Origin of the sequence: Oerskovia sp. Root918, from assembly GCF_001428945.1 — a bacterium.
Lineage (GTDB): Bacteria > Actinomycetota > Actinomycetes > Actinomycetales > Cellulomonadaceae > Oerskovia > Oerskovia enterophila.
Genome location: NZ_LMJG01000017.1, coordinates 57,321 through 150,821, shown reverse-complemented (window position 1 = coordinate 150,821; position 93,501 = coordinate 57,321). Strand labels below are relative to the sequence as shown.

The following is a 93,501-nucleotide window of genomic DNA, read 5'->3' as shown; positions in this document are numbered from 1 at the left end:
CAATTGGCATTAACTATCAAGCACACTGTTGAGTTCTCAAGCAACCGACACGCACCGACTCCAACCCGTTTCCAGGCCTTCACTCGGGGCAACTTCTTAAACCTACCAGACCGGCTTCTTCGTTTCAAACCCGGGCGAACCGGGTCAAAACTGGAAGATCGGCTCCGTCCTTCGTCCTGGAGGCGCGAGGCGACCAGCTCGAGTTTCGGATTCCAGCCCCGGGAACAGCCACTTCGCGGCGGCTCCGAGGAGCTTCGCAGTGGTGTCTGTTTCTCCCTGCCGGGCTGACTTCGAGAACATTACGGGGACGTGAACCCCCAGGTCAACCTGGCCGGAGGTGACCCCGGTCACCGCCCCTCGGCACACCACGCAGCCACGCTCACCCACCCTCGACCGCGCCCCGGTACCTCTCCCCCAGCTCGCGCACCGCGTCGCGCAGCTCCTGGGGGCCGACCACCTCGAACGGCACGTCGAACATCCCGACCCACGCCGCGAGCCCGCGCCAGGACCACGAGCCGGCGACCAGGCGGGACCGGTCGGGGCCGATCGCCTCGACGACACCCTGGTCGCCGACCCAGGGCGCGAGCACGTCGGCCCGCGCCTGCAGCACCACCTCGCCCTCGACGGGCCACCGGGGACGGGAGAAGACGTGCGCGACATACGCGGCGACGTCGGGCTCCTTGTCCCTGCCCTTCCGCTCCCGCTCGCCCCCAGCCTCCGAGCCCGCGCCCGGGGGCACCGCCGGGAGCTCCCGGGGCGCGAACCGGGGCCCCGTCGGGGTCCTCGGCGTCATGCGGTCGACGCGGAACGTGCGCCAGTCCTGGCGCTCGAGGTCCCACGCGACGAGGTACCAGCGTCCTCCCCACGTCACGAGGTGGTGGGGCTCGGCCCGCCGCGGGGGCCGGAAGGCCGCCTCGCCCGAGCCGAGCAGGGGCGAGGACCCGCCGTCGTAGTCGAAGCGCAGCACCTCGCGCGCCCGCACGGCGCTCCCCACCGCGACGAGCACGGCCTGGTCCACGACCGGCCTCGCCTCGTCCCGCGCAGACCGGACCGCGGTCACCTCGAGCGCGTCGATGCGTCCGCGCAGCCGCGCGGGCATGACCTGGCGGATGGTCGCGAGCGCACGGCGCGCAGGTTCCTCGATCCCGCCCACGTGGGTCGTCTGGAGGGCGACCGCGACCGCGACGGCCTGCTCGTCGTCGAACAGCAGGGGCGGGAGCTCGGCGCCCGCGTCGAGGCGGTACCCGCCGTCTGGCCCCTTGGTCGCGCGCACGGGGTAGCCGAGCTCGCGCAACCGGTCGACGTCGCGCCGCACGGTGCGTGGGCTGACGCGCAAGCGGTCGGCGAGGGCCTCCCCGGGCCAGTCCCGCCGGGCCTGGAGCAGGGAGAGCAGGGCGAGGAGCCGGGCCGATGTCTCGAGCATGCTCCCAGCGTCGCACGAGGTAGCGGACAGAACCTGACCGCTACCTCCGACAGGGTGGAGTCATCACCCACTCCTGGAGGACACCGTGATCCACACCCGCTCCCTCACGAAGGACTTCGTCGTGAGCCGCCACGAGACCGTGCACGCCGTGCGCGGGATCTCGCTCGACATCGAGCCGGGCGAGCTCGTCGCCGTCCTGGGCCCCAACGGGGCCGGCAAGACCACGACCCTGCGCATGCTCACGACGCTCATCGCGCCCACCGCGGGCAGCGCGACCGTCGCGGGGTACGACGTCGTCGCGCACCCCGCGCAGGTCCGTCACCACATCGGGTACGTCGGGCAGGGCAACGCCGCGGGCCACAACCAGCGCGCCGTCGACGAGCTCGTGACGCAGGGCGTCGTCTACGGCCTCGACCGTCGGTCCGCGCGGCGCCGCGCCGACGAGCTGTTCGAGGCGCTCGACCTGACCTCGCTGCGCACGCGCAAGGTCGCGGACCTCTCGGGCGGGCAGCGTCGGCGCCTCGACATCGCGATGGGCCTGGTCCACGCGCCCTCGCTCTTGTTCCTCGACGAGCCCTCGACCGGGCTCGACCCCCACAACCGCGCCAACCTGTGGGAGCACGTCCTGCGCATGCGGGCCGACGCGCTCACCCGGGCGGGCGACCCCATGACGATCGTCCTGACGACGCACTACCTCGACGAGGCCGACACCATGGCCGAGCGCGTCGTGGTCGTCGACCACGGCGAGGTCATCGCGGACGACACCGCGGAGGCGCTCAAGACGAACCTTGCCGGGGACCGCGTGGTCCTCGAGACCACGGTGCCCGACGACGGCGCTCGCCTCGCGCAGCTCGTCTCCCGCGCCGACGGGGTACGGGAGGTCGAGACCGACGAGACCCCGGCCCGCGGCACCCAGGTCACGGCACGGGTCACGGACGGCCCCGCGCTGCTCCCGGCCCTGCTGCGCGCAGCCGACCACGCGGGCATCACCGTGACCTCGGCCCAGGTCCACCGCCCGACGCTCGACGACGTGTTCCTCGCGCTGACCGGGCGCAGCCTGCGCGAGTCGGGCGCAGCAGACAAGACCAGCACCTCGGGCGCAGCAGACGCGGCCGGCCCCTCGGGCGGCGGCGACCCGTCGGTCGCCGCAGACCACGTCACCGCACGGACCAGCGAGGGCACCGCGCTCTCCGGGAAGGACGCAGCATGAGCACCGTCGACACCACGACCTCTCCGGCCCCGGCCGGCGGCGGGTCCGCCGGTCCCCCTCGGGCCGGCTCGGCCGGGAGCCGCCCCGGCGCGCGCCCCCGCGGCCGGCTCACCCACCTGGCCCGCGACACCAGCATCGTCCTGGTCCGTGAGCTGCGGCCCCTGCTCCACGACCCGTTCTCGGTCGTGTTCGGCCTGGTCCAGCCCCTCGTGTTCCTCGCACTGTTCGGGCCGCTGCTCGTCGGCACGCTCAGCGGGCAGGACGGCGGCGCGGCCGGGACGCTGGGTGGCAGCGTCTGGCAGTGGTTCGTGCCGTCGATCCTCGTCATGACCACGCTGTTCGGCACCTCGACCACGGGCGCGAACCTCCAGCAGGAGCTCAACACCGGGGCTCACGAGCGCATGCTCGTCTCACCGCTGTCCCGGCCGTCGCTGCTCGTGGGGCGCGCGCTCAAGGAGATGGTGCCGATCGCTGCGCAGTCGGTCGTGGTCGTCCTCGTGATGCTGCCGTTCGGGTTCGAGCTCTACCCCGTCGGCGCGGTGCTCGGGCTGCTCATGCTCGCGATCTTCGGCGTCGGGGTCGGGTCGCTCAGCTACGCCCTGGCCCTCGCGGTGCGCAAGCAGGAGTGGATGTTCTGGCTCGTGCAGCAGACGCTGCTCTTCCCGCTCATGATCCTGTCCGGCATGCTGCTGCCCCTCGAGACCGGGCCGGGATGGATGCGGGCCGCAGCCCACCTCAACCCCCTGACCTACCTGGTCGACGCCGAGCGCTCGCTGTTCGCGGGCGACCTGACCTCGTCGGCCGCCGCCTGGGGCTGGGTGGCCGCGGTGGTGACCGCCGGCGTCGGGCTCGCGGTGGGGATCCGGACCATGGTGCGCAGCACGGACTGACTCCTCCCACGGCTCTCCCAGGACGACGACGGGGTGGCACGCCCGCAGGCGTGCCACCCCGTCGTCGTCTCACCGGCCGTCGGCGTCGTCGCCGACCGGGTGTCAGGCGTGGTGGTCGGGCGTCAGGCGTACTGCTCGCGGAACGCGTCCGTGAGCGTGGGCCCGCCGTCGCCCAGGCGCCACACGCTCCACCCGTCGGCCGTCGCGGTCCCCGACACCGCGACCGCTGCCGCGTCCGGGTGACGGAAGCGGGCGCCGTCGGTCAGCTCGATGAAGCCGTCCGGGTACAGGACCGCCTCGAAGCGCTGCCCGCGACGCGGTCGCGACCAGACGAGCGAGACCGGGGTCCCGAAGGACCGGGCGAGCGAATGGAGGTCGGGGTCGTCGTCCGGGTCGTCGTCCAGGGGCGACGCGGGTGCGGGTGGCGGGGCCGGCACCAGGTCCTGACCCAGCGGGTCGATCGTGCTCAGGGCGTCGACCACGGGGACGTTCGCGGGTGGTTGGTAGGACAACGGGTCGTACGCGGGCTCCTCGGCCTGGTACGACTCGCGCGTCAGCACGGACTCCCGCGTCCGGATCGACTCGCGGGTCCTGATGGACTCGCGCGTCAGGATCGAGGACCGGCTGGGCGTGCGCGACGACAGGGCGTCGTCGGGCGGGCTCGAGTACGCCGACGACGACGAGTAGCGCCCCTGCTCCGAGGCCTCGTCCCCCGGGGGGCTCGCCAGCAGCGGGACGGGCGGGACCGTGAGCGGCTCGAGCGGGAGGCTGGGCACCGGCTCGGGGACGACGGGCGGGACGCTCAGCGCGAGGTCCGGGGCGACCGGGGGCGCGGGCACCGGGGGCGCCGGGAGCAGCGGTTCGAGGACGGGCTCGAGGCGTCCCGTCTCGGCCATCGAGCCCGCGGACGATCCGTAGACCGTCTCAGCGGCCTCGAGCTCCGTGCCGCGCCGACGGTCGGCGCGCGAGCGCTGCGTGACGATCGGCAGCTTGCCCGTCAGCGCGCGACCCACCGCGACGCCCTCCGCGAAGTCGGCCGTCGCCGCCGCGGACCGGTTCCCGACCGCGGGGCGGGGCGGTGCCGCAGGGACCGTCGAGCGCGACCGGCGCTCGGGGACCAGGGGCGAGACGTCGACGAACCGGCGGCCGTCGGCGCCGTGCATGACCCCGAGCTTGAGGACCGAGACCGACGACCCCGGCTGGCGCAGGAAGTCGAGGGCGTCCACGATCCCGTCCTCCGCGCTCGAGCAGATGACGATCAGTCGAGCCCCCGTGGCGCGCGACGTCGCCTGCGAGCGGGTCAGCGGGACGTTGTCGTAGAACGTCGAGACGTCCTGCTGGAAGCGCCCCGCACCCCCGGCGTAGCGGCTCGCGAGCTCCGCGCGCGTGAGCTGACCGGCCCGGCCCGCATGGTTCATGGCACGGGTGAGCGTCTCCTCGGTCAGCTCGGCGACGACCTCGATGACCACGGGCAGCCCGGCCGCGTCGAGAGCCAGGAGGTGCGGCTCGTCGACCGACGAGCCCTGCCGCACGGGGAAGATCTGCTCGCCGAGCAGGCCGTCGAGGTGGCCGTCGACCACGCGCTGCGCGACCGTGCCGAACCCCCCACCCGCCGGCTGCGACGGGCGGACGAGAACTGGACGCTCGGCGTCCACCTCGAAGAGGGGCATCGTGGTCTCCTGCGACTTGTGACACGGCTCGTAACGCGGCCTCGAACGCTGCCCGGGACGGCGGCGTTGCCGCATAGCCTACGACGCCCGTGAGTGCACGCCGTAAACGCCGGTTTCACCCTGTGGGACGCCGGCGATGCTCGACGCTCAGTCGCGCGCGAGACGCTCCTCGACACGCTCGACCTTACCCGTCAGCTCCCCCGTGTGACCTGGGCGGATGTCCGCCTTGAGGACGAGCGAGACCCGCTGCCCGCCCGCGCCGACGGCCTCGGTCGCACGCTTGACCACGTCCATGACTTCATCCCATTCACCCTCGATCTCGGTGAACATCGACGTCGTCCGGTTCGGCAGACCCGAGGCGCGGACGATGCGGACTGCCTCGGCGACGGAGTCCGTAACGGACTCGCCGGCACCGAGCGGGGCGACGGAGAAAGCGAAGATGGCCATGCGTCCATCATGCCGCGTCCTGCCGGCGGGCCGGACTCCCCCGGCCGGGACCTGCCCGTCGCATCTTCTGACAGGCCCGGGGGCGCGCCGTAGCGTGGTCGCATGGTCACCAGACGCAGCACGCAGACGGTCGGGGACGACGCGGTCGTGGCCGCGACGGGGCAGCCCCGGGCAGCCTGGTTCGAGCTCCTCGACGCGCAGGGCGCGACCGGGTGGACGCACACCCGGATCGCGACCTGGCTCGTCGAGGACCAGGGGGTCGACGCGTGGTGGGCGCAGTCGCTCACCGTCGCGTACGAGCAGGAGCGCGGGATGCGCGCGCCCGGGCAGCGGGCCGACGGCACGTTCGACGTCTCGGTCTCCAGGACCGTGGACGCGACGCCCGCGGCGGTCTACACCCTCGTGTCCGACGACGGCGCCCGCGCCGCGTGGTTGGCTCCCGCTCTGGCGGAGGTCGGGGTCGCAGGCGACCTGGACGTCGTCGGGCGGACGATCGACCGGTCGGTGCGGCTGCGCTGGCCCAATGAGGCCGTGGGCGGGGCGACCGGGCGCGCGCGCCGCGTGCTCCTGACCTTCGACGCGGCGAACCCGGGCGTGGCCGGTGGGTCCCGGACCCGGGTCGCGGTGAGCTACTCGGGGGTGCCGACGGTCGACGAGGTCGCACCGCTCAAGGAGTTCTGGAAGGGCCGGCTCGACGCGCTCGCGGCGCTGGTCTGAGGGGCTCCCTCCCCGAAGGTGGGGCGCGGCTCGCCGTCGTGCGGGCACGGCGCGCGCCGTGGACGGGTCGTCGGCCCTCGGGTGCGGGCTCGCCGCGCCGAGCGTCCCCCGCTGCACGTAGCGTGGGCCTCATGCGAATCGGAGCACACGTCGACCAGGCCGACGCCGTCAACCAGGCACGAGAGATCGGCGCCGACCAGGTCCAGGTCTTCCTGGGCGACCCGCAGGGCTGGAAGGGCGCCGAGTTCACCTACCCGGGCGGGGCCGAGGCCCTGCGCGCGGACGCCGCGGCAGCGGACCTCGACGTCTACGTGCACGCGCCGTACGTCATCAACGTCGCGAGCACCAACAACCGCATCCGTATCCCGAGCCGCAAGTCGCTCCAGAAGATCGTCGACGGCGCAGCCGAGATCGGCGCCAAGGGCGTGATCGTGCACGGCGGCCACGTGACCGCGAACGACGACGTCGCGGTCGGCTACGACAACTGGCGCAAGGCGATCGACGCGCTCGACGCCAAGGTCCCCGTCCTGATCGAGAACACCGCGGGCGGGGCCAAGTCGATGGCCCGCACGATCGAGAGCATCGGGCGGCTGTGGGACGCGATCGGGGCGGCGGAGGGTGGCGACCAGGTCGGCTTCACGCTCGACACGTGCCACGCCTGGGCGGGCGGGATCGACCTGAGCACCGCAGCGGACCAGGTCCGCGCCGTGACGGGCCGGATCGACCTGGTGCACGCGAACGACAGCCGGGACACGTTCGGCTCGGGGGCGGACCGCCACGCGCACTTCGGCGACGGGCTCGTCCCGCCCGACGAGCTGGTCGCGGTCGTCGCCTCGGCCGGGGCGCCCGTGATCTGCGAGACGCACGGCGACATGGGCCCGGACATCGCCTGGTTGCGCTCGCGCCTGGGCTGAGAGGCCCGACGGCGCAGCTCGCCCGGGTGGCCGGGTGCGGTGGGCGTCGGCCGAGCATGCGGAGGGCGTCCGTTCTCGGGTCGAGAACGAACGCCCAGCGCATGTCCGGCGAGAGGTCAGCCCGTGTTCTGCAGGCCGGCCGCGACGCCGTTGACCGTGAGCAGCAGCAGGTGCTGCAGACCGTCCTTGTACTCGCCCTCGGCGCCCGAGCGCAGGCCACGCAGCGCGCGCAGCTGGAGCAGCGAGAGCGCGTCGACGTACGGGCTGCGCAGCTGGACCGCGCGGCCCAGGACGCGGCGGCCGGCCAGCGGCCACTCGCTGCCCGAGATCTTGAGGACCCACTCGCGCGTCAGGCGCAGCTCCTCGAGGATCTTCTCGGCCAGGTCGTCGCGGTCGCCGAGCGCGAGGTAGCGCTCCGCGATCCGCTCGTCGGCCTTGGCGAGCGACATCTCGACGTTGTCGATGAGCGTCGCGAACAGCGGCCAGTCGCGGTGCGCCTCGCGCAGCCGCTCGAGGTCGCCGAACTCGCGGAGCGAGGTGCCCAGGCCGTACCAGCCAGCGAGGTTGATGCGGGCCTGCGACCACGAGAAGACCCACGGGATCGCGCGCAGGTCCTCGAGCGACTCGACCGACAGGCCGCGGCGGGCCGGGCGCGAGCCGATCGGCAGCAGGCCGACCTCCTCGAGCGGGGTCACCTCGGAGAACCACTGCGGGAACCCCTCGCTGCGGACCAGCGCGTGGAAGTGCTCGCGCGACGACGAGTCGAGCGCGGCGGCCACGTCGGCGAAGCGCGCGGTGGCCTCGGCGTTGCGGCGCTCGACCGACGGCGCGGAGGCGAGCAGCGTCGCGGCCGCGACCTGCTCGATGTGCCGGGCGGCGATCGTCGCGTCGCCGTAGCGGGCCGTGATGACCTCGCCCTGCTCGGTCAGCTTGAAGCGGCCGTCGACCGAGCCCGGGGGCTGGGCCAGGACCGCGCGGTTCGCGGGGCCGCCGCCACGCCCGAGCGCGCCGCCGCGGCCGTGGAACAGCGTCAGGTTGATCTCGTGGCGCTGCGCCCACTCGGCGATGCGGCTCTGCGCCGAGTGCAGAGCGAGCGTGGCCGAGACCGGGCCGACGTCCTTGGAGGAGTCCGAGTAGCCGAGCATGACCTCGACCTTGCGGCCGTTCTCGGCGAGCCGGCGCTGGACCTGGGGCAGCTCGAGCGAGGCCTCGAGGATCTCGACGCTCGCCTCGAGGTCGGCGAAGGTCTCGAACAGGGGGATCGCGTCGATCACCGGGGCGTCGTCCGCGCCGTCGAACGCGTGCTCGGCGAGCTGGTAGACCGCGGCCAGGTGCTCGGGCTTCTGCGTGAACGAGACGATGTAGCGGCGCGCGGCACGGATGCCGTAGCGCTGCTGGATCGAGCCGATCGCGCGGTAGGTGTCGAGGACCTCGCGCGTGCGGTCGGACAGCTGGCCGTGCACGCCGTGCTCCGCGATCTCCGCGAGGGCTGCCTCGTGGACCTGCGAGTGCTGACGGACCTCGAGCTCGGCCAGGTGGAACCCGAAGGTCTGGACCTGCCACACAAGCTGCTGCAGGTCTCCGTAGGCCGCGCGGGGAGCGCCCGCCGCGATGAGCGAGTCCTGGACGACCTTGAGGTCGGCCTCGAGCTGCTCGGGCGTCTGGTAGGCGAGGTCGGCGTCGCGCAGGCGCGTCGCCGCGACGCGGCGGGCCACGACGAGCATGACCGCACGGTGCGGCTCGCTGGGCGACTCGGACGCGGCCTCGGCCGTGATGGCCTCGGAGAGCTGACGCTGCTTCTGCCACAGCGAGCGCAGGCCGTCGGAGGCGGGCGTGCCGTGCTCGTCGAGCGTGAGCGTGCGCCCGATCCGCTGGGCGGCCTGCTCGAGGGCCCGGAGCGCGTGGTCGGCCGCGATGGCCGCGGCCTGCCGCGTGGTCTCTGCCGTGACGTTCGGGTTGCCGTCGCGGTCGCCACCGATCCAGGTGCCCAGGCGCACGAACGGTGCGGCGAGCGGGCGGTCGTGACCTGCCTTGTCCGCCAGGAGCCAGTCGTCGAGGCGACGGTAGACGGTGGGGAACACCGAGAAGAGGGTCGCGTCGAACACGCTCATCGCGGTGCGGACCTCGTCGAGCGGGGTGGGCTTCGCGGCGCGGATCGGGGACGTGCGCCACAGGCCGTCGATCTCGGCGAGGAGCTTGCGCTCGTTCTCCGCGAGCGACGCGCCGCCGGCCGGCAGGCCGTCGCGCTCGGTCAGCAGCGCGGACAGGCGGCGGATCGAGGCGGACACGGCCCGACGGCGGGCCTCGGTCGGGTGGGCCGTGAGGACCGGGCGGAACTCGAGCCGCTGGAGCCGGGCGAGCGCCTCGGAGTGACCGACCTCGTCCGCGAGCTGCGTGAAGGCCTCGGGCAGCGTGTCGTCGACCACGGACGGGGCCAGCTCGGCCTCGCGGTCGTGCAGGACGCGCACCCGGTGGTGCTCCTCGGCGAGGTTCGCCAGGTGGAAGTAGACCGTGAACGCGCGGGCGACCTGCTCGGCGCGCTCGTGGCTGAAGCTCTCGACGAGGCGTTCGGCCTCCTCGAGCGCGGCGTCGGCGTGCTCGCCGTACGCGCGGATCGAGAGCTCGCGCAGGTGCTCGACGTCGTCGAGCAGCGCGGGGTCCCCCGTCTCCGTCAGGACCGTGCCGAGCAGTCGGCCGAGGAGGCGGACGTCGTCACGCAGCGGCGCCGGGACCTCGTGCCGGGCGCCCGTGCGGCCGTTGCCGTCGGTGGATTCGGGGGGAAGGTTGTCGCTCACAGGTCGGAAGCCTAAGTGCTCCGGGTCCCGGCGCGTCCATGCGTCTGCCTGATGGTCGGTCCTCGGCGGAGCCGGGCGACCACGATCGGCCTCCTCCGGGCCGCGCGGACGACCGCCCGCCTCGCTGGGGCGGGCGGTCGCCCGGCACTCATCAGCTCCAGCTGCCGGAACCGCCTCCCGTGCCCAGCAGGACCGCGAGCCCCCCTGCCTGGATGTTGCCCAGGAGGTTCGAGCTGCCGTCGAAGAAGTTCACGTTGAAGTAGACCGGTGTCGCGTTGAACTGGAAGCTCACCGTGTCGCGGTAGAGCCGCTCGATGTCGTCCGTGTAGACGTCGCCCCAGAAGCCACCGCCGCCGAGCCCTCCGACACCGCCGGCGTTGCCGACGAACTGGTGCTGGGTCCCGGTGATGTCCACCGTGATCCGGTAGTAGAAGATCAGGCCGACGACCGTTCCCGTGGCCGGGTAGGACGTACGGGTGGCCCTCAACGTCGCCACCGCGGCGTCGATCTTCTCCTGGTCGAGCACGTCCTTCACGGACGCCTCGAAGTCCGACACGATCGTGTCGATGTCCACCGTGGTCTCGCTCATGACATTCCCCTGTTCGTCTGCGTTCGTCCGTACGCTCGGGACGCCGCGCGTCCCTGCCGTCGGAAGGTCGCAGACAGACGGAGGCCGTGACGAACGACCCCCGTCGCGAACGTCGACGCGACCCGGCTCACCGTGCGGAACTCACCCCTGCGGCTGTGGAGCCACCGAACGGGGACCTGGGGCCCGCACCGAGCGCGTCAGCCTCCCCGTGCTTCCAGGGTGACACCGCGGCCCCCGGCGCACCGGCCGGGGAAGGGTGAAATCCCCGGGCAGCACGACGCCCGGGCGAGGAGACCTCGCCCGGGCGCGTGACGTCGTCGGGAAGGGCCGTGACGGCCCTCCCCACACCGGGTCAGTCCGTGTACGCGCCCTGCCACACCGTGTCGAACGGCGCGTGCGAGCTCACGCGCGCCTCGATCGCCTCGGTGACCATCTGCTTCGCGACGCCCACGGCGCGCTCGACGTCGTTGCCCTTGGCGAGCTCCGCGGTGATCGCCGCGGCGAACGTGCAGCCCGCGCCGCTCACGCGCTCCTCGCCCACCTTGGGGACGGAGAAGACCGTGATCTCCTGGCCGTCGAACAGGACGTCGACGGCGTCCGGGCCGGGCAGCTCGACGCCGCCCTTGACGACGACGAAGTCCGGGCCCAGCGCGTGGATGCGCTCGGCGGCCTCGACCAGGTCGTCGACGGACTCGATCGTGTCCATGCCGGACAGGATCTTGGCCTCGAACACGTTCGGGGTGATGACCGTGGCGAACGGCAGGATCTTCTCGCGCAGCGCGGTGTCGGTGTCGAGGGCCGCGCCCGGCTCCTGGCCCTTGCAGATCAGGACCGGGTCGAGGACCACGTGGTGCCAGCGCTGGCTCGCGAGCGACTCGGCCACCACGTCGATCGTCGCGGGCGTGCCGAGCATGCCGATCTTCACGACGTCGAGGTCGTACGTGCTGGTCGCGGCCTCGAACTGGTCCGCGATGACCTGCGGCTCGACCGGGACGAACCGGTGGCCCCAGTCGTTCTTCGGGTCGAACGACACGATGCACGTCAGGGTCCCGACGCCGTAGACGCCCAGCTCCTGGAACGTCTTGAGGTCGGCCTGGATGCCGGCTCCCCCGGTGGCTTCCGATCCGGCGATGACGTACGCGAGGTTGACCATGGTGCTGCCTGTGTCCTTCGAGAAAGGTGTGGTGGGCCCGGGCCGAGCCCCCGGGAAAGCCTACGCCGCGCAGGCCCGTCGACACCCGGCAGCACCCGTCACCGCCCCGGCCGCACCACCTCGGCCTCGTACGCGAGGATCACGAGCTGGACGCGGTTCGTGAGCCCCACCTTGGTCAGCAGCGAGCGCACGTGGCTCTTGACGGTCGCCTCCGAGAGGAACAGCTCGTCCCCGATCTCCTTGTTGGACAGGCCGCGCGCGACGGCCAGGAGCACCTCGCGCTCGCGCGGGGTCGCGAGCTCGAGCCCCGACGCGCCGCCGGGGGCGCTCGCGACGCCCGAGCCCGCGTGCCAGTCGGAGAGCTCGACGTAGCGCTCGATGATCCGTCGCGTGACGCCGGGGTCGAGCAGGCTGTCGCCCGCGCGCACCCGGTGGACCGCGCTCACGAGCGACTCGGGGTCGGCGTCCTTGAGCAGGAACCCCGCGGCCCCGGCCCGCAGCGCGCCGTAGACGTACTCGTCGTCGTCGAACGTCGTCAGGACGAGCGTGCGCACGCCCGCGAGCGCCGGGTCCGCGGAGATCTGGGCCGCTGCGTCGATCCCGTTCAGGTGGGGCATGCGCACGTCCATGAGGACGACGTCGGGCAGCAGAGCACGTGCCATGCGGACGCCCTGGACGCCGTCGGCGGCCTCGCCCACGACCGTGATGTCGGGCTCGTTGTCGAGGATCATGCGCAACCCGAGGCGGATGGTCGCCTGGTCGTCGACCACGACGACGCGCACGGGCTCGCTGAACGGCCGGCTCTCGGCGACGACGTGCAGGGGCACGGGGCCCGGTGGGCGCCCGGGGGGCGCGGCGCCGTCCGGGAGGGGGGACGGGACGGGGCTGTGGCTCATGGGGTCTCCCGGGGCAGGACGGCCTGGACGCGCCAGCCGCCGCTCTGGTCGGGTCCTGCGGACAGGGTGCCGCCGCAGGACAGGGCTCGTTCGCGCATGTTCAGCAGGCCGTTGCCGCCGTGCAGGTCGGGGTTGTCGGGCAGCGGGGGCCCGGGGTCGCGGACGGCCACGCGCACGTACCCGGGCGTCGCGACGACCACGAGGCTCAGGCGCGGGGCGAGCGAGTGCAGCAGCACGTTGGTCAGTCCCTCCTGGGCGATGCGCACGACGGCGAGGCTCACCTCGGGCCGCAGGTCGCCCAGGTCGTCGGGCAGGTCGAGCTCGACGTCCCGGCCGGCCTCGGTCAGGCGCGCGGCCGCGGCCCGGACGTCGTCGAGCGCGGGGGCGGGTGCGAGCTCGAGCGCGTCCCCGGTCTCGCGGCGCAGCACGTGCACGACCGAGCGCATCGAGGTCAGCGCCTTCTTGCCCTCCTCGGCGATCCAGGTGACCGCCTCGGCGGGGGCCTGGGGCTGGTTGGGCGCGACGCGGTCCGCGGCCTGCGCCCGGACGACGATCGCGGACATGTGGTGCGCGACGACGTCGTGCAGCTCGCGGGCGATGCGCGTGCGCTCGGCGTGCACGGCCTGCTGGGCGAGCACCCCCTGCAGGGCCGTGAGCTCCTCGTTGCGCTCGCGCAGGGCCTCGCCCGTCACGGCGATGCGCCGGACCATCCACCCGAGCGCCACGGCCGCGAGCGCCAGGGCGACCGTGGTCAGGATCCCCGAGGGCGACGACCAGCCCACGACCTGCCAGTACCCGTCCCAGTGCTCACTGCTCATGTGCAGCGACCAGCCCGACAAGACGACACCGATCGCCGCGAGCGGAGGGGGGACCGCTCCCTGGCGGGTCGCGCCGAAGCCCGCCACCAGGAGCGGGACGAGATGGAACTGGTTGCTCAGGGCGTCGTCCTGGAACAGCGGGTAGAACACCGCGGTGACCCAGAAGACCCCACCGGGCGCGACCCTTCTCAGGGCCAGCGTCAGGACGAGCCAGGCACCGGTCCACCAGTACGACCGGATGTCCCGAGGCATCCAGTAGTCCCCCTGGTACATGAACCAGACTCCCCCGAACCAGACCAGCCCGACCGCGAGCGCGACGAGGAGGTCCTGGGCCCACTCGGGCGCACGGCGGGTCGGTTGCACGTCCTCACCGTATCCAGGGGGGCCGTCGCGGCGAGTCCGCCCTGGGGCTGGTGTCCGACGACGACGCGTCCGCCCCGGGGACGAACGCGCCCGGGCGGGACGCGCCCTGCGGACAGGGCGAGGACGGCCCCGGGGGGCGATGCCCCGGGCAGGGCCGCGCGGCGAGGGTCGAGACATGACCTTCGACGTCCCTCCCCCGCCCTCTTTCCCCGCCGGCTCCCGGCCCGTGCCGCCGGCCGCTGCTGCACCGACGAGCGCTGTGCCGTCAGGTCCTTCGCCGACGGCGCCGACCGACCCCGTGCCGGCCTTCGACACGCTCGTGCCCGACCCGCCCGCGGCGTCCTCGCGCCCGTCCGCCCGGGGCGGGCGCGCACGACCCGGTCGTACCTGGCCGTCCGGTCGCTCGTCGGCGGGCTCGGCCCGTCGACGCCGGACTCCCGCGGACCGCGTGTACGCCGCCGTGGTCGTCGCCGCGCTCGTCGCGTGCGGGGTCTCGGCGTACCGGCTCCTGGCCCCCGACGCCCTGTCGTCCGGGGCCGTCTCCGGGGTCGGCCCTGGCGCAGGGGCGGCGCCGGGCACGACCGGGGAGGCGGACGGGTCGCGGGCCGAGGCTCCCGCGACCGGCCTCGACCCCGAGCTGCTCCGCCGGTTCGAGCAGGCGCAGGCGCTCGCGGCCGAGGACGGGATCGAGCTGACCCTCGTCTCCGGGTGGCGGTCGGCCGAGGAGCAGGCGCAGGTCGTCGAGGACGTGGTCCGCAAGCGCGGCTCGCTCGAGGAGGCCAAGCGGTGGGTCCTGCCGCCCGAGGCCTCGGCGCACGTGGCGGGCACGGCGATCGACGTCGGGGCGACCGACGGCGCCCTGTGGCTCGGCGAGCACGGCGCGGACCTGGGCCTGTGCCGGACCTACGCGAACGAGATGTGGCACTTCGAGGCGGTCATCGAGCCCGGCGGGACGTGCCCCGAGATGCACGAGGACTCGCGCGTGGGCTGGGAGTGACGCGGCCCGGCACGGTCGGTGCGCGGCGTGTCCGGACCCGGCCCGGTCAGGAGGCGTCGGGACGGGGCCCGTCGGTGGGCGCGGGGCGCCCCTCGCCGGTCGGCGTGGACCCGCCGGCCGCGACCGCGGTCGGTGGCTCGGGGGCGGCCAGCATCTCGGGCGCGCTGCGCACCAGGAGCCACACGGGCAGGATCGCGATGCACAGCAGCGGCAGGACGCCCACGTCGCCCACGACTGCGACCGCGACGAACAGCGCGACCCACCCGTCGCGTCCCACCGCGAGCACGACCCCGAGCACCCCGCTCGCGATCGCGAGCCCCAGGGGGACGCCCGGCAGCGCCGCGTTGACCACGACCCCGGCCGCGACCCCGATGAACACCGCGGGGAAGATCCGGCCACCCCGGAACCCCGCGGCCGCGGCGATCACGAGCGCCACGAGCTTGATCGCGAAGATGAGCACGAGGTTCCACGTCGAGAAGTCGGCACGCTGCTGGACGAGCTCGAAGGACTGCTCGGACCCCTTGAACAGCGTGAGCGGCCCGCCGATCGCCCCCAGGACGCCCAGCACCACGCCGCCGAGCGTCACGTAGAGCACGGGGTTGCGCATCGAGTGGAAGAACCGGTGCACGTGCGGGAACGCGACGACCCCGAGCAGCGCGAGGCCCGCCGCGGCGGTCGCGATCAGGAGCGACGTGCCCACGTCGCCGATGTCCGGGACACCGAGGTCGGGCAGGTCCATCGCGGCGAACGGCCGCCCGAACGCGTCCATGGTGATGGCGCCCGCACCCGCCGAGACGAGCGGCAGGAACAACCGGTCGAACAGCGGGCCGCCGCTGCGGAAGCCCGCGACGACCCCCGTGAACACGAGCGCGGCCGCGACGGGGGTGCCGAACAGCGCGCCGATCGTCGCCGACGCCGCGAGCATCACGACGAGGTCCGTGGGGACCTTGGGCCACAGCCGCGCGACGACGGCCACGAGCAGCGCGGTGTTGATCGCGATGATCGGGTTCTCCGGGCCCAGGCTCACGCCGCCGGCCAGCCCCAGGACCGTGACGACCACGAGGCTCGGCAGGACCCGCAGCGGCAGCGGCGGCGCGATGAGCTCGGTCGTCGCCGAGTCCCGCCCGCCGTGCCCCGGCACGAGCCACACGACGAGCCCCACGAGCAGGCCCGCCCCGGTCAGCATGATGAAGATCCACCAGCGCGCGTCGGGATCCACGCCCAGCGCGCCCGGCAGGTCGGTCCACAGGACGTCCTCGACCGCTGCGGACGCCTCGTCGAGCGCCCTGAGCACGACCGCCGCGACGATCCCGATCAGCACGGCCGGGAGCGAGAGCTCGAGCAGCGTGCGGAGCGCGGGGGCGCCGGGCGGGGTGGGGGCAGCGGACGTCCCGGAGGGCGTGGCTGACGCGTCGTCGTCCCGGTCGGGCATGCGCCCAGCGTGGCACGCAGGGCGCGAGCGCGCCCGGGGAGGACCATGGCCAGGACGGCGTCGAGGAGGCCCGACGACGGCGCATCAGCCCCCGGGCTGAACTCACCCCGCGCGGACCGCACCCTGGGGTCGGGGCGCGAGCCGCCGTCGGGCCGATGTCCCCACCCCCTCCCCTTGGGAGGGTCGAGACGTGACCCTCCGCAACGACGCGCGCACCGCGCAGAGCCGCCGGCCCGCCTGGGCCGCGCCCTGGCCCGACGCGGCCACCCGCGCTGCGGCCGCCCCCGTCGCCCCGTCGATCGACCGGCGCCGCGCACGCCTCGTGACCTACGGGCTCGTCCTCGCTCTCCTGTTCACCGCAGCCGCCGAGGCCGAGCTGTGGCCGCTCACGGCGTACCGGCTCTTCAGCGAGGTGCGCACGGGCACGACGGTGAGCCTCGACCTCGTGGCCGCGACCGCCGAGGGGGACGTCGTCGTGCAGCCGGGCGACCGCGTCGGCCCCCTCACCACCACGACCCGCCAGTACCAGGACCTCGCGGCGGCCACTCCCGGCAGGCGCCACGAGATGGTGACGGCCTGGCTGGGGCTGGCCGGGATCGACCCCCGGACCGTGCGCTCGGTGCGGCTCGAGCGCACCGAGCGCACCCTGCCCGCGGGGGCCGACGAGTGGGTCGAGCGGTCGCGCGAGACCGTCCTGGAGGTCACGCCGTGAGCGGCGCCGCAGGGTCGTCGCTGCGCCGGGCCGCGCTCGCCGTCGACCGGGCGCTGCTCGCCCCCGGCCCCGCGTACCGGCTGGTCGAGGTCCGCACGCTGCTCGCGCTCGTGATCGGGCTGCGCCTGGCCACGCGCGACTGGACCGCGATCACCCGGCGCCCCGCGGCGCTCACCGACCACGGCAACGTCATGGGCTGGCTGACCCTGCCCCCGCCCGCGTGGCTGCTCGTCATGGTCCAGGTCGCGGGGCTCGTGGGCGTCGCGCTCGTCGTCGTGCGCCGCAGGGGGCGCGCCGGCCTGGTGCTCGCGTGGTGCGCGTACACCGCTCTCGCCGCCCTGTGGGGCAGCTCGGGCAAGGTGCTGCACAACGACGTCCTGACCGTCACGGTCGCGGTCGCGCTGCTGTTCGCCGCCGATCCGCCCCGCCCCGCGCACACCGCGCCGCGGGCCCCCGCCTGGGGATGGCCGCCGCGTGCGGCACTCGCGACCCTCGCCACGGTGTACTTCCTGACCGGCGCGCAGAAGCTGCGGCACAGCGGCACCGAGTGGGTCTTCAGCGACAACATGTCCTGGGTGCTGCGCCAGGGAGCCGGCGGGTCCCCGTTCGGCACACGGTGGGTCCAGACCGTCGCGGACCAGCCCGTGCTCACGCAGGCGCTCGCGGGCGGGGCGCTCGCGCTCGAGCTCACGGCTCCCGTGTGGCTCGCGATCCGGGTCGCGCGGATCCCGTTCGTGCTCGCGGTCGCCGCGATGCACGGCAGCATCTGGGCATTCCTCGGGCTGGACTACTCGGCATGGGTCCTGACGGCGGCCGCGGTCGCGGTGCCGCTCGCGCTGCGGCCCGACCGGCGGCTGCTGCGTGGTGTGCTCGGGGCCGGGGGCGCCGACCCGGACGTGCCCGACGGGGCGCCCGACGACGAGAAGCGGCTGACGGGGGCCACGGTGCGTCCGTGACCCCCGTCAGCCGCTTCTCGTGCTGCGGGCGGTGGTGCTTCTGGTGGTGCTCCTGGATCGGTGGGGCGTTCAGCCGGCACGGCGCAGCCGTGCCCCGAGGGCGTAGGCCCCGACGACCGTCGCCGCGGCGACCAGGACGACGTCCTTGAGCACGTACTGCCCCAGGAGCGTCATGCCCGAGCCGAACAGCTCGTCGAAGAACAGGACCGTCGGGGCGAGGATGCCCACGAACGCGCCGGCCATGACCACGAGCCCCGCGCGCAGCAGGTATCCCGTGACGAGCGTGATCCCGATGAAGCACTCGACGACCGCCGTGCCGATCACCGCGACCGGGCCGTGGACCAGGCCGAGGGTCAGGGTGTCGATCGTGCGCTCGGCGACGACCTCGGCCGGGCTGGCCCCGGGGAAGAGCTTCAGGACCCCGAAGCCCAGGAAGACCAGGCCCAGGGCGACGCGCAGCGCCGGGACGGACCAGCGGGTCAGGACACGAGCGAGGGCGTCGACGGCGCCGCTCAGGTGGGTGGAGACGGAGCCACGGCGGGAGATCGCCTGGCCGTCGACGGAGAGGGTGGACATGGACGTGCCTTTCTGGATGTGGAGGGGTTCCGGCGCCTCGTCGTCGGGCGCACATCCAGAAGGAGACCCTGCACCGGGTGAGTGATGCGGGTCACACCGCGTTTCACCCGGTCGGCCCGGCTACTGGCCGAACATCTGCGCGAACGAGGGCACGCCGTCGAACATGCCCGTCGTGGTGCGCGGGTCGCGGGCCGCGACCGTGCCCGCGAGCTCCTTGGCCGCCTTGCGGATGCGGGCCGGGAGCGGGCCGGCGTCGTGCGTGCTGTCGCCTTCGGCGGCCCAGTCGTCCGTGGCCGCGAAGACCGACGTCGTCGCGACGTCCGCGTGCAGGTACGTGAACAGCGGGCGCATCGAGTACTCGACGGCCAGCGAGTGGCGCGACGTGCCGCCCGTGGCGCCCAGCAGCACCGGCATGCCCTGGAGCGAGTCCTTGTCGAGGATGTCGACGAAGGACTTGAAGAGCCCCGAGTACGTGGTCGTGAACAGCGGGGTGACCAGGACGAGCGCGTCGGCGCCCGTGACCTTCTCGATCACCTCGGCGAGGTCGCCGCTCGCGAAGCCCGTGAGCATCGCGTCGGTGATGGCGTGGGCGACGTCGCGCAGCTCGACCGTCGTGACCTCGGCGGTCACGCCCAGGTCGCCGAGCTCGGCCACGGTCGCGGCGGAGAGACGGTCGGCGAGCAGGCGGGTCGAGGACGGCTGGCCGAGGCCGGCGGAGATCGCGACGATCTGGCGAGCGGTCATGAGGTGGTGCTCCTGGTTCGTGAGGGTTCTTCGAGTGTGCCGCACGGTGCGTGCGGCGGGTGGTGCATGGTGCTCTCGTGGCCTGCCGGGTGGTGCTGGGAGCCGGGCCGCCCCTGGCCACAAGGGCGGCCCGGCCGCCCGGGTCTCCCCGGGCGGGTGGTCGGTCAGAGTCCGAACGCGGAGCCCTTGCGGGACGTACCCTCGGCAGCCTCTGCCGCCTGGATGTCGTCCTCTGCGGTCTTGCCCGTCCAGTGGTCGGCGGCCGCGACGACCTGCTCCGCGATCTTGCCCTCGGCGCGTGCCTTCGCGACGCGCTGGGCGTGGCTCGGCGGGTCGCTCGGGACGTGGGCGGGGCGCTTGGCCTCCATCTCCTTGCGGAGCACGGGGACGACCTCGCCGGCCAGCAGGTCGATCTGCTCGAGGACCGTCTTGAGCGGCAGGCCCGCGTGGTCCATGAGGAAGAGCTGACGCTGGTAGTCGCCGACGTGCTCGCGCATGGCGCCGTAGCGGTCGATGACCTCCTGCGGGCTGCCCACGGTCAGCGGGGTCTGCGCGGAGAAGTCCTCGAGCGACGGGCCGTGCCCGTAGACGGGCGCGTTGTCGAAGTAGGGCCGGAACTCGCGCACGGCGTCCTGGGAGTTCTTGCGCATGAAGACCTGGCCGCCGAGCCCGACGATCGCCTGGTCGGCCTGGCCGTGGCCGTAGTGCTCGAAGCGCTGACGGTAGTACCGGACCATCTGCTGGGTGTGGCTGATGGGCCAGAAGATGTTGTTGTGGAAGAAGCCGTCACCGTAGTAGGCGGCCTGCTCGGCGATCTCCGGGGTACGGATCGAGCCGTGCCACACGAAGGGCGCGACGCCGTCGAGCGGGCGCGGCGTGGCCGTGAAGCCCTGGAGGGGCGTGCGGTACTTGCCCTGCCAGTCCACGACCTCCTCCTCCCAGAGGCGGCGCAGCAGCGCGTAGTTCTCGATCGCGAGGTTGACGCCCTCACGGATGTCCTTGCCGAACCACGGGTAGACGGGGCCGGTGTTGCCGCGGCCCATCATGAGGTCCATGCGACCGTCCGAGATGACCTGGAGCATCGCGTAGTCCTCGGCGATCTTCACCGGGTCGTTCGTGGTGATGAGCGTCGTGGAGGTCGACAGGATGATGTTCTTCGTCTGCCCGGCGAGGTAGCCGAGCATCGTCGTGGGGGACGACGGGACGAACGGGGGGTTGTGGTGCTCACCCGTGGCGAACACGTCGAGGCCGGCCTCGTCCGCGTGCTTGGCGATGGTGAGCATGGACCGCACGCGCTCGGTGTCGTTGGGCGTGCGACCGGTGACGGGGTCGGTGGTGACGTCGCCGACGGTGAAGATTCCGAACTGCATGGGGGTTGCTCCCTCGTCCTACAAGTTGATGCATTTGCATGTACTTGGAGGAGAACCGGGAGGGTGCCCGGGTTATTCCCCGGAGATCGAGGTGTCGTGGGTCACGCGCTGCGGACTCGTCGTCGACCAGTTGTCAGAACGGGGCCGGGGTATGCCCCGGCCCAGCTCTGACAACGGATCGGGTGTCCGCGCGCGCCCGACGCCGGAGCGCACCCGGGGCGCTCGGGTGCGCTCCGGCGTCGGGCAGGCAGGACCCCACACACCGGGCGAGAGCGCCTGGCGGACGTCCCCTACGCCGGTCGTGGCGCGTACATGATGACCGCGACGCCCACGAGGCACAGCAGCGCACCGGTCACGTCCCAGCGGTCGGGCCGGAAGCCGTCGACCGCCATGCCCCACACCAGCGAGCCCGCGACGAACACTCCCCCGTACGCCGCGAGGATCCGCCCGAAGCTCGCGTCGGGCTGGAGCGTCGCGAAGAACCCGTAGAGCCCCAGCGCGACGATTCCCGCCCCGATCCAGACCCACCCCTTGTGCTCGCGGACGCCCTGCCAGATCAGCCACGCGCCACCGATCTCGAAGAGCGCAGCGGCGCCGAAGAGCAGGATCGAGCGCAGGACGGTCATGTGGTCTCCTCGGGACGGACGGGTGCAGCGGGACCGCAGCGGCGGCGCCGTGCGGCGCACCACATCATCGCGCGCGCCGGGCGCCGCGAGGGCGCCGCGGGGGCGCCGCGGCGGGTCACCGCCGGGCCTCCCCAGAAGGCCCCCGCCCCTGACGTTCTGCACAGCCCCCTCCCAGGGACCCGGGCCAGACTGGCACGAGCCCCCATCTCCCCGAGGACCGGAGACCCGATGCCCGACACCACGCACCCCGCTGCGACCGTCCGTCGCGCCCGATTCATCGACGTGCCCGGCGTCGCCCGGCTGCTCACGACCGACCACCCCGTGGTCGACCTCGACGGCGACGGGCGCCCCGACACCCCGGTCGACCCCGAGCAGCTCTCGTCCGCGACGCGCCTGGTCCTGGGCCACGGGATCCTCGAGCAGGGCGAGATCTGGGTCGCCGAGGACGCTGACGGTCTCCTGGCCACGACCGTGTGGCTGCCGCCCGAGGTCCCCGCGTTCGAGGACGAGCTCCGCGAGGTCCTGGTCCGCGAGGTCGGCGTCGACCCGCTCGACGAGCCGGCCGACGACGAGCCGGTCCGCGTCGCGACCCGTCAGGCGCTCGGCATCGCGCAGTCCGCGATCGCCGACGCGCTCGACGCCGTCCGCCCGCGCCTCGTCCTCGTCGCGTCGGCCGTGGCGCCCGACATCGAGGGCGCGGAGCGGGTCGACACGCTGCGCCGGCTCGTCGACGCGCCCGCGAGCGCCCGGCACTCCCCGGACGGCTCACCGGTCGAGGGCCCCTTGTTCACCGCGATCGTCGACCCGGCGCGCGTCGAGGGGATGCGCTCGATCGGGTTCGTCGAGCACCGCAGCGTCGAGCTCGAGCCGCACGGGACCCTGTGGATCGGCGTGCGGGCCTGAGGGCCCACGCGCGGACCGGCCTACGCGACCGCGGCGACCGCGAGCGTCCCGGCGACCACGGCGAGAGGCGCGAGGACGAGTCCCTGGCGCACGAGCGGCCACCAGCCGACCTCGCGGAAGCCCATCCAGTGGCGTGAGCACTGGACCCACCAGAGCACGGTCGCGACCGAGGCCCACGGCGTGACGAGCGGGCCGGCATCGACCCCGACGAGGAGCGCCGCGAGCCGCGCCGGGTCGCCCGCCGCAGCAGGTTCGAGCGCGAGGTAGGCGGGCAGGTTGTTGACCGCGTTGGCCGCGACCGCTCCCGCCCCGGCGACCTGCAGCAGGTCCCCGGTCCCGGTCCCGGTCCCCGCGAACCGGGCGAGCAGGTCGCCGAGCCCGTGGACCTGCCAGGCCTCGACCGCCACGAAGAGCGACGCGACGACCAGCACGGTCCGCCACGGCACGAGCTCCCCGACGGGGGCCACGAGGTCGCGCCGCCGCACGAGCGTCACGGTGAGCAGCACGCCGGCCCCTCCCAGGGCGACGACCGCCACGGGCAGCCCGACGGCGAAGCACACCCCGAGCGCGACCGTCACCAGGGCGGCGAGCGGCAGGAGCACGGGGTCTCGCTCGGCGGTCGGCGCGGATGCCTCGAACGTCCCGCGCAGGTCCCGGTGGTGGGCCACGAGCAGGTAGAGGACCGTCACGGCGATCACGACCAGGGCGGGCAGCCACATCGTCGCGGTGTACGAGGTGCCGGGCTCGAGCCGCGCGTAGCGGTGGGCCGCGAGCAGGTTCGTCAGGTTGGAGACGGGCAGCAGCAAGGACGCGGTGTTGGCGAGCGCGAGGACCGTGAGCGCGAAGGGCAGCGGCCTGCTCCCCGTACGTCGCGCGAGGGTCAGGACCACGGGCGTGACGAGCACGGCGGTGGTGTCGAGCGAGAGCACGATCGTGCACACGCACGCGAGCAGGACCACGAGGCCCCACAGTCGCAGCCGACTCCCTCGGGCGAGCAGGACCGCCCAGGAGGCTGCGGCGTCGAACAGGCCCGCGGCAGCGCACATCTCCGCGACGACGGTGATCGCGACGAGGAACAGCAGGATCGGCCCGACCCGTTCGGCGAGCTCCTCGGCCGCGTCGAGCGGGAGCCACCCCACGGCGACGACCAGCGCGGCCAGCGCGACGGCGACCGCCCACAGCGGCACCCGCACGCGGCGACCGACCATGCGCTCCTCCGTCCCGGTACCCAGCCACTCGCCCAGCCCGCGCACGCGGGCCCCCGCTACCCGACGAGCGGCTCGGTCACTATCGCACGCGCCCAGCCGTCTGCCGTGGGCGTCGCTGGCTTTCGTCCCGGGTGCACAGCGGGCAGAGTCGGAGGTATGACGGACGCGACGCGGTTGCTGGTGCTGGGCGGGACGGAGTTCGTGGGTCGGGCGGTCGTCGACGACGCCCTGGCCCGCGGCTGGGACGTCACCATGTTCCACCGGGGCACGCGCGACGCCCCGCCCGGGGTGCGGGACCTGCGCGGCGATCGCTCCGCCGTCGGGGGCCTGGACGCCCTGGCCGAGGGCGAGTGGGACGTCGCGGTCGACACGTGGTCGTGGGCGCCGAGCGCGGTGCGCGACGCCGCGCGCCTGCTCGACGACCACGTGGGCCGGTACGTTTACGTGTCGAGCCGGTCGGTCTACACGTACCCGACGGGCGCGGGCCTCGGCGAGGACGCGCCCCTCGTGGAGGCCTCGCCCGACGACGGCGCCGACGTCGACTACGCGCGCGCCAAGCGCGGCGGCGAGCTGGCCGTCGAGGAGTCGTTCGGGCACCGCGCGATCCTCGCGCGGGCGGGCCTGGTCCTGGGGCCGTGGGAGAACGTCGGGCGCCTGCCGTGGTGGTTGCAGCGCGTCGCGCGCGGCGGGACCGTGCTCGCCCCGGGGCCGCGCGAGCTGCCCCTGCAGTACGTCGACGCGCGCGACCTCGCGGCGTTCGTGCTCGACGCGACCGAGCAGGGCCTGAGCGGGCCGTTCAACGTCGTGAGCCCCAGCGGGCACGCGACCATGGGCGAGCTGCTCGACGCGTGCGTGGCCGCGACGGGCTCCGACGCCGAGCTGCGCTGGACCGCGCCCGACGTGATCGAGGCCGCGGGCATCGCGCCCTGGACCGAGCTGCCCGTCTGGCTCCCGCCGGGCGAGCTGCACGACACCCTGCACCGCGGCGACGTGTCGCGCGCGGTCGCGGCGGGACTGCGCAACCGGCCCGTCGAGGAGACGGTCGCGGACACGTGGGCCTGGTTGCAGACCCAGCCCGACGGCGCCGCTCCCCAGCGCGCGGACCGCCCCCGGGTGGGGCTCGACCCGGACAAGGAGGCGCGGGCGCTCGCGCTCTGACGGCTTCGGCGCAGAGACCCCGGAGCGGCACCAGTTGCCGACGCCACGTTGGTATCCTTACCGACAAGGCGTCGGCAACCCGTGTCGACCCGGAAGGAGCACCATGTTTCTCGCGTGGCGCGAGCTGTCGTTCGCGCGCTCACGATTTGCCCTGATGGGGGGTGTCGTCGCGCTCGTGTCCGTGCTCGTCGTCCTCTTGTCGGGCCTGTCCTCGGGACTCGTCAACGACGGCGTGTCGGGCCTCAAGAAGCTCCCCGTCGCGGCCTTCGCGTTCGGCGCGGACACCTCCGTCGACTCGGCGTTCTCCCGCAGCACGGTCGACCGCGAGCAGGCCGAGCGCTGGGCCGCCCGCGACGACGTCGCCGACGCAGCACTGTTCGGCAACCAGCTCGTCAACGCCGAGGGCCCCGGCGGCGAGGCCGTCGACCTGGCACTCTTCGGCGTCGAGCCAGGGTCGTTCGTCGCGCCGTCCACGACCGACCTGGCCACCGGGGAGACCCTCGGGGACCCGCACGGGATCGTCGTCAGCGAGACAGTGGGCGACCTGGGCCTGGGTATCGGGGACACCGTGACGATCGAACGGCTGGGCACCGAGCTCACGATCGTCGGCGTGCTCGACGGGCAGCACACGTTCGGGCACGTCGACGTCGCCTACATCCCCCTGGCGACCTGGCAGGAGATCCACGCCGGCGCGACCGACGCCGCCGAGGTGCGACCCGAGGCGTACGACGAGGCGACCGCCGTCGCGCTCGCCCCCGTCGACGGCGCCGACCTCGACCTCGCGGCCGGTGACGCGGCCGCAGGCACCGCTGCCGTCTCGCTCACGGAGTCCTTCGACGGGTCACCGGGCTATGCGGCCGAGACGCTCACGCTCAACCTCATCCAGGTCTTCCTCTACGCGATCTCGGCCCTCGTCGTCGGTGCGTTCTTCACGGTCTGGACCATCCAGCGCAAGCACGAGATCGCGGTTGCCCGCGCCATGGGTGCCTCGACGTCGTACCTCGTGCGCGACGCCCTCGGCCAGGCGGCGGTGCTCCTCGTGGTGTCCACCGCGATCGGCATGGGCGCGGGCGTGGGCTTCGGCGCGCTGCTCACGTCGACCCCCATGCCGTTCGCCCTCGAGGCCGGGCCCCTCGCGCTCGCCGCGGTGCTGCTCGTCGGGCTCGGCCTCGCGGGCGCCGCTGCCTCGGTCGGCCGCATCGCCCACGTCGATCCCCTGACGGCTCTCGGAGGCCAACGATGACGCACCCCACCCAGCAGGTCTCGAGCACCTCGACCGCCACCCGGGCCGGGCTCGAGATCGACGGCGTGACCCTGACCCTCGGCGACGGCGACTCGACCGTCACCGCGCTCGACCACGTGCACCTCACGGTCGCCCCAGGAGAGCTGCTCGCCGTCCTGGGCCCCTCGGGCGCGGGCAAGTCCAGCCTGCTGGCGGTCGCCGGTGCGTTGACCCGGCCGACCTCGGGCTCTGTCCGCATCGACGGCACCGACGTCTCGGCGATGCCCTCGGCCGGCCAGGCCGCGCTCCGACGCGAGCGGATCGGCTTCGTGTTCCAGTCCGGCAACCTCCTGCCCGCGCTGACCGCCCTCGACCAGCTCCGGTTCGCGCTCCACGTCTCGGGCGGGAAGAACCGCGGACGCGACCCCCTGACCCTGCTCGAGCAGGTGGGCATGGGGCACAAGGCCGACCGACGACCCCACGAGCTCTCGGGTGGTGAGCGCCAGCGCGTAGGGATCGCGCGCGCTCTCGTCACGGCCCCCGCGCTGCTCCTCGTCGACGAGCCCACGGCGGCACTCGACCGCGCGCGCAGCCACGAGGTGGTCCGGCTGCTCGCGGCCGAGACCCACGACCACGGTGTCGCGACCGTCATGGTGACCCACGACCACGACGTGCTCGAGCACTGCGACCGCGTCGTCCACATGGAGGATGGGAGACTGAGCGCTTGATCCACGCTTCCCTGCCCCGGGCGGGGCAGGGAAGCCGCCGTGAGGAGAACCGTGCCCCGCATCAGCGCCCCGACCGTCGCCGAGCACCGTGCGGCGCAGATGCGAGTGCTCCTCGACGCCGCACGGTCGATCCTTGCCGAGACAGGCCGACCGCCGACGTTCGCGGCGCTCGCCGAACGCGCGGGCCTCGCCCGCCCCAGCCTCTACCAGTACTTCCGCTCCGCGGACGACCTGCTGCTCGCCATGGTCGAGGACGTCTTCCCGAGGTGGTCGGCGACCGTCGCACGGGCCATGGACGCTGCTCCTGACGACCGCGGCCGCGTCGTCGCCTACCTCCGAGCGAACCTCGAGCTCGTCGCCCAGGGCGAGCACGCCCTCGCGACGGCCCTCGCGACCGTCAGCCCGCCGAACGCCGTGATGGAAGGCTCTCGTGCCATGCACGACGAGCTCGTACGGCCGCTGAGTGACGCCTTGCAGGCGCTCGGGACCCGGGACGTCGCCCGCTCGGCGGAACTGATCAACGCGGTGGTGAACTCCGCCTCACGCATGATCGAGTCCGGCACCCGGCTCGACGACGTGTGGAGCAGCGTCGAAGAGCTCGTCGAACCGTTCCTCGACCGCCTGGTCCACGAGCGAGGGGACGCTCACGGCTTCAGGTAGTCGAAGATGAGCGTCGTGCTCGTGCCCGCGACCTCGGGGCGCACGCTCAGCGTGCTCGCGACCAGGTCCCGCAGCGCCGACGAGTCGCGCACCGCGACGTGCACCATGAAGTCACGGTCCCCCGTCACGAAGTAGATGCCCTCGACGTTCGGCAGCCCCGCGAGGTAGTCGCGGAACGCCGTGAGCCCCGAGCGGGCGTGCGAGTGCAGGCGGATCGCGATGAGCGCCTGGAGGCTGCGCCCCATGGCTGCCGGGTCCACCTCGGTGCGGAACCCCTGGATGACGCCGCGCTCCTGGAGCGAGCGGATGCGCGTGTGGCACGTCGACGGCGCGATCCCCACGGCGTCCGCGACGGCCTTGTTCGTGGCCCGCGCGTCGGCCTCGAGGAGCGCGAGGATGCGCCGGTCGGTCTCGTCGAGGACCGCGGCCTGGACGTGGCCCGCACCGGCCCGAATTTCGTTCGGCATGCTCGCCCTTTCGCTCCACAGGACAGAAGGATGTTCGCCGGACAGATCCGTTCCAGAAGATCCGACCGCCCACCTTGAACCGTACCGAAGATCCCTCCAACATTGACCGTGAGGCGCAACCCGTCTCCCACGACCCGGCCTCAGCATCCTCGAGGCCGGGTCGAAATCGTCCCAGGGCAAAGGAGCCCCGATGGCCACCCCTTCTCGCACCTCCACCACCGGTGCACGCACCCCCCGCACGGCAGTCGTCGTCGGCGCCGGCATGGTGGGTCTCGCGACCGCCTGGCACCTGCAGGAGCGCGGCGTCGACGTCACGGTCCTCGACCGCGAGGGCGTCGCCGCAGGCTCGTCGTGGGGCAACGCCGGCTGGCTCACGCCCGGCATGGCCATGCCGCTCGCCGACCCCACGCTGTGGACCTACGCCCCCAAGGCGCTGCTCGACCCGGCCGCGCCCCTGCACATCCCTGCACGGCTCGACCCGCGGTTGTGGTCGTTCCTCGCCCGGTTCGCGGCGCACGCGACCCCGCGCGCGTGGGACCGCGCCATGGCGGCGCTCACCCCGATCGACCGGCTCGCGCTCGACGCGTTCGACGAGCTCAGCGCGCACGGCGTCGCCGCCCGCTCGACGCCCGGTCCGTTCGTGATCGGGTTCGAGGACGAGAGGCAGGCCGCGCCGTTCCTCCACGAGATCGCCCAGGTCGAGGCTGCGGGGCAGGTGGTCCCGCTGCGGCGCATCGACCGGCCCGACGGCGCCGCGCACCTCTCCGGTCCGTCGCACCCGGGCGTGGCTCGAGCGCACGGGGCGAGCGGCGCCGTCGGGCACGCCTCCTCCTCGACGTCCCCGGACCGGGGCCGAGCACCCGAGGTGAGCGGCGCCGTCGGGCGTCCTGCGCAGCTCACCGACCGCGTGCGCGCGGTCTACGCCCTCGAGGGCCAGCGGTTCATCGAGCCCGGACCGTTCGTCGGCGCGCTGGGCGACGCGGTCCGCGCGCGCGGCGGGCGCATCGTGACCGACGCGACCGTCACCGGGCTGCGTGCCCAGGCGGGGCGCGGCGTGCAGGTGCTCGTGGACGGGCAGGACCCCGTGGTCGCCGACGTCGCGGTCCTCGCGACCGGCGCCTGGCTGCCCGGGCTCGCGCGGCCGCTCGGCGTGCGCACGCTCGTCCAGGCCGGGCGCGGCTACTCGTTCACGGTCAAGACCGACGTGCCGGTCGAGCAGCCGATCTACCTGCCGTCGCGCCGCGTCGCGTGCACGCCGTACCAGGGGCGGTTCCGCATCGCGGGGACCATGGAGTTCCGGGGCCCCGACGAGCCGTTCCAGCCGCGGCGCATCGACGCGATCCTCGCGTCGGTGCGCGACCTGTTCCAGGGAGTCGACCTCGACGACCGGCACGACGAGTGGGTCGGCTCCCGGCCCGTGACCCCCGACGGGCTGCCGCTGGTCGGGGCGACCCGGGCGCCCGGCGTGTACGTCGCGGGCGGGCACGGGATGTGGGGCATCGTGCTCGGGCCCGCGACGGGGAAGCTGCTCGCCGAGCAGATCGTGACCGGGACGGTTCCGCAGGAGATCAGGGCGTTCGACCCGCTGCGGTGAGGTGGGCGGGCGTGGGCGGCTGGCCGCCGAGAAGTGAGTAGACGCCCCTGGATCGCCCGGATCAGGGGCATCTGCTCACTTCTCGGCGAGAGCGGCAGTCACGAATTCACCCGCTCGCGCGCCTCCGTTCTGCCACGTCCGCGGCCGGGCCGACCTCTCTCCTCTCAGGGGCAGGACCAGCAGGTCCGCCGGGCGACGGCACGGCGCAACCACGACGAGGTGGCCGACATGCGTGCTCGATCAGCTCTCCCGCTCCTCTCTGCCCTTGCCCTCGGCGCCGTGCTCCCGCTCGCCGCGAGCGCCCAGGCCACCGTCGACGAGTCGCCGCCGCCCTCGTGCCAGGACGTGATCGAGCTCGCGACCTCCCATCGTCCGAGCGCAGCGCTCGTCGCCGCGGCCCAGGTCGAGGCCGCGGGTGGGGCTGCCTGCGAGGCCACCGTCCTGGCCGAGGCCGAGGAATCGGTCGCCGAGGCTGCGGTGCTCCTGCGTCGGGCACAGGGGCTGGACGCCGAGGCAGGCCGCGTCGCGACCGACACCGAGGCGGCAGCCGAGCTCCGCGTCGCTGCCGACACCTCCTACGCCCAGGCGCTCGCGCTCGACCTCGGCTCGACCGCTGCGTTCGACGGACTGACCTCGGACCCGGGATCCGAGGCCCCGCCAGCCGGCACCGCCGTGGCCGCTGCCCGGCTCGTCGACCTGGGGCATCGCGCCGAGGCCCGCGAGCTGCTCCTCACGGCGGTCAAGGAGGGCAAGGTGGAACCGGAGGACCTCGACCAGGCACTGCAGGACCTGCTGGCCCCGAGCCCCCCGGAGACCGTCGTGGACTGGTGGGACGAGGACGGCAGGACGTGGCTCACGGTCGGGGCCTGGTGCGTCGCGGGGCTCGCCCTGATCTACCTGGTGCTGTGGACCTGGGTCCGTCGCCCGCCCTACCGGATCGACCCCGCGACCCAGGCCGTGACCGCGGGGAAGGCCGACGACGTCGCCCAGGCATGGGCCGAGATGCTCCCGCGCCGGCTCGACGACCTCGCCGAGTCGACACCCGCCATGCGGATCTCGACAGGCCCGGACACCGACCTCACGCTCCCCGACATCGACGGGATGCCGTCGGGCTTCAAGGCCGTCGTGGAGTTCTGGACGTGGTTCCGACGCCTGCGCGTGCGTCACGTCTCGGCTCTCCTGCACGACGAGGGCGGGAAGGTCGGCGTGACGGTCTCGATCAGGAAGCGGTCCGGCAGGCTCATCGAGACCCGGACGCTCCGCCCCCTGGACGACGCCGCGCCCGTCGACCGGGCGACGTATCTCGGCCTGCTGCCACAGGCCGCCGTCTGGATCGCGTTCCAGACCACCGAGCGACGCCACCGGGTCGCCGTGCTCGGGACGAGGTCCGAGGTCGCGGTCCTCCATTTCGCCGACTCGGCCGCGCTCCTCGCCGCCGGAGACAAGGGGACCGCCCGCCAGGCTCTGCTCCGGGCGCGCGCCGCAGATCCCGCGATGCTCGCTGCCCGGCTCAACCTCGCGGTCCTCGACCTCCGGAGGGAGGGCGAGGATCCGGCCGTCGCCCCGCAGGACTGGCGGGCGCGGCTCGAGGCGCTCCACGGCGTGGAGCACGCGGCGTCCGCACGGCTCGCGGAACTCCTCGGCGGCGCGCCTCACGTCCGTCCGACCATGCGCGACCACTGGTGGAGGGAGGTCGTCCGATGCCGTGCGACAGTCATGCGGGCCAGCTACAACCGGGCGATCACCGTCCTCAACTGGTCGGTCGTCGACGACACGAACGAGGTCCGGCAGCACCTGGGCGCAGCGTTGGACTCCACCAGGAAGGCTGCGGTCGAGCTTCGCGAGACCACGCCGCGACGGTCCCGGTGGACGGCCATCCGACGGACCGGGCACAACGTCCAACGGCACTCGGAGCTCATGCGTCGAGGGCACGTCGATCCCGGTCCGGCTGAGTTCCTGACCGACGTCCGGAAACAGCTCGTGGCCATCTACCCGAGCTGGGAGACCGCCTACCCGGACGTCCTCCCCGGATGGGTCGACTACGGCATCGCCTGCGTCGCGGCCACCGTCGTGCCGCGCAACGCCGACGCGCCGACCAGACCGGCCGCCGTCGCGCGTGTGCAGTCGTGGTTGGACCGCGCCTTCACCAAGCAGCCCGGACACTACGTCTCGGCCGCTCGACGGGACCCGTTCTTCTCGCACCTCGTGACCGTCTCCGACGAACCGGCCAGCGCCGAACCGCGCCCGGCGCCACCGGACGGTCCGGCCGCCGAGAACTGAGCGAGAAGTGAGTAGACGCCCCTGGATCGCCCGGATCAGGGGCATCTGCTCACTTCTCGGCGAGAGTGACCGTCTCGCGCACCACGTCGGCCGGCGCCGCGTCGACCCTGATGGCCTCGAGGTAGTCCGCGATCGCGTCACGGTTCCTCGTGAGGGTGTCGATGCGCTCGGTCATCCGCGCCAGCTCGGTCTCGAGCAGCGCGATCTTGTCCGGATAGGCGTTGTGCAGGTGGATCTCGCGCGGCTGGTTGAGGCACGGCAGCAGCTCGGCGATGATCCGCGTCGGGAAGCCGACCTCCAGCAGGCCCCGGATCTGGAGCACGCGGTCGACGAGGTGCTCGCCGTACTCGCGGTAGCCGTTCTCCTCGCGCTGCGGGGTCAGGAGCCCCTGCTCCTCGTAGTACCGCAGCAGGCGCGTGGCCGTGCCGGTGCGGCGGGACAGCTCGCCGATGCGCATGTGATGCACCCCTCTCGCGGGTCGGGCTTGACCTTCACACCCATGTCAGACATTCATGCTAACCCCATGACCACGTGCACCACTCCGACCGAGTCGTCGACCGGCGCTCCCCCGCCGTCCACAGCGCCCGCCCCGCCCGCCGCGATCGCCGCGATCGCCGCGCCTGCGAGTCCCCCGACGTCCACAGCGCCCCCTGTGCCCCGGACGGCCACGCTCCCCGACCGGACCGACGCACCCGCGGACGCTCCGTCGTCGGGCACGAGCTTCCCCCTGCTGCCCCTGCTCGCCCTGGCCGCGACCGGGTTCGTCACGCTCCTCACCGAGGTGCTGCCCGCGGGCGTGCTGCCCGCGCTCAGCGCCGACCTCGGGGTCTCCGCGAGCGCCGCCGGGCAGACCGTCACGGTCTTCGCGATCGGGGCGATCGTCGCCGCGATCCCCCTCAGCCGCGCCACGGCCCGCTGGCCCAGGCGACGCCTGCTGCTCACGACGATCGCGGGGTTCGCGGTCGCGAACACCGTGACGGCCGTGTCGTCGAGCTACGCGCTCACGCTCGGCGCGCGCTTCGCGGCCGGGCTCGTCGCCGGGCTGACCTGGGCCCTGCTCGCCGGGTACGCACGGCGCCTCGCCGCGCCGGAGCAGGCCGGGCGGGCGCTCGCGATCGCGATGGGCGGCGCGCCGCTCGCGCTGGCTCTCGGTGTCCCGGCCGGGACAGCACTGGGCGCGACCGTCGGGTGGCGCTGGGCGTTCGGCGCCATGACGATCCTCAGCCTCGGGCTGGCGGCGTGGGTGCGCTGGGGCGTGCGGGACTTCCCGGGCGAGCCGCGCGGGACGCAGGTGCCGATCGGGCAGGCGCTGCGGCTGCCCGGCGTCGCGCCGGTCGTGCTCGTGACGGGCCTGACCGTCCTCGCCTACAACGTGTTCTCGACGTACGTCGCGGTGTTCCTCGAGGACGTCGGGCTCGGTGCGCAGACCGGTGTGCTGCTCGCGGTGCTCGGCGCGACGTCGTTCGCGAGCCTCGTCGTGATCGGTGCCCTGATCGACACGCACCTGCGCGTCATGACGGTCCTCGCCGCCTCGCTCCTGGGGCTCGCGGGCCTGACGCTCGCGGTCGCGGCGGGCTCCCCCGTCGCGGTCTACGCCGCGGTCGCCGCGCTGGGCTTCGCGTTCGGCGGCAGCGGGACCCTGTTCCAGACCGCGCTCGCGCGAGCAGCGGGTCCCGCGGCCGACGTCGCGCAGTCCGCGTTCGTCACCTCATGGAACGGGGCCCTCGCGCTCGGCGGGATCGTGGGCGGTGTGGTGCTGGGTGCGGGCGGGTCCGGCGCGCTGCCGTGGGCGACGCTCGCGCTCGCGGTGCCGGTCGTGGGGATCGTGCTGGGGGCGCGGCGGCATGCGTTCCCGGCGGCATCAGGCGGGAACCGGCGCGCCGAGAAGTGAGCAGATGCCCCTGATCCGCAGGGATCAGGGGCATCTGCTCACTTCTCGACGGCAGGTGCCGCAGCGCAGGAGCTGCGGCTCAGCCGTTGAACGCGTCGGGGTCCGGTCCGATCCGGCCGTCGGCCCGGTCGAGGCCGTCGATCGCCTCGACCTGCTCGGCCGACAGCTCGAAGCCCAGCACGTCGAGGTTTGCCGCGATGCGCGCGGGGGTCACGGACTTGGGGATCGCGACGGTCCCGGCCTGCAGGTGCCAGCGGAGCACGACCTGCGCGGGCGTCACGTCGTGCGCGTCGGCGATCGCACCGAGGACCGGGTCGCCCAGCACCGTGCCCTGGCCCAGCGGGCTCCACGCCTCGGTCACGATCCCGAGCTCGCGGTGGCGCTCGCGCAGGGCGCGCTGGGCGAACGCCGGGTGCAGCTCGACCTGGTTCACGGCCGGCGTCACACCCGTGGCCGCGACGATCGCGTCGAGATGCTCAGGCTGGAAGTTCGAGACGCCGATCTCCCGGACGAGCCCCGCGTCGCGCAGCGCGACGAGCTCCTCCCACGCCTCGACGTACCGGCCCAGGCCCGGTGCGGGCCAGTGGATCAGGTACAGGTCGAGGCGGTCTAGCCCGAGGCGCTCGAGGCTCTGCTCGAACGCGGGACGCACGGCCTCGCGCGACAGGGCGTCGATCCACAGCTTGCTCGTCACGAAGACCTCGTCACGGGGCAGGCCCGACGCGGCGATGCCCGCGCCGACCCCCGCCTCGTTGCCGTAGACCGCGGCGGTGTCGATGCTGCGGTAGCCCGCGTCCAGGGCGAGCGAGACGGCCTGGGCGGTCTCGCCGTCGGGCACCTGGAAGACGCCGAAGCCGAGCTGCGGGATGCTCGTCCCGCCGCGCAGAGCGACCGCGGGGACGGTGGTGGTGCTGGTCATGGTTTCTCCTGAGGATGGTGGTGGGAGGGTCAGGCTGCAGGGACGGTGACATGGGGGGCCGGGGCGGGCGCCACCGCGGTCCGCCGCTCCTGGAGCGTCGCGACGCCGAGCGCCACGACCGCGAGCAGCGTGAGCGCGGCTCCCACCCACAGGGGCGAGGTGAAGCCGAGGCCGGCCGCGATGGTCAGGCCGCCGATCCACGCACCCAGCGCGTTGCCCACGTTGAACGCCGCGATGTTGGCGCCCGAGGCCATGGTCGGGGCGGCCTGCGCGTGGCCCATGATGCGCATCTGGAGGCCGGGCACGGTCGCGAACCCGAACGCCCCCATGAGGACCAGCGAGACCACCGTCATGACCTGGCTCGTCGCGGTGAGCGCGAAGACCGCGAGGATCACGGTCAGCGCGCCGAGGATCGCGAGCAGGCTCGTGGTCAGGAAGCGGTCCGCGGCCTTGCCGCCCAGGTAGTTGCCGACGAACAGCCCCACGCCGAACAGCACGAGCAGCCACGGCACGCTCGTGGTCGCGAACCCGCCGACCTCGGTGACCGTGAACGCGATGTAGGTGAACGCGCCGAACATGCCGCCGAACCCGAGCACGGTGACCAGGATGGACCACCAGACCTGCGGGTTGCGGAAGGCCGCGAGCTCGGTCCGCAGGGACGGGGTGCCCGACGGCGCAGCCCCGGCCGGGAGGGCGAGGTCGCCCGTAGCGGGGGTCGTCGAGGCGGCGCGAGCCGGTGCGGCGCCGTGCGCGCCGGACGCCCGGCGCGTGGACGGCACGAGCAGCAGGATCCCGACGAGCGCGACCACGCCGATGGCCGTGATGGCCCAGAACGTCGAGCGCCAGCCGTACTGCTGGCCCAGGAACGTGCCGAACGGCACGCCCAGGACGTTGGCGGCCGTGAGGCCCGCGAACATCATCGCGATGGCCCCGGCCCGCTTGGAGGGCGCGACCATGTCGGCCGCGACGACCGCGCCGATGCCGAAGAACGCACCGTGGCACAGCGCCGCGAGGATGCGTCCGGCGAGCAGCAGCTCGTAGGTGGGGGCGAGGGCCGAGACCAGGTTCCCGGCGATAAACAGGATCATGAGGCTGCCGAGGACCGTCTTGCGGTCGAGGCGGATCACGGCGGCGGTGAGGCCGATCGCGCCGACGGCCACCGCGAGCGCGTAGCCCGAGATGAGGTAGCCGGCGACGGCCTCGGTCACGCCGAACTCGGTGGCGATCTCCGGCAGGAGACCCATGATGACGAACTCGGTGAGCCCGATCCCGAAGCCCCCGACGGCGAGGGCGAGAAGACCCAGCGGCATGCGCTGCTCCTTGTCTGATTCAGGGCACCCGCGCTTGAGCGTGTGTGCAACAACCGGCGCTTGCAGTAGTTGCAGGCGCCTCCTAAATAGTTGCACGCGCCGGTAGTTCACACAAGCGGTATAGTTGAGAGCGACGTCACGACAGGCACAGGAGGCACGCATGGGCATCGGGGACGACGCGGTCGAGATCCGCTCGCAGGGCTGGCGCACGCTCGCCGCGCTGCACGGCATCCTCGACACCGCGCTCGAACGAGCGCTCCAGGCCGACCACGGCCTCTCGGTCGTCGAGTACACCGTGCTCGACGCTCTCTCGCGCCAGGACGGCTGGCACATGCGGATGCAGCAGCTCGCACGCGCCGCGGCCCTGAGCAGCAGCGCCACGACCCGCCTGGTCAACCGTCTCGAGGACCGCGGCCTGCTCACGCGCATCCTGTGCCAGGACGACCGCCGCGGCATCTACACCGAGCTGACCCCTCAGGGCGAGCAGCTCCTGCGCCAGGCCCGGCCCACGCACGACGCGGCCCTCGAGGACGCGCTCAACGAGGCCTGCCAGGTCGAGGAGCTCGCGCCCCTCGTCGCGGCCCTGCACGAGCTGCCGGCCGAGCCGTCGGTCGAGGCGTCTGTCGAGCCGTCGGCGCGCACAACCCCCGTGGGCGCGACGGCCTGACCCTGGGGGCGCGCCCGGTGGCCTGACCCCTGGGCGGCACGTCGGGCTGCGCGACGGGCTGCCTGACAACTCGCAGCCGATCTGGGACCCTCGTCCCCATGGGGGACATCGCGACGACGCCGGCAGCGCACCACGAGGTGGACGAGTTCTCGACGCTCGACCCCGCAGACATCCCGCCGTTCGGCGAGTACGCACGGTGGTCGCGGCGGGTCGTGGCGTTCCTGCTCGACAACGCGATCCTGGCCGGGCTCATGTTCGTCGCCGTCGGCCCCGGCCTCGCGCCGAGCATGCTCCCCGGTCTCGACAACGACGGGAGCCTGGGCCTGGCGGTCGGCGACCTCCGCTGGTCCGAGAGCGCGTGGATGCTCGGCGCGGTGATCGCGATGACGGTGCTCCAGGCCTACACCGGCGCGACGCCCGGCAAGCGGGCGGTGGGGATCGTCGTCGTCAACCGGGACTCGGGACGACCGGTCGGACTGGTGACGACGGTCCTGCGCTGGCTCGCGCACTTCCTCGACGCGATCCTCTGCATCGGCTACCTTCGTCCGCTCTGGGACATGGAGCGCCGCACGTTCGCCGACAGCCTCCTGTCGACGGTCGTCGTGCTGTCCCGCTCCCCCGAGCCGCACCCGTGGATCGCGCCCCTCGTGCGACCCGGGCGATCTGGCGCACAGGTCGTGACCGCGGGCGCAGCCGTCCTGTGCACCGCAGGAGCATTGTTCGCGGTGGGGCCCACCTCGTCCACGAGCGGCAGCTTCTTGTCGTCGGCCACGTGCACCACGTGGGATCGGACGACGCGCCCCGGCGTACCGCAGCTCAGCGAGGCGACCTTCACCTCGACCGGCGCGGGCACCATCTCTCGCTGGGGAGTCACCCACGCCCTGCCGTCCACGGGCGAAGGGTCGGAGATCACCATCGCCTGGGACGGCAGCCTCCCCGTCGACGCCGACGTGTCGCTCGAGGCCGTCCTCACGAGCCCGGACGGCAGCCGGCTCGAGTACTCGACGCCGCTCGACACCGACGGCACCGGCTTCGGTGCGGATCCGACGAGTCCCGGGACGATCGAGATCCCCGCGAACGACCTCCGGGGCATCGCCCCGGGGTGGAGCTGGAGCGCGCAGATGCGCGTCGACGGCGTCGCGATCCCGGGCTGTGGCGGGCGCGCGCCCTTCTGACCCTCGCGCATCCACCGGCCGCCCCTGCCCTGTCACCGTTTCGCCGAGCCGAACCCACCGGCCCGACCTAGGGTGTGGGCCATGAGCTCCCTCGCCCTGTTCGAGGTCTCCCTCGACTGCCCTGTCCCCCGCGACCTCGCGGAGTTCTACCGCGGCCTGCTCGGCTGGGAGTACGTGCCGGGCCACGAGACGTCGGACCCGGACGGCGACGAGTGGCTCGCGATCGTGCCGCCCGGCCCCGGCCCGCGGCTGGCCTTCCAGCGGTCGGACGCCGCGGTCGCCCCGTGGCGGACGGGTGCGCGGGTCCACTTCGACGTCGCGGTCCCGGACCTGGACGCGGGCCACGAGCTCGCGGTCGCGGCCGGGGCCCGGCCGCTGACCGGTACCCCCGCCGAGGAGGGCCACGCCGACGACCCGTTCCGGGTCTACGCGGACCCCGTGGGGCACCCGTTCTGCCTGACGCTGGTCGCAACGCCCGCACCCGCAGCGCCGGCGCCGGCAACCGAGGAGGCCGCGCGATGAGCCCCAAGAAGATCGGCCTCGTGCTGCTGCTCGTGGCCCCCATGGTCGCGCTCATGCTCTCCCCGTGGAAGCACGACGGCACGCTCGTCTACCTCGGCATGCTGCCCGCGGGGGTGGGTCTGCTCGTGGGCCGGGGCCCCGCGCTCGTCGCCGGGCCGTTCACGGCGGTCTGCATGGCGATCGGCGTCTCGCTGAGCGACTGGCCCCTCGCCGGGGCCCTCTTCATGGCCGCCCTCGGGGCGTGCGTGGGCCTCTCCGCGGTCAAGGGATGGCACGGGATCGGCGGGTTCGTGGGCCCGCAGACGGCGTTCGCCCTCATCGGCGGCCCGCTCGTGGCCCTGCCCTCGGGCACGGTCGGAGCTTCGACGTCGTTCGGTGCCCTCGCGGCCATGGCCGGCTGGGTCGCGTTCGGCGGGCTGTGGACCGCGCTGATCGGCGGGGTCCTCACGCGCGGCATGCACCTACCGGGTCCCAAGGCCGTCCCCCGGCGCGCGGCGACGTACTTCGCGGTCGCGCTCGCGATCCTCACGGGCGTGGCGACCTACGTCGCGATGGGCTGGATCGACTCCCCGAACTCGTGGTGGCTGCTGCTCACGCTGTTCGTGATCGTCCAGCCGTACTTCGCGGCCACGCTCTCGCGCACGGCCGCGCGGGTCGGCGGCACGCTCGCGGGCGCGGTGCTCGCGGGCCTGGTGGCCCACTTCCTCAGCGGCTCTCCGGGCATCCTGTCGGCCGTGGCGCTCGTGCTCACGGGAGCGGCCGCGTGGGCGTACCTCAAGCGCCCGTACTGGGTCTTCACGCTCTTCCTCACGCCCGCGGTGATCCTGCAGACCTCGGGCGGCGAGGACGTGCTGCTCTCGGCCGACCTCGAGCGCGCCCTCTTCACGGCCGCGGCCGCCGTGGTCGCCGTCGCTGTCCTCGCGGTGGGGCACGGGATCCTCTCGTCCCGGTCACGCACCACGACCTGACGGGCGTCACCGGTCACCACCTGGTCACCACCCGGTCACCGCCCGGCCACCACCGGCCAACGCGCGCCGTCCCGGCCGGTCCGCCCTACTGTGACCGTATGACGGCTCGGCGGATCGCCCTGGCGCTGGTGCTCGTCGCTCCGGCGGTCGGCCTGCTGCTCTCTCCGTGGCGTCCGGACGGCACGCTCGTCTACCTCGGGATGCTCCCCGCTGGGTTGGGGCTGCTGGTGGACCGCCGCGCGGCCCTGACCGCGAGCCTCCTGACCCCCGCGAGCATGCTCGCGGCCACGGCCCTGCGGGACCTGCCGCTCGGCGCGGCCCTCTTCATGCTCGTGCTCGGCGCCGCGGTGGGCCTGTCCGCGGCGGTCGGGTGGCACGGGATCGGGAGCCTCGTCGGTCCGCTGGCCGCGTTCGCGCTGCTCGGGACGCCGCTCGTGGCGCTGCCGTCGGGCACGGTGAGCGCGGTGAGCTCGCCCGCAGCGGTCGCCACCATGACGGGGCTCGTCGCGTTCGGCGGCCTGTGGACGACGTTCGTGGGCGGCGTCCTGGCACGGAACGTGCGCGGCACCGGCCCTCGCCCGGTCCCGCGTCCCGCGTCGGCGTACTTCGGTCTGACCCTGGGGATCCTGGCCGGTCTCATCACCTACACGGTCGACGACTGGACCGACGCCAGGAACCGGTGGTGGCTGCTGCTCACGGTCTTCGTGATGATCCAGCCGTACTTCACCGGGACGCTCCGGCGCGCGGGCTCGCGCGTGGTCGACGTCCTGGCGGGCACGGTGCTCGCCGCGGTCGTCGCGCACACGCTCGACGAGCTCCCCGTGGTCCTGGTCCTCGTCGCGCTCGCCCTGACGGGGTGCGCGGTCCGCGCTCTGCTGCGGAGCCCGTTCTGGGTGGTGCCGCTCTTCCTGACGCCCGCGGTGGTGCTCCTGACGTCGGGCGGCGAGGACGTCCTGGTCGCCGCGAACGTCGAGCACGCGGTGTTCATCGTGGCTGCCTCGTTGGCGACGGTCCCGATCCTCGTGATGGGCCGCCGCATCATGGCGGTCAGGGCGCCCAACACGTCCTGACGGGGGTCCTGGCTGCGCTGCGGGCGGTTCCGCCGGCAGCGGCTCCGCCACGGGGCCCGACGGCGCCGCTCACCCCGCCAGCGCGACGTCCGGTCCCGCGAGGACCAGCAGGACCGCGCACACGGCCGCGACGGCCATGCTGAGCGCGAACGGCAACCGGCTCGTGGTCCGTCGCACGGCGACCACGCCCGCGGACACCGCGAGCACGACCGAGACCGCTCCGCCCACCCACGCGACCGTGGTCGGCGGTCCGGGCGGCCCGAGCACCACGACCCCGACCGCCGCGACGAGCACGGCGGGCGCGAGCACGCTGGCCCCCGTCCGACCGAGCCGGTGCGGCAGCCCCCGGATGCCGGTCGCCCGGTCGTCCTCGAGGTCCGGCAGGGTGTTCGCGACGTGCGCCCCGACGCCCAGCAGCGCGGTCGCGGCCATGGCCCAGGGGGCCGCGACACGGTCGCCGGGCGCGGCGAGCACCACGAACAGCGGCAGGAGACCGAACGAGACCGCATAGGGGGCCCAGGACCACACGGTCGACTTGAGCCACGCGTTGTAGGACCACGCGCTCGCGACGGCCACGAGGTGCACGAGCCCCGCGACGAGCCCGGTCGCGAGCGACAGCACCACGCAGGCCGCTGCCGCGAGGAGCGCGGCGGCGTGCACCTGCCGGACCGAGACCAGCCCCGCGACGACGGGCTTGTCGGCGCGCTCGACCGCCCGGTCGCGTCGCGCGTCGAGCCAGTCGTTGGACCAGCCGACCGAGAGCTGACCGGACAGGACCGCGGCCGTGACGAGCGCCGTCGTGCCTGCGCCGGACCCGACGCCCACGGCGAAGAAGCCCGCGAGCACCGTGACCAGGACCGTGGGCCCCGCATGGCTCGCGAGCGCGAGTCCCCGCAGCGTCGTCGTCGCTGCTCGCGTCCTCACGAAGTCTCCACCCGCCCGACGCTAGCAACGCGCGGGCTGCGCGTCCCCGTGACACGATGCGTGGATGTCGCGGTTGCTCGCGGTCGGACCGGCCCTGCCGGGTACCGCGCACTCTCAGAGCGAGATCACGGACACGATCGGGCCCCTGCTGACCCGCTCGCCCGCGACGCGCGCCGTGCTCGCCCGGCTCCACGCCGCGAGCGGCGTCCGGACGCGCCACACGGCCCTGGCCCTCGACGAGTACGCGGGGCTCACGTCGTTCGGCGCGGCCAACGACCACTTCATCCGCGTCGGCACGGACCTCGCCGAGGAGGCGTGCCGGACCGCTCTCGACGCCGCGGGCATCGACCCCGGCGAGGTCGACTTCCTGCTCTTCACCTCTGTCACCGGGATCGCAGCGCCCTCGATCGACGCACAGCTCGTGACGCGGCTGGGGCTGCGGACCGACGTCAAGCGGCTGCCGTCGTTCGGGCTCGGCTGCGTCGCGGGCGCCGCAGGGATCGCGCGCGTGCACGACTACCTCGCCGGGCACCCGCAGGACGTGGCCCTGCTCGTGTCGGTCGAGCTGTGCTCGCTCACGCTCCAGCACGGTGACGACTCCATGGCGAACCTCGTCTCGACGGGGCTGTTCGGCGACGGCGCGGCGGCCGTGGTCATGGTCGGGGACGCGCACCCGGCAGGCCGCCCGCCCACGCTGCCCGACGGCGCCACGCGAGATCCGGGGGCACGTGGCACCCGGGCGACGCGCGCCACGGGAGCAGGCGCGATGCCCCAGGGCGTCGAGGTCGTCGACACCCGCAGCCGCCTCTACCCCGAGACCGCCGACCACCTGGGCTGGACGATCCGCGACAGCGGGTTCGGGATCGTGCTGTCCGCGGGCCTGCCCGAGGTCATCGCGGCCCACCTCGCGGGCGACGTGAAGTCGCTGCTCGTCGAGCACGACCTCACGACCGAGGACGTCGGGACCTGGGTCGTGCACGCGGGCGGGCCGCGCATCCTCGACGTCGTGCGCGACTCGCTGGGGCTCGACGAGGCAGACCTGAGGCACAGCCGGGAGTCGCTCGCCGCCGTCGGGAACCTGTCCTCCTCCTCGGTGCTGCACGTGCTCGCCGCGACGCTCGACGCGCAGCGCGACGACGCGCCCGGCGACGGCGCCGGGCAGCACGGCGTCCTCATGGCATTCGGCCCCGGGGTCTCCGCCGAGCTCGTGCTCCTGCGCCGCACCGCGTCACCGCTGGAGGGTTGATGCTCGCCTTCTTCTACGTCGTGCTCGGGGCGACCGCGCTCGAACGCCTCGCCGAGCTCGTCGTCTCGGCCCGCAACGCGAGGTGGTCGTTCGCGCGCGGGGGCGTCGAGACGGGCCGTGGCCACTTCCCTGCGATGGTCGCCCTGCACACGGGCCTGCTCGTCGCGTGCGTGCTCGAGGTCAACGTCGCGGACCGGCCGTTCATCCCGTGGGTCGGGTGGCCCGCGTTCGTGCTCGTGCTCGCGAGCCAGGCGCTGCGCTGGTGGTGCATCGCGTCGCTCGGGCCGCGCTGGAACACGCGCGTGATCGTGGTCCCCGGGCTGCCGTGGGTCGACAAGGGCCCGTACCGCTGGATCGCCCGGCACCCCGGGCAGCGCTGGTTCCGGCACCCCAACTACCTCGCGGTCGTCGTCGAGGGCTTCGCGCTCCCGCTCGTCCACTCGTGCTGGACCACCGCGCTCGTGTTCACGCTGCTCAACGCCGTGCTGCTGCTGCGGTTCCGGCTGCCCGCCGAGGAGCGCGCGCTCGACGCGCTGCCGCACGCGTGAGCCGGGCGAGCTCGTGAGACGGGCACAGGCGCAACCCGTGACGACCGGCGCGGGCGCACCCCTGACGACCGGCGCAGGCGCACCATGACCGACACCGACGTCCTGATCGTGGGCGGCGGCCCGATCGGCCTCGCCGCCGCGATCGAGGCACGGCTCGCGGGCTACGACGTCGTCGTGGTCGAGCCGCGCGACGGCCCCGTCGACAAGGCGTGCGGCGAAGGCCTCATGCCCGGTGCGCTGCGCGCCCTCCAGGCCCTCGACGTCGACCCCGACGGCCACGTCCTGCGCGGCATCAGCTACCGCGACGCACACCGCCACGCCGACCACCTCTTCACCGAGGGCCAGGGCAGGGGCGTGCGCCGCACCACGCTGCACGCCGCGCTCGCCGAGCGCGCGGCCGCCCTGGGCGCGACGACCGTCCGCGGCCGCGTCGAGCAGATCGACGAACGCCCCGAGACCGTGACCGCGGCCGGGATCAGCGCGCGCTGGCTCCTGGGGTGCGACGGGCTCCACTCGACCGTGCGGCGCCTCGCAGGGCTCGAGGTGGGCGCCGACGCCCACGCGCACGAGTCCCTCCTGGCGCACGCGCGCCACGACCCCGACGCCCCGGGGCGCTCCCCCGGCGGACCGAGCGCTCGTGCTGCAGGGCAGGGAGGGCCGGGGGCCGGGAGTCCCGGGTCGGGCGGGCCGGCCACCCCGCGCGATGCCGCTCTACCCACTCCGCGTGCCGCAGCCATACCCACCGAGCTCGGCGGCACCGCCCCACCCGTCCGCCCCGGTCCCGACCCGCGGCGTCGCTTCGGCCTGCGCCGCCACTTCCGCGTGCCCGCGTGGACGGACCTGGTCGAGGTCCACTGGGGAGACCGCGTCGAGGCGTACGTGACACCCGTGGCGCCGGACGTCGTCGGGATCGCGATGCTCGGCCCCACCGGGACGCACTTCGACGAGGCCCTCGCAGGATTCACCGAGCTGAGCGAGTGCCTGCGGGACGCCGAGCCCCTGGGCCCGGTCCGCGGGGCGGGCCCGCTCAGGCAACGGTCCCGACGGCGCAGCACCGGCCGGGTGCGCCTCGTCGGGGACGCCTCGGGGTACGTCGACGCCCTGACGGGCGAAGGACTGCGGGTCGGGCTCGCGCAGGCGAGCGCCGTCGTCGGGCACCTGGACGATCCCGACGCGTACGAACGCGACTGGACCCGCGTGACCCGCGACTACCGCGTGCTGACCTCGGGGCTCGTCGCCTGGGCGACCTCGCCCGCGCGGCGCGCGATCGTGCCGCTCGCGGCGCACGCGCCCTGGCTCTACGGGAGGGTCGTGGAACGGCTCGCGCGCTGACCGGGGCGCTCTGGACCTACTCCTTGAGCTCGAAGAAGATCGCGTGGGTCGCCGTCGACCCGGTGTTCTCACCCACGTGCACCTGGCCCGGCAGCCAGCGCGTCTCGCCCGGTTCGAGTTCGACCTCCATGACGCGGTCCCCCGCCGAGATGCGGCGCTCGAACCCGCTCAGCGTGTACATGACGCTGTCGGGGTGGTGGTGCGGGTGCGTCCGGGTCCCCGGTTCGTCGCGGTACTCCAGCACCCGAACCCGCTCGTTCTCGAAGATCGTCCGGTAGTGGTCCGGGTCGGTGACGGTCGGGTCGTCCGGTGCAGCGTTCTGGTCCTGTCCCATGCTCGCCTCGGAAGGTCGAGGCCCGCCGCCGTCGGCAGGCGTTCCTTCGAGCATCCCACCACTGACCGTCGTCGCACCCTGACCGGCACGGCGGCACCGTGATGGCGGCCCGTCGTGCAGCGTTCCGCGCAGGACACGGCAGCCGTCAGCGGTCCGAGACGCCGTTCGCCCGCGCCCACGCGACCGCCTCGGAGCGCGTCGAGACGCCGAGCTTGCGGTAGATGCTGCGCAGCTGTGACTTGACCGTGTTGCGCGTGACGAACAACCGCGCGGCGACCTGTTCGAGGGTCACGTCCTCCGACAGGTTCGCCAGGACGACGAGCTCGCGCCGGGACAGCACGACCTCGTCCTCGACCTGTGGTGGCTCCGGTGCCACTCGTTCGGTGATGGACATGGTTCCTCCGCTCCGCCGGCCGTCCGCGGGTCCACGTCACGGTCGGTCCAGTGCTGTCTCTCTATGGGAAGAGACACCCCGGACCGGGGATCATGACGCGACTTCCCGTCATCTCGTCCCGGGAGTGCCTCACGCCGTGCGGCGCAGCCCCCGAGCGACCGCCAGCAGGCAGCCCGCGCACAGCACCGCGACCACGGCGAGGAGCACGGTGTACCCCGCGAGCGCCGTCGCACCGGCCAGGACTACGGGGAGCAGGAAGCCCACGTAGGACAGGCTGTAGTAGACGCCCGTGAGCCCCGCGAGGTCCGTCGGGGTCGCGATGGCCTGGACCTCGATCAGCCCTGCGACCACGCAGATCCCGTACGCAGCCCCCAGCGTCACCGCGGCGACCCCGCCGAGCACGGGTGACAGGACAGCGCCGTTGGCCGCGGCGAGGACCATGCCGACCAGCATCAGGACCATGCCCACGACGATCGCGCGCCCGCCCGTGCGGACGTTGATCCCCTTGACGAACGGCTGGACGGCGGCGCCCGTGCCCAGCGTCAGGACGGTCAGGAGCGTCGCGTACGCGAGCGACAGGTCGCCCGTCTGCTCGGTCACGAGCTGCGGCATGACCGCGTAGGCGATCCCGGCCGCCCCGAAGATCCACGGCGCGGCGGGCACGACGACCCGCACGAACCGGCGGTGGTGCGCGACGGGGACCCGCAGGTCGGCGAGGAGCGACGTCGTCGACCGATGGCCCCCGATGGTCTCGGTCGCGGTCGCGAGCAGAACGAGCGCGAGCAGGCTCAGGACCACATGACCGACGTAGGGCGTGATCGTGGGCCACGGCCCCCACTGGGCCAGCGCCCCCGAGACACCGGCGCCGACCCCGAACCCCAGGGTGAGCGAGAGCGACGGACGTCGCGCCCCCGCAGTCGCGTCGGCGACCAGGTCGAACGGCGCGCTCGACAGCTCCTTGACCCAGCTCGTACCGACCGACATCGCGACCCCCACGCTCAGGCCCGCGAGGAGGCGTCCCAGGCAGATGACGAGCTCGCTGCCGAAGCCCAGCGCCAGCAGGACGCTTGCGCCGATCCCGCCCAGGACCCCGACGACGGCGAGCGGCTTGCGCCCGTACCTGTCGGACAGCGGCCCGGCCACGAGGAGGCCGGGCACGAGCCCCACGACGTACATGCCGAGGAACAGGTCGACCGTGACCACGGAGTAGTTCCCGAGGTCCTGGTACATGTGCAGGAGGGGCGTGAAGTGGTTGCCACCCCAGGCCATGACGACGAGGGCCGGTGCGACACGCAGCCAGCCGGGGAGCACGCGAAGGCGGTTCATGATCTTTCTCGAAGGACGACGAAACGGGTGGAGCAGGCGAGGAGGTGGCGGGTCCGGCGGGACGTCAGCCGTAGTTGCCGCGCTGGACGTGCGCGCGCAGCGCGGCCTCGTAGGCGTCCGCGTCCCCGGCGCGGGCGAGCGTCGCGAGCTCGCGGTGGTCGGCCAGGAGGCGCGTGGGCGAGGTCGCGTCGCGACGGACCGCGCGGTGCGTGAGGAGCTCGAGGCGCGGGCCGAGCTGGGTGAAGAGGTCCTCGATCACGTCGTTGTCCCCGGCCCGGATGACCCGGGAGTGGAACGCGAAGTCCGCCTGCGAGAACGCGAGCAGGTCGCCCTCGTGCTCGGCGACCACCTGCTGGGCGACGAGGTCGTCGAGGTCGCGAGCGACGCCGTCGGGCAGCGGCTGCCCACCCAGGGCGCGGATCGCGGACGACTCGAGCATGATCCTGACCGCCAGGAGGTCCGCGACCTCCTTGTCCGGGACCGACGCGACCACCGCGCCGCGCTTGGGGAACAGCGTCAGCAGGCGGCACGTCTGGAGCTGGAGGAACGCCTCGCGGACCGGGGTGCGGCTGACGCCGAGCTCGTCGGCCACCTCACCCTCGGTGAGGAGCGCCCCGGGCGCGATCTCCCCGGTGATGATCGAGGCGGACACCGCGGCGAACGCACGCTCGACCGCGCTGGGGGCCAGGTCCTCGGGCTTCTTGCGGGGCGACATCATTCGACGATAACACCTTAGATGCAAGGGGGCATCTAAGGTTCCCGTGCAACGGTGTGGTCACAGGTCCGCGCGCCCCGTCGCCCACCCCTTCCCCGGCGCATAGCCTCGTCCGACCAGCCGACCCGACCGGATGGAGCACCCGTGCAGAAGACCGGCAACGACCCCGACGAGTACCTCGCGACCGTCCCCGAACGATTCCGCGCCGACGCCCTCCGGCTCGACGCCGCGATCTCGGAGGTGATGGCGGGCCGGTCCCGGGTCCTGTGGGAAGGGGTCTTCTGGGGCGGGACCGACCAGAAGATCATCGGGTACGGCGACCTGCTCCAGGCCCGCCCCCGCGGCGGGAGCGTCGAGTGGTTCACGGTCGGCCTCGCCGTCCAGCAGAACTACCTCAGCGTGTACGTCAACGCCACCGAGGACGGTCAGAACGTCGCCCAGAAGTACGCCGACACCCTGGGGCGCGCCAAGATCGGCAGCTCGAGCGTGGGGTTCAAGGCGCTCGCGGACATCGACCTCGAGGCGCTGCTGCACCTCGTGCGGATCGCGCGGGACCAGACGGCGTAGCGCGGAACAGCCGGGCACCAGCCGGCCGAGACGTGAGCTCCGCAACCCGCGCAGCGCTACCGCTCCGCGGCCGGTGCGTGCATCTCGACGCTGATCTGGCTCGCGTCGAGCACCTTGAGCGTCTCGTCCATGGCCCCCGAGCTGTAGGTGCCGTGGTCGCGCACGTGCAGCAGCTCCTCGCGCTGCGCGGCCAGCACCGCGAGCCGCAGCTCGCGGTACTGCCGGTGCTGCTCGTCGGCCTCGGTGGCCTCACGGTCCACGAGGTCGTCGTGCGCGATCTCCTGGCGCACGCGCTCGATCGTCTCGGGTGCGTAGGGCGTCCCGTCGGGGCGCACGAGGCCGGGGGCGTCGATCACCTCGGAGGCCACGCGCGACAGCTCGCCCAGGAGCGCGAGGCGCTCGTCGCTCTCGGTCGAGGTGTCGACCGTCAGGTCGAGCCTGCGCACGACCCACGGGAGCGTGCCGCCCTGGACGAGCAGGGTCCCGGCCGCGACGAAGAACGCGATGAGGATGAGCAGCGCCCGGTGCGGGGTGTCGGCCGGGAGCGACTGCGCCGCGGCCAGCGTGACCACACCGCGCATGCCCGCCCACACGAGCAGCACGCCCTCGCGGCGCCCGAGCGGCTCCTGCGCCAGGTAGTCGATGTCCGCGATGCGCCGCGTGAGGAACGTCTGGACGCGGGCCATGCGGGACTGGAACCGCGGGTCGTCGGCCGCGAACGGCTCGGCCCCCGGGCCGCCACGGGCCCCGGCCAGGCCGCCAGGCCCACCCAGGCCCGGGACTCCCGCGCCGCCCGGCCCACCGGGGCCGCGGCGCGCTCGACGCTTCCGCCGCCCCTTGCCGTGCTCACGGTCCTCGATCGTCGGCATTTCTCCGCGCTCGAGCTTCTCGGTGACCGCCGAGAGCTTCTCGCGGACCTCGGGGTTGCGCCGGTTGGAGCGCTTCATGAGCCACAGCAGCACCGCGACGAACACCGAGCGCAACGCGATGACGACGGCCGCAGCCATGAGCGCGAGCCCCGCGGCCATCCACAGGCTGCCGTGCTCCTCGCGGACCTCCTCGACGAGCCCGAACACCTCGAGGCCCATGAGCAGGAAGACCCCGCTCTCGAGCAGGAGCTCGACGGTCCGCCAGTTGGCCTTCTCGGCGATCCGGTCCTGAGGGCTCAGGTGCTTGGGCGCGCCGAGCCCCGTGACGATGCCGGCCGTCACGACCGCGACCAGCCCGGACGCGCCCAGGTGCTCCGAGGGCAGGAACGCGATGAACGGCACGACGAACGAGATGGCCGTGTTGGACGTCGCCTCCCGCACGCGCGAGCGCAGCCACAGGTTGGCCTTGCCGACGACGAACCCGATCGCCACGGCGACCGCGACCGCGTAGACGAAGTCGCCCGCGACCTGCCCGACCGAGACCGTCGCAGCCGTGGCCGCGATGGCCGAGCGCAGCAGCACCAGGGCCGACGCGTCGTTGAGCAGGCTCTCGCCCTCGAGCACCGTCACGACGCGCGGCGAGACCCCGGCCTTCTTGACGATCGAGGTCGCGACCGCGTCGGTGGGGCTGATGATCGCGCCGAGCGCGATGCCCGTCGCGAGCCCGATCCCCGGGATGAGCAGGTGGAAGAGGAAGCCCAGGACCACGGCGCTGATGACCACGAGGACCACGGACAGCCCGCTGATCGCCTTGAGATCTCGTCGGAAGTCCATCGCGGGCATGCTGACCGACGCCGAGTACAGCAGCGGGGGCAGCACGCCGGCCAGGATCCACTCGGGGTCGACCTCGACGGCCGAGACCGCGGGCAGGAACGACACCGCGACGCCCAGCAGCACGAGGATCAGCGGGGCGGCGACCCCCAGGCGCGGCGCGAGGGCGGTCACGCCGACCACCGCCAGGACGCCGGCGATCAGGTAGGGGGCGAACTCCATGGGCATCTCGTCTCGCTCGGGGAACTACTTCCTATCAGACGAAGCATCGGCCGGAGCGGGCGCTACGCGTCGCGCGAGACCCACTCGGCGGCCTGGTCGCGCGCGGTGCGCAGCATCGCGGTCGCCTCGTCCTGGTTGACGCGGGCGAGCGCGAGGGCGCCCAGCAGCAGCGAGAGCAGCATGCGCGTGCGCTGCTCGACGACCGGGTCCGCGAGCGCCGGGGTCGCGGCGCGCAGCGCGCCGGAGAGGGCGTCGCTCAGCTCGGCCCGGTAGGCGTCGACCACGGCGCGCAGCGTCTCGTCGTGCCCGGCGGGTCCGGTCGCGCAGTCGACCAGGAGGCAGCCGCGTCGCGGGGAGTCCGCGGGAAGCTGCCCGACGGCGGAGGCCAGGCCGTCGAAGTACGTCACCACGGCGGCACCCGCCTCGCGCGGGGTGGTGCTCGCCCGGGCCGCGGCGACGAGGATGCGCAGGCGGGGGCGGATCACGGTGTCGAGGTAGTCCTCGACGGCCGCGTCGAAGAGCCCGCGCTTGGAGCCGAACGCGTGGTAGAGGCTCGACCGGTTCAGCCCGGTGGCGCGCTCGAGGTCGGGGAGAGATGCTCCCTCCAGGCCCTGGTCCCAGAACACGTCCCGGGCCGCCTGGACCACCGTGGTGGTGTCGAACGACTGCGACCTGCCCACGTGAACCACCTCACTTTCCGCGTCTCATATTGCACCGACCGGTACACAACTGTACCGTCGATTAATAGACCGAGCAGTTCACAATACCTTTCCGCCGGCAGCGGCAGGCACGAGAGCCCGCCCCTCACCCCCAAGGACACCTCCCATGACCGCGACCGCACTGGTCTTCGCCGGGCTCGCCGCAGTGATCCACGTCTACATCTTCGTGCTCGAGTCCGTGTCCTGGACGTCCCCCCGGACCCGGGCCACGTTCGGGACCACCGAGCAGGAGGCGCAGGCCACCCGCGAGCTCGCGTTCAACCAGGGCTTCTACAACCTGTTCCTCGCGGTCATCACGGCGATCGGGATCGTCGTGATCGCGACCGGGAGCACGGGCGTGGGCGCGGCCCTCGTCCTGAGCGCGACGGGCTCGATGGTCCTCGCGGGGCTCGTGCTGATCGTCTCGTCGCCCGCCAAGGCGCGCGCCGCGCTCGTCCAGCTCGTCCCGCCCGCGATCGCGGTCGTGCTCCTCGTGATCGCCCTGGTGTCCTGACCGCGGGCAGTCCCGCACCCACCGACCACCCCACCTGCCCGGACCACCGCGCGCCGCACCGGCCCACCCGGCCGGAGCGGCGCCGTCGGGCATGCCGTACAGAACAACGACCGAAGGACCGAGAGACCCTCATGACCTCCTCCACGCAGATCCAGCTCGTCGCCCGCCCCACCGGCTGGCCCACGCACGACGACTTCCGCACCGTCCAGGTCGAGCTCCCCGAGCTCGCCCCCGGCCAGGTACGCGTCCGGAACGAGTTCGTGTCCGTCGACCCGTACATGCGCGGGCGCATGAACGACGTGAAGTCGTACACCCCGCCCTACGCGCTGGGCGAGACCATGACGGGCGGCGCCGTCGGGCGCGTCGAGGCCTCGACGGCCGAGGGCTTCGCGGTCGGCGACGTCGTGCTGCACCAGCTCGGATGGCGCGACGTGTCCCAGGCCGACGCCGCCGCGTTCCGCGTCGTCCCCGAGATCCCGGGCGTCCCGCTGTCCGCCTACCTGGGCATCCTCGGCATGACGGGGCTCACGGCCTACGTCGGGCTGCTCGAGATCGCGGGCCTGCGCGAGGGCGACACCGTGTTCGTCTCCGGTGCGGCTGGAGCCGTGGGCACCGCCGCGGGCCAGATCGCGCGCCTCAAGGGCGCGGGGCGCGTCGTCGGATCGGCGGGAACCCCCGAGAAGGTCGCGCTCCTGACCGAGCGCTACGGCTACGACGCGGCGTTCAGCTACAAGGACGGGCCGGTCGCCGACCAGCTCGCCGTGGCCGCGCCCGACGGGATCGACCTGTACTTCGACAACGTCGGCGGCGAGCACCTCGAGGCCGCGCTGGGCGCGTTCAACGACTTCGGCCGCGCGGCCCTGTGCGGCGCGATCTCGCAGTACAACGAGACCGAGCCCGCGGTGGGCCCGCGGAACATGGGCAACATGGTGACGCGCAGCCTCATGCTCAAGGGCTTCACGATCGGCAACCACCTCGAGCACTTCCCCGCGTTCTCGCGCGACATGGGCGCCTGGCTCCAGGCGGGCGAGGTCGTGTTCGACGAGACCGTGGTCGACGGGATCGAGAGCTCGGTCGACGCGTTCCTCGACCTCATGCGCGGCGCGAACACGGGCAAGATGGTCGTGCGCGTCTGAGGTTCTCCGGCCGGCCTCGTGCCGGCCCGGCCCGGGGCCGCGCCTAGAACGCCACCGAGTGCGTCCTGAGCGCGGCCTCGTCGCGTGCGGTCCGGGCACCCGCCGGACCGCCGCTCCCCTGGTCCCCCTGCCCGACGGCGCCACGCGCCCCGACCGGTCGCGTCACCCCGCGCTGGTCGAGGATCGGGCGCACGCCCTCGGCGAACCAGTGCGCCTCCTCGAGGTGCGGGTAGCCCGAGAGCACGAACTCGTCGAAGCCCGCCTCGTGGTATTCCTGCACGAGGTCGGCGACCTCCTCGTGGCTGCCCACGAGGGACGTCCCGGCCCCGCCGCGCACGAGCCCCACCCCCGCCCACAGGCCCGGGTGCACCTCGAGCGACCGCGAGCGGCCGTCGAAGCGGTCGCCGTTGAGCGCGGCCATGCGCCGCTGGCCCGTCGAGGACGACGAGCGGAACTGGGCCTGCGCGGCCGCGACCTGCTCGGGCGACCACGCGTCGAGGAACTTCTCGGTGACTCCCCACGCCTCGGCCGACGAGTCGCGGCTGATGGTGTGCAGCCGGATGCCGAACCGCAGGGTCCGGCCCCGCTCGGCAGCGAGCTCGCGCACCCGGTCGATCTTGGCCTTGGCCTGGGCGGGCGGCTCGCCCCACGTGAGGTAGACGTCGGCGTGCTCGGCCGCGACGGGCAGCGCGGCCTCCGAGGAGCCGCCGAAGTAGATGGGCGGCGCAGGGTCCGGCGGCACCGGGACGCGACCGTCGCGGATCCGGTAGTGCTGCCCGTCGAGGTCGAGCGGCTCGCCCGAGAACAGCCCACGCACGACGGCCAGGAACTCGGCCGTGCGCGCGTAGCGCTCGTCGTGCTCGAGCCAGTCGCCGAACCTGCGCTGCTCGCTCTCGTCCCCGCCCGTCACGACGTTGAGGCGCACGCGCCCGCCCGAGAACCGCTGGAGCGTCGCGGCCATCTGCGCGGCGAGCGTCGGCGACACCAGGCCCGGGCGGAACGCGACGAGGAAGTGCAGCCGCTGCGTCTCGCGCAACAGCGCCGCGGTCGTCAGCCATGCGTCCTCGCACCAGGTCCCGGTCGGGGTCAGGACGGCCTCGTAGCCCAGGCGGTCGGCCGTGCGCGCGACGTCGGTGAGGTAGTCGAGCGTCGGGGCGCGGAAGGCCTGCGCCGTCCCGGGGGTCGTCGCGGCGTGCGAGGACCCGACGACGGTGCGCCCGTCCCCCGACGTCGGCAGGAACCAGTGGATCGCCGCGGTCATGTCTCCTCCGTCCGGCGCGAACCCTCCTGTGGACGGTCCTCGTGGGCCCGGCGGGCCGTTCGGTCGAGGAGGTCGCGGGTCGCACGCGTCGGCGGACCGTAGGCCGCGACGAGGGGCCGGTCAAGCCGTTCGCGGAAGCTCTCGCGGGCTGGGACGGGGTGTGCGCTCACCCAGGAATGCGAAGGCCACGATCGCGAGGCCCACGTAGAGCGGCACGAGCAGCAGGAGGTCAGGGCTCGCCAGGTCGACCTCGACCCCCGTCCCCCGAGCCGACAGCACGACCCGGTTGACCGTGAGGAAGGCCAGGTGGGCGCCGACGCACGTCCACACGCTCGCGGTCCGGCTCGCGTCGCGCGCGTAGGCGAGCATGAGCCCGAACACGGCGAGCAGCAGGGCGTACGAGACCGGGTCCTCCCCCGGAGGGACGACGCCCCACGGGAACGGCTCGACGCCCAGCAGGCGCGTGAGCCCTGCGCCCACGACGACCGACGTCGAGGCTGCCGCCAGGAACAGGGCTGTCGTGACCACGATCGCGACCCAGCGCGGATACCGGGACCAGAGCGTCGTGAGCACGTAGCCGCGGAGCGAGATCTCCTCCGGCACGGCCTCGTAGAGCAGCGCGATGAGCGCGTTGGTCACGAGGAAGAGAAGCAGGTCTCCGGCCGCGATCGCACGCCAGGTCACCCACCCCGCTGCGGTCGCTCCGCCCAGGACGACCAGGGCCGCAGCCAGGACGACGCCGAACCCCAGCACCGCCGTCCGGACCGCGGTGAGCGGGCCGACCAACCCGATGCCGCGCAGCGGACGGCCGTCGACCCGGCGCCGGAGGAACAGGATCGTCGGGACGACCAGCGACGTCACGAGCAGCGCGGGGACGAGTCGGGCGAGGAACCCGTCGAGTCCCCAGAGCTCTGCCGCCGCGATGCCGAGCGCGACCGAGGCACCGAGCCCGACCCCCATGACGGCGGCGCCGAGCACCGCGCGGGCGAGCGCGTGCGGGAGCGGCGGTTCGGTGGAGACGGGCGAGTCCCGACGGGCGGGCGTGGGCGGTTCTCGTCGGCCCGGCGCAGGAGGCGTGGCGCGTGCGGCCACCGGGGTCGCGGCATCGGCCGGTCGAGGGGTCCTCGTGCTGGGCGTGGTGGGATCCGCGTCGTCGGGGGCCATCGGTCCATCCTGCCGTCGGACCGGTGCGCCACGCCAGGCCGCTTCAGGGGCGACGCGCGCTCCTCCCCCGCAGGAGGGAGACGTGGTCCGTCGCGGGCCGGTGCCGCGGAGCTCCGGGACCCGCAAGAATCGTCCGCATGGTCATCGCCGCCCGGGCCCCCGGGTCCACCGCCCCGCCGCCGTCCTCCGGTCCCGACGGCACACCCGGACGCTTCCGGGGGGCAGGAGCCGCCGGTCCCGCCGGTGCCGGGACCGTGCGCGGGGGCTGGCGTCCCTGGGTCTTCCCGGGCGTCCTCGCGCTGCTCGTGGGGCTGTTCGCGATGATCACTCCCTTCATGTATCTCGAGGGAGCCCCGCCTGGCCTGTGGGGCGACACCCTCGCCACCATGCCGCTGATCAAGCCGGTCATGGAGCTGGGCAGCCTGAGCGCGACCATCGGGGTCCTCCTCTCGCGGCGTTCGCTCGGTCTGGCCTGTTCTCTCGCTGCCTGGCCCTTCCTCCTGGCGCCACTCGTCGCGACCTTCGTCTGGTCCTGGTGGCTCGCGCTGCTCGCGATCGCCGTGGTCTGCGCGTACGACGGGTGGCGACGGGCGGTCGTACCGTTCGTCCTCGCCGTGGGAATCGCCGCGGGGTACTGCCTCACGGGCATCTACGCGCTGCTCCCCGTCGGCCCGGTGACCCCTGGAGACGGGTCCAGCGGGTTGACGTTCGTCCTTTACATCGTCTACTCGGTCGCCGTGCTGGTCACGAGCGCTGCGATCGGCGCTGGCCGCCGTGCCAGGCTCCGCACGGTCGCAGCCAACCGCGCGTCCGAGCAGGCGCACGAGGTCGAGACCGTCGCGCTCGAGCGGGCCCGGATCGCGCACGACCTGCACGACGTCGTCGCGCACCACATCTCGCTCGTCGCCGTCCGCGCGGAGTCGGCACCGTACGTGCACCCGTCGATCGACGCCGAGTCCCGGGTCGTGCTCGCGGAGATCGCCGACGACGCCCGGCACGCGCTGGGAGAGCTGCGCCAGGTGCTCGCGGTGCTGCAACGCACCGAGGGTGCCGACCGGGCCCCGCAACCTGGGTCCGGTGACATCGTGGCGCTCGTGGACGCCGCCCGCTCGGCCGGGCAGCAGGTGAAGGTCGTCGGTGACCTGCCGGTGCTGCCGTCAGCCCAGGGTCTCGTGCTCTACCGCGCGGTCCAGGAGTCGCTCACGAACGCGCGTCGCCACGCCCCGGGGCAGCCGGTGACGCTGACGCTCGGGACGGGAGCGGCGCCGTCGGGCACGGACCAGTTGTCAGAACTGAGCCGGGCGATACCCCGGGCAATTTCTGACAACAAGTCCCCGCTGGCGGGCTCCCCCCAACCCACCAGTGCGTCCGACGCCGCAGCCGACACCGCTCCCCCTGAGCCCACCGGCACCCCCGGCACCACCGCTAGCGCCGAGCCCACCGGCATCTCCGGCGCCGACAGCACCACCGGCACCCACAGCGCCTCGGCCACGCTGACCGCCCGCATCTCCAACCCCCTGGTCCCCCGCACGTCGCCCGCCGCCCCCGGCCGCGGACTGCTCGGGATGCGCGAGCGCGTCGAGTCGATCGGTGGCTCGCTCACCGCGGGCGAGGAGGGCGGCTCGTTCGTCGTCGAGGTCTCGCTGCCGGTCCACGCACCGGAGCACGTTGGCGCCCCGGAGCTCACAAAGACCACGCCTACGACGCTCGCCACACCGAGCGACGCACCCGCGCCCGACATGCCCCACGGAACCGACGCACCCGACGGGACCGGCGCATGACCCGCGTCGTGGTCGCCGACGACCAGCCCGTGGTCCGCTACGGCTTCGCCGCGATCCTCGACGCGGCCGACGACATCGACGTCGTCGGGTCGGCGGGGAACGGGGCCGAGCTGCTCGACGTCGTCGCCGCCCACCGGCCCGACGTCGCTGTCGTGGACGTGCGCATGCCCGTCATGGACGGGATCGCCGCGACGGCCGAGATCTGCGCACGCCACCCCGGCACGAGCGTCCTCATCCTCACGACGTTCGACCTCGACGAGTACGTGTTCGACGCGCTCCAGGCCGGGGCCTCGGGCTTCCTGCTCAAGGACACCCCGGCTCCCCGGCTGGTCGAGGGTGTGCGTCTCGTCGCGGACGGCTCGATGCTCCTGGGACCGACCATCACGCGCCGCCTGGTCGGCGACTTCGCGCAGCGCACGACCCGGGCCGCCCCCGGGATCGAGAACCTCACGGGCCGCGAGCGCGAGGTGCTGCTCACGGTCGCCCGCGGGCTGTCGAACGCGGAGATCGGTGCCGAGCTGTTCATCACCGAGCAGACCGTGAAGTCGCACGTCTCCGAGGTGCTGCGCAAGCTCGCGTGCCGCGACCGGGTGCAGCTCGTGATCGCGGCGTACGAGTCGGGGCTGGTCGGGCTGTCGGAGCGAGCCTGACCTCGACGCCGCGCCGCGCCGGTCCGGGCCCGACCCCTGGTGCGGGCGGCCGCCCACGTCGATACTGGCCGGGTGCGCCGCACGTCCTCGAGCAGGTCGCGGGTCGCCGTCCTCATGGGCGGCGGGCTGCTCCTGGGCGCGCTGAGCGGGTGCGTCGCGGGAAACCCGCCACCGACCAGCACCTCGGTCGCGCCGAGCGCGCCCTCGGCGGGCAACACTGCACCGGCACCCACCCCCTCGAAGCGCTCGCCCCCGGCGCCGCAGGCCCTTCCCGAGCCGACCACCGCGTCACCGGAACCCGGCGTGCCCGAGTTCAGCGCCGCCGTCGGGCCGGTCACTCCCGAGCTCGCAGAGCGCATGACGCCCACGTCGTGGCGCGAGGGCTGCCCCGTCGCTCTCGCCGACCTGCGCTACCTGACCGTGTCCCACCGGACGTTCGACGGGGGTGTCGCGACGGGCGAGCTCGTCGTGCACGCCGACGTCGCGGACGGTGTCGTCGAGGTCTTCCACGACCTGTTCGACGCGGGCTACCCGATCCGGTCGATGCGGCTCGTCGACGACTTCGGGGGCGACGACGACGCCTCGATGGCTGCCGACAACACCTCGGCGTTCAACTGCCGCCCGGTCGCGGGCACGGACCGGTGGTCCGAGCACGCGTACGGCCGCGCCCTGGACCTCAACCCGGTCGAGAACCCGTGGGTCTCGGGCGACGCGGTCGAGCCGCCTGCAGGAGCCGAGTTCGCGTCGCGCCCTGCAGTCGCAGGCGTGATCGCGCCCGACGACGCCACGGTCCGCGCGTTCCTGGCCGCCGGGTGGCAGTGGGGCGGGTACTGGACCGGGCCGGTCGACCATCAGCACTTCTCGACGACCGGGACATGACGTCCTCACGGGCACTCGATCGTCCCTGCGCCCAGGCGGTGCAGCAGGCCGACCGACCGACGATGCACGCACATCGGCAGATGGCTCCTACGATGAGCCGTGAGTTCCGACTGGTTCGACCTGGCCACCCAGGGCACCGAGAGCGGTGAGCTGGCCCGGTCGATCGACTGGTCCGCCACCTCGATCGGCGCGCCCGACACCTGGCCCAAGACCCTGCGCGCCGCCGTGCGGCTGTGCTTCAGCACGCGCTTCCCCATCTTCATCGCCTGGGGCCCCGAGCTCCTGATGATCTACAACGACGGCTACCGTCCCATGCTCGGCGAGGACAAGCACCCGGCAGCGATGGGCGCCCCGGCGAGCGCCGTGTGGGCCGAGATCTGGCCGGAGATCGAGCCGCTGTTCGACTCGGTCCTCGCCACGGGCGTCCCTACGTGGTCCAAGGACCAGCCCCTGCTCATGAACCGCTCGGGGTACGACGAGGAGACGGCCTTCACGTTCTCCTACAGTCCCCTGCGCGACGAGGAGGGCACGATCTGCGGCGTCATGGACGTCGCGACCGAGACCACCGACCACGTGGTCGACGCCCGGCGCCTCCAGACCCTGGGCACCCTGACCGCTGCGCTCCAGCGGCTGCAGGGCGACGTGGACGAGCTCGCGGCTGCGACGGTGGCCGTGCTCGGACGCAGCCAGGACGTGACCCGGGCGGACCTGTACCTGGATACCTCGGCCGGGCTCGTACCCTTCGCCTCGACGCACGAGCGTCACGACGAGTCGGTCCCACCGCACGTCCTGCGCGAGGTCGCCGACCGGCGCCGCCTGGACCACGTCGGCAACGCGCTCGTCGCACCTCTCGCTGCGACGCGCGACCGCGTCGCCGCGGGCGTCATCGTCCTCGAGGGCAACCCGCACCGGCCCGACGACGACGCCCAGCGCTCGTTCCTCCAGCTCGTGGCGTCCGCGGTCGGCACGGCGCTGAGCAGCACGCTCGCCCAGATCCGCCAGGTCGACGAGCTGCGCACGGTCGCGAACGCGCTCCAGGACGCGATGCTCCCCGACGACCCGACGGCCCCCGGCTGGCACACCCGCTACCGCCCGGCAGACGACAGCCTGCTCATCGGTGGCGACTGGTACGACGTCGTCGACCTGTCGGACGGGCGGTTCGGCCTGGTCGTCGGCGACTGCGTGGGCAAGGGCCTGCGTGCTGCCGCCGTCATGGGTCAGCTCCGCAGCGCGAGCCGCGCCCTGCTCCTCGAGAACCTCGGTCCGGCCGCGACGCTCGAGGGCCTCGACCGCTTCGCCCGGACGCTGCCCGGGGCCGAGCTCGCGACCGTCCTGTGCGCGATCGTCGACGAGAACGCCCGGACCATCACCTACTCGGCCGCAGGTCACCTGCCACCGCTCGTCGTCAACAAGGCCGAGACGTGCTGGCTCAACGACGGTCGGGGAACGCCGCTCGCGCTCACCTCGCTCCCTCGCCAGGAGGCCACCGCGGCGCTCGACAGCGGTGACGCCGTGATCCTCTACACCGACGGGCTGGTCGAGCGTCGCGGCGAGCACCTCTCGGAGGGCCTGCGGCGGCTCGCGGACGTCGCGCTCGCGATCCGCGAGGAGCGCCCCGCGGCCGACCTCCCGGACGCGCTGCTCGCCGAGCTCCTCTCCGGCGGCGCGCGCGACGACGTCGCGCTGCTCCTCTACGAGGTCCCCTGACGCCGCAGCTGCGCGAGCCGCACGCGCGTCTCAGGCCAGGCCGGCGTCGTGCACGCAGATCGCGACCTGCACGCGGTTCTCGGCCCCGAGCTTGTCGAGCACCCGCCCCACGTGGGTCTTGACGGTCGCGACGCTCAGGAACAGCGCCGCGGCGATGTCCGCGTTGGACAGCCCGGACCCGATCGCGACCGCGACCTCCCGCTCACGCTCGGTCAGGCGCGACAGGCGCTCGCGCGCGGAGGCCGCGCGGTCGTCGGCCGGCGCCCGCGCGACCGCGGCGATGAGCTGCTGCGTGACCGACGGCGACAGCATCGAGCGCCCCTCGGCGACGAGGCGGACCGCCGCGACCAGCTCGGCGGGCGGGGTGTCCTTCAGCAGGAACCCGGCCGCGCCCAGCCGGAGCGCGGACAGCACCATGTCGTCGGCGTCGAACGTCGTGAGCACGATGACCTTGAGCCCCGGGTCCGCAGCGCGCGCGATCTCCAGGGCCGCGAGGCCGTCGCGGCGCGGCATCCGGATGTCCATGAGGACGACGTCGGGCCGGGCGCGCGCGATCTCCGCGACCGCCGCGACGCCGTCGGCGGCCTCACCCACGATCTCGATCGACCGGTCGCCGCCCAGGATGAGGCGCAGCCCGGCACGCACCAGGGTCTCGTCGTCGACCAGGACGACCCGCAGGGGTACCAGATCGGGGGTCTCGGGGGTCACGTCCACGGGAGCCACGCTCTCACGACGAAGGACCCGGCCCCGTCGGGCGCGGCACGGAGCTCGCCGCCCGTGAGGCGGGCGCGCTCGGCGAGCCCGGTCAGCCCCAGGCCCGACGGCGGCGCACCCGACGCGCGCGAGGCGGCACCGTCGTCGGGCGCGCGGACAGTGCAGACAGTGACGAGCGGGTTGGTGACCCGCAGCACGAGCCCCTCCCCCGGCTCCCCCGAGATCCCGACGCGCACGGGCGCTGCGGGAGCGTGCTTGCGCGCGTTCGTGAGCGACTCCTGGAGGATCCGGTACGCGCTCCGGCTCGTCTGCTCCGGCAGGTCCGGAAGCCGCTCGGCCGTCGCGGGGGCGATCTCGCAGCCGACGTCGGCGTCGCCACCACCGAGGCCGCGGACCTCGTCCAGCAGGTCGGGCAGGGCGTCGAGCGTCGGCTGAGGGCGCTCGGGCACGCCCGCCGGGACGTCGGTCTCGCGCAGGACACCCAGGACCTCGCGCAGCTCGGTCATCGCGAGGTGCGCGTTGTCCTGGATCACGGCCGCGGCCGCCGACGTCTCCTCCCGCGTGAGGTCCGTGCGGTACGCGAGCGCCCCGGAGTGCATCGCGACGAGCGAGATACGGTGCGCCAGGACGTCGTGCATCTCGCGGGCGATGCGCGTGCGCTCGGTCGTCCGTGCCTGGTCGAGCCGCGCGGCCTGCTCACGCTCGGCCGTCTCGGCACGCTCGCGCAGCGAGACCAGGAGGTCGCGACGGTTGCCGATCGAGACGCCGATCGCCACGAGGAGACCGTAGACGAGCACCGAGAGCACCACGAGGACCGCGCCCCACCACGGGAGGTCGAGCGTCGGGTGCAGGGCCTCGAACGCGAGCGTCGACGCCAACCACACGATCCCGACCGCAGCGATCTCCTGCCAGCGGCGGCGCGTCGCGAGCGAGACCAGCACGATGCAGACCGCACCGAGCGCGAAGCCCGAGAACCCCGAGAGTGCCGCGAGGATCAGGGCGATCGTCAGGGGCGCGTGCCGGCTGAACGGCATCAGGACGATCGCGACGACACCCAGGAAGAGGTCGAGCAGCACGAAGAACCCCTGGCGGGCGGTCGGCTCGACCGGGATGTCCGAGAGCACGAGCCCGAAGGTCAGGAACCCTGCCCCCAGCGCAACGGCCAGGCGCCAGAGGATGCCCCAGGCGGAGCGGGGGACGTACGTGTCGGTCGGCATGCCGCGAGACTATGCGCGCGGCCCGCCGGGGCACATCGGCAGTCGGGACGACCCTGCGTCAGACCAAAGGATCAGTGCGGAGCCCGCTGGCTCCCCGGGCGGGCGGCTGGCGGCTGGCCCGTGAGTGCGGAGTTCTTGCGCGACACGCCGGGCGTTTCGCGCAAGAACTCCGCACTCAGCGCGCGATCGTCAGCTCTCGCCGTTCGCCGCACGGTAGGCGGTGAGGACCGCCTTGGGCAGGCGGCCCTTGGGGCTCACGGTGTGGCCGTTCGCGAGGGCCCACGCGCGGATCGCTGCGGTCGTCTCGCCGGGCAGCAGGTAGGCGGTGCTCTTGGGTGCCACGGCGGTGGCGGGCTCGACGGCGGCCTCAGCCTCGACGGCGGGCTCGACGACCTGCTCGGCAGGCTCGACGGCGGGCGCCGTCTCGAAGACGGGCTCTCCTGCCTGCTCGGCCGCTTCCGCGGCGACCGGCTCGGCCGGCTCGGGCGCGGTCTCGGGCTCTGCGGCAGCAACCGTCTCGACCGCGTCGACCTCGATCTCCACGACGGCCGACTCGTCGACCGACGTCGCCGACGCTGCGTCGACCTCGGTAGCCGCGACGTCCGTGTCGGCCTCGGTGGCCTCGGTGGCCTCAGCGGTCTGGGGCTCGACGGGTGCGTCGGCCACGGCGGGCTTCGCCGCGGCGACCGGCTCGGCGACCGGCACGACGGGCGCGGACTCGAGGACCGTCTCAGCAGGCTCGGACGCAGCCGCCGCGACCTCGGCAGCCGGCTCGACCGGCTTCACCGGCTCGACCTGCTTGACCGGCTCGACCTGCTTGACCGGCTCGACCTGCTTGACCGTCGCGACCTCGACGACCTCCGACTCGAGCACCTCCTCGCGCTCGAGGACCGCGATGGCGACGGGCGTCGCCGCGGGCTCGACGGCAGCAGCGGGGGCGGGAGCCGGTGCTGCGGCAGGCGTCTCGACGGGCGCCTGCTCGACGGCCGGTGCGACGGGGGTCTTCTGAGCGTCGTCGAACAGCGACGCGACGCTCACCACCGGTGCGTCCTCCGCCTTCTTCCGACGACCCTTGAACCAGCTCAGCAGACCCATGACGACCTCTCCGCGAACGATGCCCACACCGACCGATGTGCGCGCGTCAACTCTTTCACATCTCGGACGAAGGCCCCGCGGGCGCCCATGTCCTTCCGGCTGCCCTCCGGGCCCGGCGTCTCGACAGCTCGCTCGACCCGGGCACCCGGGGCGCGATGTACTGGGAACGAGCACGCCCCGCACCGCCGATCGACCACGACCCCCGCAACCCGCCAGGAGCCCCATGCCCCCGACCACCGCGCACCCCGCCGCCGACCGCGAGCGCCTCGGCCTGCACGCGGACTGCGAGAGCTGCTTCGGGCTGTGCTGCGTGGCGCTGGCGTTCACGCGCTCGGCCGACTTCCCGATCGACAAGGACGCCGGCGACCCGTGCCGGAACCTGCGTCCCGACCACAGCTGCGGGATCCACCCCGAGCTGCGTGAGCGCGGGTTCGTCGGCTGCACGGTCTACGACTGCTTCGGCGCGGGCCAGAAGATCTCGCGCTCGACCTTCGCGGGCCAGGACTGGCGCGAGCACCCGGAGGTGCGGTCGTCGATGTTCGCGCTGCTGCCCGTGCTGCGCCACGTCCACGAGCTGCTCTGGTACCTCACGGAGGCCCAGGCGCTGACGCTGGGCCACGACGAGTCGCTCGCTGCGGAGCTCACCCAAGCCGTCGAGCGGATCGACCTCCTCTCCACAGGCTCACCGGACGAGCTGCTCGCCCTGGACCTCGGGGCGCTGCGCGACGGCGTGAACCCGCTCCTGGTGCGCGCGAGCGAGGCGGCCCGTGCCCGCTCGGTGCACCAGCCGCGGGGCAGGCGCGCGGACCGCCGGGGTGCGGACCTGGTCGGGCGGCGGTTGGCGGGCGCGGACCTGCGGGGCGCGAGCCTCCGCGGCGCGCTGCTCGTGGGGGCGGACCTGCGGGGCGCGGACCTGCGCAGCGCCGACCTCGTCGGGGCGGACCTACGTGGGGCGGACCTCTCGGGGGCCGACCTCACCGACGCGCTCTTCCTCACCCAGGTCCAGGTCGACGCCGCGCGGGGCGACGCGGCCACGCGGCTCCCCGCGGGCCTGACGCGCCCAGCGCACTGGGGCGCACCGCCCGTGGCGAGGTCGCGCGCCCGGCGCGCGTGACGCCGTCGGGCAGGAGGACGGCCCGACGGCGCAGCGGCGCCCCCGGCGAGTCACCTCACCGGGGGCGCCGCTCCCGTCGGACCCGGCGTATGTCACCGGCTCGTCGAGGGACGAGCGGCGGGCGTCACGGGACCAGGACGACCCGCGTGCCCGACGCGGTCCTCGCCTCCCAGGCGGCCGCGACCTCGCGCAGGGGGACCGTGACGACGTCGACCGCGGGCCGTACCTGCGGCAGCAGCGTCGCGAGCTCGGTGATCGCAGCGACCATGCCGTCGGACGACACCGAGCCCTGCCCGCTCCCGCTGACCTGCACGTTGGTCTTGCGCAGGGTCGCCGCCGGCAGCGTGATCGTGGGCCCTGCGGTCGCGCCGACGTGCACCCAGCGCAGGAGGTGGGCGGGATCGCTCCGAGCACCCGTCACGGCCGCGAGCGCCTGCTCGGTCGGGGCTCCCCAGACGTAGTCGACCACCACGTCGACGTCGGCGGCCTCCCGGGCGAGACGTTCGGCGACGTCGTCGGCCATGAGCGGCACGATCGCGTCGGCCCCCAGGCGACGCACGGCCTCGAGCGAGGTCGCGTCACGCCCCGCGCCCACGATGCGCCGGGCCCCCAGGTGCCGTGCGAGCTGCACGGCCAGGCGGCCCGCGTTGCCCGTCGCACCCAGGACCAGGACGCTCTCGCCCGGCTGCAGGTCCGCGCGGTGCCGCAGCGCGAGCCACGCCGACATCGCAGGGTTCATGGCCGCGGCGATCGTCACGTCGTCGAGCCCGGGGGGAAGATCGACGAGGCGCCCCGCGGGGACGGCGACGAGCTCGGCCATGCTGCCGCGCGGCGCGTGGAGCCCCGCGAAGAACACCCGACGGCCGTCCTCGGTGCGGCCCACGCCGTCGAACCCGGGGACGAGCGGCAGCGCGCCGTCGCTCGTGTAGTGGGTGCCGGCTGCCCCCGACCGGACGCGCGGGTGCAGCCCGGCGGCCAGGACGTGGACCAGGACCTCGTCCGGTCCGGGCTCGGGGTCCGGCACCTCCGTGTACTGCGGTGGCCGGTCGAACGAGGTGACGAGGGCGGCGTGCACGGTGGGTCCTCTCTCTCGGTTGGTAGACGGGTCCGATGCTCGCCCGGTCGGCGGGGTGCGAGCACGACGCCCGTCAGACGGGCGCGGGCGGGACGAGCGGCGGTGCGGGTACCTGACCCGTGACGGCCCACTCGCCGGGGCGGTCGCGCAGCGCCTCGCCGATGGCCGCGACGACCGCCGACGTCACGTGCGGCTCGGTCGTGGGCGCGTGCCAGTAGCGGACGTGGACGGTCGTGCGGGCGGGCTCGACCGAGACCGTCAGGAACTCCGGGGCCGGCCGCTTGTGGACGCCGTGCGCCGCACCGACCGCGTGCAGGACGGTGGTCGCGACCTCGTCGGGCAGCGCGTCGCCGAGCCGCACCTCGACCGTGGCGCGGCGTGCGCCGAGCACCGAGTGGTTGGCGAGCGGGGCCGCGAGCACCGCGGCGTTGGGCAGGTGGACCTCGCGCCCGTCGACCGTGCGGATGACGACCGACCGGCCGTTGAGCTCCTTGACGACGCCCGTCCAGTCCATCGACTCGATCTCGTCGCCCAGGCGCACGGGCATGCGGGTCTGGAGGATGATCGCGGCCCCGAAGTTGTCCGCGATCCCCCGCAGCGCGAGGACCGCGACGATCACGACGACGATCACCGCGCCGAGGATCGGCTCGGTGCGGAAGCCCAGGAACGCCAGCGCCAGCCCGATCCCCACGAGGAGCAGGAAGTAGTGCACCACGCGGGTCGCGACCGCGAGGAGCTGCGGCGACAGCCCCTTGGTGCGGGCACCGATCGCGACGATCGCCTTGCGGGACAGGCGCGACAGGATCCAGGCGCCGAGCACCGCGAGCACCGCGAACAGGACGTCCCACCCGGTGATGTCGCTGCCGGAGAACCAGCTCGTCACGGTGTCGATCACGCGGCTCCTCCCGGGCGTCGGGGCGCGGTGCCCGCCCTGCCCCACGGGCCCGACGGCGGCACGCGCCACGTCGATGCTCGCACCCGTGGAGGGGGTCGGCATCCGGGCCGGGACCCGGGGTCCCGCTCCGCGGGGCGGACGGAGCCGGGGGCAAAGATCATCCCTCCGGGGGACAACTCCCCATTGCGCAACGTCCGCCCACCACGGAGAGTGGAGAGGTGGCCCCACGCCACACCACCCCACCACCCTTGAGGGAGCCTTCTTCGTGCGTCTCGTCCGCGGTATCGCCGTCCTGTCCGTCGCCTCCGTCGGGGTCCTCGGCCTCGCCGCCTGCTCGTCCGACTCGGACGCGCCCGCCTCGTCGTCCTCCGCCTCCGCCTCGTCCGGGTCGGACAAGGCTCCCGCCAAGGAGGCCTCGTCGGACCTCACGGCCGAGAACTTCGTCCAGCGCATCACCGACGCGCAGCTCGCCGCGGGCAGCGTCTCGATGGCCACCACGACCGAGGTCCAGGGCACGAGCATGGACATGGCGGGCGACATCGTGTTCAAGGACGGGTCGCAGAACCTCGCCATGACCATGACGGTCCCCGGCTCGGGCGAGATGCAGATCCGGTTCGTCGACAACATCTTCTACATGAACATGGGCGAGCTCAGCCAGAACAAGTTCGTCGCGATCGACCCCGCGGACGAGTCCAACCCCATGGCCTCGTCGTTCGAGGGCCTGACTGAGCAGATGGACCCCGCCGCGAGCGTCGAGGCGCTCGAGGGCGCGATCACGAGCGTCGAGAAGGAGGGCGAGCCGGTCGACCTCGACGGCGTCAAGGCCCAGCAGTACACGGTCGTGGTCGACACGACCAAGCTCACGGGTTCGATCAAGGAGCAGGCCGACGCCGCGGGCACGGCCCTCCCGGAGACCCTGACCTACCAGTACTGGATCGACGCCGACGACCTCATGCGCAAGGTCGTCATGGACGTCATGGGCACGAGCATGGAGATGACGTTCTCGAACTGGGGTGAGGACCTCGAGGTCGTCGCCCCGTCGGCCGACGAGATCTCGACCGAGCCGCTCTTCTGATCCGAGCGATCTCCTGAGGCCCTGGGCCTCGGCTGTTGCGCGCACCCGATCGCGCTCGTCTCCGTTGTGCGCACGTAGCGTGGATGTGGCCGCTGTAGTCGCTTGTGCAAGCCCGTGGGGCTCCGGTCTATGACCGCCAGAGCCCCACGGCCGCTACTTGTCAGGAGTCAACGAACCCGTTGGGCGGGGGTGAGTCCTCCCGCGCATGCGGCAGTGGCTTCGAAGACCCGGTAGTCCATGACCACCGGGCACGTGGTCGCGGTCGGTGGGCCTGTCTAGCTGTGAATGAGTTGGCTGACGCGCTGTTGGCTGATGCCGAGGGCGCGGGCGCTGTCGGCCTGGCTGATGCCGTCGTGGGTCATCTTTCGGATGGCTTCGCGGCGCATGGCTGCGGCGGCGGCGACGGCTGCGCGGGCTTCGGCTTCGCGTTCGGCGGCGACGGTCCATAGCTCACGTGCTGCTTCGGGGAGTTCGATCTCCAGTTCCACGGACACGGTCTCGGGCTCGATATCGAGGTAGAGGCCAATCACCTCTTGGGCAACGTCGCGGGCTTCTGACAGGGTGCGTGCCTGACCGGCGGTGTCGAGTTCGGGAACGTAGACGAACCACCACCGGCCGTCTCGGCGCACCTGTGCTTGATAGGTCGTGCTGCTCATGATGCTTGCTCCTTTCATCGCCAGTTCTGCGGGGCCTGGTCGAGCTTCTTGATCAGTTGTCCAACGATCCCGGCCGAGACCTCGCCGTGGCGAGGGATCGACGCCTTCTGGCTCTCGTCCGGCAGCCCCCACAACTCGTGGCTCCCCTTGCCGTCGCGCAGAAGCACCCAGCCGTTGGCCTTGAGGGCCTTGATCACGTCACGGTACTTCTGTGGCTTCGGCACGATTCTACTCTACCCCCCTCTTGTTCTTCACGTGAAGGGGGGACTAGTAACTGCCGTACGTGTCTGGGGCAGGGGCCAATCGGGACCCGACGGCGGTGCGCCGGCGCGTGGCGCCGTCGGGCCGGGTCAGTCCATGGGGCGGCGGCGCATCTGCTTGGTCGTGGTGCGCTGCTTCTTCGCCGCGAGGCGGCGCTCCTGCGAGCCGCGCGTAGGGCGCGTCGCTCGCCGCTGGCGCGCGGGCGGTGCGAGGCCCTCGGCGACGAGCGCCGCGAGCCGGGTGCGGGCGGCCGCTCGGTTGCGGAGCTGTTCGCGGTGCTCGGAGGCCACGACCGTGAGCACGTCGCCGACGAGCCGCTTGTCGAGGCGCTCGCGCAGGCGGGTCCGCTGAGAGTCGCTCAGGACGACCGACGCGGCGACGTCCCACGAGAGCTCGACGCGCGAGTCCGTGGTGTTGACGCCCTGGCCACCCGGGCCCGAGGCGCGCGAGAAGCGCCACGCGAGCTCACCCTCGGGGATCGTCAGGGCAGGGCTCACCGCGAGACCTCGGTGCGGGGCGACGGACACGAGACCATCATCCCGGTTCGGGCGGGGCTCGGCGTCCTCGTCACCAGGACGCGCGTCCTGCCCGACGGCGGCGCTCGCCTCAGGCGCTCGCCGCGCCCACGCGTCCCTCGGCGCGGTCGCGGATCCCGCGCAGCATGCCGGCGCTCATGACGAAGCTCACGGGCTGGACCGGCTCGACGACCGCCCCCGCCCACCAGCGCGTGTACCCGTAGCGCTCGCGCACGATCAGGCGCGTGCCCCCGTCGGGGGCGGGACGCAGCACGAACGACCAGCTGAAGTCGTAGGGAGGCGCGGACGCCTCGACCGGGCCCGCGCCTCGCAGCACCAGGTGACGCTCGGGGACCATGGCGGCGACGCGCAGCGCGAGGTCGGGATGGAGCCGGACGTCGTCGCCCACCGCGAGGCGCTGCCACTGCGGGTCGATCCGGTCGGCGTTCTGGATGTCGCAGCCGACGAGGTTCTCGAGCCACTCGTAGCTGTAGAAGCCGCCCCTGCCCTGGCCGAGCTGGACGAGCCAGCGCCACACCTCGTGCGGCGGGGCGTCGATGCTGACCGCCCGGGTCGCGACGGCCTCGGCCTGCGGGACGATCTCGTCGCCCGGGAGCACGTCGGACGGCTCGCCGTCCCTGGTCCCCCAGGTCATGGTCAGACGCCGGGTCAGGAGAAGGGCGCCGATCACGGTCGCTGCAGCGACCGTCCTTCTGACGAGCGGACGCATGGCACTCTCCTTCGGCGGGGGACCTCGGACCGTCTCGATCGTCCCATCTCACCGGACCCCTGGACCGCGCTTGTGACGGATCGCACAAGCGGCCCCGGCCCCCCGGAGACCGGCTCCGTGGAAGCCGCCGTCAGGCGATCCCGCCGTTGGCGTACAGGACCTGACCGTTGACCCAACGGGCGGGGCCGGCGAGGAACGAGACGACCTCGGCGATGTCGTCGGGGACCCCCAGACGTTCGAGGGGCGCGGCCTGCGCCAGGCCCGCGACCTGCTCGTCCGACTTCCCGTCGAGGAACAACGGGGTCGCCGTGGGGCCGGGCGCCACCGCGTTGACCGTCACGTCGCGTCCGCGCATCTCCTTGGCCACGACGAGCGTGGCCGCGTCGACGGCCCCCTTGGTCGCGGCGTAGGCGCTGTAGGTCGGGAACGCGAGGCGGGTGACCGACGACGAGAAGCTGACGATCGCCCCACCCTCCCGAACTCGGCGCGCGGCCTCGCGCAGGACGACGAACGTCCCGCGCACGTTGGTCCGCACCATGCGGTCGAAGTCGTCGAGGTCGAGCTCGACGAGGGGCGCGAGGAGCATGACGCCGGCCGTGTGCACCACGACGTCGGCTCCCCCGTGCTCGGACTCGGCGTGCGCGAAGAGCGCGGCGACCTGCTGCTCGTCGGCCACGTCGGCTTGGAAGGCCGTCGCGGTGCCGCCCGCGGAGCGGATCGTCGTGACGACCTCGTCCGCCCGGGCCTTGTTGCCCGCATAGGCGACGACGACCGTCTGGCCGTCCTGGGCCAGGCGCTCGGCGACCGCTCGGCCGATCCCGCCCGAGGCTCCGGTGACGATCGCTACGCGGTTCGTCGGGTGGACTTCCTGATTAATGGACATGTGATCCATATAACGCTGGATATGGACAGTGTGTCAATATGTAGGTCGACGGAAGGTGGACACAGTGGCCAACGAGGAACCCGCCAAGCGGCGAGGGCGCGGGCGACGCCCCAGCGACGAGGTCCGTCAGGAGATCCTCGCGGCGGCCGGCGACCTGCTGCTGCGCGAGGGCATGGCGGCCTTCACGATCGAGAAGGTCGCGACGCTCGCGGGGGCGAGCCGCATGACGATCTACAAGTGGTGGCCCTCCAAGGGAGCGCTCGCGTTCGACGGGTACCGCGCGACCGTCGAGCCCACGCTCGCCTTCCCCGACACGGGCGACCTCACGGCCGACCTGCGCACGCAGCTCCACGCGTTCGTCCGCCTGCTCACCGAGACCCCCGCGGGCAGGGTCATGGCCGAGCTGATCGGGCAGGCGCAGACGGACCCCGAGCTGCGTGCCTCGCTGCTCGAGCACTACACCGTGCCGCGGCGGGAACGTGCTGCCGAGGTGATGCGGCGCGCGCAGGAGCGTGGCCAGATGCGCGCGGACGCCGACCCGCAGGTCGTCGTCGACCAGCTCTGGGGCGCCTGCTACCACCGGCTGCTCACGCCCGACCACCCGCTCACGGTCGAGTTCGCGGACGCGCTCGTCGACAACGTGCTGCGGGGCGTCGCGGCGTAGGACGGGCTCGCCGGGCGGGGCGCGTCAGAGCACCCGGCCGACCGCGAGGAAGTGCGGGCTCGCGCAGATCATGGCCGGGTCGGTCTCGAGCAGGCGGGCCGCACGGATCGCGGACCCGAGCATGGGCTCGGCCTGGTCGAGCGGCAGGTTGTCGAGCGCAGGAGCGCTGGGCCCCTCGACCCCGTAGACCGTGACCGCGTCGAGGCCGACCTCGGCGAGCTCGCCCGAGAGCTCCTCGGGGAGGTGGAAGTACGCGGTCGTGAAGCCCGAGCGCGGGTCGTGCAGTCCCGTCGCCACGGCCCGGCGCAGCGACGGCTCGGACTCCTCGGAGACCTCCCCGAGGGCCGCGAGCTCGAGCAGGCCCGCGTAGCGGCTGATCGCCGCCGCGACCACGAGGCCGCCCGGGCGCGCGACGCGAGCGGCCTCGCGCAGCGCGAGCACCCGGTCGCGGCGCTCGGTCAGGTGGTAGAGCGGCCCGAGGAGGAGCACGACGTCGGCCGACGCGTCGTCGAAGGGCAGCGCCCGCGCGTCGCCGGTCTGCGCCCGGACACCGGGGATCTCACCCGCCCGGGCGACGTGCGAGGGCACGGGGTCGATCAGGTCGACCGCGTGGCCGGCCTCGGCGAGCCAGCGCGCGTGCACGCCCGTGGCGCCGCCGACGTCGACGACGTGCGCCGGGGCAGCCGGGAGGAACCGATCGAGGAGCTCGCGCGTGCGCAGCATCTCGAGGCGGCCGTGGGCAGTGCGCCGGAGCCGCGTGTCCTCCTCGTAGCGGTCGGAGTAGAACGCGAGGATCTCGGGGTCCAGTGCAGGGCCGGTGTTCACGCGGTCATCCTGCCGGGGTCGCGCGACGCTGTCCACGGTCTCCGGTCCTCGATCCCGTCGGCACGCACCGGCCCCGTCACGTGAGGTGGTCGAAGTCCCCGCGCACCCAGGCCGCGTGCCGGTCGGCCGAGCGCCGCACGACAGCCCGCGCGTCCACCGGGATCACGCCCTCGAAGTTGTTGTAGAGCCGGTCGAACGCGAAGCGCTCGACGTGCGTCGCGACCCGGTCCACGACGGCCCCCGACAACGGGATCCGGTTGGGGTAGCTGCGCATGAAGCCCACCGAGGTGCGGTCCGGGTTGGCGAAGATCGTGTCCCCGCTGAGCAGGACCCCGCGCCCCTCGGCTCCCGCGGCCCAGTGGACCACCGCGCTGCCGGGGAAGTGCCCGCCGGGCTGGCTCAGGGTCACGCCCGGCAGGACCTCGCGGTCTCCCGACCAGGTCTCGATCACCGGGTCGGGGCGAGCGACCCATCCCGCGTCGGCCTCGGCCACGAGGACCGGCACGCCGCCGAGCGCCCGGCTCCACTCGACCTGGACGCCGAACATGTGCGGGTGGCTCGCGACGACCGCGACGACCTCGCCCAGCGCGCGCACCTGCCGCACGACCTCGTCGTCGAGGTACCCGACCGGGTCCCACAGCAGCATCCCGGCCGGGGTCCGCACGATCTTGGACTCCTGCCCGATCCCCACGCCCGGGTGCCCGTCGAGCGCGAACAGGTCGGGCTCGAGCTCGGTCACCGAGACCTCGTGCCCCTCGCCCGCGAGCTCGTCGAGCGTCGTCCACGCCTGGCCGTCCGCAGGCACCCACTGGCGCTCGTCGGCGCAGATCGCGCACACCTCGGGCCGTTCGGCGTGCTCCACGGCGCACGTCCGGCAGATCCACCACGTCATCGGGGTCGTCCTCTCCGTCGTCGGTCCGGCAGGCAGCCGGAGCGAGCACGACCCATGCAACACCCACCCACCGACACCCGCGAGCTGCGTCGTCAGAGTCGGCCCGGGCTATGGCCCGGGCCGGCTCTGACAACTCGTCCAACTCGTCGGGGGCGCGAGGAGCAGGGCCTCACCGGCTCCTCAGCGCCACGGCACCGCGAGGGTCAGCGGCTCAGCACCTCGGCATCGCGAGGCTCGTCGCCGTCCGCCACCGCGTCACCGGCCGGCGGCACGTCCTGCCCGCGCAGCGGGTACGCCCAGAAGCAGAGCCACGCGAGCCCCGCCACGACGAACGGCACGCCGCCCATGAGCACGCGGATGCCCGTCGACACGGTCTCGGGCTGGTCGGCCACCGCGAGCCCCGCGTCGTAGCCCGACGTCGTGAGCACCACCGCGATCACCACGGCCTGCACGATGACCGAGCCCCGCACCACGAACCCGTTGACCCCGAAGTACATGCCCTCGCGTCGCAGCCCGGTGCGGCGCTCGTCGTCGTCGATGACCTGTCCGAGCGCGACCTCGAGGAGCTGCATCATGCCCGCGACGCCGATGCCGACGAGACCCGCGACGGCCATCGCGCCCGGCATCGAGCCCGGGACCATGAACAGCCCCACGGCCACGCCGTACGCCGCGACCGACCACAGCAGCGCGTTGCGCGGCCCGACCTTGCGCACGACCCACGACCAGCCGACGATCGCCGGGATCGCGACCACGAAGATCGGCGCGAGCACGAGCGTCGCGTCGGCCTCGGCCCCGCCGAGCACGTAGCGCACGTAGAACGGCACCGAGGCCAGCAGGATCGCGGTCGTCGACTGCAGCAGCAGCGACCCCAGGACGTAGGTCACGAACGCCTTGTTCGCGAACGTGTACCGCAGTTGGTCCTTGAGGGGCAGCCCGGCTTCGCGGGCCTTGACCGCGACCTCGTCGACGGGCCGCTCGATCATGCCCAGGAGCGACCACAGGTAGAACCCGAGGCACAGCGCCCCGAGCACGACCGCCATGCCGACCCAGCCGAGCGGCGACCCGTAGAGCAGCGGCGCGGCCGCGGTCCCCAGGATCATCCCGACCAGGCCGAAGATCTGGCGGGGCGTGTTGCCCCGGGCGCGCTCCGCCGTCGTGCGGAAGATCTCCGGGAAGAGCGCCGAGGTGTTGAGGACGACCACGACGTACGCGACGTCGTAGACCGCGACCACGACGAGGAACCAGACCAGCAGGCCCTGCGCGCTCAGGTCCGGCGGCATCCACACGAGCGAGAACGCCGCGACGAGCGGGATGATCCCCAGGCCGATCCACGGGACGCGGCGCCCCCAGCGCGTGCGGTGGCGGTCGGAGGCCGCGCCGACGAGCGGGTTGAGGACCGCGTTGAGGATGCCGTGGGCGATCATCGCGCCCGCGACCCAGCCCGCGGGGAGCTTGAGGTGGTCGACGTAGAAGAACACCACGAACGCCGAGAACGTCTGCGCCATGAGGTTCGCGGGGAACGCGGAGGCGCCGTAGGCGAGCGTCTGGCCGCGCGTGGGCAGCCCGGTCAGACGGCGGTCGCGCAGCGTGGTCAGGGCGCTCATCGCGCACCCCCGACGGCGTCGCCCACCCGTGCGGCCGGGGCGCCCGAGGCGTCGCTCACCCGGGGCGGCAGGCCCCGCTGCACGTCGCGCAGGTCGCGCCAGCCCACGCGCACGATCCCTTCCTCGGCGAGCGTCGCCGCGACGTCGGGGTCGGCCAGGAGCCGGCGCTCGAACCCGCGCTTGGCGACCGCGAAGTCCGCGACGTCGCCGAGCTCGTCGTCGTCGAGCATGGGGTGCAGGAAGAACTCGGTGACCCCGGGCTCGGTCGCGCGCACCAGGTCGAGGAAGGCGGCCTTCATCGAGGCGTAGTCCTCCTCCTCCGCGGTGCCCTCGCCCAGCAGCTCGAACGGGTGGGTCAGCAGGTGGTCGAGGATCACGACCCCCGCGGCGTCGGCCGCAGCCGTGGCCTGGTCGAGCACCCCCTGGTAGGCGTCGGGCATGCCCATGCCGCCGATCGTGCGCGGGAGGCGGAAGGGCAGGCCGTGGCGCGCCGCGAGCTCGAAGACCTGCGGCAGGAACGTGCGCCCCGTCTCGACGCCGTAGACCGAGCCCATGTGGTTGTCGAGGTGCGTGACGTCCATGCCCGCGGCGAGCGCGGCGTCGATCTGCGCGGCGAGCTCGGCCGCGACGTCCGCGTCGCTCGCCTGCTCCTCGACCGTCCGGCAGTCGGCCGGGAAGTACCCGGCCGCGTCCACGAGCGTGGTCCCGACGCCCGTGAGGGGACGCCAGCGGTAGCTCGTCCACTCGCTCGTGAGCACCAGGTGGACGCCGAGGTCCAGGTCGGTGCGGCTCGCGGCGAACGCGAGCGCCTCGGGGGCCCAGGGGCACGGCACCATGAGGGTCGTCGAGTCCAGGTGGCCGTCGACGAGCAGCTCGGTGATCGCGCGGTTCGCGGCCCGGCACATCCCGAAGTCGTCGGCGTTGAGGATGAGCGCCCGCGCGCCCGGCGGGAGGCCGAGCCGGGCGACGAGGTCAGAAGGTGCGGGCATCGTCGGGTTCCTGGGAGGTGAGGTCGGAGTCGGGGTGCGCGGCGTCGTCGGGCACGTCGCCCGACTCGGCCGCCCGGCGGACCGCGGCCGAGAAGGCCTGGTCGCGGAGGGTGTCCCGCGCGAGGGCTGCCGCGCCGAGCAGGACCGCGTCGGCCGCGACCCTGCTCGGCTCGACCACGATCGGCAGGATGCCGACCCTGTCGGCGAGGTACGCCTGGACGCGGCGCAGGACCGCGTCCTCGGAGGCCACGCCCGCGAGGAAGATCTTCTGGGGCTCGAGCAGGAGCGAGATCGAGGCGATCAGCACGGCGAGGCGCCCCGAGAGCTCGTCGACGACCGCGACCGCACGCTCGTCGCCGCCCGCCGCGAGGTCGAGCACCTCGTGCGGCGCCAGGTCGGCGGGCAGGCCCGCGTCGCGCGCGGCCGTCGCGAGCGACGCGGCGCCGATGCTCTCCGCGCCGAGCGCGCGGCCGGGCTGCGGCAGGAACGCGACCTCGCCGGCGCCGCCGGACGCGCCGCGGTAGAGCTTGCCGTCGATGACGATCCCGGCCCCCACCCCGATCCCGAGGCGCAGCAGGACGAACGAGCTCAGGTCCTTGCCCGCGCCCGAGCGCTGCTCGGCGATCGCGGCGAGGTTGACGTCGTTCTCGAGCAGGACGGGGCAGCCGAGGCCTTCCTCGAGGGCGGCGTGCAGCGTGGGCCCGCCCTTCTCGAGGCCGGGGACGCGGCGCACCATGGCGTGGTCGAGGTCCACGATCGCGGGGAGCCCGACGACGGCGCACCGGATCGCGACGGACGCGGTCCCCACGTCGTGGCCCACCGCGGCGACGCAGTGGGCGGCGAGCTTCTCGACGGCGCTCGCGCGAGCCGCGGGGTCCTTGGCCGACAGGGGTTGCTCGGCGCGGGCGCGGATGCGGCCGACGAGGTCGATCAGCGCGACCCGGACGCGCACGTGGCCGATGTCGACCGCGAGCGCGTAGCCGTGCTCCGGGTCGACCCGGTAGAGCGTGGCCGCGGGGCCGCGGCGCTCGTGGTCGAGACCGGCCTCCTCGACGACACCCTGCTCGACGAAGGTGCGCAGCGTGTGGGCCACGGTGGTCTTGGACAGGCCCGTGGCCGCGACGATCTCGGGTCTGCCGAGGGTGTCGTGGGCGTCGAGCACATCGAGGACGGCCCGGGCGTTGATCTCCCGGAGCAGTCGCTGGTCTCCTGCAAGAAGCATGTCTACCGCTCTCCGTTGACGGTCGTTCCCCTGGGACATGAGTAGGTCGGAAGGTTACCTACCGAGCGAGGGTACATCGGGGGTGTTTCGGGCGCGCGTCGAGCCGGGACTGCCGTCCCAGTCCGGCTCCCCGCCCGGATCCTCCGACCCTCACGCGCGGATCTCTGCGGCTCTCGGGGTGAACCCCGAGCCGGAGATGGGGGGAATGCCCGATGTCCGCGGGGCCCTCGGCGGCCTAGCCTCGATCGTGGTGGGCCCCGCTGGGGGGTGGGGCCCACCGAGCAGACCTCGCCGGCATGCGCCCGGCCACCGACCGATCTCGACGACAGGGGCACGACATGCAGGCCACACACCGACGGCTGGCCACGGCGGGACTCGTCGCCGTCGCGGCGCTCGCCCTCGGGGCGTGCGGGTTCGGACCCCGTACGACGGCCACCGACACCTACACCGAGGACGCCGGGATCACCTCGGTCCGGCTCGACCTCGAGGCCGGGTCCGTCACGCTCCGCGGGTCCGACGACGCGACCGCGCTGTCGATCGAGCGGACGGTCGACTACGTGGGCGAGCACCCCGCGAGCGAGACGCACCGCATCGAGGACGGCGTCCTGGTGCTCGCGGGCTGCGGTCGCCGCTGCTCCGCGAGCTACACCGTGGACCTGCCCGCGGGGCTGCCCGTCACGGGCCAGACGTCGCACGGGAGCATCGACCTGGACCGGACCGGCGCGGTCGACGTCCGGACGAGCAACGGGTCCGTCACGCTCACCGGGGTCGACGCCAGGGTCCTTGCGCGGACCTCGAACGGGAAGATCACCGGGACCGGGCTGGGCGGCACCGAGGGCGTCGACGTCGAGACCTCCAACGGGTCGATCGAGCTCACGCTCGCGACCCCGCAGGACGTCCGCGCGACGACCGACAACGGCACGGTGCAGCTCACGGTCCCCGAGGGCAGCTACCGCGTGAGCGCGTCCACGGACCTCGGCGGCACCGACGTCTCCGTGCCGGACGACCCCGACGGCGAGTTCCACCTCGACGCGCAGTCGTCGAACGGGCGGGTCACGGTCGCCCAGGGCTGAGGTGCTGGGCGGGCGGGGGCGGCTTGCCCGCCGTCCCGCCCGCCCCGCCGACCTCGATCGCCCCGCCGCCGCTCAGAGCGGCCCGAGCACCTCGCGCACGTCCGCGTCGAGCGCTAGGGCGTCGAGCACCGTGAGGAGCATGCGTTCCTCGTACCGGAAGTGGGACTCCATGATCGCGGCGACCCCCTCGAGGTGACGCTCGAGCTCGTCCGGGGGCGCCGCCCGGTCCACCGCGGCCGTCAGGCCGCCCAGCAGGTGCGCGATCATCGAGTGGTCCTGCCTCAGGTTCCGCAACGTCCCGACCAGCTCGGGGTGCGCGGCCGCGATCGCGGGGAACAGCTCGCGGTCCTCGCCCTCGTGGTGCCCCGTGAGCGCGGTGCAGAATCCGTGGCAGAACAGCAACAGGTCGCGGGTCGCGGGTTCGGCGGGCTCTCCGTCGTCGAGCGCGGCACGGGTCACGCGCAGCGCCTCGCGCAGCCGGTCGTGCACGGCCCGCAGCTCGCGGCTCCAGGCGACGAGCCGGGGTGTCTCGGGGAGACCGGTCTCGACGAGCTCCGGCGTCTCGGCGAGGTGGTTCTTCTCGCCCTCAGTCACGTGAGGGCGAAGGGGGCGACGTGGTCATCGTCGGGCTCCTTCGTGTCCGGCGCCTCCATGCCTGACACGGTCTGCCACCGGCACGCGACGCTGCGCAGACCCTACCGGACGCTCGCGTGCGGGGCGCGCGCCGTCGTCGGGCCGCGGGAGGTCCCTGCCGCCCGACGACGGCGCTCCCCTTCTGCGCGACGCCTCACCCCCGCGCGACCCACGCCGGGCGGCGCGCGTCGTCGACGCGCACGACCACGTCGGCCGTCCGCTCGGGCGCGACCTCGCCCCGGTACCGCGCGTACGCGGGCAGGGTCCAGGCGTCGGCGGGCGGCGTGCGCCGAGCGACCGTCGCGTCCTGGAGCGCGAGGTGGACGGTCAGGTCGACGTCGAGCCCGCGGCCGAGCGACAGCGACCCGTCGAGCAGCACGACCAGCCCCGGCGGCGCCTCGACGTAGTCGGCCCGCGTCGAGCGCGAGGTCACGGGGTCGCGCAGGCTCGGGAGGTAGCGCCCCTCCCCCGCAGGCCCGACGGCGGACAGCACCTCCCGGTTCAGCGCACCGACGTCGATCCACTCGTCGAGCAGGGCGTCCGGGTCCTCGTGGCCGTGCTCGAGCCGCACCGACGCGGGCCGCAGGAAGTCGCGCACGCTGACGCGCGCCGTCGGGCGGCCCGCGACGCGCAGGGGCTCGACGAGCAGGTCGGCGAGCGTCTCCGGGTGCGTCGAGGGGTGGCCGTCGACGAGCACGCGCAATGCCCCGTCCGTGCGGGGCCGCTCAACGACGAGCGCGGCGACCCGCGCGACCAGGACCTCAGGGCTGACCGGCTCGACGCGCATCGCGTCAGGATGTCACGGCGCCGAGACGGCTCGGTCGCGCTCCCGTGCCGAGGTACTCGTGCGGGCTCGCGTCGAGGACCCGGCGGAACATGGTCGAGAAGGCGGCCGGGCTCTCGTACCCCAGCGCGCCGGCGACGCGCGTCACGGACTCTCCCGCAGAGAGCCGGGGCAGGGCGGCCAGCACGCACGCGCGCTGTCGCCACCGGTCGAAGGTCAGCCCGGTCTGCGCCCCGAAGCGGCGGTTGAACGTCCTCAGGCTCACGTGCAGCGCGGCCGCCCAGACGACGGGCGAGGCGTGCGCGTCCGGCTCGTCGAGGAACGCTCGGCACATCGCCAGCAGCGCGCGGTCGCTCGGCAGCGGGACGTGCAACGGCATGGGCGTCATGCGCGACACCTCGAACAGGAGCAGCCGGACCAGCGCGCCGTCCCGGCCGTGCTCGTCGTACTCCACGGGGAGGTCGGCCGCCTCGAGGAGGAGCTGCCGGGCGAGAGGCGAGACCGTGACGACCTCGCACGTGGCCGGTCCCCACGGCGCGGCGGCGGGCTCGATGTAGAGGGAGCACGTGCTGACGCCGTACATCGTGACCTGGTGGACGGTCTCCGGGGGGATCCACACGGCGCGGTGCGTCGGGACGACCCAGCTGCCGTCGTCCGTCTCGACGTGCATGACCCCGGTCGCTCCGTACAGCAGCTGAGCCCGGCGGTGACGGTGCGGGACGAGCACCTCGCCCATCGCATAGTCGGTGCCGATCGGGAGAACGTCGCGGGGGGCGTCGTCGACCAGGTCGATCGGGGTGTTGCGCACACCGCGACCCTACCCAGCGCTGGCGTGATCGCGAAAGAACCTGGCACATCCGCGGATGCACGCCACGGGGCTCGCTTCTTAGCGTGGACCCTGATGTTTCTCGTCCTGCTCCTGTCCGGATGCCTCACCGGCGTCACCACCGTCCTCTTCGGCTTCGGCGGCGGCTTCATGATCGTCCCGTTGCTGCTCTGGCTCCTCTCGGGGCCCGGATCCGCGCCGCTCGCCGAGGACATGGGGATGCACGTCGCGGTCGCCACCTCGTCCGCGGTCATGGTCGTCAACGCGGGCGTCGCGACGTTCGCCCAGCACCGTGCAGGGACCTTGAGGACCGACGCGCTCTGGCCCCTCACGGCGTTCATCGCCATCGGCGCTGCGCTCGGCGCCTCGGTCGCCGGCCTGGTGCCCGGCGAGGCGCTGCGATGGGCGTTCGTCGTCTACCTCGCCGTCACGCTCCTCAACGCGGTGCTGCGCCCGGGGTTCCTCGCCACAGCACGCCCCGCGCGTCCCCTGGGCCGAGCGACGACCATCGTCGTCGGGCCCGCGATGGGCGCGGTCGCGGCGCTGCTGGGCGTGGGTGGCAGCGTCATGACGGTCCCGCTCTTCCGTCGCCACGGCTGGTCCATGACGGACTCGGCCGGTCTCGCCAATCCGCTCGGCCTGCCCGTCGCCGTCGCTGCCTCGATCACCTACGTGGTGGCCGGGGGCGCCTCGGCATCGGTCCTCGGGGCCGGTCACCTCGGCTACGTCGACCTCTCAGCCTTCGTCGGCCTGGCGATCGGATCCGTCCTGGGGATCGTCCTCACGCGCCGGTTCGTCGGCCGGATGCCGGACCACGTGCACGCCCGGGCCTACCTCGTGCTGCTCGCGGTGGTCCTCGTGGCGACCATCGTCGTCTGACGGGCTCGGCCCGTTCCCGAGCAGAACACCGACCCAGGCGACCGACAGGCATCCGGCCACCGCGATCTCGTCCGGGGAGGCGCCGGCCGACGCAGCGGCGCGGACCGCCTCGGCGACCGGTTCGAGGACGTGCCGGTCAGGCGCCTCGGGCAGGTCGCTCGTGAGGGCGGCTAGGCGTGCGAGGGCGGTCTCCGACGACGGGTCCACGCGTGGAACCTACCAAGGGCCCCGGATGAGTTGTCAGAACGTGGCCGGTGGTGAGCCCGGGCCACTTCTGACAGCTCGGCGGTAGCGGCGGGTCCGGCCGACTGGCTGCGGAGCCCCCGGATCAGTTGTCAGAACGTGGCCGGGGTATGGCCCGGCCACGTTCTGACAACTCATCCGCGGCGGTGGTCGTGGAGCGCACCTCAGGGAGCGCCGCCCAGGGAGCGATGTCCCGGGGGCGCCGCCCCGCTCGCACGCTCGTGCCCGGGAACGCACGAGGCCCCGTCCACAGTGCTGTGGACGGGGCCTCGTGGGCGGGAAGATCAGCCGACGCGGACGAACGTCGGGTTGTTCTGCCAGATCTTGCTGTACTTGACGGTGCTGCCCGGGGTCGTGGCCTCGATCTGCATGCCGTTGCCGGCGTAGATCGCGACGTGACCGGGGGTCCAGATGATGTCTCCGGGGCGAGCCTCGGAGGCCGAGACGGCCGTGCCCGCGTTGCGCTGCGCACCGGACTGGTGCGGGAGCGAGACGCCGAGCTGTCCGTACACGTACTGGACCAGGCCCGAGCAGTCGAACCCGCTGGGCGAGGAGCCGCCGTACACGTAGGGCACGCCCACGTACTTCATGGCGATGTCGACGACCGACGAGCCGGAGGCCGCAGGCGCCGGGGCGGCGGCCTGGACGGTCTTGGTCGCGGCGGGCGCGGCACGCTCGACCGAGCGCGACGGCGCGGCGGCACGCTGCGGTGCAGGCGCGGGAGCCGGCTCGGGCTCCGGCTCGGGCTCCGGTGCGGGGGTCACGGCGACCGGGGCCTGCTCGATCGCGAGCGCCGCGTCGGCGGCGACCGTGACCACAGGGCTGGTCTGCAGGGCCTCGCGGGCCTGAGCGGTGACGGCGGCGAGGTCGACCGTGCCGACCGACGTCTTCGCCTGGTCGGTCGAGGGGGCCGCGTTCGCCGGAGCCGTGAAGACCGAGATCAGCAGGCCGGACGAGGCCGCGACGACGGCGCTGCGGCGGGCGACCGAGCTGACGCTCGACGCGGCGGATCGTCCGAGGGACGTCAAGGGGGTGATAGGACGGTGCGCAGCACGATGGCGCGCGGACGTGCGTGAGGTCACGAGTGTTCTCCTGGACGCCTGAGAGGTCAGCTGTCGGGTTCGGGTCGGAGAAGCTCACCCGGCCGTGCGGACCGAGGTCCGTGCGGCTTCACCCCAAGGACACCGTCTCCGGTGCCCACAAGAATGGGTCCCCCACCCCTGTCATGGGTGTAGTTCGTGGCCTCGGGAGGTGACAGGGTTCGGCGTCCACCTGAGGGCTCCGGCGAGAGGGTTCTCTGCGAAGCAGAATCGACGGTACATGGCAAGAGAGGGATTGTCACAGTGAGGTAACGAACTCCGCGAGTCGGACATCGATCCCTTTCGTCGACGAACCGCACCTTCTGCGAGAGGGCGCGCGCCGCCGTCGGGCACGGCGGGACGCCCCGCCTCAGGCGGGCTTGGTCGCCTTGCCGTCCAACCACAGGGTGTCCGACTCGTCGCGGTGCGTACCGGTCGACCCGACGTGCTTGCTGTCGATCGTGGGCCCCTTCTTGATGACGTGGACCAGCGCCATCGCGTGGCCACGACCCAGGTCGTAGTCCTCCTTGAGCCACTCCACGATCACGCCGGCCTTGACCGACGGGTCGTCGTAGCCCTTCTGCTGCGCGATCGTCAGGAGCTCGCGCGGGGTGAGCCCCGTCTTGTCCTCGATGGTGTCCAGGTACGCCTGAAAAGACATGGGGTCCTCGGTTCTCTCGGTCCAGCAGGTGCGGTCGAGGGGTCAGACCGCACCGACCAGCAGAACTCATCGGTCAGGACGGCGCACCTTCTGGTCGGTGCCGCACGCGCCGCGCGACCCAGCCGCGCTGCGCGGCCAGGACCCCCGCCTGGAAACGGCTCGTCGCACCGAGCACCTGGAAGAGCGTCGCCACGTGCCGACGGCACGTGCGGACGCTGATGCCGAGGCGACCGGCGATGGCCTCGTCCGTGAGCCCCGCGCTCAGCCCCGACAGGATCGAGACCTGCACCGTCGTCAGCACGGACCTGCCCCCGTCCTGGGGCGTCCCGACGATCTCCGACAGCTCCCTGTCGACCATGCTGCCCCCCTTCTCCCGACGTCCGGGAGTGTAGCCACGGCGGGCCGCTACCGGCCGGTAGCGTTCGCGCGGGGCGGGGCAGGCGCGCGGCGGCGCGAGGAAGGCGCGCGGTGCTACCGCCCGAGCAGCCCGTCGATCTCGGCCATCTCGGCCGTCTGCACGTCGACCATCTGCTGCGCGAGGTCCTGCAGGTCGGTGTACCCACCGTCCGCGATCTCGCCCTGCGTCATCGCGATCGCGCCCTCGTGGTGCGAGTGCATGAGCTCGAGGAACGTCTTCTCGGCCTCTGCCACCGCTGTCGCGTCCCCCGCGCTCGCGTCCGCGAGACGTTCGAGCGACCCCATCTGGTCGCCCGTCAGCATGCCGTTCGCGATGTGCACCGAGTGCATCTGCATGAGGTCGTCCTGCCCCCACGCGTCGGCCCAGCCGCGCATGATCCCGATCTCCTCGGCCTGCCCGTCGAGGATCCGCTGCGCGAGGTCGCGCGTCGCGTCGCTCACGCCGTCGACGGCCAGGATGATCTCGCTCATCTCGACGGCCTGCTCGTGGTGCGGGGTCATCATCGCGAGGAAGTGCAGGTCCGTGTCGTTCGCCTCGGCCGGCGCCACCCCCTCCGAGGCGGCCGACGAGGCCGGCGCCTCCGCCTGGGGTGCATCCCCTCCGGTCGAGCACCCCGCGAGGGCTGCTGTCACGACGAGCGCGGTGAGGACGGCGGGCAGCTTCTTCATGAGGACTCCGGTGTGTCTCGGGATCGCCGGGGCACGCGGGCGCCGGTGCGGCGAGCGTCCGAGCAGCGTAGGTGCCGAATCTGGGAGTCGGCTGTGCCTCGCGAGGCGAGCCCCGCGGGACCGCAGCCCGACGGCGCCGCGCGCGTGGCGCCGTCGGGCTGCGGTTGCGGACGTGGTGGGCCTAGGCCCTCAGCGGGCGTCACGCGTCAGACGGGCCCCGAGCGTGGCCGCAGCGATCACGCCCGCCGCCGCGACGAAGACGATGTCCTTGAGCACGTACTGCCCCATGAGCGTCATGCCGTCACCGAACAGCTCGCCGGCGAACAGCACCACGGGCGACATCATGCCGACCAGCGCGACCGCGAGCACGACGAGACCTGCCTGCAGCCACCGCCCCGTCAGGAGCGTCAGCCCGATGAACGTCTCGACGACCGCCGTCAGGAGCACGGCCCCCAGGCCCTCGACGACGCCGAACGTCAGCGCGCCGACCGTCTGCGTCACGATCTCCTCCGCGGGGCTCGCCCCGGGAAAGAACTTGAGGACCCCGAAGCCGAGGAACACCAGGCCCAGCGTGATCCGGAGTGCCGGGATCGACCACCGGGCGAGGTGGACCGCCAGGGCGGTGATCGCGGACTCGGAACGGCGCGCAAACCCCTGCCGCGCGGGTGCGTCACTGGGGAGCGTCTGCGGGGTCGACACGTCGGTCTCCGTGCTGGGCATCTGTTCTCCTCGTCGAGAGCGCGCAGACGACGAGGCGCTCTGCGGAGAAAGCCCCCTGACGTCCGCATGGATGATGAGCCGCCGAGCGTAGCCACCGCGGATGAGGGCCAGATGAGGCCGGTCGAGAGCTCGGCCCGCGAGGCGGGCGTGCAGGTGCGTGTCGTGCCGGCCGTCGACGTGCTTGCCGCTCTCCCGGAGCGTGCGCCTGCTGACTTGAGGAGTTGCTAAACTCACCAAGTCCCCAGGAGGTCCTGTGCCCACCACCGCCACCACGGCGCCGCTCTACGCGATCAAGGCCGAGCTCTTCCGCTCGCTCGCGCACCCCACCCGCATCCAGGCCCTCGAGGTGCTCAGCGCCGCGCCCGACCACGAGGCCCCCGTGGCCGACCTGCTCGCCGCGACCGGCGTCGAGGCCTCGGTCCTGTCCCAGCACCTGGCGGTCCTCAAGCGCGCCGGTGTCGTGACGTCCTCGCGCACGGGCAACACCGTCGTCTACCGGCTGAGCCGCCCGCTCGTCGCCGAGCTGCTCGTCGTGGCACGCGCCTTCCTGCGCGAGACGCTCGACGCGTCCGGCCGACAGCTCGCCGCCGCGGACGAGCTGCCTCCGCTCCAGGGGGCGAGCGAACGGACCGGGCAGTGAGCCGGGCGGACCGCTCGGTACGCGACCTGCTGCCGTCCCGCGCCGACGTCGACCTCCGACCGCGGACGCTGCGCGCCGACCTGCTCGCGGGCATCACGGTCGGCGTGGTGGCCCTGCCGCTCGCCCTCGCGTTCGGCGTGAGCGCCGGGGTAGGGCCCGGCCCGGGCCTCGTGACGGCCGTGGTCGCGGGCATCGTGGCCGCAGTGCTCGGCGGCTCGCGCGTCCAGGTCAGCGGGCCGACGGGCGCGATGGCCGTGGTCCTGGCCCCGATCGTCGCCCAGCACGGCCCCGCGGCGGTACCGCTCGTCGCAATCCTCGCGGGCGTCGTCGTGCTCCTGGCCGGGGTGACGCGTCTCGGCCGCGTCGTGACCTTCATCCCGTGGCCCGTGGTCGAGGGGTTCACGGCCGGGATCGCCGCGATCATCTTCCTCCAGCAGGTGCCGGCGGCCCTGGGTGTCACGGGCGCGGTGGGCGGCAACCCGCTGCGTGTGGCCATCGACTCCGCCGTCGCCGCGTCCGGGGACGGCCCGACCGCCCTGTGGACCCTCGGCACCGTCGCGCTCGTCGCCGTCGTGATGCTGGTCCTCCCCCGCGTCGCGCCGGCACTGCCCGCCTCGCTCGTCGCGGTCGTGCTCGCCACCGTGGTCGCACAGCTCGTCGGCGCCCCCGTCGCGCGCATCGGAGCGCTGCCCGATTCCCTGCCCCTGCCGTCCGTGCCGCACCTCGACGCCGGGATGCTGCGGTCGCTGATCGGCCCCGCGGTCGCGGTCGCGGCGCTCGCCGCGATCGAGTCCCTCCTCTCGGCCCGCGTCGCCGCGGCCATGCCGTCCCCCGAGCCGGCCGGGCGGCGCGGGGCGACCGGGAGCGCGACCGTGCCCGACGACGCGACCCACCGCTACGACCCCGACCGGGAGCTCGTGGGCCAGGGGCTCGCGTCGATCGCGAGCGGAGCGTTCGGCGGCATGCCCGCGACCGGGGCCATCGCCCGCACCGCGGTCAACGTGCGCGCCGGGGCCCGCACGCGGCTCGCGGCCGTCGTGCACTCGGTCGTGATCCTGGGCGTCATCTACCTCGCGACCGGTCCCGTCTCCGCCATCCCGCTCGCCGCGCTGTCCGGGGTCCTCATGGTCACCGCGGTGCGGATGGTCTCGGTCTCGACCCTCCGGGCCGTACTGACCTCGACGCGCGCGGACGCCGTGGTGCTCGTCGTGACCGCGGTCGTGACCGTCGCGGTCGACCTCATCGAGGCCGTGCAGATCGGGCTGCTCGTCGCGGCGTTCTTCGCGCTGCGCTCGGTCGCGCAGGCTGCCGCGGTCCATCGCGAGCCCCTCCCGGGGCCGGCGCAGCCGGGCGACGAGCACATCGCGCTCTACCGGCTCGACGGCGCCATGTTCTTCGGTGCCGCGGACCGCATCCACGCGCAGATCCGCGACGACCAGGACGCCCTGGTCGTCGTCCTGCGGCTCTCGCACCTGCGCCTGGTCGACGCGACGGGTGCCCACGCGCTCGGTGAGCTCGTCGCGGACCTCGAACGCTCGGGCGTCACGGTCCTGGTCAAGGGCATCCAGCCCGCCCACCTGCCCGTGCTCACGCGCGTCGGCGTCCTCGACGAGCTGCGCCACGAGAAGCACCTGTTCGCCGACCTCCCGCCCGCGATCGAGCACGCGCGCTCGCACGTCGCGCGGGCTCAGGCGGGGGTCGGGGCCGTGACCCGGCCCCCGGGCCCTGCCGCGGTCGCGGCTCCCGGGGACGCCCTCAGCGGTTGACGTCGAGCGTCAGCACGACCGTGACCGTGTCGCCCAGCTCGACGTCCTCGGCCGCGCGGATCCGGTCCTTGAGCGGGACGACGTAGAGCCCGTCCTTGGCGAACAGCGACGTGGTCCACGTCGTCGCCCCGATCCGGGCCGAGACGGGGATCATGCCCCAGCCGTAGGTCACGAGCGACGCGACCTCGCGGATACGGGCGCTCTCCGCATCGGGCACGGACACGAAGTGGAAGGGCGCGGGTCCACGCCAGTGCCACACCTCGCCGACGGCCTCGATCTCCATCTGCCCAGCATCACCCCTGCGCGCGGAGCCCGCCGCACCGACGCCCGGGCGGGCACGTGTCGACGCGCGCCCGCAGGCACGAAGGCTGGCAGGCTCTGCCTCCATGACGCCCGACCTCGCCATGCTGCGCGACCTCGTCGAGTCGACACCGGAGATCCGGCGGTGGCCGGGGGACGGGGCCTCTGAGAGCTGGGTACGGGCGGCCGAGGCCCGGGTCGGACGGCTCCCGGCGTCGTACCGCTGGTGGCTCACGGAGGCCCGCACGAGTCGCGTCGGTCACGTGGACGTCGCGTCGCTCGTGGACCCGGAGCACGTCGCGGAGGCCGACGACGCGCTCACCGCCGAGTGGCGCCTCACCGGGGACAGGTTGTGCTTCGCGAGCAACCCCGACGGAGCCGAGACCTTCTTCTTCGCGCCCGACCGGACCGAGGGCAGCGGTGAGCGCGCGGTCCTCCGCGTCGACGGCATCGACGGGTCCGGGGAGGTCGTCGCCGAGACGTTCGCCGGGTTCGTGTCCGTGCAGGTCGCACTCCTGCGCGGCCTGGGTGACGGACCGAACCCCACGATCGCCGAGACGTGGCGCTCGACGCCGGGCGTGCGGCGCCCCGACGGCTTCACGGTCCACGGCCCGCACCGCTTCGCCGAGGCCAACGAGGCCCACGACATTGCCGACCTCGCCCCGCACTGGGTCCTGGTCGGTGAGGACGGTGAGGGGGCGGGTCTGTTCATGCGGCGTCACGGCCGCGACCGGACGAGCGTCCACCGCCTCGACCTCTCGGCGTTCGCGAGGTCACGCTCCGGCGAGGGCGGGTCGCGCATCGAGGCCGAGGGCGAGCTCGTCACGACCGACCTGCTCTGCCTCCTCGGGGGCGACCCCGCCGCCTGAGGGCGCCGCGCGGGACAGGTCGGTCGCCGTCGGGCCTGAGACGACCGGTCGCTGCCCTAGCGACTCGTCGCGGCCCCCACCGCTCGCTCGAACGCGCCCGCGAGCGCCTCGCGCACCGCGGCCAGCTCGGCGAGGTAGGGCAGCAGCGCGTCGATCTCCGGGCTGGCCGCGTCGAGCTCGGCCGCAGGGACGGTGACGGTCGCCGTGATCCGTCGCCGGGCCCGCGAGAAGCGCACGTTCCGCACCCCCGCCTGGCCTGCCGAGGAGGTGATCGAGCCGCCGAGCGCGAGCATCACGTCGAGCTCGTCGAGCCCGGGGACCTCGACCGCAGCACACTCCGCCTGGAGCGCCCGGCGCAGGACGATCGCCGCGGCGAGGTCTCGCTCGGGGCCGCCCAGCACGTTGCGCTGCGTGAGGATCATCTCTCGCCCTCCGGCGGTGCGAGGTCGGGAACGTTCTGGTCGAGCAGGTCCGCGAAGGTCTCCGCGAGGACGTACCGCTCCCCCGTGTCGTGGTCGGACGTCACGACCGGTCCGTCGTTCGTGACGACGAGCGGGTTTCCCGACCCGTCGAACCCGATCACGAGGCCTTCCTCCGCGACGTCCCAGCCGTCCCTGCGGAAGGTGCGCGTCAGGGTCGCGACGTCGGTGTCCTCGAGCAGTGGAGCGTTGCGCAGCCCGTGGACGGGGACACCCACGAAGCAGCCGCCGTGCCGCCCGACGAGCTCGACGTAGCCCGGGTCGAGAGCTACCCCGAGGCCGCGCACGGCCTCCTCGAGCTGGGCGCGCGTCGCCGGCTCGCCCGCACCGTAGAGGGCGACGGCCGCGTCGAGCCGGGCCAGGAGGTCGGGTGGGAGTGCCATGCCGGCCACCGTAGCCGCGGCGTGGGACACGCGGCCCGACGGCGCCACGCACGCGGGTGCGTGCGTCACCGGTGAGCGTGACGATGGGGCGACACGTCCCGCCCCGACCCGCGAGGTGCACCATGACCAGGTTCGTCGTCGACGCCGGCACCGCCCTGCGACTCGTCGCGGAGGACGCTCAGGTCCCGGACGTCCACGAGCTGCTCGCCCCTGCCCTCCTGCGGTCGCAGACCCTGTCGGCGCTGCACGAGGCCGTGCACCGGGGCGACCTCCCGGCCGAGGTCGGGCGCGAGCACCTGGCGCGCGTCGGCCGCCTCCCGGTCAGGTTGTTCGGGGACGCCGTGCTGCGCCGCACGTCGTGGAAGGTCGCCGACGAGCTGGGCCTGGCCTCGACGTACGCCGCCGAGTACGTGGCCCTCGCCCGGCTCCGGGGCGTCGCGCTCGTGACCACGGATGCCGACCTGGCTCGTGCCGTCGTGGGCGTGGTCGAGACGGCGCCGTACGAGGCGCTGCTCGACGCGGGGACGTGAGCGGCGGCCGTCGGTCGGTGGACGAGCCTCAGGGGCTCGGTGTCCCCAGGCGGTCGAGCGCGCCGATGCTCGCCTCGACGATCTGCGCCTGCGCGTCGGCGCGGCTCGTGGCCGGCTGACCGTCTCCCGGTTGCTCGCCGTAGTCGGCGAAGAAGGCGTGGACGCCCCCTGGGACCTCGACGAACTCGGTGGTGGCGGGCAGGTCGGCGCGGGACGCCTCGATCTTGTCGGGCGTCGTCAGGCCGTCGCGCGATCCCCACACCGAGGTCACCTCGACATCGGCCGTGCTCATGTCGCCCGACGGGTACGAGGCGTGCAGGAGCAGGCCGGTGACCTCGTCGTCGTGCGCGGCGGCGAACGACGCCGCGACGACGCCGCCCAGCGAGTGACCGCCCACCGCCCAGGTGTCGACCTCGTCGAACGCTGCCATCGCCGACGCCGACTGGTTCGGTGACGTGAAGGCGATGCCCAGCGGTTCCTTGAGCGCCACGACCAGGTACCCGGCCTCGGCGAGCGGGCGCAGTACGGCGGCGGTCGCACGCACGTCCACCCGGGCGCCGGGCGAGTAGACCAGGCCGGTCGTCGCCGCACCGTCCCGCGGGACGAACGCTATCCAGCCCGCCTCGTCACGGACCTCGACCGAGCCGTCGCTCTCGAGAGCTGCGAGCGCTGGCGCCGTCGCGGGGAAGGGCCGGAGCCACACGACGGCCGCCGCCAGGACGACCAGGACGGCGACGCCGACACCCACCGCGACCCCACGCAGGACACGGCGAGCCAGCGGGCGCCGTGGCGAAGGACCACGATCACGTCGGCGGGCACCCAGGAGGGCAACCGCGAGGACGAGCAGGCCCGCGACCACGCTCGCTCCGAGGACCGCAGCGAGCGCCCAGTGCTGGTGGCGCACGGTGTCGCCGGTCGTCGCGACGACCCAGACGGGCGCTGCGACCAGCGCGACCCCCAGGACGACGAGCAGCAACCGCTCAAGGGTCGCGGCAGAAGATGCCCTGGGCGGGACGGGCAGACCTGCCTCGGTACCCGATGCCGACGTGTTCACCGGTGCTCCGTACTTCTCGACGACGCCCACAGGGGCTGGGCGTCCGTCACGCTAGCAGGAGGCTCGGCGACGAGGTCGGCAGCGTACGGTGCGCGCGCGGGACGACCCCTCCTCTGGACACACTGGTCCGGGCGCGCGCGATGAGTTTCGGGGACGCCCAGGGTCTACCCCGACGACACCACGAGACGGGCCGCGAGCAGACCGGGCCGCTCGACCGACCGAGAGGCTCCGCCATGACCGACATCGAGACCCGCACGCTCGAGGCACCGGGTGCGACCGTGACCTACGACGTCCGCGGCGACCTGAGCGCCGCCACTCCCGAGGTGCCCGCGCTGCTGCTCATCGGCTCGCCCATGGGCGCCGACGGGTTCGGCACGCTCGCCTCGCACTTCACCGACCGACCGGTCGTCACCTACGACCCTCGCGGGGTCTCGCGCAGCGTCCGGCCCGACCCCGGGTCGCCCGTCCGCCCCGAGGACCACGCCGACGACCTCCACCGCGTGATCGACGCCCTGGGCGTCGGGCCCGTCGACATCATGGCGAGCAGCGGCGGTGCCATCAACGCGCTCGCCCTCGTGGCCGAGCACCCCGAGCAGGTGCGGACCCTCGTGGCCCACGAGCCGCCGTCGGGCCCCGCGCTGCCCGACCGCGACGCCGCGCTCGCGGCGGTCCAGGCCGTCTCGGAGACCTACCGGACCCAGGGGTTCGGGGCCGGCATGGCGCGGTTCATCACCCTGACGAGCTGGGAGGGGCCGTTCCCCGACGACGTCGCCGAGCTCCCCGCGCCGGACCCGGCCGCGTTCGGCTTCCCCGCCGGGGACGACGGGTCGCGCGACGACCCGCTGCTGGGTCAGAACCTCATCTCCTGCACCCACTACGAGCCCGCCTACGACGCGCTCACCTCGGCCTCGACCCGCGTGGTCCTCGCGGCGGGCGACGAGTCCGGCCAGCAGATGGCTGCGCGCGCGGCGCGGGCCATCGCCAAGAGCCTCGGCTCCGAGGCGGTCGCGTTCCCGAGCGGGCACGGCGGCTTCCTGGGTGACGAGTACGGGATGCCGGGCGACCCCGCGGGCTTCGCCGCAGCGCTGCGGACCGTGCTCGACGGCGACGGGCCGCGCTGAGCACCTCGCGGAGGGCAGCGGGCTCCCGCGAGGTGAGCCCGCCGCCCGGGTGAGTGCCGCCGTCGGGCACTCTGCGTCCCCCAGATGCCAGCAGCGGCGACCGCGAGGACCATGGCCGCATGACGAACCTGCTGACCGCCGACCCGCCGCCCGACACCCTGGCTCGACGCATCGGGCGCATCGCGCTCGGGCTGAGCCTGGTCTTCGCCGGGATCGGGCACCTGACGTTCTCGCGCGAGGAGTTCCAGGCCCAGGTCCCCGACTGGTTCCCCGTGAACGAGGACGTGACGGTCCTCGCGTCGGGGGCCGTCGAGATCGCGCTCGGTTCGTCGCTCGTCGTGCTGTCGCGCCGACGGGTCGCGGTCGGGCTCGTCGCGGCGGCGTTCTTCGTCGTGATCTTCCCCGGGAACATCGGGCAGTGGCTCGAGCACAAGGACGGGTTCGGGCTCGACACCGACGCCAAGCGGTTCGGCCGCCTGTTCTTCCAGCCCGTGCTCGTCGCGTGGGCGCTCTGGTCGACGGGCGCGTTCACCGCGCTGCGCACGCCGCGGGACTGAGGAGACCTACCGGTGCGACGCAGCGTCCCCCGACACCGCGGGCATGCCCAGTGCGGCGTCGACGAGCGTCTCCGCCGCGGCGCGGGCGCGCGCCGCCACGGCAGGGTCCCCCGAGATCGCGGCGGTCGTCTGCGCCCCCTCGGCCAGGATGACGAGCTGACCTGCGAGCGCCGGAGGGGCACCGGCGTCGTCGACCAGTCGTGCGACGAACCCCTCGAACGAGGCCTTGTGCGTCCGGACCGCGTCGGCGACCGCGGGGTGAGTGGTCCCGAGCTCGCCGAACGCGTTGATGAAGGCACAGCCGCGGAAGTCGTCGGCGCAGAACCAGTCGGCGAGGTAGTCGTAGATCGCGAGGAGCCGGGCGCGCGGGTCCGGCTCACCCTCGACGCGCTCGGTGATCCCCCGCTCCCACTGCTCGTGCTTGCGCGCGAGCACGGCCAGGACGATGTCGTCCTTCGAGGGGAACGTGGCGTACAGGCGCCGCAGGGACACGCCCGACTCGCGGCGCAGCTCGTCCATGCCGACGGCCGCGTAGCCCTTGGCGTAGTAGAGGCGGTCGGCTGCGTCGACGATCTTCTCCCGTGCTTCCTCTGCAGTCATGTCCATCATCCTACTTGCACCGAGAACGATCGTTCTCTAGAGTCAGGACCAGCGGCGAGAACGATCGTTCTCACGCTCCATCGTGAAGGGACGCATCATGGGCACGATCACCTCCGGCACCGAGAACAGCACACCCGTCGAGCTCTACTACGAGGACCACGGGACGGGGCAGGCCGTCGTCCTCGTCCACGGCTACCCGCTCGACGGGAACAGCTGGGAGCGCCAGTCCCGCGTCCTGCTCGACGCCGGGTACCGCGTCATCACCTATGACCGCCGCGGGTTCGGTCAGTCGAGCAAGGTCGGGACCGGGTACGACTACGACACGTTCGCTGCGGACCTCGACGCCGTCCTCGAGACCCTCGACCTGCGCGACGTGATCCTCGTCGGCTTCTCCATGGGCACGGGCGAGCTCGCCCGCTACGTCACGAACCACGGCCACGACCGCGTCGCCAAGCTCGCGTTCCTCGCCTCGCTCGAGCCCTTCCTCGTCCAGCGCGACGACAACCCCACGGGCGTCCCGCAGGAGGTGTTCGACGGGATCGCCGAGACGGCCCGCGCCGACCGCTTCGCCTGGTTCACGCAGTTCTACAACGACTTCTACAACCTCGACGAGAACCTCGGCGAGCGCATCTCCCAGGAGGTCGTCACCGCGAGCTGGAACACCGCGACCGGCTCGGCCCCCGTCGCCGCCTACGCCGTCGTGCCCACCTGGATCGAGGACTTCCGCGACGACGTCGCGGCCGTCCGGGCGAGCGGCAAGCCCGCGCTCATCCTGCACGGCACGGCCGACCGGATCCTGCCCATCGACTCGACGGGCCGCCCGTTCCACGCGGCCTTCCCCGAGGCCGACTACGTCGAGGTCGACGGCGCACCGCACGGGCTCCTGTGGACCCACGCCGAGGACGTCAACCGGGCACTGCTCGCGTTCGTCCAGAAGTAGCGCACGCCCCGCGCGGCGCACCGGGCCCCGTGGTCCGGTGCGCCGCGTCGGCGTGCGGGGTGGGCGACCACGGGGCTACACGGCCGAAGGGAACGCCTTGCGCGCGACCACCACGACGACGAGCCCCACGAGCACCAGGACCGCCCCCACGAAGGGCAGCCAGCCGACCCCGTACCCCGCGAGCACGGCACCGCCCAGGGCCGCTCCCCCGCCGATCCCGATGTTCGCGGTCGAGTTCACGAGCGCCCCCACGACGTCGGGCGACGCGCCCCGCGTACGGATCGCAGCCGTCTGGAAGATCGACGCCACGCCGCCGAACCCCGCGCCCCACACCGCGGCGGCCACGAGCACGGGGGCGAGCGCGGGGAACGCCAGGCCCAGCGCGCACAGACCCAGCGTCAGCGTCACCAGGACCACGAGGACCGTCCGGCGCGGCCGGCGGTCGAGCGAGACCCCCGCGTACCAGGTCCCGACCAGGCCCAGCGCCCCGAGCCCGAGCAGCACCGGTCCCACACCCGCGACCGAGAGCCCGGCAGCCAGGAGCAGGACCGACACGTAGGTGTACACCGAGAACTGGCCCAGGTAGACGAGCGCGTTCGCGGTCGAGACCACGGCCAGGCGCGAACGTCGGGCAGCCTGCCCGTGATCGTCTCGCCGCGCGCCCCCTCCGCCCGCGACGGCCGGCAGGAGCAGCGCGACCAGCACCGTGGTGAG

The 93,501-nt window shown here is 73.5% G+C and carries 97 protein-coding genes, 1 pseudogene and 1 riboswitch (1 of these 99 cut by a window edge); of the genes and pseudogenes, 42 read left to right on the top strand and 56 right to left on the bottom strand.

The features are described 5' to 3' along the window. Positions 1–379 precede the first annotated feature (379 nt). Entirely contained in the window at positions 380–1,423 is a 1,044-nt protein-coding gene (locus tag ASE27_RS19010) for a YafY family protein (protein WP_056654370.1), read from the bottom strand. Positions 1,424–1,508: 85 nt separating this feature from the next. Here ASE27_RS19010 and ASE27_RS19005 point away from each other — a divergent pair, with 85 nt between their 5' ends. Both ASE27_RS19005 and ASE27_RS19000 read left to right on the top strand, forming a co-directional pair. Further along, entirely contained in the window at positions 1,509–2,633 is a 1,125-nt protein-coding gene (locus tag ASE27_RS19005; RefSeq protein WP_082609140.1) for an ATP-binding cassette domain-containing protein, read from the top strand. Beyond that, the gene (locus tag ASE27_RS19000; protein WP_082609139.1) at positions 2,630–3,523 is read left to right on the top strand and encodes an ABC transporter permease; all 894 of its coding nucleotides are present in this window, start codon (positions 2,630–2,632) and stop codon (positions 3,521–3,523) included. Before ASE27_RS19005 ends, ASE27_RS19000 begins: the two co-directional genes overlap by 4 nt. 122 nt (positions 3,524–3,645) lie before the next feature. On the opposite strand, the gene ASE27_RS21035 is transcribed toward ASE27_RS19000, so the two are convergent. Then, positions 3,646–5,193 carry a DUF4357 domain-containing protein gene (locus ASE27_RS21035; RefSeq protein ID WP_056654366.1) on the bottom strand — a complete coding sequence of 516 codons (1,548 nt, stop codon included), beginning with the start codon at positions 5,191–5,193 and terminating at the stop codon, positions 3,646–3,648. Between the two features lie 147 nt (positions 5,194–5,340). Then, the gene (locus ASE27_RS18990) at positions 5,341–5,640 is read right to left on the bottom strand and encodes an MTH1187 family thiamine-binding protein (protein ID WP_056654363.1); all 300 of its coding nucleotides are present in this window, start codon (positions 5,638–5,640) and stop codon (positions 5,341–5,343) included. Positions 5,641–5,742: 102 nt separating this feature from the next. Here ASE27_RS18990 and ASE27_RS18985 point away from each other — a divergent pair, with 102 nt between their 5' ends. Beyond that, positions 5,743–6,357: an SRPBCC family protein gene (locus tag ASE27_RS18985; protein ID WP_056654360.1), complete on the top strand. Its 615-nt coding sequence runs from the start codon at positions 5,743–5,745 to the stop codon at positions 6,355–6,357. Positions 6,358–6,488: 131 nt separating this feature from the next. Next, complete coding sequence (locus ASE27_RS18980) at positions 6,489–7,271, top strand: deoxyribonuclease IV (protein ID WP_056654423.1); 783 nt, start codon at positions 6,489–6,491, stop codon at positions 7,269–7,271. A 116-nt stretch (positions 7,272–7,387) separates the two neighbouring features. Here the strand turns inward: ASE27_RS18980 and ASE27_RS18975 are convergent, their stop codons facing one another. The 5 genes from ASE27_RS18975 to ASE27_RS18955 all read right to left on the bottom strand — a co-directional run bounded on the left by ASE27_RS18975 (position 7,388) and on the right by ASE27_RS18955 (position 13,885). Beyond that, on the bottom strand, positions 7,388–10,066 hold the full coding sequence (locus ASE27_RS18975) for a phosphoenolpyruvate carboxylase (protein ID WP_056654357.1): 2,679 nt from the start codon (positions 10,064–10,066) through the stop codon (positions 7,388–7,390). A gap of 151 nt (positions 10,067–10,217) precedes the next feature. Next, a complete protein-coding gene (locus tag ASE27_RS18970; protein WP_056654353.1) occupies positions 10,218–10,655 on the bottom strand; it encodes a VapA/VapB family virulence-associated protein in 438 nt (145 codons plus the stop codon). Positions 10,656–11,007: 352 nt separating this feature from the next. Continuing rightward, complete coding sequence (gene thiD, locus ASE27_RS18965) at positions 11,008–11,808, bottom strand: bifunctional hydroxymethylpyrimidine kinase/phosphomethylpyrimidine kinase (protein WP_056654349.1); 801 nt, start codon at positions 11,806–11,808, stop codon at positions 11,008–11,010. 98 nt (positions 11,809–11,906) lie between these two features. Then, complete coding sequence (locus ASE27_RS18960; RefSeq protein WP_082609138.1) at positions 11,907–12,704, bottom strand: response regulator transcription factor; 798 nt, start codon at positions 12,702–12,704, stop codon at positions 11,907–11,909. Continuing rightward, the gene (locus ASE27_RS18955; RefSeq protein ID WP_056654345.1) at positions 12,701–13,885 is read right to left on the bottom strand and encodes a sensor histidine kinase; all 1,185 of its coding nucleotides are present in this window, start codon (positions 13,883–13,885) and stop codon (positions 12,701–12,703) included. The genes ASE27_RS18960 and ASE27_RS18955 overlap by 4 nt, the downstream gene beginning before the upstream one ends. Positions 13,886–14,060: 175 nt before the next feature. Between ASE27_RS18955 and ASE27_RS18950 the strand changes: the two genes are divergently transcribed. Beyond that, positions 14,061–14,882 carry a M15 family metallopeptidase gene (locus ASE27_RS18950; protein WP_162259246.1) on the top strand — a complete coding sequence of 274 codons (822 nt, stop codon included), beginning with the start codon at positions 14,061–14,063 and terminating at the stop codon, positions 14,880–14,882. Between the two features lie 46 nt (positions 14,883–14,928). On the opposite strand, the gene ASE27_RS18945 is transcribed toward ASE27_RS18950, so the two are convergent. Beyond that, positions 14,929–16,314 (bottom strand): ion channel protein, encoded by a 1,386-nt coding sequence (locus tag ASE27_RS18945; protein WP_056654339.1) that lies wholly within the window; start codon positions 16,312–16,314, stop codon positions 14,929–14,931. A 190-nt stretch (positions 16,315–16,504) separates the two neighbouring features. On the opposite strand from ASE27_RS18945, the gene ASE27_RS18940 reads away from it, so the two are divergent. Both ASE27_RS18940 and ASE27_RS18935 read left to right on the top strand, forming a co-directional pair. Then, entirely contained in the window at positions 16,505–17,026 is a 522-nt protein-coding gene (locus tag ASE27_RS18940) for a hypothetical protein (RefSeq protein WP_056654336.1), read from the top strand. Beyond that, complete coding sequence (locus ASE27_RS18935) at positions 17,023–17,982, top strand: hypothetical protein (RefSeq protein ID WP_200955983.1); 960 nt, start codon at positions 17,023–17,025, stop codon at positions 17,980–17,982. The genes ASE27_RS18940 and ASE27_RS18935 overlap by 4 nt, the downstream gene beginning before the upstream one ends. A gap of 69 nt (positions 17,983–18,051) precedes the next feature. Here ASE27_RS18935 and ASE27_RS18930 read toward each other — a convergent pair whose 3' ends face one another. The 4 genes from ASE27_RS18930 to ASE27_RS18915 form a co-directional block, all read right to left on the bottom strand. Beyond that, positions 18,052–18,558 carry a DoxX family membrane protein gene (locus tag ASE27_RS18930; protein WP_056654333.1) on the bottom strand — a complete coding sequence of 169 codons (507 nt, stop codon included), beginning with the start codon at positions 18,556–18,558 and terminating at the stop codon, positions 18,052–18,054. Between the two features lie 120 nt (positions 18,559–18,678). After that, positions 18,679–19,302, bottom strand: a complete 624-nt coding sequence (locus tag ASE27_RS18925) for an FMN reductase (RefSeq protein ID WP_056654331.1) — start codon at positions 19,300–19,302, stop codon at positions 18,679–18,681. A 164-nt stretch (positions 19,303–19,466) separates the two neighbouring features. Further along, complete coding sequence (locus ASE27_RS18920) at positions 19,467–20,672, bottom strand: LLM class flavin-dependent oxidoreductase (protein ID WP_056654328.1); 1,206 nt, start codon at positions 20,670–20,672, stop codon at positions 19,467–19,469. A gap of 290 nt (positions 20,673–20,962) precedes the next feature. Then, a complete protein-coding gene (locus ASE27_RS18915; protein WP_056654325.1) occupies positions 20,963–21,298 on the bottom strand; it encodes a YnfA family protein in 336 nt (111 codons plus the stop codon). A 228-nt stretch (positions 21,299–21,526) separates the two neighbouring features. Here ASE27_RS18915 and ASE27_RS18910 point away from each other — a divergent pair, with 228 nt between their 5' ends. After that, positions 21,527–22,201, top strand: a complete 675-nt coding sequence (locus tag ASE27_RS18910; RefSeq protein ID WP_056654322.1) for a hypothetical protein — start codon at positions 21,527–21,529, stop codon at positions 22,199–22,201. A gap of 20 nt (positions 22,202–22,221) precedes the next feature. Here ASE27_RS18910 and ASE27_RS18905 read toward each other — a convergent pair whose 3' ends face one another. After that, positions 22,222–23,409, bottom strand: coding sequence for an SLC13 family permease (locus tag ASE27_RS18905; protein ID WP_056654417.1), 1,188 nt, complete (start codon positions 23,407–23,409; stop codon positions 22,222–22,224). A 156-nt stretch (positions 23,410–23,565) separates the two neighbouring features. On the opposite strand from ASE27_RS18905, the gene ASE27_RS18900 reads away from it, so the two are divergent. The 4 genes from ASE27_RS18900 to ASE27_RS18885 all read left to right on the top strand — a co-directional run bounded on the left by ASE27_RS18900 (position 23,566) and on the right by ASE27_RS18885 (position 27,177). Next, the gene (locus tag ASE27_RS18900; protein WP_056654319.1) at positions 23,566–24,567 is read left to right on the top strand and encodes an NAD-dependent epimerase/dehydratase family protein; all 1,002 of its coding nucleotides are present in this window, start codon (positions 23,566–23,568) and stop codon (positions 24,565–24,567) included. A gap of 103 nt (positions 24,568–24,670) precedes the next feature. Then, positions 24,671–25,810 (top strand): ABC transporter permease, encoded by a 1,140-nt coding sequence (locus ASE27_RS18895; RefSeq protein ID WP_056654316.1) that lies wholly within the window; start codon positions 24,671–24,673, stop codon positions 25,808–25,810. After that, complete coding sequence (locus ASE27_RS18890) at positions 25,807–26,517, top strand: ABC transporter ATP-binding protein (protein WP_056654314.1); 711 nt, start codon at positions 25,807–25,809, stop codon at positions 26,515–26,517. Before ASE27_RS18895 ends, ASE27_RS18890 begins: the two co-directional genes overlap by 4 nt. Before the next feature lie 51 nt (positions 26,518–26,568). Next, positions 26,569–27,177 carry a TetR/AcrR family transcriptional regulator gene (locus ASE27_RS18885; protein ID WP_056654311.1) on the top strand — a complete coding sequence of 203 codons (609 nt, stop codon included), beginning with the start codon at positions 26,569–26,571 and terminating at the stop codon, positions 27,175–27,177. Here ASE27_RS18885 and ASE27_RS18880 read toward each other — a convergent pair. Then, positions 27,162–27,644 carry an Lrp/AsnC family transcriptional regulator gene (locus ASE27_RS18880; RefSeq protein WP_056654308.1) on the bottom strand — a complete coding sequence of 161 codons (483 nt, stop codon included), beginning with the start codon at positions 27,642–27,644 and terminating at the stop codon, positions 27,162–27,164. The genes ASE27_RS18885 and ASE27_RS18880 overlap by 16 nt on opposite strands. A 190-nt stretch (positions 27,645–27,834) precedes the next feature. On the opposite strand from ASE27_RS18880, the gene ASE27_RS18875 reads away from it, so the two are divergent. Further along, a complete protein-coding gene (locus ASE27_RS18875; protein ID WP_056654305.1) occupies positions 27,835–29,238 on the top strand; it encodes an FAD-binding oxidoreductase in 1,404 nt (467 codons plus the stop codon). A gap of 228 nt (positions 29,239–29,466) precedes the next feature. After that, entirely contained in the window at positions 29,467–31,518 is a 2,052-nt protein-coding gene (locus tag ASE27_RS18870) for a hypothetical protein (RefSeq protein ID WP_157257714.1), read from the top strand. Between the two features lie 49 nt (positions 31,519–31,567). Here the strand turns inward: ASE27_RS18870 and ASE27_RS18865 are convergent, their stop codons facing one another. Beyond that, entirely contained in the window at positions 31,568–31,975 is a 408-nt protein-coding gene (locus tag ASE27_RS18865) for a MerR family transcriptional regulator (RefSeq protein WP_056654297.1), read from the bottom strand. A gap of 66 nt (positions 31,976–32,041) precedes the next feature. Here ASE27_RS18865 and ASE27_RS18860 point away from each other — a divergent pair, with 66 nt between their 5' ends. Continuing rightward, entirely contained in the window at positions 32,042–33,409 is a 1,368-nt protein-coding gene (locus tag ASE27_RS18860) for an MFS transporter (protein WP_082609137.1), read from the top strand. A 79-nt stretch (positions 33,410–33,488) separates the two neighbouring features. Here the strand turns inward: ASE27_RS18860 and ASE27_RS18855 are convergent, their stop codons facing one another. Beyond that, positions 33,489–34,328 carry an aldo/keto reductase gene (locus ASE27_RS18855; RefSeq protein WP_056654295.1) on the bottom strand — a complete coding sequence of 280 codons (840 nt, stop codon included), beginning with the start codon at positions 34,326–34,328 and terminating at the stop codon, positions 33,489–33,491. 29 nt (positions 34,329–34,357) lie between these two features. After that, positions 34,358–35,638: an MFS transporter gene (locus ASE27_RS18850; protein WP_056654291.1), complete on the bottom strand. Its 1,281-nt coding sequence runs from the start codon at positions 35,636–35,638 to the stop codon at positions 34,358–34,360. Between the two features lie 160 nt (positions 35,639–35,798). Between ASE27_RS18850 and ASE27_RS18845 the strand changes: the two genes are divergently transcribed. The 5 genes from ASE27_RS18845 to ASE27_RS18825 all read left to right on the top strand — a co-directional run bounded on the left by ASE27_RS18845 (position 35,799) and on the right by ASE27_RS18825 (position 40,040). Further along, positions 35,799–36,305: a MarR family winged helix-turn-helix transcriptional regulator gene (locus tag ASE27_RS18845; RefSeq protein WP_056654288.1), complete on the top strand. Its 507-nt coding sequence runs from the start codon at positions 35,799–35,801 to the stop codon at positions 36,303–36,305. Between the two features lie 98 nt (positions 36,306–36,403). After that, complete coding sequence (locus ASE27_RS18840) at positions 36,404–37,480, top strand: RDD family protein (RefSeq protein WP_056654286.1); 1,077 nt, start codon at positions 36,404–36,406, stop codon at positions 37,478–37,480. Positions 37,481–37,561: 81 nt separating this feature from the next. Further along, complete coding sequence (locus ASE27_RS18835; protein WP_056654283.1) at positions 37,562–38,002, top strand: VOC family protein; 441 nt, start codon at positions 37,562–37,564, stop codon at positions 38,000–38,002. Continuing rightward, complete coding sequence (locus tag ASE27_RS18830; RefSeq protein ID WP_056654279.1) at positions 37,999–38,970, top strand: FUSC family protein; 972 nt, start codon at positions 37,999–38,001, stop codon at positions 38,968–38,970. Before ASE27_RS18835 ends, ASE27_RS18830 begins: the two co-directional genes overlap by 4 nt. A gap of 98 nt (positions 38,971–39,068) precedes the next feature. After that, the gene (locus ASE27_RS18825; protein WP_056654275.1) at positions 39,069–40,040 is read left to right on the top strand and encodes an FUSC family protein; all 972 of its coding nucleotides are present in this window, start codon (positions 39,069–39,071) and stop codon (positions 40,038–40,040) included. 69 nt (positions 40,041–40,109) lie between these two features. On the opposite strand, the gene ASE27_RS18820 is transcribed toward ASE27_RS18825, so the two are convergent. Then, the gene (locus tag ASE27_RS18820; RefSeq protein ID WP_200955982.1) at positions 40,110–40,964 is read right to left on the bottom strand and encodes a UbiA family prenyltransferase; all 855 of its coding nucleotides are present in this window, start codon (positions 40,962–40,964) and stop codon (positions 40,110–40,112) included. A 64-nt stretch (positions 40,965–41,028) separates the two neighbouring features. Here ASE27_RS18820 and ASE27_RS18815 point away from each other — a divergent pair, with 64 nt between their 5' ends. From ASE27_RS18815 to ASE27_RS18805, 3 genes and pseudogenes are all read left to right on the top strand, one after another. Next, the gene (locus ASE27_RS18815) at positions 41,029–42,210 is read left to right on the top strand and encodes a type III polyketide synthase (RefSeq protein ID WP_056654272.1); all 1,182 of its coding nucleotides are present in this window, start codon (positions 41,029–41,031) and stop codon (positions 42,208–42,210) included. Then, entirely contained in the window at positions 42,210–42,758 is a 549-nt protein-coding gene (locus ASE27_RS18810) for an isoprenylcysteine carboxyl methyltransferase family protein (protein ID WP_056654269.1), read from the top strand. The genes ASE27_RS18815 and ASE27_RS18810 overlap by 1 nt, the downstream gene beginning before the upstream one ends. A gap of 75 nt (positions 42,759–42,833) precedes the next feature. Next, positions 42,834–44,090, top strand: a pseudogene (locus ASE27_RS18805) (FAD-dependent monooxygenase); the annotation flags it as partial. A 16-nt stretch (positions 44,091–44,106) separates the two neighbouring features. On the opposite strand, the gene ASE27_RS18800 reads toward ASE27_RS18805, so the two are convergent. The 4 genes from ASE27_RS18800 to ASE27_RS18785 all read right to left on the bottom strand — a co-directional run bounded on the left by ASE27_RS18800 (position 44,107) and on the right by ASE27_RS18785 (position 46,859). Continuing rightward, positions 44,107–44,424 (bottom strand): cupin domain-containing protein, encoded by a 318-nt coding sequence (locus ASE27_RS18800; protein ID WP_056654263.1) that lies wholly within the window; start codon positions 44,422–44,424, stop codon positions 44,107–44,109. Between the two features lie 145 nt (positions 44,425–44,569). After that, positions 44,570–44,818 (bottom strand): helix-turn-helix transcriptional regulator, encoded by a 249-nt coding sequence (locus tag ASE27_RS18795; RefSeq protein WP_056654260.1) that lies wholly within the window; start codon positions 44,816–44,818, stop codon positions 44,570–44,572. Positions 44,819–44,947: 129 nt separating this feature from the next. Next, positions 44,948–46,144 (bottom strand): MFS transporter, encoded by a 1,197-nt coding sequence (locus ASE27_RS18790; protein WP_056654257.1) that lies wholly within the window; start codon positions 46,142–46,144, stop codon positions 44,948–44,950. A gap of 64 nt (positions 46,145–46,208) precedes the next feature. Next, the gene (locus ASE27_RS18785; protein ID WP_162259245.1) at positions 46,209–46,859 is read right to left on the bottom strand and encodes a GntR family transcriptional regulator; all 651 of its coding nucleotides are present in this window, start codon (positions 46,857–46,859) and stop codon (positions 46,209–46,211) included. A 144-nt stretch (positions 46,860–47,003) separates the two neighbouring features. Between ASE27_RS18785 and ASE27_RS18780 the strand changes: the two genes are divergently transcribed. After that, entirely contained in the window at positions 47,004–47,426 is a 423-nt protein-coding gene (locus tag ASE27_RS18780) for a hypothetical protein (protein ID WP_056654250.1), read from the top strand. A gap of 56 nt (positions 47,427–47,482) precedes the next feature. On the opposite strand, the gene ASE27_RS18775 is transcribed toward ASE27_RS18780, so the two are convergent. Continuing rightward, entirely contained in the window at positions 47,483–49,348 is a 1,866-nt protein-coding gene (locus ASE27_RS18775) for a sodium:proton antiporter (protein WP_056654247.1), read from the bottom strand. Between the two features lie 62 nt (positions 49,349–49,410). After that, positions 49,411–50,028, bottom strand: a complete 618-nt coding sequence (locus tag ASE27_RS18770; RefSeq protein WP_056654243.1) for a TetR/AcrR family transcriptional regulator — start codon at positions 50,026–50,028, stop codon at positions 49,411–49,413. Positions 50,029–50,173: 145 nt separating this feature from the next. Here ASE27_RS18770 and ASE27_RS18765 point away from each other — a divergent pair, with 145 nt between their 5' ends. Together ASE27_RS18765 and ASE27_RS18760 are read left to right on the top strand one after the other, a co-directional pair. Continuing rightward, on the top strand, positions 50,174–50,560 hold the full coding sequence (locus ASE27_RS18765; RefSeq protein ID WP_056654240.1) for a DUF1304 domain-containing protein: 387 nt from the start codon (positions 50,174–50,176) through the stop codon (positions 50,558–50,560). 131 nt (positions 50,561–50,691) lie between these two features. After that, on the top strand, positions 50,692–51,696 hold the full coding sequence (locus tag ASE27_RS18760) for an NADP-dependent oxidoreductase (protein ID WP_056654238.1): 1,005 nt from the start codon (positions 50,692–50,694) through the stop codon (positions 51,694–51,696). A gap of 43 nt (positions 51,697–51,739) precedes the next feature. Here ASE27_RS18760 and ASE27_RS18755 read toward each other — a convergent pair whose 3' ends face one another. After that, positions 51,740–52,957: an LLM class flavin-dependent oxidoreductase gene (locus tag ASE27_RS18755; protein WP_082609136.1), complete on the bottom strand. Its 1,218-nt coding sequence runs from the start codon at positions 52,955–52,957 to the stop codon at positions 51,740–51,742. 120 nt (positions 52,958–53,077) lie between these two features. Beyond that, entirely contained in the window at positions 53,078–54,121 is a 1,044-nt protein-coding gene (locus ASE27_RS18750; RefSeq protein WP_056654234.1) for a CPBP family intramembrane glutamic endopeptidase, read from the bottom strand. Positions 54,122–54,258: 137 nt separating this feature from the next. Here ASE27_RS18750 and ASE27_RS18745 point away from each other — a divergent pair, with 137 nt between their 5' ends. From ASE27_RS18745 to ASE27_RS18730, 4 genes are all read left to right on the top strand, one after another. Beyond that, positions 54,259–55,902, top strand: coding sequence for a sensor histidine kinase (locus ASE27_RS18745; RefSeq protein WP_056654229.1), 1,644 nt, complete (start codon positions 54,259–54,261; stop codon positions 55,900–55,902). Further along, a complete protein-coding gene (locus ASE27_RS18740) occupies positions 55,899–56,552 on the top strand; it encodes a response regulator transcription factor (protein WP_056654226.1) in 654 nt (217 codons plus the stop codon). Before ASE27_RS18745 ends, ASE27_RS18740 begins: the two co-directional genes overlap by 4 nt. Positions 56,553–56,624: 72 nt before the next feature. Continuing rightward, positions 56,625–57,431, top strand: a complete 807-nt coding sequence (locus ASE27_RS18735; protein ID WP_056654224.1) for a M15 family metallopeptidase — start codon at positions 56,625–56,627, stop codon at positions 57,429–57,431. A gap of 99 nt (positions 57,432–57,530) precedes the next feature. Beyond that, entirely contained in the window at positions 57,531–59,138 is a 1,608-nt protein-coding gene (locus ASE27_RS18730) for a PP2C family protein-serine/threonine phosphatase (RefSeq protein WP_056654220.1), read from the top strand. 30 nt (positions 59,139–59,168) lie between these two features. Here ASE27_RS18730 and ASE27_RS18725 read toward each other — a convergent pair whose 3' ends face one another. From ASE27_RS18725 to ASE27_RS18715, 3 genes are all read right to left on the bottom strand, one after another. Then, positions 59,169–59,852 (bottom strand): response regulator transcription factor, encoded by a 684-nt coding sequence (locus ASE27_RS18725; protein WP_235535498.1) that lies wholly within the window; start codon positions 59,850–59,852, stop codon positions 59,169–59,171. After that, a complete protein-coding gene (locus ASE27_RS18720; protein WP_056654217.1) occupies positions 59,843–61,069 on the bottom strand; it encodes a sensor histidine kinase in 1,227 nt (408 codons plus the stop codon). The genes ASE27_RS18725 and ASE27_RS18720 overlap by 10 nt, the downstream gene beginning before the upstream one ends. 189 nt (positions 61,070–61,258) lie before the next feature. Further along, a complete protein-coding gene (locus ASE27_RS18715) occupies positions 61,259–62,164 on the bottom strand; it encodes a histone-like nucleoid-structuring protein Lsr2 (RefSeq protein WP_157257712.1) in 906 nt (301 codons plus the stop codon). Positions 62,165–62,387: 223 nt separating this feature from the next. Here ASE27_RS18715 and ASE27_RS18710 point away from each other — a divergent pair, with 223 nt between their 5' ends. Next, positions 62,388–63,278: a pentapeptide repeat-containing protein gene (locus tag ASE27_RS18710; RefSeq protein WP_056654212.1), complete on the top strand. Its 891-nt coding sequence runs from the start codon at positions 62,388–62,390 to the stop codon at positions 63,276–63,278. Between the two features lie 124 nt (positions 63,279–63,402). Here the strand turns inward: ASE27_RS18710 and ASE27_RS18705 are convergent, their stop codons facing one another. Together ASE27_RS18705 and ASE27_RS20510 are read right to left on the bottom strand one after the other, a co-directional pair. Continuing rightward, positions 63,403–64,353, bottom strand: a complete 951-nt coding sequence (locus tag ASE27_RS18705) for a zinc-binding alcohol dehydrogenase family protein (RefSeq protein ID WP_056654210.1) — start codon at positions 64,351–64,353, stop codon at positions 63,403–63,405. Between the two features lie 73 nt (positions 64,354–64,426). Further along, complete coding sequence (locus ASE27_RS20510) at positions 64,427–65,350, bottom strand: mechanosensitive ion channel family protein (protein ID WP_056654207.1); 924 nt, start codon at positions 65,348–65,350, stop codon at positions 64,427–64,429. Between the two features lie 163 nt (positions 65,351–65,513). Here ASE27_RS20510 and ASE27_RS20505 point away from each other — a divergent pair, with 163 nt between their 5' ends. Continuing rightward, positions 65,514–66,323, top strand: coding sequence for an LppX_LprAFG lipoprotein (locus ASE27_RS20505; protein ID WP_056654204.1), 810 nt, complete (start codon positions 65,514–65,516; stop codon positions 66,321–66,323). 275 nt (positions 66,324–66,598) lie between these two features. Here ASE27_RS20505 and ASE27_RS18690 read toward each other — a convergent pair whose 3' ends face one another. From ASE27_RS18690 to ASE27_RS18670, 5 genes are all read right to left on the bottom strand, one after another. Next, a complete protein-coding gene (locus ASE27_RS18690; RefSeq protein ID WP_056654201.1) occupies positions 66,599–66,979 on the bottom strand; it encodes a hypothetical protein in 381 nt (126 codons plus the stop codon). 14 nt (positions 66,980–66,993) lie between these two features. Continuing rightward, positions 66,994–67,203: a type II toxin-antitoxin system HicA family toxin gene (locus ASE27_RS18685; protein WP_056654197.1), complete on the bottom strand. Its 210-nt coding sequence runs from the start codon at positions 67,201–67,203 to the stop codon at positions 66,994–66,996. Between the two features lie 126 nt (positions 67,204–67,329). Beyond that, entirely contained in the window at positions 67,330–67,737 is a 408-nt protein-coding gene (gene arfB, locus ASE27_RS18680; protein ID WP_235535497.1) for an alternative ribosome rescue aminoacyl-tRNA hydrolase ArfB, read from the bottom strand. 109 nt (positions 67,738–67,846) lie between these two features. Further along, positions 67,847–68,485: an SRPBCC family protein gene (locus ASE27_RS18675; protein WP_056654192.1), complete on the bottom strand. Its 639-nt coding sequence runs from the start codon at positions 68,483–68,485 to the stop codon at positions 67,847–67,849. A 130-nt stretch (positions 68,486–68,615) separates the two neighbouring features. Next, entirely contained in the window at positions 68,616–69,377 is a 762-nt protein-coding gene (locus ASE27_RS18670; RefSeq protein ID WP_235535496.1) for an SDR family oxidoreductase, read from the bottom strand. Between the two features lie 55 nt (positions 69,378–69,432). On the opposite strand from ASE27_RS18670, the gene ASE27_RS18665 reads away from it, so the two are divergent. Then, positions 69,433–70,032 carry a TetR/AcrR family transcriptional regulator gene (locus ASE27_RS18665; protein ID WP_056654187.1) on the top strand — a complete coding sequence of 200 codons (600 nt, stop codon included), beginning with the start codon at positions 69,433–69,435 and terminating at the stop codon, positions 70,030–70,032. 24 nt (positions 70,033–70,056) lie between these two features. Here the strand turns inward: ASE27_RS18665 and ASE27_RS18660 are convergent, their stop codons facing one another. From ASE27_RS18660 to ASE27_RS18640, 5 genes are all read right to left on the bottom strand, one after another. Then, a complete protein-coding gene (locus ASE27_RS18660) occupies positions 70,057–70,857 on the bottom strand; it encodes a class I SAM-dependent methyltransferase (RefSeq protein ID WP_056654182.1) in 801 nt (266 codons plus the stop codon). Positions 70,858–70,933: 76 nt separating this feature from the next. Next, complete coding sequence (locus tag ASE27_RS18655) at positions 70,934–71,749, bottom strand: MBL fold metallo-hydrolase (RefSeq protein ID WP_056654180.1); 816 nt, start codon at positions 71,747–71,749, stop codon at positions 70,934–70,936. Positions 71,750–71,952: 203 nt separating this feature from the next. Continuing rightward, positions 71,953–73,353: an MFS transporter gene (locus ASE27_RS18650; RefSeq protein WP_082609135.1), complete on the bottom strand. Its 1,401-nt coding sequence runs from the start codon at positions 73,351–73,353 to the stop codon at positions 71,953–71,955. After that, positions 73,350–74,342, bottom strand: a complete 993-nt coding sequence (locus ASE27_RS18645) for a polysaccharide deacetylase family protein (protein WP_082609134.1) — start codon at positions 74,340–74,342, stop codon at positions 73,350–73,352. The genes ASE27_RS18650 and ASE27_RS18645 overlap by 4 nt, the downstream gene beginning before the upstream one ends. Further along, positions 74,326–75,564 carry an ROK family transcriptional regulator gene (locus ASE27_RS18640; protein ID WP_162259243.1) on the bottom strand — a complete coding sequence of 413 codons (1,239 nt, stop codon included), beginning with the start codon at positions 75,562–75,564 and terminating at the stop codon, positions 74,326–74,328. Before ASE27_RS18640 ends, ASE27_RS18645 begins: the two co-directional genes overlap by 17 nt. A 338-nt stretch (positions 75,565–75,902) precedes the next feature. On the opposite strand from ASE27_RS18640, the gene ASE27_RS18635 reads away from it, so the two are divergent. Further along, positions 75,903–76,637, top strand: a complete 735-nt coding sequence (locus ASE27_RS18635; protein WP_056654175.1) for a DUF4097 family beta strand repeat-containing protein — start codon at positions 75,903–75,905, stop codon at positions 76,635–76,637. A gap of 72 nt (positions 76,638–76,709) precedes the next feature. On the opposite strand, the gene ASE27_RS18630 is transcribed toward ASE27_RS18635, so the two are convergent. The 3 genes from ASE27_RS18630 to ASE27_RS18620 all read right to left on the bottom strand — a co-directional run bounded on the left by ASE27_RS18630 (position 76,710) and on the right by ASE27_RS18620 (position 78,862). Then, on the bottom strand, positions 76,710–77,231 hold the full coding sequence (locus ASE27_RS18630; RefSeq protein ID WP_082609132.1) for a hemerythrin domain-containing protein: 522 nt from the start codon (positions 77,229–77,231) through the stop codon (positions 76,710–76,712). Between the two features lie 193 nt (positions 77,232–77,424). Continuing rightward, a complete protein-coding gene (locus ASE27_RS18625) occupies positions 77,425–78,057 on the bottom strand; it encodes a hypothetical protein (RefSeq protein WP_056654172.1) in 633 nt (210 codons plus the stop codon). A 4-nt stretch (positions 78,058–78,061) separates the two neighbouring features. Next, positions 78,062–78,862, bottom strand: a complete 801-nt coding sequence (locus tag ASE27_RS18620; RefSeq protein WP_056654170.1) for a helix-turn-helix domain-containing protein — start codon at positions 78,860–78,862, stop codon at positions 78,062–78,064. Positions 78,863–78,955: 93 nt separating this feature from the next. On the opposite strand from ASE27_RS18620, the gene ASE27_RS18615 reads away from it, so the two are divergent. Continuing rightward, positions 78,956–79,759: a sulfite exporter TauE/SafE family protein gene (locus ASE27_RS18615; RefSeq protein ID WP_157257708.1), complete on the top strand. Its 804-nt coding sequence runs from the start codon at positions 78,956–78,958 to the stop codon at positions 79,757–79,759. 527 nt (positions 79,760–80,286) lie between these two features. On the opposite strand, the gene ASE27_RS18610 is transcribed toward ASE27_RS18615, so the two are convergent. The 5 genes from ASE27_RS18610 to ASE27_RS18590 all read right to left on the bottom strand — a co-directional run bounded on the left by ASE27_RS18610 (position 80,287) and on the right by ASE27_RS18590 (position 83,548). Then, a complete protein-coding gene (locus tag ASE27_RS18610) occupies positions 80,287–81,030 on the bottom strand; it encodes a C40 family peptidase (protein WP_369819026.1) in 744 nt (247 codons plus the stop codon). 54 nt (positions 81,031–81,084) lie between these two features. Next, a riboswitch (cyclic di-AMP (ydaO/yuaA leader) is annotated at positions 81,085–81,279 on the bottom strand. Between the two features lie 172 nt (positions 81,280–81,451). Beyond that, complete coding sequence (locus tag ASE27_RS18605) at positions 81,452–81,742, bottom strand: DUF4287 domain-containing protein (RefSeq protein ID WP_056654164.1); 291 nt, start codon at positions 81,740–81,742, stop codon at positions 81,452–81,454. 73 nt (positions 81,743–81,815) lie between these two features. Next, entirely contained in the window at positions 81,816–82,100 is a 285-nt protein-coding gene (locus ASE27_RS18600; RefSeq protein ID WP_056654161.1) for a response regulator transcription factor, read from the bottom strand. Positions 82,101–82,213: 113 nt separating this feature from the next. Continuing rightward, positions 82,214–82,828 carry a DUF305 domain-containing protein gene (locus ASE27_RS18595; RefSeq protein WP_056654158.1) on the bottom strand — a complete coding sequence of 205 codons (615 nt, stop codon included), beginning with the start codon at positions 82,826–82,828 and terminating at the stop codon, positions 82,214–82,216. A 189-nt stretch (positions 82,829–83,017) separates the two neighbouring features. Further along, positions 83,018–83,548: a DoxX family protein gene (locus ASE27_RS18590; RefSeq protein ID WP_200955981.1), complete on the bottom strand. Its 531-nt coding sequence runs from the start codon at positions 83,546–83,548 to the stop codon at positions 83,018–83,020. A 253-nt stretch (positions 83,549–83,801) separates the two neighbouring features. On the opposite strand from ASE27_RS18590, the gene ASE27_RS18585 reads away from it, so the two are divergent. Both ASE27_RS18585 and ASE27_RS18580 read left to right on the top strand, forming a co-directional pair. Next, on the top strand, positions 83,802–84,188 hold the full coding sequence (locus ASE27_RS18585) for a helix-turn-helix transcriptional regulator (protein ID WP_056654155.1): 387 nt from the start codon (positions 83,802–83,804) through the stop codon (positions 84,186–84,188). Beyond that, positions 84,185–85,954, top strand: a complete 1,770-nt coding sequence (locus tag ASE27_RS18580; protein ID WP_082609131.1) for a SulP family inorganic anion transporter — start codon at positions 84,185–84,187, stop codon at positions 85,952–85,954. The genes ASE27_RS18585 and ASE27_RS18580 overlap by 4 nt, the downstream gene beginning before the upstream one ends. Here the strand turns inward: ASE27_RS18580 and ASE27_RS18575 are convergent. Continuing rightward, positions 85,944–86,237: a DUF1905 domain-containing protein gene (locus ASE27_RS18575; protein WP_056654153.1), complete on the bottom strand. Its 294-nt coding sequence runs from the start codon at positions 86,235–86,237 to the stop codon at positions 85,944–85,946. The genes ASE27_RS18580 and ASE27_RS18575 overlap by 11 nt on opposite strands. Positions 86,238–86,340: 103 nt before the next feature. Between ASE27_RS18575 and ASE27_RS18570 the strand changes: the two genes are divergently transcribed. Continuing rightward, the gene (locus ASE27_RS18570; RefSeq protein ID WP_056654150.1) at positions 86,341–87,123 is read left to right on the top strand and encodes an SMI1/KNR4 family protein; all 783 of its coding nucleotides are present in this window, start codon (positions 86,341–86,343) and stop codon (positions 87,121–87,123) included. Between the two features lie 56 nt (positions 87,124–87,179). Here the strand turns inward: ASE27_RS18570 and ASE27_RS18565 are convergent, their stop codons facing one another. Both ASE27_RS18565 and ASE27_RS18560 read right to left on the bottom strand, forming a co-directional pair. Then, complete coding sequence (locus ASE27_RS18565; RefSeq protein WP_056654148.1) at positions 87,180–87,545, bottom strand: hypothetical protein; 366 nt, start codon at positions 87,543–87,545, stop codon at positions 87,180–87,182. Further along, positions 87,542–87,985: an SMI1/KNR4 family protein gene (locus ASE27_RS18560; protein WP_082609130.1), complete on the bottom strand. Its 444-nt coding sequence runs from the start codon at positions 87,983–87,985 to the stop codon at positions 87,542–87,544. Before ASE27_RS18560 ends, ASE27_RS18565 begins: the two co-directional genes overlap by 4 nt. A gap of 122 nt (positions 87,986–88,107) precedes the next feature. Between ASE27_RS18560 and ASE27_RS18555 the strand changes: the two genes are divergently transcribed. After that, positions 88,108–88,515: a type II toxin-antitoxin system VapC family toxin gene (locus ASE27_RS18555; protein ID WP_056654145.1), complete on the top strand. Its 408-nt coding sequence runs from the start codon at positions 88,108–88,110 to the stop codon at positions 88,513–88,515. A 28-nt stretch (positions 88,516–88,543) separates the two neighbouring features. Here the strand turns inward: ASE27_RS18555 and ASE27_RS18550 are convergent, their stop codons facing one another. Then, positions 88,544–89,569, bottom strand: a complete 1,026-nt coding sequence (locus tag ASE27_RS18550; protein ID WP_235535495.1) for an alpha/beta hydrolase — start codon at positions 89,567–89,569, stop codon at positions 88,544–88,546. 233 nt (positions 89,570–89,802) lie between these two features. On the opposite strand from ASE27_RS18550, the gene ASE27_RS18545 reads away from it, so the two are divergent. Together ASE27_RS18545 and ASE27_RS18540 are read left to right on the top strand one after the other, a co-directional pair. Continuing rightward, complete coding sequence (locus ASE27_RS18545; protein WP_056654138.1) at positions 89,803–90,690, top strand: alpha/beta fold hydrolase; 888 nt, start codon at positions 89,803–89,805, stop codon at positions 90,688–90,690. 119 nt (positions 90,691–90,809) lie between these two features. Continuing rightward, positions 90,810–91,247 carry a hypothetical protein gene (locus ASE27_RS18540; protein WP_056654135.1) on the top strand — a complete coding sequence of 146 codons (438 nt, stop codon included), beginning with the start codon at positions 90,810–90,812 and terminating at the stop codon, positions 91,245–91,247. Between the two features lie 6 nt (positions 91,248–91,253). On the opposite strand, the gene ASE27_RS18535 is transcribed toward ASE27_RS18540, so the two are convergent. Continuing rightward, positions 91,254–91,847, bottom strand: coding sequence for a TetR/AcrR family transcriptional regulator (locus ASE27_RS18535; protein ID WP_056654393.1), 594 nt, complete (start codon positions 91,845–91,847; stop codon positions 91,254–91,256). Between the two features lie 97 nt (positions 91,848–91,944). Here ASE27_RS18535 and ASE27_RS18530 point away from each other — a divergent pair, with 97 nt between their 5' ends. After that, positions 91,945–92,787, top strand: coding sequence for an alpha/beta fold hydrolase (locus ASE27_RS18530; RefSeq protein ID WP_056654390.1), 843 nt, complete (start codon positions 91,945–91,947; stop codon positions 92,785–92,787). 75 nt (positions 92,788–92,862) lie between these two features. On the opposite strand, the gene ASE27_RS18525 is transcribed toward ASE27_RS18530, so the two are convergent. Then, positions 92,863–93,501 carry the 3' portion of an MFS transporter gene (locus tag ASE27_RS18525; RefSeq protein ID WP_235535494.1) on the bottom strand. The gene runs 561 nt beyond the window's last position, so the window shows 639 of its 1,200 coding nt (coding positions 562–1,200); the start codon falls outside the window, past its right edge; the stop codon is at positions 92,863–92,865.

Coding starts and splice junctions, on each gene's coding strand:
- ASE27_RS19010 (WP_056654370.1), bottom strand. CDS start 1,423: ATGCTCGAGACATCGGCCCGGCTCCTCGCCCTGCTCTCCCTGCTCCAG.
- ASE27_RS19000 (WP_082609139.1), top strand. CDS start 2,630: ATGAGCACCGTCGACACCACGACCTCTCCGGCCCCGGCCGGCGGCGGG.
- ASE27_RS21035 (WP_056654366.1), bottom strand. CDS start 5,193: ATGCCCCTCTTCGAGGTGGACGCCGAGCGTCCAGTTCTCGTCCGCCCG.
- ASE27_RS18990 (WP_056654363.1), bottom strand. CDS start 5,640: ATGGCCATCTTCGCTTTCTCCGTCGCCCCGCTCGGTGCCGGCGAGTCC.
- ASE27_RS18985 (WP_056654360.1), top strand. CDS start 5,743: ATGGTCACCAGACGCAGCACGCAGACGGTCGGGGACGACGCGGTCGTG.
- ASE27_RS18980 (WP_056654423.1), top strand. CDS start 6,489: ATGCGAATCGGAGCACACGTCGACCAGGCCGACGCCGTCAACCAGGCA.
- ASE27_RS18970 (WP_056654353.1), bottom strand. CDS start 10,655: ATGAGCGAGACCACGGTGGACATCGACACGATCGTGTCGGACTTCGAG.
- thiD (WP_056654349.1), bottom strand. CDS start 11,808: ATGGTCAACCTCGCGTACGTCATCGCCGGATCGGAAGCCACCGGGGGA.
- ASE27_RS18960 (WP_082609138.1), bottom strand. CDS start 12,704: ATGAGCCACAGCCCCGTCCCGTCCCCCCTCCCGGACGGCGCCGCGCCC.
- ASE27_RS18950 (WP_162259246.1), top strand. CDS start 14,061: ATGACCTTCGACGTCCCTCCCCCGCCCTCTTTCCCCGCCGGCTCCCGG.
- ASE27_RS18945 (WP_056654339.1), bottom strand. CDS start 16,314: ATGCCCGACCGGGACGACGACGCGTCAGCCACGCCCTCCGGGACGTCC.
- ASE27_RS18930 (WP_056654333.1), bottom strand. CDS start 18,558: ATGTCCACCCTCTCCGTCGACGGCCAGGCGATCTCCCGCCGTGGCTCC.
- ASE27_RS18925 (WP_056654331.1), bottom strand. CDS start 19,302: ATGACCGCTCGCCAGATCGTCGCGATCTCCGCCGGCCTCGGCCAGCCG.
- ASE27_RS18920 (WP_056654328.1), bottom strand. CDS start 20,672: ATGCAGTTCGGAATCTTCACCGTCGGCGACGTCACCACCGACCCCGTC.
- ASE27_RS18915 (WP_056654325.1), bottom strand. CDS start 21,298: ATGACCGTCCTGCGCTCGATCCTGCTCTTCGGCGCCGCTGCGCTCTTC.
- ASE27_RS18910 (WP_056654322.1), top strand. CDS start 21,527: ATGCCCGACACCACGCACCCCGCTGCGACCGTCCGTCGCGCCCGATTC.
- ASE27_RS18905 (WP_056654417.1), bottom strand. CDS start 23,409: ATGGTCGGTCGCCGCGTGCGGGTGCCGCTGTGGGCGGTCGCCGTCGCG.
- ASE27_RS18900 (WP_056654319.1), top strand. CDS start 23,566: ATGACGGACGCGACGCGGTTGCTGGTGCTGGGCGGGACGGAGTTCGTG.
- ASE27_RS18895 (WP_056654316.1), top strand. CDS start 24,671: ATGTTTCTCGCGTGGCGCGAGCTGTCGTTCGCGCGCTCACGATTTGCC.
- ASE27_RS18890 (WP_056654314.1), top strand. CDS start 25,807: ATGACGCACCCCACCCAGCAGGTCTCGAGCACCTCGACCGCCACCCGG.
- ASE27_RS18880 (WP_056654308.1), bottom strand. CDS start 27,644: ATGCCGAACGAAATTCGGGCCGGTGCGGGCCACGTCCAGGCCGCGGTC.
- ASE27_RS18875 (WP_056654305.1), top strand. CDS start 27,835: ATGGCCACCCCTTCTCGCACCTCCACCACCGGTGCACGCACCCCCCGC.
- ASE27_RS18870 (WP_157257714.1), top strand. CDS start 29,467: ATGCGTGCTCGATCAGCTCTCCCGCTCCTCTCTGCCCTTGCCCTCGGC.
- ASE27_RS18865 (WP_056654297.1), bottom strand. CDS start 31,975: ATGCGCATCGGCGAGCTGTCCCGCCGCACCGGCACGGCCACGCGCCTG.
- ASE27_RS18860 (WP_082609137.1), top strand. CDS start 32,042: ATGACCACGTGCACCACTCCGACCGAGTCGTCGACCGGCGCTCCCCCG.
- ASE27_RS18855 (WP_056654295.1), bottom strand. CDS start 34,328: ATGACCAGCACCACCACCGTCCCCGCGGTCGCTCTGCGCGGCGGGACG.
- ASE27_RS18850 (WP_056654291.1), bottom strand. CDS start 35,638: ATGCCGCTGGGTCTTCTCGCCCTCGCCGTCGGGGGCTTCGGGATCGGG.
- ASE27_RS18845 (WP_056654288.1), top strand. CDS start 35,799: ATGGGCATCGGGGACGACGCGGTCGAGATCCGCTCGCAGGGCTGGCGC.
- ASE27_RS18840 (WP_056654286.1), top strand. CDS start 36,404: ATGGGGGACATCGCGACGACGCCGGCAGCGCACCACGAGGTGGACGAG.
- ASE27_RS18835 (WP_056654283.1), top strand. CDS start 37,562: ATGAGCTCCCTCGCCCTGTTCGAGGTCTCCCTCGACTGCCCTGTCCCC.
- ASE27_RS18830 (WP_056654279.1), top strand. CDS start 37,999: ATGAGCCCCAAGAAGATCGGCCTCGTGCTGCTGCTCGTGGCCCCCATG.
- ASE27_RS18825 (WP_056654275.1), top strand. CDS start 39,069: ATGACGGCTCGGCGGATCGCCCTGGCGCTGGTGCTCGTCGCTCCGGCG.
- ASE27_RS18815 (WP_056654272.1), top strand. CDS start 41,029: ATGTCGCGGTTGCTCGCGGTCGGACCGGCCCTGCCGGGTACCGCGCAC.
- ASE27_RS18810 (WP_056654269.1), top strand. CDS start 42,210: ATGCTCGCCTTCTTCTACGTCGTGCTCGGGGCGACCGCGCTCGAACGC.
- ASE27_RS18800 (WP_056654263.1), bottom strand. CDS start 44,424: ATGGGACAGGACCAGAACGCTGCACCGGACGACCCGACCGTCACCGAC.
- ASE27_RS18795 (WP_056654260.1), bottom strand. CDS start 44,818: ATGTCCATCACCGAACGAGTGGCACCGGAGCCACCACAGGTCGAGGAC.
- ASE27_RS18790 (WP_056654257.1), bottom strand. CDS start 46,144: ATGAACCGCCTTCGCGTGCTCCCCGGCTGGCTGCGTGTCGCACCGGCC.
- ASE27_RS18785 (WP_162259245.1), bottom strand. CDS start 46,859: ATGTCGCCCCGCAAGAAGCCCGAGGACCTGGCCCCCAGCGCGGTCGAG.
- ASE27_RS18775 (WP_056654247.1), bottom strand. CDS start 49,348: ATGGAGTTCGCCCCCTACCTGATCGCCGGCGTCCTGGCGGTGGTCGGC.
- ASE27_RS18765 (WP_056654240.1), top strand. CDS start 50,174: ATGACCGCGACCGCACTGGTCTTCGCCGGGCTCGCCGCAGTGATCCAC.
- ASE27_RS18760 (WP_056654238.1), top strand. CDS start 50,692: ATGACCTCCTCCACGCAGATCCAGCTCGTCGCCCGCCCCACCGGCTGG.
- ASE27_RS18755 (WP_082609136.1), bottom strand. CDS start 52,957: ATGACCGCGGCGATCCACTGGTTCCTGCCGACGTCGGGGGACGGGCGC.
- ASE27_RS18750 (WP_056654234.1), bottom strand. CDS start 54,121: ATGGCCCCCGACGACGCGGATCCCACCACGCCCAGCACGAGGACCCCT.
- ASE27_RS18745 (WP_056654229.1), top strand. CDS start 54,259: ATGGTCATCGCCGCCCGGGCCCCCGGGTCCACCGCCCCGCCGCCGTCC.
- ASE27_RS18740 (WP_056654226.1), top strand. CDS start 55,899: ATGACCCGCGTCGTGGTCGCCGACGACCAGCCCGTGGTCCGCTACGGC.
- ASE27_RS18720 (WP_056654217.1), bottom strand. CDS start 61,069: ATGCCGACCGACACGTACGTCCCCCGCTCCGCCTGGGGCATCCTCTGG.
- ASE27_RS18715 (WP_157257712.1), bottom strand. CDS start 62,164: ATGGGTCTGCTGAGCTGGTTCAAGGGTCGTCGGAAGAAGGCGGAGGAC.
- ASE27_RS18710 (WP_056654212.1), top strand. CDS start 62,388: ATGCCCCCGACCACCGCGCACCCCGCCGCCGACCGCGAGCGCCTCGGC.
- ASE27_RS20510 (WP_056654207.1), bottom strand. CDS start 65,350: ATGCCGACCCCCTCCACGGGTGCGAGCATCGACGTGGCGCGTGCCGCC.
- ASE27_RS18690 (WP_056654201.1), bottom strand. CDS start 66,979: ATGAGCAGCACGACCTATCAAGCACAGGTGCGCCGAGACGGCCGGTGG.
- ASE27_RS18675 (WP_056654192.1), bottom strand. CDS start 68,485: ATGCGTCCGCTCGTCAGAAGGACGGTCGCTGCAGCGACCGTGATCGGC.
- ASE27_RS18670 (WP_235535496.1), bottom strand. CDS start 69,377: ATGGATCACATGTCCATTAATCAGGAAGTCCACCCGACGAACCGCGTA.
- ASE27_RS18655 (WP_056654180.1), bottom strand. CDS start 71,749: ATGACGTGGTGGATCTGCCGGACGTGCGCCGTGGAGCACGCCGAACGG.
- ASE27_RS18650 (WP_082609135.1), bottom strand. CDS start 73,353: ATGAGCGCCCTGACCACGCTGCGCGACCGCCGTCTGACCGGGCTGCCC.
- ASE27_RS18645 (WP_082609134.1), bottom strand. CDS start 74,342: ATGCCCGCACCTTCTGACCTCGTCGCCCGGCTCGGCCTCCCGCCGGGC.
- ASE27_RS18640 (WP_162259243.1), bottom strand. CDS start 75,564: ATGCTTCTTGCAGGAGACCAGCGACTGCTCCGGGAGATCAACGCCCGG.
- ASE27_RS18635 (WP_056654175.1), top strand. CDS start 75,903: ATGCAGGCCACACACCGACGGCTGGCCACGGCGGGACTCGTCGCCGTC.
- ASE27_RS18625 (WP_056654172.1), bottom strand. CDS start 78,057: ATGCGCGTCGAGCCGGTCAGCCCTGAGGTCCTGGTCGCGCGGGTCGCC.
- ASE27_RS18615 (WP_157257708.1), top strand. CDS start 78,956: ATGTTTCTCGTCCTGCTCCTGTCCGGATGCCTCACCGGCGTCACCACC.
- ASE27_RS18605 (WP_056654164.1), bottom strand. CDS start 81,742: ATGTCTTTTCAGGCGTACCTGGACACCATCGAGGACAAGACGGGGCTC.
- ASE27_RS18600 (WP_056654161.1), bottom strand. CDS start 82,100: ATGGTCGACAGGGAGCTGTCGGAGATCGTCGGGACGCCCCAGGACGGG.
- ASE27_RS18595 (WP_056654158.1), bottom strand. CDS start 82,828: ATGAAGAAGCTGCCCGCCGTCCTCACCGCGCTCGTCGTGACAGCAGCC.
- ASE27_RS18590 (WP_200955981.1), bottom strand. CDS start 83,548: ATGCCCAGCACGGAGACCGACGTGTCGACCCCGCAGACGCTCCCCAGT.
- ASE27_RS18575 (WP_056654153.1), bottom strand. CDS start 86,237: ATGGAGATCGAGGCCGTCGGCGAGGTGTGGCACTGGCGTGGACCCGCG.
- ASE27_RS18570 (WP_056654150.1), top strand. CDS start 86,341: ATGACGCCCGACCTCGCCATGCTGCGCGACCTCGTCGAGTCGACACCG.
- ASE27_RS18565 (WP_056654148.1), bottom strand. CDS start 87,545: ATGATCCTCACGCAGCGCAACGTGCTGGGCGGCCCCGAGCGAGACCTC.
- ASE27_RS18560 (WP_082609130.1), bottom strand. CDS start 87,985: ATGGCACTCCCACCCGACCTCCTGGCCCGGCTCGACGCGGCCGTCGCC.
- ASE27_RS18555 (WP_056654145.1), top strand. CDS start 88,108: ATGACCAGGTTCGTCGTCGACGCCGGCACCGCCCTGCGACTCGTCGCG.
- ASE27_RS18545 (WP_056654138.1), top strand. CDS start 89,803: ATGACCGACATCGAGACCCGCACGCTCGAGGCACCGGGTGCGACCGTG.
- ASE27_RS18540 (WP_056654135.1), top strand. CDS start 90,810: ATGACGAACCTGCTGACCGCCGACCCGCCGCCCGACACCCTGGCTCGA.
- ASE27_RS18535 (WP_056654393.1), bottom strand. CDS start 91,847: ATGACTGCAGAGGAAGCACGGGAGAAGATCGTCGACGCAGCCGACCGC.
- ASE27_RS18530 (WP_056654390.1), top strand. CDS start 91,945: ATGGGCACGATCACCTCCGGCACCGAGAACAGCACACCCGTCGAGCTC.